Annotated in this window: 106 protein-coding genes, 3 tRNA genes and 5 pseudogenes (2 of these 114 only partly in view); 53 read left to right on the top strand and 61 right to left on the bottom strand. The window is 42.4% G+C overall.

Translation table 11 applies throughout. The annotated features are described in order from the left end of the window. Position 1, top strand: partial view of an AIR synthase related protein gene (locus LRS05_RS06405; protein WP_257867549.1) — a 1-nt sliver only. 1,193 nt of this gene lie to the left of the window's left edge; only 1 of the gene's 1,194 nt is visible here; the start codon falls outside the window, past its left edge; the stop codon is cut by the window's left edge — 1 of its three bases falls inside, at position 1. 316 nt (positions 2–317) lie between these two features. Next, positions 318–1,037, top strand: coding sequence for a YqjF family protein (locus LRS05_RS06410; RefSeq protein ID WP_257867550.1), 720 nt, complete (start codon positions 318–320; stop codon positions 1,035–1,037). A gap of 101 nt (positions 1,038–1,138) precedes the next feature. Here LRS05_RS06410 and LRS05_RS06415 read toward each other — a convergent pair whose 3' ends face one another. Further along, the gene (locus LRS05_RS06415; protein WP_257867551.1) at positions 1,139–4,255 is read right to left on the bottom strand and encodes a T9SS type A sorting domain-containing protein; all 3,117 of its coding nucleotides are present in this window, start codon (positions 4,253–4,255) and stop codon (positions 1,139–1,141) included. A 171-nt stretch (positions 4,256–4,426) separates the two neighbouring features. Here LRS05_RS06415 and LRS05_RS06420 point away from each other — a divergent pair, with 171 nt between their 5' ends. Next, positions 4,427–4,870 carry a hypothetical protein gene (locus tag LRS05_RS06420; RefSeq protein ID WP_308224841.1) on the top strand — a complete coding sequence of 148 codons (444 nt, stop codon included), beginning with the start codon at positions 4,427–4,429 and terminating at the stop codon, positions 4,868–4,870. On the opposite strand, the gene LRS05_RS06425 is transcribed toward LRS05_RS06420, so the two are convergent. The 5 genes from LRS05_RS06425 to LRS05_RS06445 form a co-directional block, all read right to left on the bottom strand. Then, positions 4,867–5,517 (bottom strand): alpha/beta hydrolase, encoded by a 651-nt coding sequence (locus LRS05_RS06425; RefSeq protein WP_257867552.1) that lies wholly within the window; start codon positions 5,515–5,517, stop codon positions 4,867–4,869. The two genes, LRS05_RS06420 and LRS05_RS06425, sit on opposite strands and share 4 nt — an antisense overlap. Positions 5,518–5,665: 148 nt before the next feature. Then, positions 5,666–5,839: a hypothetical protein gene (locus LRS05_RS17230; protein ID WP_308224843.1), complete on the bottom strand. Its 174-nt coding sequence runs from the start codon at positions 5,837–5,839 to the stop codon at positions 5,666–5,668. Further along, on the bottom strand, positions 5,839–6,291 hold the full coding sequence (locus tag LRS05_RS06435; protein WP_257867553.1) for a hypothetical protein: 453 nt from the start codon (positions 6,289–6,291) through the stop codon (positions 5,839–5,841). The genes LRS05_RS17230 and LRS05_RS06435 overlap by 1 nt, the downstream gene beginning before the upstream one ends. Before the next feature lies 1 nt (position 6,292). After that, the gene (locus LRS05_RS06440) at positions 6,293–7,552 is read right to left on the bottom strand and encodes a dihydroorotase family protein (protein WP_257867554.1); all 1,260 of its coding nucleotides are present in this window, start codon (positions 7,550–7,552) and stop codon (positions 6,293–6,295) included. Further along, positions 7,549–9,474, bottom strand: coding sequence for a BatA domain-containing protein (locus LRS05_RS06445; protein WP_257867555.1), 1,926 nt, complete (start codon positions 9,472–9,474; stop codon positions 7,549–7,551). Before LRS05_RS06445 ends, LRS05_RS06440 begins: the two co-directional genes overlap by 4 nt. A gap of 118 nt (positions 9,475–9,592) precedes the next feature. Here LRS05_RS06445 and LRS05_RS06450 point away from each other — a divergent pair, with 118 nt between their 5' ends. Further along, positions 9,593–10,702: a lactonase family protein gene (locus tag LRS05_RS06450; protein ID WP_257867556.1), complete on the top strand. Its 1,110-nt coding sequence runs from the start codon at positions 9,593–9,595 to the stop codon at positions 10,700–10,702. Here the strand turns inward: LRS05_RS06450 and LRS05_RS06455 are convergent. Genes LRS05_RS06455 through LRS05_RS06465 form a run of 3 tightly spaced genes read right to left on the bottom strand, consistent with a single transcriptional unit; the run spans position 10,686 to position 13,199 of the window. After that, positions 10,686–11,039, bottom strand: a complete 354-nt coding sequence (locus tag LRS05_RS06455; protein ID WP_257867557.1) for a hypothetical protein — start codon at positions 11,037–11,039, stop codon at positions 10,686–10,688. The genes LRS05_RS06450 and LRS05_RS06455 overlap by 17 nt on opposite strands. Next, positions 11,026–11,844: a type I restriction enzyme HsdR N-terminal domain-containing protein gene (locus LRS05_RS06460; RefSeq protein ID WP_257867558.1), complete on the bottom strand. Its 819-nt coding sequence runs from the start codon at positions 11,842–11,844 to the stop codon at positions 11,026–11,028. The genes LRS05_RS06455 and LRS05_RS06460 overlap by 14 nt, the downstream gene beginning before the upstream one ends. 11 nt (positions 11,845–11,855) lie before the next feature. Next, positions 11,856–13,199, bottom strand: coding sequence for a DEAD/DEAH box helicase (locus LRS05_RS06465; protein ID WP_257869243.1), 1,344 nt, complete (start codon positions 13,197–13,199; stop codon positions 11,856–11,858). A 143-nt stretch (positions 13,200–13,342) separates the two neighbouring features. On the opposite strand from LRS05_RS06465, the gene LRS05_RS06470 reads away from it, so the two are divergent. The 6 genes from LRS05_RS06470 (at position 13,343) to LRS05_RS06495 (ending at position 16,982) form a co-directional block, all read left to right on the top strand. Further along, on the top strand, positions 13,343–13,594 hold the full coding sequence (locus LRS05_RS06470; RefSeq protein WP_257867559.1) for a hypothetical protein: 252 nt from the start codon (positions 13,343–13,345) through the stop codon (positions 13,592–13,594). 98 nt (positions 13,595–13,692) lie between these two features. After that, entirely contained in the window at positions 13,693–13,965 is a 273-nt protein-coding gene (locus tag LRS05_RS06475) for a hypothetical protein (RefSeq protein ID WP_257867560.1), read from the top strand. A gap of 11 nt (positions 13,966–13,976) precedes the next feature. Beyond that, positions 13,977–14,471 (top strand): hypothetical protein, encoded by a 495-nt coding sequence (locus LRS05_RS06480; RefSeq protein ID WP_257867561.1) that lies wholly within the window; start codon positions 13,977–13,979, stop codon positions 14,469–14,471. A gap of 62 nt (positions 14,472–14,533) precedes the next feature. After that, positions 14,534–15,082 carry a hypothetical protein gene (locus tag LRS05_RS06485; protein WP_257867562.1) on the top strand — a complete coding sequence of 183 codons (549 nt, stop codon included), beginning with the start codon at positions 14,534–14,536 and terminating at the stop codon, positions 15,080–15,082. After that, positions 15,082–15,855 (top strand): nucleoside triphosphate pyrophosphohydrolase, encoded by a 774-nt coding sequence (mazG, locus tag LRS05_RS06490; RefSeq protein ID WP_257867563.1) that lies wholly within the window; start codon positions 15,082–15,084, stop codon positions 15,853–15,855. Before LRS05_RS06485 ends, mazG begins: the two co-directional genes overlap by 1 nt. Beyond that, the gene (locus LRS05_RS06495; RefSeq protein WP_257867564.1) at positions 15,852–16,982 is read left to right on the top strand and encodes a hypothetical protein; all 1,131 of its coding nucleotides are present in this window, start codon (positions 15,852–15,854) and stop codon (positions 16,980–16,982) included. The genes mazG and LRS05_RS06495 overlap by 4 nt, the downstream gene beginning before the upstream one ends. Before the next feature lie 492 nt (positions 16,983–17,474). Here LRS05_RS06495 and LRS05_RS17235 read toward each other — a convergent pair whose 3' ends face one another. From LRS05_RS17235 to LRS05_RS06595, 22 genes and pseudogenes are all read right to left on the bottom strand, one after another. Further along, a complete protein-coding gene (locus LRS05_RS17235) occupies positions 17,475–18,545 on the bottom strand; it encodes a TaqI-like C-terminal specificity domain-containing protein (RefSeq protein WP_308224964.1) in 1,071 nt (356 codons plus the stop codon). Next, the gene (locus tag LRS05_RS17625; RefSeq protein ID WP_374707759.1) at positions 18,497–18,691 is read right to left on the bottom strand and encodes an Eco57I restriction-modification methylase domain-containing protein; all 195 of its coding nucleotides are present in this window, start codon (positions 18,689–18,691) and stop codon (positions 18,497–18,499) included. Before LRS05_RS17625 ends, LRS05_RS17235 begins: the two co-directional genes overlap by 49 nt. Further along, the gene (locus tag LRS05_RS06505; RefSeq protein WP_257867565.1) at positions 18,669–20,438 is read right to left on the bottom strand and encodes a BREX-1 system adenine-specific DNA-methyltransferase PglX; all 1,770 of its coding nucleotides are present in this window, start codon (positions 20,436–20,438) and stop codon (positions 18,669–18,671) included. The genes LRS05_RS17625 and LRS05_RS06505 overlap by 23 nt, the downstream gene beginning before the upstream one ends. Positions 20,439–21,016: 578 nt before the next feature. Beyond that, complete coding sequence (locus LRS05_RS17240; protein ID WP_308224844.1) at positions 21,017–21,943, bottom strand: DUF349 domain-containing protein; 927 nt, start codon at positions 21,941–21,943, stop codon at positions 21,017–21,019. Between the two features lie 29 nt (positions 21,944–21,972). Beyond that, positions 21,973–23,145: a DUF349 domain-containing protein gene (locus LRS05_RS17245; protein ID WP_308224846.1), complete on the bottom strand. Its 1,173-nt coding sequence runs from the start codon at positions 23,143–23,145 to the stop codon at positions 21,973–21,975. A gap of 115 nt (positions 23,146–23,260) precedes the next feature. Then, positions 23,261–24,001 carry a shikimate dehydrogenase gene (locus LRS05_RS06515; RefSeq protein WP_257867566.1) on the bottom strand — a complete coding sequence of 247 codons (741 nt, stop codon included), beginning with the start codon at positions 23,999–24,001 and terminating at the stop codon, positions 23,261–23,263. A 1-nt stretch (position 24,002) separates the two neighbouring features. Continuing rightward, entirely contained in the window at positions 24,003–24,428 is a 426-nt protein-coding gene (locus LRS05_RS06520) for a hypothetical protein (protein WP_257867567.1), read from the bottom strand. 105 nt (positions 24,429–24,533) lie between these two features. Beyond that, the gene (locus LRS05_RS06525) at positions 24,534–24,917 is read right to left on the bottom strand and encodes a hypothetical protein (RefSeq protein WP_257867568.1); all 384 of its coding nucleotides are present in this window, start codon (positions 24,915–24,917) and stop codon (positions 24,534–24,536) included. Between the two features lie 42 nt (positions 24,918–24,959). Further along, positions 24,960–26,360, bottom strand: coding sequence for a lipopolysaccharide assembly protein LapB (locus LRS05_RS06530; protein ID WP_257867569.1), 1,401 nt, complete (start codon positions 26,358–26,360; stop codon positions 24,960–24,962). A 112-nt stretch (positions 26,361–26,472) separates the two neighbouring features. After that, positions 26,473–27,660 (bottom strand): aspartate aminotransferase family protein, encoded by a 1,188-nt coding sequence (locus LRS05_RS06535; RefSeq protein WP_257867570.1) that lies wholly within the window; start codon positions 27,658–27,660, stop codon positions 26,473–26,475. A gap of 70 nt (positions 27,661–27,730) precedes the next feature. Beyond that, positions 27,731–29,356, bottom strand: a complete 1,626-nt coding sequence (locus tag LRS05_RS06540) for an OstA-like protein (RefSeq protein WP_257867571.1) — start codon at positions 29,354–29,356, stop codon at positions 27,731–27,733. A 200-nt stretch (positions 29,357–29,556) separates the two neighbouring features. After that, positions 29,557–30,829 (bottom strand): annotated as a pseudogene (locus LRS05_RS06545) (adenylosuccinate synthase). Between the two features lie 36 nt (positions 30,830–30,865). Beyond that, a complete protein-coding gene (locus tag LRS05_RS06550) occupies positions 30,866–31,351 on the bottom strand; it encodes a Fur family transcriptional regulator (protein ID WP_257867572.1) in 486 nt (161 codons plus the stop codon). A 56-nt stretch (positions 31,352–31,407) separates the two neighbouring features. Further along, entirely contained in the window at positions 31,408–33,630 is a 2,223-nt protein-coding gene (locus tag LRS05_RS06555; protein WP_257867573.1) for a bifunctional (p)ppGpp synthetase/guanosine-3',5'-bis(diphosphate) 3'-pyrophosphohydrolase, read from the bottom strand. A gap of 114 nt (positions 33,631–33,744) precedes the next feature. Then, complete coding sequence (locus LRS05_RS06560) at positions 33,745–34,491, bottom strand: SDR family NAD(P)-dependent oxidoreductase (RefSeq protein ID WP_257867574.1); 747 nt, start codon at positions 34,489–34,491, stop codon at positions 33,745–33,747. 107 nt (positions 34,492–34,598) lie between these two features. Then, the gene (locus LRS05_RS06565; protein WP_257867575.1) at positions 34,599–34,868 is read right to left on the bottom strand and encodes a helix-turn-helix transcriptional regulator; all 270 of its coding nucleotides are present in this window, start codon (positions 34,866–34,868) and stop codon (positions 34,599–34,601) included. 45 nt (positions 34,869–34,913) lie between these two features. Next, on the bottom strand, positions 34,914–35,702 hold the full coding sequence (locus LRS05_RS06570) for an RNA methyltransferase (protein WP_257867576.1): 789 nt from the start codon (positions 35,700–35,702) through the stop codon (positions 34,914–34,916). A 93-nt stretch (positions 35,703–35,795) separates the two neighbouring features. After that, complete coding sequence (locus tag LRS05_RS06575) at positions 35,796–37,124, bottom strand: DUF58 domain-containing protein (RefSeq protein WP_257867577.1); 1,329 nt, start codon at positions 37,122–37,124, stop codon at positions 35,796–35,798. After that, the gene (locus LRS05_RS06580; protein ID WP_257867578.1) at positions 37,124–38,143 is read right to left on the bottom strand and encodes a MoxR family ATPase; all 1,020 of its coding nucleotides are present in this window, start codon (positions 38,141–38,143) and stop codon (positions 37,124–37,126) included. Before LRS05_RS06580 ends, LRS05_RS06575 begins: the two co-directional genes overlap by 1 nt. Then, positions 38,140–39,321, bottom strand: a complete 1,182-nt coding sequence (locus LRS05_RS06585; RefSeq protein ID WP_257867579.1) for a DUF4350 domain-containing protein — start codon at positions 39,319–39,321, stop codon at positions 38,140–38,142. Before LRS05_RS06585 ends, LRS05_RS06580 begins: the two co-directional genes overlap by 4 nt. Then, complete coding sequence (locus tag LRS05_RS06590) at positions 39,318–40,064, bottom strand: DUF4129 domain-containing protein (protein ID WP_257867580.1); 747 nt, start codon at positions 40,062–40,064, stop codon at positions 39,318–39,320. The genes LRS05_RS06585 and LRS05_RS06590 overlap by 4 nt, the downstream gene beginning before the upstream one ends. Beyond that, a complete protein-coding gene (locus LRS05_RS06595; protein ID WP_257867581.1) occupies positions 40,057–41,028 on the bottom strand; it encodes a stage II sporulation protein M in 972 nt (323 codons plus the stop codon). The genes LRS05_RS06590 and LRS05_RS06595 overlap by 8 nt, the downstream gene beginning before the upstream one ends. Positions 41,029–41,047: 19 nt before the next feature. Here LRS05_RS06595 and LRS05_RS06600 point away from each other — a divergent pair, with 19 nt between their 5' ends. The 4 genes from LRS05_RS06600 to LRS05_RS06615 all read left to right on the top strand — a co-directional run bounded on the left by LRS05_RS06600 (position 41,048) and on the right by LRS05_RS06615 (position 43,316). After that, positions 41,048–41,797: an RDD family protein gene (locus LRS05_RS06600; protein WP_257867582.1), complete on the top strand. Its 750-nt coding sequence runs from the start codon at positions 41,048–41,050 to the stop codon at positions 41,795–41,797. A 3-nt stretch (positions 41,798–41,800) separates the two neighbouring features. Further along, positions 41,801–42,295 (top strand): GNAT family N-acetyltransferase, encoded by a 495-nt coding sequence (locus LRS05_RS06605; protein WP_257867583.1) that lies wholly within the window; start codon positions 41,801–41,803, stop codon positions 42,293–42,295. A 95-nt stretch (positions 42,296–42,390) separates the two neighbouring features. Then, positions 42,391–42,765 carry an STAS/SEC14 domain-containing protein gene (locus tag LRS05_RS06610; protein ID WP_257867584.1) on the top strand — a complete coding sequence of 125 codons (375 nt, stop codon included), beginning with the start codon at positions 42,391–42,393 and terminating at the stop codon, positions 42,763–42,765. 23 nt (positions 42,766–42,788) lie between these two features. Continuing rightward, positions 42,789–43,316: a pyridoxamine 5'-phosphate oxidase family protein gene (locus LRS05_RS06615; RefSeq protein WP_257867585.1), complete on the top strand. Its 528-nt coding sequence runs from the start codon at positions 42,789–42,791 to the stop codon at positions 43,314–43,316. An 85-nt stretch (positions 43,317–43,401) separates the two neighbouring features. On the opposite strand, the gene LRS05_RS06620 is transcribed toward LRS05_RS06615, so the two are convergent. The 5 genes and pseudogenes from LRS05_RS06620 to LRS05_RS06640 form a co-directional block, all read right to left on the bottom strand. After that, the gene (locus tag LRS05_RS06620) at positions 43,402–43,914 is read right to left on the bottom strand and encodes a hypothetical protein (RefSeq protein WP_257867586.1); all 513 of its coding nucleotides are present in this window, start codon (positions 43,912–43,914) and stop codon (positions 43,402–43,404) included. Positions 43,915–44,027: 113 nt separating this feature from the next. Continuing rightward, positions 44,028–45,134, bottom strand: a complete 1,107-nt coding sequence (locus LRS05_RS06625; protein WP_257867587.1) for a peptidylprolyl isomerase — start codon at positions 45,132–45,134, stop codon at positions 44,028–44,030. Positions 45,135–45,147: 13 nt separating this feature from the next. After that, the gene (gene gldI / locus LRS05_RS06630; protein ID WP_257867588.1) at positions 45,148–45,705 is read right to left on the bottom strand and encodes a gliding motility-associated peptidyl-prolyl isomerase GldI; all 558 of its coding nucleotides are present in this window, start codon (positions 45,703–45,705) and stop codon (positions 45,148–45,150) included. Positions 45,706–45,709: 4 nt separating this feature from the next. Beyond that, positions 45,710–46,719 (bottom strand): annotated as a pseudogene (locus LRS05_RS06635) (bifunctional oligoribonuclease/PAP phosphatase NrnA). A gap of 112 nt (positions 46,720–46,831) precedes the next feature. Continuing rightward, positions 46,832–47,041, bottom strand: coding sequence for an alkylphosphonate utilization protein (locus tag LRS05_RS06640; RefSeq protein WP_257867589.1), 210 nt, complete (start codon positions 47,039–47,041; stop codon positions 46,832–46,834). Positions 47,042–47,191: 150 nt separating this feature from the next. Between LRS05_RS06640 and LRS05_RS06645 the strand changes: the two genes are divergently transcribed. From LRS05_RS06645 to LRS05_RS06720, 16 genes are all read left to right on the top strand, one after another. Then, on the top strand, positions 47,192–47,368 hold the full coding sequence (locus tag LRS05_RS06645; RefSeq protein ID WP_257867590.1) for a DUF3606 domain-containing protein: 177 nt from the start codon (positions 47,192–47,194) through the stop codon (positions 47,366–47,368). A 169-nt stretch (positions 47,369–47,537) separates the two neighbouring features. Beyond that, positions 47,538–49,067, top strand: coding sequence for a glutamine-hydrolyzing GMP synthase (gene guaA / locus LRS05_RS06650; protein ID WP_257867591.1), 1,530 nt, complete (start codon positions 47,538–47,540; stop codon positions 49,065–49,067). A 158-nt stretch (positions 49,068–49,225) separates the two neighbouring features. Further along, positions 49,226–50,302, top strand: coding sequence for a LysM peptidoglycan-binding domain-containing protein (locus LRS05_RS06655; protein WP_257867592.1), 1,077 nt, complete (start codon positions 49,226–49,228; stop codon positions 50,300–50,302). A gap of 78 nt (positions 50,303–50,380) precedes the next feature. Then, positions 50,381–50,998, top strand: a complete 618-nt coding sequence (locus tag LRS05_RS06660) for a LysM peptidoglycan-binding domain-containing protein (protein ID WP_257867593.1) — start codon at positions 50,381–50,383, stop codon at positions 50,996–50,998. A 67-nt stretch (positions 50,999–51,065) separates the two neighbouring features. Then, positions 51,066–51,758 carry a LysM peptidoglycan-binding domain-containing protein gene (locus LRS05_RS06665; RefSeq protein ID WP_257867594.1) on the top strand — a complete coding sequence of 231 codons (693 nt, stop codon included), beginning with the start codon at positions 51,066–51,068 and terminating at the stop codon, positions 51,756–51,758. Between the two features lie 41 nt (positions 51,759–51,799). Continuing rightward, on the top strand, positions 51,800–52,306 hold the full coding sequence (locus LRS05_RS06670) for a hypothetical protein (RefSeq protein ID WP_257867595.1): 507 nt from the start codon (positions 51,800–51,802) through the stop codon (positions 52,304–52,306). 3 nt (positions 52,307–52,309) lie between these two features. Next, on the top strand, positions 52,310–52,708 hold the full coding sequence (locus LRS05_RS06675; protein WP_257867596.1) for an OsmC family protein: 399 nt from the start codon (positions 52,310–52,312) through the stop codon (positions 52,706–52,708). Positions 52,709–52,714: 6 nt separating this feature from the next. After that, positions 52,715–52,945 (top strand): DUF3820 family protein, encoded by a 231-nt coding sequence (locus tag LRS05_RS06680; RefSeq protein ID WP_257867597.1) that lies wholly within the window; start codon positions 52,715–52,717, stop codon positions 52,943–52,945. 48 nt (positions 52,946–52,993) lie between these two features. Next, positions 52,994–53,452 (top strand): hypothetical protein, encoded by a 459-nt coding sequence (locus LRS05_RS06685; RefSeq protein WP_257867598.1) that lies wholly within the window; start codon positions 52,994–52,996, stop codon positions 53,450–53,452. 193 nt (positions 53,453–53,645) lie between these two features. Further along, complete coding sequence (locus tag LRS05_RS06690) at positions 53,646–55,256, top strand: CTP synthase (RefSeq protein WP_257867599.1); 1,611 nt, start codon at positions 53,646–53,648, stop codon at positions 55,254–55,256. A gap of 47 nt (positions 55,257–55,303) precedes the next feature. After that, the gene (gene yidC, locus LRS05_RS06695) at positions 55,304–57,208 is read left to right on the top strand and encodes a membrane protein insertase YidC (RefSeq protein WP_257867600.1); all 1,905 of its coding nucleotides are present in this window, start codon (positions 55,304–55,306) and stop codon (positions 57,206–57,208) included. Between the two features lie 75 nt (positions 57,209–57,283). Further along, on the top strand, positions 57,284–57,970 hold the full coding sequence (locus LRS05_RS06700) for a toxin-antitoxin system YwqK family antitoxin (RefSeq protein WP_257867601.1): 687 nt from the start codon (positions 57,284–57,286) through the stop codon (positions 57,968–57,970). A 48-nt stretch (positions 57,971–58,018) separates the two neighbouring features. Further along, positions 58,019–59,206, top strand: coding sequence for a tRNA 2-thiouridine(34) synthase MnmA (gene mnmA, locus LRS05_RS06705; protein ID WP_257867602.1), 1,188 nt, complete (start codon positions 58,019–58,021; stop codon positions 59,204–59,206). Positions 59,207–59,210: 4 nt separating this feature from the next. Further along, on the top strand, positions 59,211–59,702 hold the full coding sequence (locus tag LRS05_RS06710; RefSeq protein WP_257867603.1) for a hypothetical protein: 492 nt from the start codon (positions 59,211–59,213) through the stop codon (positions 59,700–59,702). Positions 59,703–59,715: 13 nt separating this feature from the next. After that, the gene (locus LRS05_RS06715) at positions 59,716–60,360 is read left to right on the top strand and encodes a TatD family hydrolase (protein ID WP_257867604.1); all 645 of its coding nucleotides are present in this window, start codon (positions 59,716–59,718) and stop codon (positions 60,358–60,360) included. Beyond that, entirely contained in the window at positions 60,353–61,069 is a 717-nt protein-coding gene (locus tag LRS05_RS06720; RefSeq protein WP_257867605.1) for a tRNA threonylcarbamoyladenosine dehydratase, read from the top strand. The genes LRS05_RS06715 and LRS05_RS06720 overlap by 8 nt, the downstream gene beginning before the upstream one ends. A gap of 15 nt (positions 61,070–61,084) precedes the next feature. On the opposite strand, the gene LRS05_RS06725 is transcribed toward LRS05_RS06720, so the two are convergent. The 4 genes from LRS05_RS06725 to LRS05_RS06740 form a co-directional block, all read right to left on the bottom strand. Next, positions 61,085–62,329: a hypothetical protein gene (locus LRS05_RS06725; protein WP_257867606.1), complete on the bottom strand. Its 1,245-nt coding sequence runs from the start codon at positions 62,327–62,329 to the stop codon at positions 61,085–61,087. Positions 62,330–62,412: 83 nt separating this feature from the next. Next, complete coding sequence (locus tag LRS05_RS06730) at positions 62,413–62,790, bottom strand: hypothetical protein (RefSeq protein ID WP_257867607.1); 378 nt, start codon at positions 62,788–62,790, stop codon at positions 62,413–62,415. Positions 62,791–62,792: 2 nt separating this feature from the next. After that, positions 62,793–64,277 carry a COG3014 family protein gene (locus LRS05_RS06735; RefSeq protein ID WP_257867608.1) on the bottom strand — a complete coding sequence of 495 codons (1,485 nt, stop codon included), beginning with the start codon at positions 64,275–64,277 and terminating at the stop codon, positions 62,793–62,795. Position 64,278: 1 nt separating this feature from the next. After that, positions 64,279–64,875, bottom strand: a complete 597-nt coding sequence (locus LRS05_RS06740; RefSeq protein ID WP_257867609.1) for a penicillin-binding protein activator LpoB — start codon at positions 64,873–64,875, stop codon at positions 64,279–64,281. A 394-nt stretch (positions 64,876–65,269) separates the two neighbouring features. Here LRS05_RS06740 and LRS05_RS06750 point away from each other — a divergent pair. Next, positions 65,270–65,657, top strand: a pseudogene (locus tag LRS05_RS06750) (hypothetical protein). Between the two features lie 79 nt (positions 65,658–65,736). On the opposite strand, the pseudogene LRS05_RS06755 reads toward LRS05_RS06750, so the two are convergent. Next, positions 65,737–66,803, bottom strand: a pseudogene (locus LRS05_RS06755) (branched-chain amino acid aminotransferase). 242 nt (positions 66,804–67,045) lie between these two features. On the opposite strand from LRS05_RS06755, the gene LRS05_RS06760 reads away from it, so the two are divergent. From LRS05_RS06760 to LRS05_RS06780, 5 genes are all read left to right on the top strand, one after another. After that, positions 67,046–67,717: a DUF4920 domain-containing protein gene (locus LRS05_RS06760; RefSeq protein WP_257867611.1), complete on the top strand. Its 672-nt coding sequence runs from the start codon at positions 67,046–67,048 to the stop codon at positions 67,715–67,717. Next, positions 67,717–68,175, top strand: coding sequence for a hypothetical protein (locus tag LRS05_RS06765; protein WP_257867612.1), 459 nt, complete (start codon positions 67,717–67,719; stop codon positions 68,173–68,175). The genes LRS05_RS06760 and LRS05_RS06765 overlap by 1 nt, the downstream gene beginning before the upstream one ends. 171 nt (positions 68,176–68,346) lie before the next feature. Then, entirely contained in the window at positions 68,347–68,655 is a 309-nt protein-coding gene (locus LRS05_RS06770) for a GIY-YIG nuclease family protein (RefSeq protein WP_257867613.1), read from the top strand. 116 nt (positions 68,656–68,771) lie between these two features. Continuing rightward, positions 68,772–69,434, top strand: a complete 663-nt coding sequence (gene mnmD / locus LRS05_RS06775) for a tRNA (5-methylaminomethyl-2-thiouridine)(34)-methyltransferase MnmD (RefSeq protein WP_257867614.1) — start codon at positions 68,772–68,774, stop codon at positions 69,432–69,434. A gap of 135 nt (positions 69,435–69,569) precedes the next feature. Next, positions 69,570–69,767, top strand: coding sequence for a hypothetical protein (locus LRS05_RS06780; protein WP_257867615.1), 198 nt, complete (start codon positions 69,570–69,572; stop codon positions 69,765–69,767). 46 nt (positions 69,768–69,813) lie between these two features. Here the strand turns inward: LRS05_RS06780 and LRS05_RS06785 are convergent. Then, a pseudogene (locus tag LRS05_RS06785) lies at positions 69,814–70,760 on the bottom strand (LysR substrate-binding domain-containing protein). A gap of 108 nt (positions 70,761–70,868) precedes the next feature. Here LRS05_RS06785 and LRS05_RS06790 point away from each other — a divergent pair. From LRS05_RS06790 to can, 4 genes are all read left to right on the top strand, one after another. Next, positions 70,869–71,369 (top strand): Dps family protein, encoded by a 501-nt coding sequence (locus tag LRS05_RS06790; protein ID WP_257867616.1) that lies wholly within the window; start codon positions 70,869–70,871, stop codon positions 71,367–71,369. A gap of 47 nt (positions 71,370–71,416) precedes the next feature. Further along, a complete protein-coding gene (locus LRS05_RS06795) occupies positions 71,417–71,704 on the top strand; it encodes a hypothetical protein (RefSeq protein ID WP_257867617.1) in 288 nt (95 codons plus the stop codon). Positions 71,705–71,779: 75 nt separating this feature from the next. Continuing rightward, on the top strand, positions 71,780–73,375 hold the full coding sequence (locus LRS05_RS06800; protein ID WP_257867618.1) for a SulP family inorganic anion transporter: 1,596 nt from the start codon (positions 71,780–71,782) through the stop codon (positions 73,373–73,375). 45 nt (positions 73,376–73,420) lie between these two features. Beyond that, on the top strand, positions 73,421–74,059 hold the full coding sequence (gene can / locus LRS05_RS06805) for a carbonate dehydratase (protein ID WP_257867619.1): 639 nt from the start codon (positions 73,421–73,423) through the stop codon (positions 74,057–74,059). A gap of 57 nt (positions 74,060–74,116) precedes the next feature. Here the strand turns inward: can and LRS05_RS06810 are convergent, their stop codons facing one another. Both LRS05_RS06810 and LRS05_RS06815 read right to left on the bottom strand, forming a co-directional pair. Beyond that, positions 74,117–74,323, bottom strand: coding sequence for an LETM1 domain-containing protein (locus tag LRS05_RS06810; protein WP_257867620.1), 207 nt, complete (start codon positions 74,321–74,323; stop codon positions 74,117–74,119). Positions 74,324–74,418: 95 nt separating this feature from the next. Further along, entirely contained in the window at positions 74,419–75,330 is a 912-nt protein-coding gene (locus LRS05_RS06815) for an LETM1-related biofilm-associated protein (protein WP_257867621.1), read from the bottom strand. Positions 75,331–75,440: 110 nt separating this feature from the next. Here LRS05_RS06815 and LRS05_RS06820 point away from each other — a divergent pair, with 110 nt between their 5' ends. The 4 genes from LRS05_RS06820 (at position 75,441) to LRS05_RS06835 (ending at position 78,462) form a co-directional block, all read left to right on the top strand. Further along, a complete protein-coding gene (locus LRS05_RS06820) occupies positions 75,441–76,646 on the top strand; it encodes an FAD-binding oxidoreductase (protein WP_257867622.1) in 1,206 nt (401 codons plus the stop codon). Between the two features lie 13 nt (positions 76,647–76,659). Further along, positions 76,660–77,586, top strand: coding sequence for a YihY/virulence factor BrkB family protein (locus LRS05_RS06825; RefSeq protein ID WP_257867623.1), 927 nt, complete (start codon positions 76,660–76,662; stop codon positions 77,584–77,586). 105 nt (positions 77,587–77,691) lie between these two features. Beyond that, complete coding sequence (locus LRS05_RS06830) at positions 77,692–78,291, top strand: DUF4142 domain-containing protein (RefSeq protein ID WP_257867624.1); 600 nt, start codon at positions 77,692–77,694, stop codon at positions 78,289–78,291. A 12-nt stretch (positions 78,292–78,303) separates the two neighbouring features. Continuing rightward, the gene (locus LRS05_RS06835) at positions 78,304–78,462 is read left to right on the top strand and encodes a lmo0937 family membrane protein (RefSeq protein WP_257867625.1); all 159 of its coding nucleotides are present in this window, start codon (positions 78,304–78,306) and stop codon (positions 78,460–78,462) included. A 60-nt stretch (positions 78,463–78,522) separates the two neighbouring features. On the opposite strand, the gene gap is transcribed toward LRS05_RS06835, so the two are convergent. The 12 genes from gap to recF all read right to left on the bottom strand — a co-directional run bounded on the left by gap (position 78,523) and on the right by recF (position 88,265). After that, positions 78,523–79,530 carry a type I glyceraldehyde-3-phosphate dehydrogenase gene (gene gap, locus LRS05_RS06840; RefSeq protein ID WP_257867626.1) on the bottom strand — a complete coding sequence of 336 codons (1,008 nt, stop codon included), beginning with the start codon at positions 79,528–79,530 and terminating at the stop codon, positions 78,523–78,525. A 29-nt stretch (positions 79,531–79,559) separates the two neighbouring features. Continuing rightward, the gene (lipA, locus tag LRS05_RS06845; RefSeq protein ID WP_257867627.1) at positions 79,560–80,450 is read right to left on the bottom strand and encodes a lipoyl synthase; all 891 of its coding nucleotides are present in this window, start codon (positions 80,448–80,450) and stop codon (positions 79,560–79,562) included. Positions 80,451–80,546: 96 nt separating this feature from the next. Next, complete coding sequence (locus tag LRS05_RS06850; RefSeq protein ID WP_257867628.1) at positions 80,547–82,016, bottom strand: T9SS type A sorting domain-containing protein; 1,470 nt, start codon at positions 82,014–82,016, stop codon at positions 80,547–80,549. 117 nt (positions 82,017–82,133) lie between these two features. After that, on the bottom strand, positions 82,134–82,628 hold the full coding sequence (locus LRS05_RS06855; protein WP_257867629.1) for an energy transducer TonB: 495 nt from the start codon (positions 82,626–82,628) through the stop codon (positions 82,134–82,136). Positions 82,629–82,824: 196 nt separating this feature from the next. Continuing rightward, complete coding sequence (locus tag LRS05_RS06860) at positions 82,825–82,965, bottom strand: hypothetical protein (protein WP_257867630.1); 141 nt, start codon at positions 82,963–82,965, stop codon at positions 82,825–82,827. Between the two features lie 94 nt (positions 82,966–83,059). Next, positions 83,060–83,629, bottom strand: a complete 570-nt coding sequence (locus LRS05_RS06865) for an RNA polymerase sigma factor (protein ID WP_257867631.1) — start codon at positions 83,627–83,629, stop codon at positions 83,060–83,062. Next, positions 83,620–84,726 carry a glycosyltransferase gene (locus LRS05_RS06870; protein WP_257867632.1) on the bottom strand — a complete coding sequence of 369 codons (1,107 nt, stop codon included), beginning with the start codon at positions 84,724–84,726 and terminating at the stop codon, positions 83,620–83,622. The genes LRS05_RS06865 and LRS05_RS06870 overlap by 10 nt, the downstream gene beginning before the upstream one ends. A 62-nt stretch (positions 84,727–84,788) precedes the next feature. Next, positions 84,789–85,802 carry a UDP-N-acetylmuramate dehydrogenase gene (gene murB / locus LRS05_RS06875; RefSeq protein ID WP_257867633.1) on the bottom strand — a complete coding sequence of 338 codons (1,014 nt, stop codon included), beginning with the start codon at positions 85,800–85,802 and terminating at the stop codon, positions 84,789–84,791. A gap of 134 nt (positions 85,803–85,936) precedes the next feature. Then, a complete protein-coding gene (locus LRS05_RS06880; protein ID WP_257867634.1) occupies positions 85,937–86,608 on the bottom strand; it encodes a DUF2461 domain-containing protein in 672 nt (223 codons plus the stop codon). A 12-nt stretch (positions 86,609–86,620) separates the two neighbouring features. Further along, positions 86,621–86,914 carry a type II toxin-antitoxin system RelE/ParE family toxin gene (locus tag LRS05_RS06885; RefSeq protein WP_257867635.1) on the bottom strand — a complete coding sequence of 98 codons (294 nt, stop codon included), beginning with the start codon at positions 86,912–86,914 and terminating at the stop codon, positions 86,621–86,623. Next, positions 86,914–87,144, bottom strand: a complete 231-nt coding sequence (locus LRS05_RS06890) for an addiction module protein (protein WP_257867636.1) — start codon at positions 87,142–87,144, stop codon at positions 86,914–86,916. Before LRS05_RS06890 ends, LRS05_RS06885 begins: the two co-directional genes overlap by 1 nt. 41 nt (positions 87,145–87,185) lie before the next feature. Further along, positions 87,186–88,265 (bottom strand): DNA replication/repair protein RecF, encoded by a 1,080-nt coding sequence (gene recF / locus LRS05_RS06895; protein ID WP_257867637.1) that lies wholly within the window; start codon positions 88,263–88,265, stop codon positions 87,186–87,188. Positions 88,266–88,410: 145 nt separating this feature from the next. Here recF and LRS05_RS06900 point away from each other — a divergent pair, with 145 nt between their 5' ends. The 7 genes from LRS05_RS06900 (at position 88,411) to LRS05_RS06930 (ending at position 112,511) form a co-directional block, all read left to right on the top strand. Continuing rightward, positions 88,411–89,190 carry a tol-pal system YbgF family protein gene (locus LRS05_RS06900; RefSeq protein ID WP_257867638.1) on the top strand — a complete coding sequence of 260 codons (780 nt, stop codon included), beginning with the start codon at positions 88,411–88,413 and terminating at the stop codon, positions 89,188–89,190. Between the two features lies 1 nt (position 89,191). Then, complete coding sequence (gene ribH / locus LRS05_RS06905; protein ID WP_257867639.1) at positions 89,192–89,680, top strand: 6,7-dimethyl-8-ribityllumazine synthase; 489 nt, start codon at positions 89,192–89,194, stop codon at positions 89,678–89,680. A gap of 476 nt (positions 89,681–90,156) precedes the next feature. Beyond that, positions 90,157–102,978, top strand: a complete 12,822-nt coding sequence (locus LRS05_RS06910; RefSeq protein WP_257867640.1) for a GEVED domain-containing protein — start codon at positions 90,157–90,159, stop codon at positions 102,976–102,978. Between the two features lie 249 nt (positions 102,979–103,227). Then, on the top strand, positions 103,228–106,041 hold the full coding sequence (locus LRS05_RS06915) for a hypothetical protein (protein ID WP_257867641.1): 2,814 nt from the start codon (positions 103,228–103,230) through the stop codon (positions 106,039–106,041). Between the two features lie 422 nt (positions 106,042–106,463). Next, positions 106,464–111,566: a T9SS sorting signal type C domain-containing protein gene (locus tag LRS05_RS06920; RefSeq protein ID WP_257867642.1), complete on the top strand. Its 5,103-nt coding sequence runs from the start codon at positions 106,464–106,466 to the stop codon at positions 111,564–111,566. Positions 111,567–111,863: 297 nt separating this feature from the next. Then, positions 111,864–112,232, top strand: coding sequence for a DUF1772 domain-containing protein (locus LRS05_RS06925; RefSeq protein WP_308224848.1), 369 nt, complete (start codon positions 111,864–111,866; stop codon positions 112,230–112,232). 27 nt (positions 112,233–112,259) lie between these two features. After that, positions 112,260–112,511 (top strand): hypothetical protein, encoded by a 252-nt coding sequence (locus tag LRS05_RS06930; RefSeq protein ID WP_257867643.1) that lies wholly within the window; start codon positions 112,260–112,262, stop codon positions 112,509–112,511. 33 nt (positions 112,512–112,544) lie between these two features. Here LRS05_RS06930 and LRS05_RS06935 read toward each other — a convergent pair. The 3 genes from LRS05_RS06935 to LRS05_RS06945 form a co-directional block, all read right to left on the bottom strand. After that, positions 112,545–112,626 (bottom strand) — tRNA-Leu (locus tag LRS05_RS06935). Between the two features lie 42 nt (positions 112,627–112,668). After that, a tRNA-Lys gene (locus LRS05_RS06940) sits at positions 112,669–112,741 on the bottom strand. Between the two features lie 31 nt (positions 112,742–112,772). Beyond that, positions 112,773–112,845: transfer RNA gene (locus tag LRS05_RS06945), tRNA-Lys, on the bottom strand. Between the two features lie 127 nt (positions 112,846–112,972). On the opposite strand from LRS05_RS06945, the gene LRS05_RS06950 reads away from it, so the two are divergent. Further along, positions 112,973–113,488: a shikimate kinase gene (locus LRS05_RS06950; protein ID WP_257867644.1), complete on the top strand. Its 516-nt coding sequence runs from the start codon at positions 112,973–112,975 to the stop codon at positions 113,486–113,488. Here the strand turns inward: LRS05_RS06950 and LRS05_RS06955 are convergent. Then, complete coding sequence (locus LRS05_RS06955) at positions 113,485–113,979, bottom strand: phosphoribosyltransferase family protein (protein ID WP_257867645.1); 495 nt, start codon at positions 113,977–113,979, stop codon at positions 113,485–113,487. The two genes, LRS05_RS06950 and LRS05_RS06955, sit on opposite strands and share 4 nt — an antisense overlap. A gap of 12 nt (positions 113,980–113,991) precedes the next feature. Beyond that, complete coding sequence (locus tag LRS05_RS06960; protein WP_257867646.1) at positions 113,992–114,378, bottom strand: RNA-binding S4 domain-containing protein; 387 nt, start codon at positions 114,376–114,378, stop codon at positions 113,992–113,994. Between the two features lie 82 nt (positions 114,379–114,460). Here LRS05_RS06960 and LRS05_RS06965 point away from each other — a divergent pair, with 82 nt between their 5' ends. Next, a protein-coding gene (locus LRS05_RS06965) for an FKBP-type peptidyl-prolyl cis-trans isomerase (RefSeq protein ID WP_257867647.1) crosses the window boundary here: on the top strand, positions 114,461–115,343 show its 5' portion. It continues 38 nt past the right edge of the window; the window shows 883 of its 921 coding nt (coding positions 1–883); its start codon is at positions 114,461–114,463; the stop codon falls past the right edge of the window.

A 115,343-nucleotide genomic window follows, 5' to 3' on the forward strand; every position in this document is an offset into this window, starting at 1 on the left:
AGCCATCGGGTTAGGTGTGTATTCTTTAATTTCTTTTGTCTTGAAACAAAAGAAACAAAAATTCAAGCCTGACTGTTTTCCACTCAAAATCTACGTCAGGATTTTGCCGCCGCAACCCGAGCCGTTCGCTGCTGCGCGCTCACTCGCGGATTGCTTTCCTTTGGCCAACGCTTAATCCTTTCCTTGATTTTTACGTGAAAAACAGTAGGGCGGGAACAGCTTCACTCGTATTCTAAAAACTTTGCAGCTTAACGCCTTTCTAGAAATTCTCTGCGTATCTTTGTGTTTCTCCGTAAATCTCTGTGAAACAACAACACATGACTTCAAAACGTACCTTCCTCAACGGCCAGTGGCGCAAGCTGGTAATGATAAATTACGCCATCGACCCGAAAATTCTGGAGCCATATGTGCCTTTCAACACCAGCATAGACTTGTGGAATGACACCTGCTACGTAAGCCTTGTCGGTTTTATGTTTGTTGATGTGAGCGTGCTTAAGCTGCGCATACCGTGGCACATCAATTTTGAGGAAGTGAACCTGCGTTTTTACGTCAAGTACGGCAATGACATTGCGTACAAGCGCGGCGTGGTGTTCATTAAAGAGATTGTACCAAGGCCGGCACTGAGTTTTGTTGCGAATACCCTTTACGGCGAAAACTACGAAACCATGCCTATGCGCCACAGTTGGGTTGAAGGCGATGATTCGCTCACCGTAGAATACGGCTGGAAGAAAGGGGAGTGGAACAGCCTTAAAGTTGTGGCAGATAAGACGCCTGTCGATATCAAGCCCTACAGCGAAGAGGAATTTATCACCGAGCATTTCTGGGGATATACAAAGCTGAGTAAATTCCGGACATCAGAGTATGAAGTGGCTCACCCGCGTTGGCAGATTTACCCCATAAAAGATTATGAAGTAGATGTAGATTTCGGAAAAGTTTACGGTAATGATTTCGCTTTCCTGAAAGATGAAAAGCCGGTATCGGTCTACCTTGCAGAAGGCAGCGAGATACAGGTAAAACAGGGAGCAAGGATAAAGTGAGTTTTGCCATGCAGATACTAATTGTTGAAATCAGGAATCTTGATATAAATAGAAAGGGCTGCATGAAAATGCAGCCCTAGAAATGAAAACAAACATAGAATTTATTTAGCAATCACCAGCTTGTGTGTTTCGGTATCCCTGTCCGTAACCACCTGCATTATGTATGTGCCGTTGGTAAATTCGCCCATACTAATTTCAGTTTCAGCATTGGCAGCATTCAACTGTTTTACCAGTTTGCCTGTACCAATTTCGTAAATTGTAACATCTGCATTATTTACTGATTGCGCCAGCTTCAGCGTAAAGTTACCGCTTACAGATGGGTTAGGGTATACAAAGCCTTTACCTGCCAGGGCAAAGTCTTCATTGCTAAGCGCACAGTTTGACTGGGCTTCAAAAGCGCCTATATCACGTGTGCCATTAAAAACAGCCAGGTTTCTTTGGTCATTGAATATATCTGCAGGGTCACCTTTGTCAGCTGCCGGGCTAGGGCAGTTAAATGCGTGAGTGAAAGTCTGCCCGCCGTTATCAGCCAGTGGAAGAAGCATGGCATCCATTGGGCTTCCTACAGTGCCGAAAACGTCACTTTCTACAGGTGTGTATTCTGCAAAATCTACTATCCCGATAAAATTATATCCGCCTGAAGGTATAGCATCAGTATTGCTAACTATATCCGGGCCGCCAAAAACGGCAGTGTTGCCTGCTACTATTGTGTTTTTAAGTGTAGGCGTTGTTGCAGAGTTGTTATAAATACCTCCGCCTGTAGACAGTAGCCCGGCCGAGTTGAGTGTAATTGTGCTGGCATTTATGTTAGTAGTCGCATTGTTGTAAATCCCGCCGCCATTAGCCACAGAACTGTTTCCTGATATGGTTGTAAGCATGATATTCGCTGTACCTGTATTCACATGTATACCGCCGCCTGTTCCTGCTGCGCCATCGCTTACGTTATTGTCAAGGGTAGAGCTGTTTACGTTAAGTGTACCGCCATTGTTAAATATAGCGCCGCCGCCGTCATCAGCCGCCGGGCCGCTTGCAGTATTCTGGCTAAGGGTAACATTGTTTACGGTCATAACGCTTCCGGTCTGGTTCCAAAGCCCGCCGCCTTCACGCCTTGCATCATTAGAAATTATTTCACCCCCATTAATTACAAACGTTGATGCGCCCGATATGTGTACCGCACCGCCGTTGCCGGGATTTGGTGTACCTGCCGTACCGTCAACATCATTATTCATCATTTCGCAGTCGTTTATTGTGTATATGCCCGCAATCACTTCAATTGCACCGCCGGCACGGTTGGCGCTATTGGCATCAAACTCCGTATTTACTATTGTGATATTTCCTGCTGTAGAGAATAATCCGCCGCCACTGCCGCTAGTACCGGTAGCAAGGTTTCCTGTAATTGAGCTGTTGTTTATCTGCATATTTCCGCCATTGTTAAAAATGCCGCCCCCTCCATCTGTAGCAGCAGCACCCTGTGCGGTATTGTCGTCAATATCAACATCATTAAGTGTCATTAATCCGGTACCATTCCAAAGTCCGCCGCCTTGTAAAGATGCAGTATTTCCTGTAACCGAACCGCCTGTAATTGTTGCATTGCCCGTACCTGTTATGTGCAGGCCGCCACCGTTGCCCGGAGGCCCGGTCACGGTATTATCACTAAGCTCAACATTTGTAAGCAGGATGGTACTCGTCTGTGAATTATCTTCGATACCGCCGCCTGCGCGTACTGCAGTATTGCCTGATATTTCGGTGTCAGTAATGGTTAGCATTGAGCCTACATCATTAAGTATGCCGCCGCCGCTTCCTGCAACACCGTTAGCTATATTATTTGTAATTTCTGAATTTATGATTGTAACTGTACCTCCGTTAAGGTTATAAATTCCGCCGCCGCCCTGGTCTGCACCTGCGCCGCTTGCAGTGTTGCCGTTTATGGTAGTACCTGTTATGGTCATGGTGCCGGTGCCATTCCACAGCCCGCCACCTTCAGCGCCTGCATTATTGCCGTTAACCGTACCTCCGGAAATTGTTACCGTACCCATCCCTGTTACGTGAAGTCCGCCGCCATTTCCGGGTGAGTTATTTGTTGTGTTATTGTTCAGTGTAACGTTTGAAAGTGATACGCTCCCTGTAGCGCCAGATACATCTTCAATCCCGCCGCCTGCACGGTTACTTGTGTTACCGGTTATTATAGCTCCGGTAATGTTCAATGTACCGCCAACATCATTTAATATACCACCGCCGCTACCCGCCGCGCCATTTGCCGTATTGTTTGTTATAGATGTGCCTGAGCTTATGGTAAGTGTACCGCTAAGGTTATAAATGCCGCCGCCGCCTTCATTTGCTGCAGCGCCGCTTGCTGTATTATTTGTTATAGTAGTGCCATTTACAAGCATGGTGCCGCTGCCATTCCATAGCCCGCCACCTTCAAGAGCTGCAGTATTGCCACTTACAGTACCGCCATTTATGGTTGTGTTTCCCGCGCCTGTAATATGCAGGCCGCCACCGTTACCGGGGTTTGAAGCTGTACTGTTGTTAATAAGGTTACTGCCTGAAAGTGTTATGGTAGTCCCGGCTCCGGTGGTGCCTTCAATACCGCCGCCCGCGCGCATTGCACTGTTGTTGCTTATTGTGGTTGAATTAATATTTACGGTTGTGCCGGTACTGGCCAGTATTCCTCCACCGCTTCCTGAAGCTCCCGGGGCGCTGTTGCCATTAATGGTAGATGCATTTACGGTAAGGCTTCCGCCTTCAGCGTAAATTGCTCCGCCGCCCTGGCCTGTAAGCGTGCCGTTTGCAACACAGTTGCTTATCGTGCAACTTGTTATATCAAGCAATGAGTTTGTTGTCCAGATGCCGCCGCCGTTTATAGCTGTATTTCCATTGGTTATTGTGAGGTTCACAATAGTTACAGCACCTGCATTAGAAAGTGTAAAAATCCTTGTGGCATTACCACCGCTTAGCGTTGTTTCCGCTGCGCCGTTGCCCACAATTGTTAAAGACTTAATGATAGTGATGTCTGACAAAAGGTTGACATTGTTACCATTTGTGGAAGCATCAAAAACAATTATGTCACCCGGCATTGCATCAATAACTGCCTGCCTTAATGAACCCGGGCCTGAATCGTTTGAGTTTGTTACGGTAATTGTCTGTGCATTTGCCGAAAAACCGACAAGCAGCATTAAAAAAAATACCGCTCTTAAAAATGTAAATTTTTTGTCCATAATTTGTAGATTTATGTTAATGGTACTTAAAGCTACGTACTAAAAATTGCAATAGTTTGTTTTACAATTAGTTAATTAAATCACAATTTATTTCTTAAAAATGGCTTAGCCTTAATGTTTATTGGGAAGTGCAAAGATTATAGTACTTTTGCATTAACAAAAGTTTAGTACATGTTGAACATCAAACTTAAGTCAGGCATTGATAAGCTCCTTTTCGGGATGAAAGAAAAGGACGTAAGAGCCCTTTACGGCGAACCAGACAAGACATACAAAGACGAAGATAAGAACATCATCTGGCTGTATAATGCTCAAATGTTGCGGCTAACTTTTTATGCGGATGAAGACTTCCGCCTGGGGTATATTATCGCTTCACACCCTGAACTGGAATTGTTCGGACAAAAAGTAATAGGGCAGGACTGGAAGACTGCTGAGAAGATTGCAGGTGACAACAAAATAAAAGCTTTCGAAAAAGAAAGCTTTGATACGGTTGATAATTACTTCAACGAAACAAACTGGGTCATCTTCCAGGTAGAATTTGGAAGGGTTGTAAAGGTTGAACTCGGCGCTATCATTAATGTAAAGGACGATGAATTCGACTGGAAGTTTAAGGCCTAAGCCGTTTTATTGAGCCAGTCCAACAGGTCATAAAAATTTTGCGGGGCAACGCCATGGCCTACCGGGTACTCATGGTATTCAGCCATTATCCCGAAATTTTTTAAAGCTTCCGGAGCCTTACGCGCCCATTCAATAGGAATTACCTGGTCAACGCTACCGTGGGAAATAAAGAACTGAAGTTTCGCAGCCTTTTCCTTATCTACACTGTCAATAATATCAGGATTGAAGTAGCCGCTTAGTGCAGCAACGCGTGCAATCTTATCAGGGTAGGTAAGCGCTGCGGCATAGCTAAGTATTGCGCCCTGGCTAAAGCCTATAAGTGTAACTTTATCTTTATCAACAGGATAGTTGGTAACCACTTCATCAATAAATTTTGCAATAAGGTCGCGTGAGGCTGCTGCCTGTACATCATCGCTGAATTTGTTCATGTCTGCATCAAAATTGATGGCGTACCATGCATTGCCATACGGCGGAATTGCATGTGGTGCGCGTGCAGAGATTATCAGGTACTCATCAGGAAGTTGCGTTGCGAAAGAAAACAGGTCTTCCTCATTGCTGCCATAGCCGTGAAGCAGCAGCAACAGCGGGTTTTTATCAAGCTTGTTTTTCGGTTCGCGATCCAGGTGGTAAAGTGAAAGGTTGTTCATTACAGGTTTTTAAACAGGTTTTGGAAAAGCCCGCCCAGTAGCGGAATTTTGTTCATCTGGCCTTGCAGTGCGCCAATAAAGCCGTACATCCACAAGATGAAAAAGAAGATGTAAAACGCTGACGATATCGCCCAACTGTCAAACCCGCTTACAGGGTATCCAAGCGCAAAAAGAACAGCATCAATCCCAGCGCCTGCCGTATATGGAACGATGCAAACGGGTTCTTCGGTTCGCTGTTCTGCACCATCGCGATGATAGTTCCAATGATGGTAAGATAGGCTATAATGGCATTTGTCTTACCGCTTTCAACAGAATTATCCATTACTCAATTTTAATTGTGCTACGTACTTCAATATCGGTGCGCGGGTCAAAAACCACATCCTGGTAAACCGCATCTCCGGCCTTCATGTCTACCGCTATTTTTTTACGGCCGGTCTCTGTACCTTTTTTATTGATAGCCTTAAACGTAATGTCCTGCTTAATAGGCTTATCGGCAATAAGGTAGATTACAAGCTTGTTATCATTGTTCGTGATGCTGTCTTCCTCTACATAAAATTTGCCTGTAGAAAGGCCCTTTGCTTTCAGCTCTTCCGACAGTTCAATTTTTGAATCAAACGTACGCTCCACACCTTCGCTTATGCCTTCAGCCACTTCAGTAGCAGCTTCACCAACGCGCTCTCCTGTTTTGTTCAATGTATCTTTTGCCTTGTCATGAACTTTATCGCATGCGGCAAATACTATTGCCGAGCACGCCAAAATCATTAGCTTTTTCATCTTATTTATTGTTTAAAACGAGTTTTCCGTTATTGTAAATACCATACACTTTGCCTTTCACCGGCTGACCCAGAAATGCAGAATTCTTCGATTTTGAAAGGATGTTTTCCTTGGTGAAAGTGCTTTCACCTTCAGTGGAGAATAATGTAAAGGATACCGTTGCACCTTCTGCAATTTTATTCGTTTCAACCCTAAATATAGCCTTGCCTGCTGTCAGCTTTTCTACAATAACATCAACCGGCAGTACCGTCATCAATGCCCCGAAAGCACTCTCCAGCCCGATGGTGCCGTCTTTAGCCAGGTCAAACTCCAGCTTTTTATTTTCGATGTCAATAGGGTTGTGATCGCTCGTGATGATATCTATTGTACCGTCTTTCACAGCAGCAATCAGCGCCTGTCTGTCACTTTCCGGGCGCAACGGCGGGGCAATCTTGTAACGGCTGTCAAACCCTGTAAGTACTTCATGGGTCAATATCAAATGATGTACAGCAACACTGCAGGTCACATTTAACCCCTTAGCTTTAGCCTCCTTTATCAATTTCACCGACCCTGCCGTAGATATAGTAGGGATGTGCATTTTGCCGCCGGTGTATTCCAGTACCGAAAGGTTTCGGGCTACCATCAATTCTTCGGCAAGTGCAGGAATTCCCTTTAGCCCAAGCCTGGTGCTCACTGCACCTTCATGCACCACACCTTTGCCTTTAATCTTTTCATCCTGGCAGTAGGCTATAACAAGCCCGTCAAAATCCTGCACATATTGCAGCGCGATTTTCATCAGGCCCGCGTCCTGTTGCGATTTATTATAGTCACCGAAAGCAACCGCCCCGGCATTGGCCATGTCATACATTTCAGCAATGTCCTTTCCTTCGCTGCCTTTTGTCAAAGCGCCTATTGGGTGAAGGTTTGCAGCGTGTCCCCCTCCTTTAGCTTTCAGGAAAGAAATATGGCTCTGGCTGTCGGCTATGGGGTTGGCATTAGGCTGTAAAGCGATATCTGTAAATCCGCTCATTGCCGCCACATTTAATCCGTTTGCGATGGTCTCCCTGTCTTCATAACCCGGCTCGCCCAGGCTTACCGAACTGTCAAACCATCCCTGGGAGATATGCAGGCCATTTAGTTCCACTACTTCAAAGCCATCACCTGCCGTCAGCTTTTGGCCTATTTGTTTGATGATGCCATCCGCAACGATGATATCGGCCTGTTTGTTGTGAAACGTACTCTCTTTATCAATTATAACAGCATTTTTAAAGATCAGGTTCATTTTACAAATTTTTGTATGAATAGTTCAAGCAGTAAAAACAGCAGCGTACCCATCACAAACCATTTCCACAGTTCGCTGGCGGTGCGGTGTGACGTAATATCATTAAACACCGTCTCTACAGATGATGCCTTTGTGAATTCACCCAGCACCCCCGGGTTAGATGCACTCAGGTCGCTTTCTGTGCGCGGGTAATTAAAGCTGATATTCTTTATGCTTTCATCATTTTTAGTGATGCTGTAATTGCCCGCCGTTTCAGGATAATCGCCGAAAGACAGCTTTACTTTATTATCAAGCAGCTGCTGCATCGGTATGAAACTTGCATCTGTGCCTTTCACCGACAGCGACTCATCTTTGCCCAGCTGTGCATCAACCACAAGGCTCTGGCTGCGGCCTATTGTTATGGCGCTTATGCCTGTCTTACCGTTGTTCTGCGCCATATTGTAAAAGGTCGGTACAATAAGCGGTGAGTTTTGGAAGTTGCTGTTTTCTTTATTTATCGCTGCCGAAAATATATATACATTGCCCAGCTTGTTAGTAACTGATGCCAGGAACGGCGTGTTATCGTCATACGTTAAAACCTGACTGCCATTTCCAAGTACAAACCCGGTATTGGTTTTCGGGTACTGAAAGTTGTTCACTTTTTTCTCAAATACACCGCTGTACAACGGGTGGCTGAAGGCTATTTTCGTAATTTGCCTTTCGCCTGTTGCACTTCCCCGGAAGGTAATGTTTCCGAATGATGCAAGGGCAGTGTTGAGGTTTTGCGTGGTAGCTGTCTGTGCAGGAATGATTACCACATTACCGCCTTTCGCATAAAAATCTTTCAGCGTAGTGACAAGCGATTGCGGAATCTCAGCAAGTTCGTTCAGGATAACGGCATCCTGTTTTTCTATGCTGTTGTAATCAAGGGCGCGTAACTCCTGAGCAGTATAGTTGAATTCATCTTCGGTATAAATTCTCGAAAGGAAATTATTCTTCGCAGCATCGCCTATTGCCAATACATTGGACTTTTGCGGTTTTGAGATGCTGAAGTAGTAGGTGTTGTCATACGCCAGGCTATTATCGGAAACCGACACATACCCATGGAAATCCTTTTTGGGGATGGTAAATGGGCTGGTTTTCTTCGGTGTGTCAAACTTCACCACCGTTTTTGCAATCAGGTTTTTGCCATTGTAAAGAGCGACCGGAATGTCATTCTCAAACTCACCATACGCCTGCAAGCTTACGTTTATCTCATAGAAGTTATCAAGCGTTTGGGCAATATATACGCTATCGACGGCGACGTTATTTTTGTTCTGCGCTTCAGGGGTTATTGCGTAGGCGGTGCTGCCTTCCGGCAATTTGCTTACCATTTTATCGTCAAGTCCTACAGCATCGGTAATTACAACATAATCTTTACCTGTAGCCGGATTTTTAGCATTTGCCTTCGCCATTAAAAAGTCAGGGCGGAAAGGCACCGGGCTGTACGGCATCGCCATCAGGTCGGCGCGTATGGATTTTACATCGGTATCATAAAAAGCTCCCGTGGTTGTAAGCAGTGATATTTTTTGTGTTTCAGGCGTATTCTCAAGGACGTCCTGTACGGCACGCTTCAGCAGCTCACCACGGCTGCCCTTGGCCTGCATAGAAAAAGAGTTGTCAAGCAGTATTACCATTTCGTTGCCGGACTTGTTGCTTTCGCTCGCTTTGAAGAACGGCTGCGCAAAGGCTATGATAAGGCAGGCGAGGAGGAGCAAACGCACAGCAAGCAGCAGCCATTTCTTGATGACCGAGCTTTTCCGTGTCTGCATACTCAGCTCTCGCAGGAAGCGTACGTTGGTAAAATACTCTTTCTTGAAGCGGCGAAGCTGGAATAAATGTACAAGTACGGGAATTACAAGTAAAAATAAGAAGTAAAGAATTTCAGGATTTTTAAATTGCATCCGCTTGAAAGTTTGTCAAAAATACTAATTTTTACAATAACGCAGGAACGATTGCCTCGGTATAAATTTCACATAATATTTAAATCATTTACTTTTGTTGTGCTTAACTTGCTTTACCATGAAATTATTTCGCCTGGCCCTATTCCTGCTGATTATGACTAACGCTGCTGCACAGGACACATTTAACCTAGTTGTTGGCACTTATACCGATAAGTGCAGGAGCGAGGGTATATATGTTTATGAATATAATGCAAACACAGCTGAGGTGAAACCTAAAAGCGTTACTAAGGGGGTGATAAGCCCAAGCTTTTTGGCAGTTTCGCCGGATAAGAAATTCATTTACAGCGTAAATGAGAATGGTGAGAAGAGTACGATTAGTTCGTTTAAGTATAACAAGGCCAACGGTAAGATTGACTTCATCAATAAAAAGGACAGCGAGGGTGACAGCCCGTGTTATATCATTGCCGATGAAAAGAATGTGATTACGGCTAACTATGGCGGGGGTTCACTAGTGGTGTATCATAGGCGTAACGATGGCGGACTCACAGAAGCGAAACAGGTGGTACAGCATACCGGCAACAGCATAAACAAAGAGCGCCAGGAGAAAGCACATGTACACATGGTGTATTTTAGCCCGGATAAGAAGTACGTATTTTGTAATGACTTAGGTACAGATAAAATCTATATTTATGCCTACAACCCTGACGGAGGCAGCAAAACCCTGACTTTAAAAGAAACTATTGATGCCAAGCCGGGAAGTGGTCCGCGCCACTTAGTATTCAACCCTAACGGAATTTTCTTTTATGTGTTGCATGAGTTGGATGCCAGCCTTGTGGCGTATAGCTACATTAACCAGAAAGTTGAGAAGATACAGGAAACGAGTCTGGTAATGCCGGGAGCAACCGGTAAGAATGGCGGTGCCGACATTAAATTTACGCGTGACGGAAAGTATCTCTACGCCACCAACAGGGGCGATGCCAATACAATTTCAGTTTTTAAAGTGCACAGCAACGGGATGATAAAGATGGTACAGCAACTACCTACGGATGGCGACAGCCCGCGGAACCTGGCCATTGACCCGAAAGATAACCATGTGCTTGTAGGCCACCAAAACAGTAGCAGTATCAGTATCTTCAAACGCAATAAGACCACCGGTATGCTTGAAGACAACTGCAAGCGGATTGATTTGTGTTCGCCGGTTTGTTTGGTGTTTACTGAGGCGAAGTAGAATTATTAGCAATACCTTTTTTTATTTCCCTAAATTCATCTCTGACTAAGGCATAGTCAATACAATTGTGTATAAAATCTGATATTTGTTTTTGAGATGAAAGTAAATCGTTACTAAAATCCAATTCACCAAGAAAAACTTTTCCATCAACTATCAAATGTGGAGCTTTAGATTTGACGAAATCTATTAATTCCGACCTCTTTGATGCACCTAATTTCCCAACTGTAATAGTCCCGTCATGTGTTATGGTGGCTTGATTTTCTTTTAGTGAAATATATTTGTCAACCCGTAGTTCAAGTGATAAATGATATTTTCCTAAAGTGTCAACACCTAACATCAATGAAGTGTTTACCGGATATCCGTCGCCTCGGGTCATTGATGATATTGAAAAAACTTACTATAGATTTTTCATTGACTAGAAATGATCTGTAGTTTCCATAAAATGTACCACTTCCGGCATTTCCATATTTAATGGCTTTAAGCCCAATATCTTTAATTTTATCCAATTTCATCCTGTCATCTTCTTCCATGAAAAAATTGTACAGATTTATAAGAAAAGGATAATATTTATCTTCAGTATTTTCACCTATTATACCGTCATAGATCAAATCATCGATATCAGTTTGCTTAATTTTTCGAAATGGAATTCTCTTAAATTCCTCAGCTTTATTATCAGAATAACAAATATCCTTTGCATCAAGTTCCTTATAAGTAGGAAATTCAGTAGCTAAAACAGCGCATTCGTTTAATTCATTATATGTAAAGAAATAACATAATTTTCCAAGTACTATACAAATTGTTTCAGCCTGTAAGATATCATCATATCTTTTAACCTGCTCTAAAATATTATCCGTTATAGGTTCACCTGGTCTTTTACATTCTATCACACAAAGAATGTCTCGTTGATTATTGTAGATAATTATATCAGCTCTGCCTGACGCACCTTCAGCAAATCTTGACATCGGAACTTCAATTTCAATATTTTGCTTTGGATAACCTTTTTCTTTCACAAGAAAGGATACAATGGCCTGACGTATATTTTCTTCAGGAGTATGTGATATAATGCGTCCCCTAATATTACATATAAGAGTTAAATCACCAATAACCTTTGGATAATGCTTGTTTAATTTGAGTTCAAACATAGAGCAAATCTTTACTTCTTTTTCTTCTTCGCGGCTCTCTTCGCTTCAACAGCCCGGTTACGCGGCGCGGTTTTTCGGGGTTTGGTTTTGCCTGGCCCGCCAAGGTTTACTTTTTTATTCTTGTCTTTCTTTTCGTGGAAAGCCTCGCCGCCTTCCTGCTTGGGGCGTTTCAGCAGCTGTTTTACTTTGTGGCGTACTTTTTCAAACTCAAACAGTTTGTCGCTTATCTCCACATCTTCCGGTATTGGCTGGATGTCGATTTCCTTTTCCATCAAAAGTTCGGCAGAAAGTTGGAATTCCTCTTCTCTCGGAACAATGAAACTTAGCGCTATACCTTCCTTATCGGCACGGCCGGTACGCCCAATACGGTGAATGTACTGTTCAGGCACTTCCGGGAACTCCATGTTTACCACATGCGTCACATCAGCAATATCAAGTCCGCGCGCCATAACATCGGTAGTCACGATACCGCGCAGTTCACCACGCTGAAAAGCCGCCATGGTGTTGAGCCTGTAATTTTGTGATTTGTTGCTGTGTATCACGCCAAACTGGTCAGGGAAGACCTCGTCAAGCTGCGCCATCACGATATCGGCGGTCGGTTTATTGTTCACGAAGACAAGCACACGGTCCATGCCTTCGCCGTTCAAAAGTTTCGTCAGTAAATTCAATTTGGTACGGAAGTTCGGCACATGGTAACCCTGTTGCATGATCTTCTCCAGCGGCGTACCCGATGGCGCCAGTGATACCTCTTCCGGGAAATCAAAAAAATCATTCAGCATGTCATCTACATCATCCGTCATTGTAGCCGAAAACAGTATATTCTGCCTCTTAGCCTTCATCATGCTAAGTATTGATGTCACTTGGAAACGGAACCCGAGGTTCAGTATCTCGTCAAACTCGTCTATCACTAGCTTTTTAGTCTCATCAAAACGCACCACATTATCAAGCGCGAGATCCATCATACGGCCGGGTGTACCAACCAGTACGTCTATACCTTCATACACCTGTTTCTTCTGCGTATTGATGTTTACGCCACCGTAAACACCTACAGTACGAACTGACATATACTTTGTAAGTTTCTCAACCTCTTCAACCACCTGCACAACTAGTTCGCGGGTCGGTACCATTATCACCACACGTGGCGTATGTGTAGGGGCGAACTTCCACTGCTTCAATATCGGTAGAAGATAGGCAAATGTCTTACCCGTACCTGTCTGTGCAATACCCATCATGTCGCGGCCCGAAAGTATCACGGGCATAGCCTTCTCCTGAATTGGCGTGGCGTTTTCAAAGCCAAGTTCATCAAGGGCTTTCTGTAAAGATTTGGGCAGGTCAAGGTCGTGGAAAGTAGCCATGGGCAGAAGTATTTCCGGCAAAGATAGCACTTTTAAAATCAACCGTTTTCAGGAAGCTGTAAGGGAATCCCTGTAAATTAACATAACCTTGAGAAAAAATAAAAACAAGCGTATTAAATTAGCAATAACAAAAGCACTGAAAAATGTCTGAGCACGTAACATTAGGGAATATATCTGTAGCGGCAATCCGTGATTATCTTTTTGCTAAAAGGATTGACAAGGGTGATTCGCTTGTGCTGAACCCGGCTGACTACTCGCACATCCTTGACGAGATTAGAGAATCCGGCGAACCGATTGACATTCCGCTTAATGTACTGGGCGTGCTACTGGTGAAGGACCCCGGAACCGACATACCTGCAGGCAAAGTGCAGATAGTTAAAAACGAACAATTGTAATTCATTACTTACTATATATAATTGGTTTTAAAAAAGCTTCGAAGCATTGCCCGGGGCTTTTTTTGTAAGCCGCTGTTAGAACATAAAAAGACCAGGCCATGAAAGAAGAATTTAAAATTATACGCGATGCCTTTCACGAAGCAGGCGTTGAAATACATACCGCCGAGTACAGCATCACGCCGTATTCGCTAAATACCAAGCTAAGCTTCAAGTTCAGTAATCTTATCGAATTGTTGGAATTCCTGGGGCTTAACGAGTCGCAAACCGACCCGAAGGCGGAAGCGGTAAGGGCAACTTTCGCAAAAGAAGGCCTTGACCCTAACAATTTTTTCTATGTAAACTTCTACAAGCCTAAAGTGGCTGAACTGTAAATGATAAAGCAATGGATGTAGGTTTTCTCAAGATAAAGATAGACATAAAGACTGAGCACGACGAGTACCTTAAAAAGTATGAGTACAAGCGTAAGGAAATGAAGCGTGCCGAGATAAAGAACCTGTTTGAAAGCTTCAAGGAGTTCTTCAAAACAGACGGGCATTTCAAATTCAAAGAGAATGAGCACAGTGTTACTGCCGAATATAAAGACCACGGCATAACGCTTGATATCGACATTTATAAAAATACCGACGCGCCGGGTTTTGATGTGGAAGGCAACATAAAAACTTTTGAGAAAGACTGTTTTGAGTTTATTGCCGAAGGTGTGGCCAGTAAAGAACTTACCTTACCATCGCCGGATGCTGATGCTCATGACCGTATGGTACACGATACCCGCTTTTATAAAGACTTTTTAGAGGGTGACCTGGAATATTCTTACCAATACCGAATTAAAGGCCGTGATGAGGTATATATAAGCTTTGGCGAACTGCTGCAGGCCCTCTAAACAATAAACAACGCAAACCTGCATTAAACCCGCAGGTTTTTTTATTTTTGAACTTTAAAGTTATGATGAAGAAACTAACATTATTTCTGGTACTGGCGTTCTCACTAAGTGCCTTTGCACAACAGTATCGCGAAGAGCTTACCGAAAAGAAACTCCACTGCCTGTCTTTCGCTTCGGGACAGTACATCCATTTCGAAGATGTTTTGCCGGGACTGTATAAATTTTACGTGAAAAGCAATGACTGCAGTAAGGCAGGTGAGCCTATAGCATCTGCTGCGACGCATGACTTTGGTGATGCGAAGATTATAATGCAAAACAAGCTGAACTTCTACAAGCTTCCGCTGAAAAAAGATTACAGCCTTTCAATGCCAACAGGCTACTACCTGCCGTTTATCGAGTCGAAAACACTGGTGCTTACATTCAGCCGCCCGGGCGGTTATGACTATATTGTGCTGGAATTCACTCCGGAACACATTCTTGTTTTTGAAACAGAGTCTAAAGAAAAAGGCGCTGAAGCCAAAGCATTGAAAAGTTTTGATACTGCCACCATGACATCGCTTTTGCCCCGTGCTGAAAAGATTAATCCCATAGCCAAACCTACCGATAAATAATGAACACCCGCCAGCAACAGCTTGATGCTTTTAACCGCCTGCTCGATATCATGGATGACCTGCGGGAAAAATGCCCTTGGGACAGGAAGCAGACCCTCGAAAGCCTGCGCCACCTTACCATTGAGGAGACGTATGAACTAGGCGATGCTATCCTCGACAATAACCTTAATGAGGTGAAGAAAGAGCTGGGCGACCTGCTCCTTCACATCGTTTTTTACGCGAAGATTGGCAGTGAGACGGGCGACTTCGATATGGCGGATGTGGCTAATGAAATCTGCGATAAACTCATACACCGCCACCCTCATATATATGGCGATGTGCAGGTTGAAAACGAAGAGCAGGTAAAACAAAACTGGGAAAAGCTCAAGCTCAAAGAAGGCAAAAAATCGGTGTTGGAGGGTGTGCCCAAAAGTCTGCCTGCATTGGTAAAAGCCAGCCGCATTCAGGATAAGGCAAAAGGAGTGGGCTTCGACTGGGAAGAGCCGCACCAAGTATGGGATAAGGTTCAGGAAGAGCTGGCCGAGTTTCAGGAGGAGGTTAAGGCCGGTGATAAAGAAAAAATTGAGTCGGAATTTGGCGATGTGCTTTTCTCGATGATAAATTATGCACGGTTTTTGGATATCAACCCCGAAGATGCGCTTGAGCGTACCAACAAAAAGTTTATAAAACGTTTTCAATACCTTGAATCAAAAGCAACTGAGCTTGGCAAGCCGTTGGCGGATATGACCCTGGCCGAGATGGATGTTTTCTGGAACGAGGCTAAAAAGTTATGATGAGACAGGTTCTATTGGCGATATTATTCTTTACCGCCGCTATCGCAAACGCACAAAAAATAATGGTTACCGAGCAGCAGATAAAAGTGCTTCCCGGGAAAACCTATGAGCTGCTTTATGGCTTTGCGTCGGGCGACAGGATAATCTTCACAGCCGAGGTTCAGGAGGGTTTCCTAAGTGAAATTGCTGTGGCAGAATATCCTGAGACATATAAGTTCCGCGGGTACACTATAAAGAAAGAGAAGAACCGTGAGTTTACCGTAACGCAAAAAGCGGTGTACAGGTTTACGTTCAATAATGCATCTGATACTGAGAAAATCTGTGAGGTGAAAATTCAGCGTGTGCCGGCTTCTAAAGAATTGCGCGATTTTAACACCGCGGTGAAGATGCGCACCGTGCAGGACACCATCTGGAACAGTATTGTCAAAGATGCCGTTGTGGGTTATGACACGTTGCTGGTACAGAAAACCCGTAAGGTTCCGGCATCGGTAAAGCGCTATGAAGAGATTGTACTCGACAAAAACCAGCGCGTGAGCAGTATGGCCAACATGGGCGATAACCGTGCATCGGTGGTGTTTGACCTTCCTGCGAATGTGCAGGGCAGCAACGAGTCAAAAAAAGTAATTGCCTGGGCATACTGGGTGGGCGTAGGTGAGGAGTCAAACGAGTTCTGGAAGCAGAACCGAAAGATGATTGTGGGCGCTGTACAGGGCGCGACTACACTGTTTACTTCTCCATTGGGTGGTATAGCAGCCGGCGCCGCTACAAACCTAATACTTCCCACAAATGGCGAGGACGTGCAATACGCACTTGCCAATGATGCCAACCGTAAGCTTTTCGAACAGAAAAAGCCCTACAAAACTATCGATGGGGGCAAGGGCATAGCGGGCTACAAACGCTTTACCGAACCCAACATGCTGCAGGGCAGGTATTACATGCTGCTGGAAAACGACAATTATGTGCAGCCGCTTGATGTTGCCGTGAAGGTGTCGGCCATTATTGAGCACACCGTTTACAAAGACGAAAAATATACCGACCAGACCATAACCCCGCGCTATGAGAAAAAGATAGTACGCGAGCCGCAGATTGTGTCAAGAACTATACCAGTAACGGCGGATTATAGGTAATGATTTTAGCGTTTATCATATTTGTATGTATTGTCCAAATCGGACTGTACTACTTATGCGACAAAAATAAAAAGCCGGGATTGAAATGGGTGGTGACGCTGATTATCTTATCTTGTAATTTTTTTGTATTTCCATCCCTGTTCTTTCCTGATGCACAGCCTGAACCAAGATGCGGGATGCCTCAAATGGCAATAACATTTGGTTTTTGGATATTTGGTTCCATCGCTTTTGGCCTCACAGCATTGTTGTATAAAATAAGGCGATTCTTAATTACATGATTTACTATTTCGGGCTTGAGCGAAGGTGTCAAACTGCCCCCTTAGCTATCGGGAATCGAGGTAGGTTAACTGGGCTTCGACAAGCTCAGCCTGACTGACCTCTTATTATTTCGATTCTAACTGTTCTCTACAATTTCTATTTCTTCCGGTGTGAGGCCATAGAGTTCATATACCATCCGGTCTATTTCTTTATCGGTGGCATCAATAGCGGATTTTAGCTCCAGCGCCTTTTTTGCTCAGTCAAAAAATATTCTTCCCACTCGGCTTCTTCTGCCAAAGATAGTTTCACCTTTTTCTTCGCCAGCTCTTTTATAACCTCACCGTATGGTAATTTGTACCAGTCCTGCAATTTCTTCGGCAAATCGTCAAGATTAAATTTGCGCTGAATGGTGCGTTGGAATTTTTGGGAGTGGTCAAATAAACCTTTAGTTAAAGTTATAATACTATCAACTTTCTCAGAAAATTTAGTTTGATTTCGAATCGGAATATTTTTTATAGGAAATGATTTTGCATTAGCTATTAGAACCTTTTGAAATAATTGTTTTTCAATATCAAGAAATTTATACTTATGATAGAAATTAATCAAGCTTGAATTTAAGATTGCCAGTAGATATTTATTCTCGAACTTTTTAGTACTTTTAGAGATTACCCCAAATCCTATTTGAGTATAGTATAAGGACTCTTCAGTATAGGCACAATAAAGTCTCAGAGGATTACCTGAAACTATTTGCCTAATTAAAATCCGGGGTTCAGTAAAAAATCTCTCTTCTCTTTTAGCACCTAACCATTCACCGTAATTAATAAATTCATTACAACTCGGATCAATTATATATCTGTGTATGTTTTCACCTGTAATTAATGGCTTGTAATTTTCATTAATTTTTACTTTCGAATGAAAGGTCCGGTTTTTAATAGTCTCTTCATCGTGACCTTTATATTTATCGTATGGGGTTATACCTAAAGTAAAGTCAGCAATATCTTTCAGCTTGACAATATTTCTTTTCTCAATTTTACTTACAACAGTATTTATAGATGATGTGTTGTAGAGAGAAAATGTTTCAGAACTGATCCAGTCTTTTTTATTTAATAGAAATATTTTATTATTGTCTATAAATGAAATAATTTCAGACTTTTGATAATTAATAACCTCTACAAACTGGTTTTGAGAATCTTTTTGAAGTTCAAATATTATTGTTTCAACCTTTGCATCTTGGAAAATGTTATCAGGAAGTTTAATTACTTTTTTGTATGCGGAAGTATAAGTTTCCTCAATTTGGAGTATGATGAGTTAACGAGCATTGAGTTAGGATTGATATAAGATAGTATTCCTTTTTCTCTAATGATACCTAAGCCCGCCTCAATAAAAATTGAATATAGGTTAATTCTATTTTCTGTTGTTTTGTATTTTTCAAAAAAAGTATCTAATGTCAATATTTTTCAATTGTTTAATGTCTACATAAGGCGGATTCCCAATTACCACATCAAAGCCGCCCTTTTCAAAAATATGCGAGAATTCCTGCTGCCAGTTAAAGGCTTTTTCGCCGGCCACGTCGGGGTCGTCTATCAATGAGTTGCCGCATTTAATGTTGTTGCTCAGGTCATTCAGCTTCCGGTGGGGCTGTGCGGTACGCAGCCATAGGGAGAGCTTTGCAATCTCCACGCTTTCCTCGTTAAGGTCGACGCCAAAAAGGTTGTTCTCCAATATGCTTCCCTCAACATCACTCAGCACCAGCGAGTCGTTGTTATACGTCGCCGAAAGCTCATCAATATAGCGGTGCTCAGCAATCAAAAACTCAAGCGCCTGGTTCAGGAACGCACCGCTGCCACAGGCCGGGTCGCATATGGTTAACTCCAGCAGCCACTTGCGGTACTGCTGCAGGGCATCAAGGCGCTTACGGCTACGCTGCTTTGCAGGCTGGTAATTATCATCGGTAATGTCAAGTTCCTTCTTTTTATCAGTACATAGCTTGCCAACGGTATTGTCAACAATATACTTGGTGATGTATTTGGGCGTGTAAAAAACACCGTCTTTCTTGCGCTTCGTTTTGCTTTTATCGATAGCTGTACCCTCAAGCTGCGCCTTAATCTCATCAAGCTCATTAAGCGAATTTTCGAAAATATGGCCGAGGATATTCACGTCAACCTCGCTTGCAAAATCATAATGGCTCAGTATTTCCGTATGCTTATATAATACATCATCATCAATTTTAATGGCATTAAGCACTACATCTTCACGGAACAGCCCGCCGTTGTAGGCGAATATCTGGTGTTCTTCTTTTTGGGTCGCAGCGGTTTCACTAAAGGCGGGCAATGAAACTTTTGCGCCGGTATTCAGGTCATTGAAATAGATTTTATAACGGTCATATAGCGATACTTCAATACGCATTTCCCGAAGTTGTTTCCACTCTTTATTTATCCTGAAAATAAGATTGGTGGGCAGCAGGTTGCGGTCTTCGGCAAAAAAGATGAACAGGAAACGGTCAAGCAGTTTTTGCGAAATCTTGAAAAGCTCAAGCGGGTCGTAGTCCGGATTCAGCTCTACAAGGTTTTGATATAGTGTGCGCTTAAACAGCGAATAATCTTTATATAGTTTTTTAGTGATGGCATCTTCCTGGCTTACCGATTCGTCTTTTAGTTTTTTGGCAACGCCGTTTGCCAGGTTATCTTTTGCAAGGAGCAGGTACAACAGCGCGAAATCTTTTTCGGAAAGGCTGAAGAGGTTAAACTCAACATGCTCAACCGCATTGTCAATATACAGCCGTAGCTTCTCAAAGTTTGATGTAATGACGTAAATACAGTCAGGCTGATTATTCTTGTAACCGAAAGCTTGTACTTCTATTTTACCAAGGTCTACGGTATTGGTTCCTTTCAGCTCAATCACCGCGCGTACTTTACCGTCAAATAATATGGCGCCGTCAGCCTTTTTACTGTCCTTTACATTTTTGTATTCTGTTGTCAGGTTAAAGTCGGCCGCCGGGTTTTTGGTGTAGCCCAACACGTGCACAAACAGGTCTATGAGGAACTCCCCCTGATATTGCTCTTCTTTACTGTTGCGTATATTTTGCTGGATAGCCGGGTTAAGGAAATGAGCCTTAAAGGTTTCCCATTTTTGTTTCAGCAGTGTTTTATTAGCCTGGCCCAAATATTTGTTCAGGACAGCATTTTGGAATAATGGCATTGATGTGGGTTTGTGTAAAAATAGGAAAATTTTGCTATATTTGCATCGCGATAGGGTGTTACGCCCAATCGTTTACTTAAAGCCGTCAGCTTCCAATTGACGGCTTTTTGCTTTTAAAGCCCCCTAACCCGCGAAGGGGAATTTAGCTTCACTCGTCACCAAACTTTGCGGCTTGACGACTTTGCGAGATTTATGTACGAATAATATGCTTACTACAAGCCTATGTACCTATGTGGTTAAATATGATTCCAGTATTTCAAAGAACGCTTTAGCAAAACTTGAAATACAAAAATATAAGTGTTTCAATACCCAACACCCAACCCAATTACCCGACTGCAAAGTTACGATGGCATTTTCGGAAGCGCATTACAAAACCCTTTCAAAAAGTTACCGTTCGTCGATTATTTTGTTAGGAAGAAAAATCTTTCAGATTTTAAATGTAAAAGTGATGAAAATGAATGCTGTTAAAGAAGTGTTAATCGCTGTACATTACCCTCCTGAGAGAAAAGCAAAATCCGCACACTTTTCAGCCTGCGGATTCTGTTATTGTAAGAATTTATGAAATAATTTATAGGAAATTATTCTCCCTCGTTCTGCTCATTTTGTTTCTTAACATTACGAATTTGACGAAGTTTATCTGTCCATGTTTTGAGCTCCTCTTTGTGGCGTTCGATGTTCTTATTTACCTCTTTCACCAACGGGTTTTCACCCTTCCCTTTCGAGTTTGAAAAGAACAGGATGTTATTCTCTAGCTGCCTGATTTCGGCTTTCAACTCATCAATTTTTCGCGTGATGAAAATCTGCTCGTTCTCCAGCCCGCGCGGGTTTTCTCCACCTGACAGCTGCTCAAGCCTGTTGCTGAACTTCGCCATGTCGGCATCTTTTTTACTAAGGCTCAGCTTATCAAAAAGCGCGTCAAGCACCTTGTTGAACTTGCCCTCAATATGTCGTCTTGCCTGAGGCACTCGCCCAAAGTTTTTCCAGTTTTCAATATGCTTTTTGATAGCGTCGAGGTCAGCCCTGTGTTCGCCTGTAAGCTCAAAGTCTTTCAGGCTTTCCAGATATTCTTTTTTCTTTTCAAAAGCCTCAAGTTCCTCGTTGCTGGCCTCATTTCGCTTGGCATGAAGCCTGTCAAAATAATGGTTGCATGCGGCCTTAAAGTCCTTCCAAACACTGTCAGAAAACTTACGCGGCACATGGCCTATGGTTTTCCATTCCTCCTGAATTTGCTTCATCACAGGCGTTGTAGCCTCAAAGTCATCACTGTCCTGCAGAGACTTAGCTTTTTCGACAAGCGCCAGTTTGCGGTTAAGGTTTTCCTGCTGGTCTTTTTTAATGTCCTTGTAGAATGAGTTCTTTTGCGAATTAAAATTACGTACAGCCTCCTTAAACGCCGCCCATGTTTCTTCATTTACATCAGCCGGTACTTTACCCGCTTTAAAGAATTGCTCGCGAAGCGCCTCTACCTTATTTATCTGGCCCTGCCAGCCGCTGTGGGCTTCCACTTTTTCAGCAGCAACAGCATTGATCTGGGCTATAATTTCTTTCTTTTTGCAAGGTTCTCTTCCTCACGGCCACGGGCTTCAGCCTGTTGTGCTTCGCGCCTGTCATGCAGCTGTTTTGTAAGCTCACTGAAGCGCTCCCAGATGCTTTCGCGGTGTTCGCGCGATACCGGCCCAATCTCTTCTTTCCACATCTTGTGAAGGCCCTGCAGCTCACGGAATGCTTTATTTATATCCGGCTCATTTACAAGCTCTTCCACGCGCGCTATTATGCCCTGCTTCTTTTCCAGGTTGTGTTTAAAATCCATATCACGAGCCTCGCGGTCAAGGTGAAGATGGTCGTAAAAACGCTCGATATGGAAATGGAAATTGTTCCACACGTGGTTGTACTTATCACGCGGAATAGGTCCTGCGTTTTTCCAGCGTTCGCGTAAGTCATTTACATGCTTCAGCGCATCGTTAATACTTTCGCCCGAATCAATTATATTCTTTAATTCATCAATGATCGCAACCCTTTTTTCAAGGTTGCCCTGCAGGTCATTCTGTAGTTTTTTGAAGTGGCTGTTCTTCCTGTCACGGAATTTATTGTAGGCCGCATCAAACTTAGCTTTCAGCGGAAAATGGTATTCAAAGCCTGATGTATCACCATTGTTTTCATGGCTGTATTCATCTTTCTTTTCCTCTATGAGGTGGTTATATTTAGAATAAAATTCTTTACGTATTTCTTCAATATGGTTTTTTACCTGAGTAATATTATCATTTGCTGCAAGCGTTTCAAGTTCAGCTGCAAGCTGTTCCATGCTAAGTTCCTCATAATTTTGCATGGGAATGTCATGATGTTCTTCTTCTTCTTCACCGGCCTCGGCATTACTGCTCTCAATGGCTTCCACTGCATTTTGCGCTGTATCATCGCTTCTTGACGGAGCTTCTTCAGCCTCTGCAATCATTGCGCTTTCAATTGAATCTACAGCTACCGGAGCAGCAGCCTCTTGGTGCGCTTCTGCAGAAGGTTCCTCTACAACATCATCTTCTCTATATTGGAAAATCTGTCCTTCGGTTTCTCTTACGGCAGATATATCTTCCTGTTCATCAGTGCTTTCAGGTACTTCAGGGTTAAGCCCCGGTACTAAAGGCTGCGATGCATTAATACCTTCATTTTCACTTCCGTCTGCATTATGCAGGTTATCATTCTTTTCTTCTAACATTGTTTAAATGCTTAAGTTTATACTGTTTAATGCCGAAAGATAGTAAAGCCTGCCAACAATTCAAAGAAAAACATGAACGATGGCATATTTTAAAATGTTTGGCAAATAATTACTGTTATTTTTTATTCCAGATTTTCCAGGCTTTTTCGGCTTGGTACACCAGCATTTCATAACCGTTTTTAGTGGAGGCGCCATATTGTGCGGCACGCTTCATAAATTCGGTTTCAGACGGGTTGTATGTAAGGTCAAACGCGATATGGTTTCTTGTAAAAAGGCTGTAATCTATTGGCGGATATTCAACTACGTTTGGATACGTGCCGATAGGGGTAGAGTTGATTATAATCTGGTATTCATCAAAAACTTCCTTATTCAGGCATTCGTATGAGAAAATCACATCTGTAGCCGTACGTGATACAAAATCATATTCGATCCTTAGTTTACGAAGTGCATAGGCTACTGCTTTTGCTGCACCGCCGGTTCCTAAAATCAATGCCTTTTTATGATGAATATCAAGCATTGGTTTTAATGCTTTACGAAAACCATACTGGTCTGTATTATAGCCCTTAAGCCCTTTTTTGGAGATTACAATAGTATTGACTGCCCCAATTGCATTTGCCGTTTTTGATAAGGAGTCCAGCAACGGAATAACTTCTTCTTTATACGGAATAGTTACATTAAGTCCGCGCAGGCCTTCAGTGTTTTCAATAATTTCAGGCAATTCGCGAATGTCATCAATGTCAAAATTGTGGTACCGGCAGTTGGCAAGTCCCTCTTCAGCAAATTTTTTAGCAAAATATCCTTCAGAAAAAGAATAGCCTATATTCCTGCCCACCAGGCCGTAAACTTTCTTTTTCATTTTAATTGTGTCGTATTAAGATAGGTAAGGAGTATAGTGTTCTTACCGGATAGTTTTTGATAAAGCCCGGTATCCATTTGGCTTTAATTGATTGTATAATTCTTTCTGCAATAATTACAATTTCACTTTTGTTACCATAGTGACCAATTTTTACGCCTGAAATTGTGCCATTACGTTCTATCACAAAACTTGTGTATAATCTGTGAGGTGTGTTTTTGTTTAACTTATATTGTTTGTGAAGTTTTGAGATAAATTCTTCACGAAAATTATCAATCCCACTTGTAACTATTGGTAAACGGTCAACGTCATTTGGATTGTATATCGTTATGCTGTCAGGGATTATGTTTTTATTAGGCTCGTCAATTGTCAGTACGCACTGTGCATTGGACGAAATGGCAGCCAGTGAAAAGAGAATCAAAAATTTCATAATTAAAAGCGTTTCACAATAATAACAATTATTACAACTTAAAACGTTACTTTATTGTTATGATTGGTGTCAATTTCAATGAAATAACTATAAGGTCAACAAATGTTAGGTCTTAATATTTATCGTGACGGGCACGCTTATATAATCTTTCATTCCCTGTCTTCGTGTTCTCAACTTTTCAATTAAATCAGGATAGGCTTTCGGCATTGAGAGCACAATTTTTTCTATATGTTTTTTGAGACCATAGCCAGGATCATTTTTAATGCTGACATTGCTAATTACTTTATTTTCTATTTCAAAAGAAACGACAATTCTGTAAGTACCTGCTGGCATATCTTCTGGTGCAACAAAGCGGTGATCAAATACGTATGATTGAAACATAGAAATTGTTTCAGTTGATATCTTGTTTTCAGGATTTTGATTTACCTTTTGCTGCCCAAAAACAACGGAAGATATCAAAAAACTTCCGAGATATAATAAGATTTTCATATAGATAAAAAGCCTGATGGCTAAACATCAGGCTCAAATGAGTTATTTCTTTTTCCTTTGTTTATCTATAGCTTCCTGCACAATCCGCAAATCCCATATTACAGGAAATTGCTCTTCAAGAATCGTGTGGTTCTTAAAGTTGTGCCTTAAGCCATTGCTCAGGTGGAAAATTCCTTTGTCATGCTCATTTTGCATGAAATAAAGCCCGGCAAGGCGGTACTCAATTTCATATTCTTCAGGGAAATATTCACTCGCCTGAAGCAACGTATTGATTGCAGTATCAAACTCACCCAGAAATTGTAGCGTATCAGTCCAGAACAGCCATGTATCTAGCTGGTAATCGCCAAACTCTACAGCTTTGCGGTAGCCTTCTTCAGCCTCTTCGTGGAAGCCAAGCGCTTTGTTGATTACGGCGTAGCGCTTCCAGTACAGCTTATTCTCGTTGTCTATACCCAAAGCTTTATTTACGTAATACAAAGCCTTCTGGTGATTTTTGCGGCGGATGTAGAAATCTGTAATCGCAATCCACGCCTTGTCCAGCAATGGGTCTTCATGTACTGTCTTTAAGTAAAACTTCAGCGCCTTCTCATGTTCACCCAGCTTTTCATGGCATTTGCCCACGCGCAGCAAAGCGTATGATGTTGGGTCGTCAAGTTCCATAGTCATGTTATAGCATGCAATGGCTTCTTCATAACGTTTTAGCCTTTCCAAACACTTCGCTTTTTCAAGGAATGCTCCAAGAAAATGCTCATCAATAAGTGTAGCATAATCAAATGCACGCAAGGCGCCTTCATAATCTTTTATGGCGTAATACTGGCGGCCCAGCTGGTGCCATGCTACTTCGCTATACGGATTCCTGTCTATAAAGCTGTTTAGAAAGTCTATGGCCTCAAGGTTCTGGTCAAGAAAATCAAAACAGTACACTACATTATACAGTGCTGAATGGTCTTCGGTATCTTCCTCAAGGCACTTTATGAAATTCTCCTTAGCAAGCTCAAGATTATCCATAAAAAGATATTCCATTCCGATGAGTGAATATACATCGGCATAATCATCAGTATATTTCAGGGCAATCTTCAGCAGGTCAACTGCTTTTTGGTGCTCATCTCTTTTACTGTAAATATTTGCTTTCTGAATGTATATCTCCTCGTTGGTAGGCTCCAGGGCATAAAGCTCGTTAAGAAGCCTCTCTGCCAGGTCAAGTTTATCGTCAAATACTAATAATTCTACCTGAACTAATTTTAAGCCTGTTGACCTGGGATGTTGTTCCAGGCCGAGTTTTAAGGCCTTTTTCGCAAGGTTGATTTTTCCGGTGTCGAGGTAATGAAGTATGATGTCTTCAAACTCTTCAGAATCGAAGAAAAGAACTTTGTTGGTCTTCAGCATCGATTCAAACTTTGATAAGGATAAACTGTTTTCTTCTTCTTCGTGACTCAAATTCATACTCCTTATGTTTAAAATTATCCTTCTTAAAGTTACTAAATGTTAATGCTAAAAAGAATTAATTTATAATTGTTTTAAACAAAATAATTAACAACTATATTATTTGTTTTCTCTATAGCTCTCTAAGAACTTCATTCATAACTTCAATAATGATGCCACAGCCCTCGCGTATTTCTTCTTCAGAAATTGTAAGTGGCGGGGTAATTCTTATAGCGCATCCTTCAAACAAAAGCCAGAACAATATCAGCCCGCGTTCGTGGCATCGCAGTATCACTTTATCAGTAATATCAGGCCTTTCCGTCATAGCGGCAAGCATCAGTCCTTTACCGCGTACTTCTTTTATAAGCGGATGTACAAGCAGTTCCCTGAACAGCTTTTCCTTCTCCAGAGCCTGCGCCATTATGTCAGTCTCTGTTATTTCCCGCAGCGTTGCCAAACACGCCGCAGCAATTACCGGATGTCCGCCAAAGGTGGTTATATGTCCCAGCTTAGGGTCGTGGCTCAGCAAATCCATCATTTCTGCCGATGCTGTAAAAGCACCAACCGGCATACCGCCACCCATGCCTTTACCCATTATAACTACGTCAGGTACAACATTATAGTTTTCAAAACCAAATAGTTTTCCTGTGCGCCCGAAGCCCGGCTGAATCTCGTCAAGTATCATTACCGCGCCCACTTCATCACAGCGCTGGCGAACTTTCTTCAGGAAGTCGTTTTCAGGCTGAATGAAGCCTGCACCACCCTGTATGGTTTCCAAGATAATGCCTGCAGTTTTTGTCGTTATTTTTTTAAGGTCCTCTTCGTTGTTAAATGTTATAAAATCTACATCCGGCACCAGCGGCCGGAATATTTGCTTACGCTCTTCATGGCCCATCACGCTCATAGAGCCCATGGTATTACCGTGGTAGGCATGCTTGCATGAAATAAGCTGGCTGCGGCCTGTAACACGGCGGGCTAATTTTAATGCACCTTCTGTAGCTTCCGTGCCGGAGTTGGTCAGGTAGGTTTTGTTAAGCTTTGGTGGCATATGTTCAGCCAAAAGCCTGCACAATTCCGTAGCCGGGTGCTGTGCGTATTCGCCATACACCATTACATGCGAATAGGTGTTAAGCTGGTGTATAATCGCCTGGTTTACCCGTGGGTGCTTATGCCCAAGGCTGGTTGCGGAAACACCCGCTACAAAATCAAGATGTGGTTTTCCGTTGGTGTCGTATATATAAGAACCTTCAGCGCGGGATACTTCCATTGCCAGAGGGTGCGGCGATGTCTGCGCCTGGTATTTATAAAAATCGTTGATCATTTTAATTGAATCAGTTGTGACTGAAAAATTGCAACTGCGATTGGAAACTACTCTGCAGGTGGAGGTGGTGTTACAGCAGTTTTTGGTTTCGGGTTCTTTTTATCGTAATCCAGAGTTTGCTGCAGCGGATCCATAGGCTTGTCGACTTTTTTCGCGTCTTTTTGCTGGCATTCATCATTTTATCATGCAATTCCTGCTCTTCAGGTGGGAAAATGTCATCCTTGCTTTTTATCATTTCATCACCACGCCAGGTAAAGCCGCGTAGCTTCCGTACGTTTTGAGGCAATTCCTTGTCAGGGTAAATCTGGCTCTCTATTTTTTTGATAAGTGTAGCAGTAGTTATCTTGTTATCTTCAATTTCCAGATGAATTTTACTGCCAACGCCTTTATCTATTCCGAAAAGCTCAGTCTTATCATACATGTAGATAATTTTTTCAGCATTGCCTACCATATCTACTTCATACAGCTTGTTATCCCGGAATTTGCCATATAGGTTTTTGCCTTTAATCTGGTTATACCCTGTGCCGATTGTATCGGGCTGTATGATGAATGCATTACCCATAACCTTAAGCGAATCAATCTTCTCTGTTTTGGTATTGGCTATAATATGGATGATGTCGCCCGTCATCTGGTTTTGGCCCTGCCATACTACGGGTTTTTTTATAAGCTGCGTAAGCCCGCGCTTCTCGTCGCTATGGATGGAATCACATTTGCCATTCATATCACTTTTATAGAACCTTGCATTGTTATACCCCCGCATTATCCTGCTTCCGGGTTTGCCTGTTACCACAAGACGTTTAGCATGTGTATACAAAGTGTCCTGCTCCACTAATGTTGCTGCCAGCGCGCGCTTGGTTATCATTAGCGAGTCTTTATTGCGGTAAACTTCTGCATAGTGTCCCGTAACCTTGAACTTGTTGACGGTATCTGTAACCCGCACATTTCGGGTTGCAGACGAAAATTGCTTTACCCTGTCATAATATAAACTATCACCCCGGATTATTTGGGTATCATATTTTATATACGAATTCGTGAGTAAATGCGCCTTGTTCTTTTTGGTGTCATAAAAGCCTTTCTCAGTGTAGATGTAATCCGTTTTACTGGTGATTGTTGATGGCCCAAAAACATACGCGTGCCCTGAATTGGTGTAATAATCAAGGTGATTCGATTTCAGTACATACTTAGGGTTTGTAAGCGTTACCGCGGTTGTGAACTGGTATTTTTTCTGGTTGAGAAAAGACCTACCCGACTTACTCCTAAGCGTGTTTTCGCCATTTACAATCGTCCCGTAACTATTATAATATGCCTGCTGTATATTCCTGTCGAAGTTGATAGTGTCTGTAGTCAGCGTCATGTCTGTCGAACGCATCATAACATTACCGGTGGCATAAGCAAACTTCTTGTTACCGTTGTATTCTGCATAGCGGCTGTTCATATACAGCGTATCGCCCTGATTCATCTGCACATTACCAAACAGCTTGGCGTAGTTCTCGTCCTTAAAGTGATAGGCTTTGTTGCACTTTATGCGAACGCCGTCATGTAGTATCGTAACATTTCCGGTAAACACAATAGCTCCCGGAATCTCGGTCTGGTTCATGTCAATAAAATCCGAATGCTCTATGAGTATAGGCTTTTTCTGCTGGGCAAAGGCGCTCAGCGTCATGAAACTCAGTATAATGAAAAATAGTTTTTTCAATGCTCAAAAATTAAGTGGCAAATTTACGGCAATTTGCATTACAATAACCGCGCCGTTACTATTTAATAACGTACGCAAATTATTAATAGTATCTTGCTTCTACAAGCTCAGTCTGACTGTCTTAGCAAGTTATAGCATAAAAAAAAACAGTCACACTGAGCTTGTCAAAGTGGACTGTTTTTTGAAAGTGAACTTAAAATCTATTTCAGTATAGTCTGTGTCCTGTCAGGACCCAACCGAAATTACTTTAATAGGTACTTCAAGCTCTTTTTCTATAAACTCAATGTACTCTTTAAGTTCTTTTGGAAGTTCATCATATGTGGTCATACTGGTTAAATCTGCCGCCCAGCCCTTTTTCTCTACAAAAACCGGAGTTACATTTTCAGGCTCTATGTTATAAGGCAGGTGATCAAGTTTTTCACCTTTATATTCATACGCCGTACAAACTTTTAACGTATCAAAACCAGAGAGTACATCGCCCTTCATCATGTACAGTTGTGTAACACCATTTACCTGTACCGCATATTTAAGCGCTACAAGGTCAAGCCAGCCGCAGCGCCTTGCACGGCCTGTAACCGACCCGAATTCGTTGCCTACCCTGGCCATAGTCTCTCCGTCTTTATCAAAAAGCTCGGTAGGGAAGGGGCCACTGCCAACACGGGTAGTATATGCCTTAAATATCCCGAACACATCTTTCACCCTGTTTGGTGCTATACCAAGGCCGGTACATGCCCCGGCTGCAGTGGTATTTGATGATGTTACAAATGGGTATGTGCCAAAATCAATATCCAAAAGCGAACCCTGTGCGCCTTCCGCAAGGATTGATTTACCTTCTTTCATGGCTTTATTTAGGTACTCTTCGCTATCGATGAATTTAAGGGTTTTTAATACTTCTACTGCCGCAAAGAATTCTGCCTCAAGCTCCTCAAGATCATACTCAAGTTCAACCCCGTAAAAATCTATCATTGCCTGGTGCTTGTCTGCCAGCGTACGATAACGCTCTTTAAAGTCATCAAGCTCAATATCACCCACACGGATACCATTCCTGCCGGTTTTGTCCATATATGTAGGGCCAATGCCTTTTAAGGTAGAGCCTATTTTAGCTTTGCCTTTTGATGTTTCAGAAGCGGCATCAAGCAGGCGGTGGGTTGGGAGGATAAGATGTGCTTTTCGCGAAATAAAAAGTCGCGATTGTATATCAATATCGAATTTTTCAAGGCCTTCCAGCTCTTTCTGGAAGACAACAGGGTCTATTACCACTCCGTTGCCTATAATGTTTACCGAATTTTTGTGGAAAATACCTGAAGGGATGGTGCGCAATACATGCTTTATGCCATCAAACTCAAGTGTGTGGCCTGCGTTTGGCCCGCCCTGAAAACGGGCAATAATGTCGTACTTCGAAGTGAGGACGTCAACAATTTTTCCTTTGCCTTCGTCACCCCACTGCAAGCCTAATAAAAGATCTACGGTCATTCGTTGTTTGTGTTGTTGTGTGTAGTTATGTAAAAATCAGTGTGTTTCATGTTGTGGCATGTCGGTGGCAGGGGTTTCAGCAACTGCTGCTTTCCTGTGACCGTACAAATAGAGTGAATGGTTATGTATTTCAATACCGAAAATTTCCTCTATGGTCTTTTTGATGGATTGAATGCGCGGGTCGCAGAACTCGATAACCTCACCGGTGTCAGTCATGATAATATGGTCATGCTGCTTATCAAAGTATGATTTTTCGTAATGGCTTTGGTTTTGCCCAAACTGGTGCCTGCGCACAAGGCCGCACTCCAACAGTAATTCAATGGTGTTGTAAAGCGTGGCACGGCTTACGCGGTAATTTTTGTTCTTCATTTTGATATACAGCGACTCAATGTCAAAATGTTCCTGGCTGTTATATATCTCCTGAAGTATGGCGTAGCGTTCCGGAGTCTTGCGGTGGCCTTTATCTTCAAGGAATTTTGTAAAGACATTCTTTACAATATCCTGATTTTTATTATTTTCCATGACGGGTGGGTATCAATACCCGCAAAGATAATTCAAAATTTCTGAAGTGGAAATGTTTAGCTCTTGTTAATCCGCGTCACTTTTTCAACCCCGTCAATCTGCTTAATCTTTTCAATCAGCTTCTTCAGGATGGAATTATTTTGAACAATAACGGTAAGCTGCCCGTTAAATATCCCGGCATCACCACTAAGCGATATACTTTGTATGTTCACATTCATGTTATTTGAAATAACCTTAGTTAGTTCATTGGTAAGGCCTAATGAGTCCATACCTGTAATTTTCAGCGTGGCCTTAAATTCTTCCTGAGATGAATCTATCCATTTGGCTTTAATGATACGATAGGCATAGTTGCTCTGCAGCCTTATAGCATTAGGGCAGTCTTTTTTATGGACTTTTATACCCTCATTGATAGTAATAAACCCAAAAACATCATCGCCCGGAATAGGGTTACAGCAGTTTGCAAGTTTGTAGTCAAGTTTTTCCTGCTCTTTACCGAAAACCAATAGGTCATAATTATGGCTTATTTCTTCACGCTGGACCTGTTCTGCCGGCAGGTTTGGCGTACGCTTTATCCTGTTCTTGAAGAAGTTCATAAACGTATTGCTCTTCAGTGCGGCGTAGTCTTTAAGCTGTTGGTTTTCAATAGATCCTGTGCCCACACGATAGAACAAGTCAAGGCTTGTTTTGAGTTTAAAGTAGTTAACCAGTTCGTTTACAGTAGCTTCATTCAATGTAATCTTAAGGTGGCGAAGCTTACGGGTAAGCAGTTCTTTACCTTCCTCCGCAATGCGTTTGGTGCTCTCGTTTAATACGTTTTTAATTTTATTTTTGGCGCGTGATGTGGTAACATAATCAAGCCAGTGGCTGTTCGGTTTTTGATTGGGAGAGGTTATTACCTCTACCTGGTCACCGCTGTTAAGTACATGGTTGAGCGGAACTAGCTTGCCATTTACCCTTGTTCCCCGGGTGCGCATGCCAATCTCGGAGTGTATACTGAAAGCAAAATCCAGTGACGTGGCGCCTTTTGGCAGCGACTTTATCTCACCTTTAGGGGTAAAAACATATATCTCCTTTGCATAAAGGTTTAGCTTGAAGTCTTCTACAAAATCTACAGCATTACCCGATGTGTTTTCCAAAGCTTCCTTCAGTAAGTTAAGCCAGGTTTCAAGGCCATGTTCTTCATTGTTGGCGCCTTGCTTGTATTTGTAATGAGCCGCATAACCCTTTTCGGCAATTTCATCCATACGTTCGCTGCGTACCTGGATTTCTACCCAACGGCCTTTCGGGCCCATTACAGTAATGTGCAGAGCCTCATAACCCGTTGACTTTGGTGATGATATCCAATCGCGCAGCCTGCTTGGACTGGGGCGGTAGTGGTCGGTTACAATAGAGTATATTTTCCAGGCAAGGAATTTTTCTTCCGAAGGTTTCGCCTTATAAATAATGCGAAGCGCGAACTTGTCATATACTTCCTCAAACGTTACATTCTGTGCAAGCATCTTACGTCTAATGGAATAAATGCTCTTCGGACGTCCTTTTATTGTATATTCAATGCCTTCTGCATCAAGCGACTCTTTGAGCACATCGGAAATTGACTTTATATAAGCATCCTGCTCTTCCTTTGTCTCTTTTATCTTGCTTACGATATTTTCATAAACAGCCGGTTCAGTGTATTTCAGTCCAAGGTCTTCCAGCTCATTTTTAATGTTGTATAATCCCAGCCTATGGGCTAGCGGAGCGTAGATATATAGAGTTTCAGACGCTATTTTAGCCTGCTTGTAATCGGCCATTGAGCCCATGGTTTGCATGTTGTGCAGCCTGTCAGCGATTTTTATGAGGATAACACGCACATCATCATTCAGGGTAAGCAGCATCTTGCGGAAATTTTCCGCCTGCATTGATATTTCCTGGTCGGTCTTTACCTGCGCGATTTTAGTAAGCCCCTCAACAATCTTTGCAATCTTAGGGTTGAACATCCTCTCGATATCCTCAACAGTGATGTCGGTGTCTTCAACCACATCATGCATCAGTGCCGATGCAATAGACGTTGCACCCAGCCCGATTTCACTTGCCACGATCTTTGCAACAGCAATGGGGTGGAAGATGTAGGCTTCTCCACTTTTACGGCGTTGGTCCTTATGGGCATCAACAGCAACATCAAAAGCTTTGCGTATCAGCTTTTTATCATCTTCGCTAAGCGTTTGGTAGCTTATGCGCAGTAGTTCTTTATATTCTTTGGCAATTGCCTTGTTTTCCTGCTCAATATCGATTTCGGTCATATCCTGTAACAATAGCCCTAAATTTAGTGAAATTGTTTTGCATTTGCAATAGAATGTGTAGAATACAAAAAGGCAGGGAAATAACCCTGCCTCGCCTCAATTTAAATCAAAAAATTAACGCAATCCGCCTGCAGCGTTGATGCGCTCACCGGTTATCCAGCCTGCATCATCACTTGCTAAAAATGCTACAGCACCTGCAATATCTTCAGGCTGGCCTACACGCCCTAGCGGGGTATTAGCCACAATGCTTTTTTCAAGTTCACTGCCGCGAATGCCGGCCGTATCGCCACCCTCGGTTGCTGTCAACCCAGGTGACACCGTGTTTACGCGTATGTTTTTAGGCGCAAGTTCTGCCGCCAGTTGCCTTGTTAGTGTATCAAGCGCACCTTTGGTTGATGAGTATACCGCAGTACCCGCACTGGGGCTTTCTGATATTACAGAACTTATGTTTACCACGCTGCCGCCCTGGGCAGGAAAGTACTTCAACGCTTCTTTTGTGGTGAGGATAGGGCCCAGCACGTTAATGCCAAATTGCCTGTTGTACTCATCGATTGTTACGTCCTCAAGCGCCTGGAAGCCATACACGCCGGCATTATTAACTAATATGTCGATTTTACCAAAAGCTGCGGCGGTTTCATTGAAAATACGTGCCACATCTTCAACATTTGCCACACTTCCCTGTACTGCAATTGCCCTGCCGCCGTCAGCTTCAATCTGGCTTACTGTTTTGTCTGCACCGGCTTTATCGGAAGCATAATTTACGGCTACTGCTGCGCCTTCTGCTGCTAATTTCTTTGCGATGGCAACACCTATACCTTTTGATGCGCCTGTTACTAATGCTATTTTTCCTTTAAGTTTCATTGTATTAATATATTTAAATTATTCGATATTTTTAATTGTAACCAGTTCCGGATGATTTACGGAGCAAAGATAATAATTAATTTAATATATCGAAATATTTCTATATATTATTTTAAAGCGGAAAGGTAAGTGATGTAATTATCTAATATTTCGCGGTCCAACCTGTACTTGATATTGCGCCCTTCTTTTTCAGGAATAATTAAGCCGGCATCAACTAATTGCTTGAGATGGTGTGATATAGAGGGCTGTGACAGCTGGATAATATTGGTGACACATGCACACTTCAACTCTCCGGCCTGCTTCATTTCATTGAGTATGCGCAGCCTGTGTGGGTCTCCCAATGCTTTTGCTATACGTTCTGCTTCTTTGTGTGTCATGATAAATTGAAAAATGCAAATGTATCAATTTATTGCCTAAAAAAACTAAAACCCTCTTTGCCTTTTGGCTTCAAATATAAGTATTGCCGCGGCTACAGATACATTCATAGAATCTATTTCGCCGCTCATGGGTATGATGATGTTTTTGTTTGATGCCTCGCGCCAGGCGGCACTTAAGCCGGTAGCTTCAGTACCTACAACCAAAGCTGTTGGCATAGTGAAATTTTGTGTATGGTAAGATGTGGAATCCTGTAGTGTGGCACAATAAATATTAATATGGCTCTCTTTAAGAAAAGCAATTACTTCATCTGTAGTACCGGTTGCAATATTGTTGGTAAATAAGCATCCTACACTTGAACGTACAATGTTAGGATTATAAAGGTCACCTTTTGGGTCGGCTATAATTACGGCATCAACGCCTGCTGCATCTGCAGTACGGAGTAAGGCTCCAATATTTCCCGGTTTTTCAGGAGATTCTGCAACCAAAATAAGTGGATTGTCAGTAAGTTGTAAATCACCCAGTTCAAGTCTTTTACTTTTTGCTACTGCAATAATGCCTTCTGTTGTATCACGGTAGGCTAGTTTCTGATATACATCCCGAGATATCTCAATCAGTTCGGTATGTCTCCCTGCTAGGTTTTTTACATCTGCTTCAGTAATCATTTCAGGAACAAACAAAACTGATACAATTTCATAACCGCCCTTTCGCGCCAGCTGAATCTCACGCTGGCCTTCAATAAGGAAAGTACTGCTTTGCCTGCGCGCTTTCGCTTTTTCCTGTAGTTGGAGTAACGATTTTATATATGAGTTTTGCGGACTGGTAATTTGTTTCATGTTCGGGTTGCGCGTTGCAGGTTGCTCGTTGTGTGTGCAAAAATAATGAATATGTTCTTTTACTGTGAGTATGTTACGGCAACTCCCAACCTGCTAAATCATCCCCCTCGATTTTATCTCAAGGTATTTGTTTATCGTATCAATCGTAAGGTTTTCGGGCTGGGTAAGTATAGGGTGTATACCATATTTGCTGAGTTCACTCACAATCAGCCTCTTTTCATAAGCAAACTTTTCAGCTACGGCTTTGTCATAAATTTCCTGTACGGTTGCAGCTTTTTGCTTAATAAATGTATTCAGTTCTGTGTTGTCAAAGAATATCACTACCAGCAGATGGCTTTTGGCAATGCCTTTCAGGTAGGGCAGCTGCCTGTGCAGCCCGTCAAGTGTCTCAAAATTGGTGTAAAGCAAAATAAGGCTGCGCTGGGTAATGTTTCGTTTAATGTCAGCATACAATCGCCCGTAATCACTTTCAAAATAGTCAGTGCTGACGTTGTAAAGCGATTCCATAATTTTCTGCATTTGTGCCTGCCTGCGTTCTGCTGCCACGCGGTTTGTAATCTGCTTCGAGAAAGCAAATAATCCCGCTTTATCACCTTTCTTCAGTACGATATCACTCAGCACCAGCGATGCATTTATGGCATAGTCGAGAAGGCTCAGCCCGCCAAATGGCATCTTCATCATACGCCCTTTGTCAATAGCCATATAAATATTCTGTGATCGCTCATCCTGAAACTGGTTTACCATAAGCTTGTTGCGCCTGGCGGTGGCATTCCAGTTTATGGTACGGAGGTCATCTCCCCGTGTATAATCTTTTATCTGCTCAAATTCCATGGTATGGCCAAGCCTTCTTATTTTCTTAAGCCCGTGCTTGAAAAGCCTGTTGGAAAAAGCTATAAGTCCGTATTTCTTTAGCTGTAGATAAGAAGGATAGGTTGGCACCATTCGGCCTTCATCAAAAACAAATCTCCGCGAAACAAGCCGTAGCGGAGAGGTCGCATAAACATTAAGCTTCCCGAAATGATATCCACCGCGCTCTACAGGCCGTAGTGTATATTCTGTTGCGATAGTTTTGCCGGCATCAAGTGTTCTGTCAATAGTAAAGTCGCGCAACTGGAACTGGAACGGAACTTCATCAATAATCCTGATTCTTATATTAAAAGAATAGTTATTATTTACAGTGACAATCATTGCATTTTCATCACCATTACTGAATTTTTCGGGTGTGGTACGGTTTGCGTTAATATTACCGGTCGCAAAAACAAGCAGTATATCTATTAATGCAAAGGCCATATAAATGTAGAGCAAAAACCACATGGCGTTGTACATTGCAGGGAATATAAAGGCAAGCACAAAGCCGCCTACAATACCTGCAAGTATGTAGAAAAAGAAATTGGTAAGGTATATCTTATGAAACCATTTCATTAGCGCGGAACTTCAACACCATCAATTATCTGCCTGATAATTTCAGGGCTTGTAAGGCCTTCCATTTCACGCTCGGGCGCTACAACAACCCTGTGCTGTAAAACAGGCACGGCAGCCTCTCGAACATCATCAGGTGTTACAAAGTCGCGACCGTTTAGTGCCGCAAAGCCTTTGCTGGCGTTTAATATCGCAATAGATGCCCTTGGCGAAGCACCAAGATACAGGAAGGCATTATCGCGAGTACCTGTTACAATTTTTGCGATATATTCCAGCAATTGCGGTTCAGCAACAACCTGTTTCACGAGTGACTGGTATTGCAATATAGCCTCGCGCGTAAGCACAGGTTTAACATTGCCCAGCTTATCCCTGTCCTGCAAGGCATTCTCACGCTGAAGTATTACAATCTCTTCGTTGAGTGTAGGGTAGTCAATGTTTATCTTGAAAAGGAAACGGTCAAGTTGGGCCTCCGGCAGGCGGTAGGTGCCCTCCTGCTCAATAGGGTTTTGCGTTGCTATCACGATAAAAGGCGCGTCCATGCTGCGTGTCTCGCCGTCAATGGTTATCTGTCGTTCTTCCATCACTTCAAACAAGGCGGCCTGTGTTTTAGCCGGTGCACGGTTAATCTCATCAATTAATATGAAGTTTGAGAAGATAGGCCCATGCTTAAACTCAAATTCCGACTTTGAAAGGTCAAATACCGATGTTCCCAAAATATCACCAGGCATCAGGTCAGGGGTAAATTGTATCCTGCCAAACCCAAGCGACAAGGTTTTGGCCAGCAGTTTTGCTGTGATGGTTTTTGCTACGCCCGGTACGCCTTCAATCAGTACGTGTCCGCCGCATAACAGCGCCACCAGCAGCCTGTCAGCCATTTTTTCCTGCCCAACGATTACTGACCGTATTTCGGTACGCACATCTGCCAGGCTTTGCTGCAGCGCACTAAGGTCTATCCGTGAACTGAAGTTTACACTTTCATTTTCAACAGGAATATTCTCATTGTTATTCTCAAATTCTGTCATAACATTATATTTTCAATTGCTTTACTTATGTCTATCACATCTGCTTCGGTACTTTGTGTACGTACACGATGTTTTTTTATAGCCGATACCAGTTTAACGGCATCTTCTCTTGGTTTATCTGTTTTTTGCGCAAGCTTATCAATGAATGCCTCATCAAGCACAGTGGTATCTATTTTCAGTTCGTTACGCACCCGTTCAAAAAAGTACACAAGCATCCTGTCAATAGTATTATGGTGGTCACCTGAATTATAGTACAGATTGCCTATAGTCTTTGTAAAATCTATAGTTGTGTTGCGTAATGGTGATATAACAGGCACAATACGCTGCCGGCGTTTTGCATTGAAGAACATGAACACCAGTAACCCAAGCAGTGCTATCCAAAAAGCAGATTTAAGTGCGGGCTGGCCCATAATGTATCGTAAAGACGAGCCTGATATTCTTTTTTCATGTCCTGAAGAAAACAAATAGATATCTCCTTCAGGTATATAAGAAAGTACACTCGCCGCATAGGCATTGTAATTGTCTTTCAAAAGATAATAATTACTAAAAGCCGCCGGTTGGGTATGCAGGAGGAAACGGCCATTGCCGTAAGTGACAGCTATAAAGTTTGGCTGTAGTTCCTGTTTTTGGCCTATGCGCTGGTAGCCAAGAATACTGCCGGTACTATCCGCATTTTTAAAGTAGCTGATGCCGCTGCCTTCATTTAAAATAAATTCTTCTGAAGTATTGGTTTTCACCACAACAGAATCTTTGATATTAAACGCCTGAGGCATTTCTACCCCAAGTGAATCGAGCAGAACATCAGGGAAATATTTAGCACTAATGAAGATGGTATTGCCGTGTTGGGCAAAATACAGTAATTCCTGCGCTGATTCACCATCCAGCATAGCACCCTCATTTATATGTATAAAAGTGCCTTTAGCCCTGTATTCGCTTTTTTTGTAGTCATATTTTGGCTCGAGGTACTCATATGGTGTTACGTTCAGCTCATGGATACTGTCGCCTTCAAAAAGGCTTGCCATTTCCTGCCTGAAGACATACAGCCCTAGAGGATTTTTATGTTCAGTCCCGTAGGTAGGCCGCCAATCTACAGGCTTTGGCTGCTGCGAATCAGCATAAAACATCAGCCCTACTATACAGACTATAAGCGCACCGCATATTACTAATGTCCTGTTCATCGCTTCAGCCTGTTTATTGTTTCTGTAAATGCCTTTGCAGCTTTGGCGTAATCAGCTTCATTTACCGCGAATTCACCATACCAGCTATAGTCATAAATGTATGACAGGTATCGGAACTTCGAACGCAGTGCTTCATCTTTAATTTCATATAGATAATCACTGTTCGTTTTATCACTATGCCACTTTATGATGTTATTGTATGCCAGAATTTTGAGAAGCCATAGGTAATAATACCTGATGCCCATCCTGTAATCACCGGCCTGCTGGGTATTGCTGATAAGTGACTGGAAATCGGCTGTTTCAATGTTTTCAATACCAATATCTTTGGCGGCAATGTTTTTACGCGCTTTGCCAAATATCCAGTAACCTTCTTTTTTCAACAAAGCCCGGGCTATAATGTAAACTACAACCAGAATAATAATTCCGGCAGCAATAGCCTTTACTATTTGCCCAATTGAAAAGCCTTTACCATCACCACTCCCTTCAAAAGAAAACAAATCTGACAACCACCTGAGAAATTGCTGAAGTTTTGAAAGCTGTTTGTTGTTTTCTTTTCGCTTGTAATCAAATTCAGGAGCTTTATACTTTTCCTTGTACGCGGGTGAAAAATTTCGCGAAACTGGTGTTATTGATGCAGTATCTGTATGTTGCTGCACGATTGTTTCAGCAAGCGTATCCCGGACTGCAGCCCTTGCGGGTAAGGCAAGGATAAGTAAAATAAAAAGGCTAAATAGTTTATTCATGCAGCCCCATTATTTTTTTGTTGACCTGGAAAGGATATATCAGGAAATACCAGGATATGGCAGAAAGCGTGCCCAGAATTATCACAAGGTTGAGTACAATTGGCATATCAGGTGAATACCTTGTAACAAAGCCTTCTAATAGTCCTGCCGCAACAGTAAAAGGCATAGTGGCAAGCACTATTTTAAGCCCGTCTTTAAAGCCTCTTTTTAATGATTCTGTACGTGAATATGTTTTTGGGAAAAGTATTGATGCGCCGAGTATTAGGCCCGCACCGGCTTCTATTACCATTGCAAAAATTTCCATAGCCCCATGTATCCATATGCCACGCACACTGGCCCAGAATACTTTTTGCTCATAAAAGAAATATTGAAATGCGCCCAGCATTATTGAATTTTGAAATAGTGACCACACCGTACCTATACCCCCTGTAAACCCAAGTACAAAAGACATTAGCCCAACTTTAAGGTTGTTAAGCGTGATGCCGATAGCTGACCCCCAGTTTGAACCGCTTTTATAAACTGCGACAGGATTGCCTTTGCGAATGTTTTCAAGGGTCATGTTTACATATTCATCTCCCAGTATAAGCCTTACAAAATCAGCGTCATTTGCCGCTGATAATGTGCCTGTTGCCACAAATATTATGAAGAAAATGAATGCATACAGTATATACTTTCTGTAGCTATAAACGATAAGCGGTACCTCTGTTATAAAAAAATGCTTTAGCCTGTTGGTGTCTTCTCTTTTGGTACGGTAAATCTGTTGATAGGTGAGTGATGCAATGTGATTAAGGTAGGTAACTGTTTTGCTGCGCGGATAATAGGTTTGCGCAAAAGCGAGGTCATTTACCAGGTGAATATACAGCGAAGCAAGCTCATCAGGATTTTTTTGTATTTTGCCAAAGATTGCCTGCTCAAATTCGAGCCATTTTTCTTTATTTTGTTTGATGAAGGCAACTTCTCTCATATAGGCTAAAATATAAAATATGTCAGAACTTTCAATAACCACTACCCAAAATGTGAATATAAATTTCAATGCTGCGGGCGTGGGTGAAAGGGTGCTTGCATACATATTTGACGCTGTTATAAAAACAGCCTATTCTCTTATCATCTATTTGGTTGTATATGAGTATTTTGGGTTGGAAAAATTTGTTGCACCTATGGATTTTTGGTCGCAGGCAGCCATCATGATTATTCTATACCTGCCCTGTATTTTTTATACATTGGTTCTTGAAAGTGTTTTTCAGGGTCAGACCATAGGCAAGCGGCTTATGCGTATACGCGTTATTAAAATTGACGGCTATGAGGCCGGATTTGGAGATCACCTTATGCGTTGGCTTTGCAGGCTTGTCGATATTTTTTTATTGCTGAATACGGGTATTGTCGGTTTAGGATTTATGCTGGCGACCGATAAAACGCAGCGCCTAGGAGACCTTGCTGCCGGTACGGCTGTAATTTCGCTCAAAAATGATATAAGCATAGACCATACTATTTTACGTGAGGTTGAAAGCGATTACAGGCCAATCTATCCGTTGGTTATCAAGCTGACCGATAATGATATACGTATTATAAAGGAGACATATGAGCATGCTTTAAAGGCTGCTGATTTTGAGCAGATGCAAAAACTTCAGGATAAGGTGATTCAGGTAACAGGTATAAAATCTGTATCGCAAAATGCCACAGCTTTTATAGATACGCTGCTGAATGACTATAACTACTATACCCAAAAAATGTAATTCATGATTGAAGTTATAAAAGCTGATTTAGCTGATTTTGAAACCGTAAATAGCCTGGCAAGGCGGGTATGGGGGCCAACTTATAAGCATATTCTCTCTGAACCACAGCTGGAATATATGTTTGATATGATGTACAGCAGCAAATCTTATAATGAGCAGATTACCATTAAAAATCATCATTTTTTGCTCGTAAAAGATGGCGAAGAATTTCTCGGGTTTGCATCATATGAACTTAATTACCGTTTTGAAACTACCAAAGTTCATAAATTATATATTTTGCCCGAAGCACAGGGTAAAGGCGTAGGTAGAATTCTTATGAACCGAATAATAATGCTGGCTAAGAAACACCAAAACGATAAAATCACGCTCAATGTAAATCGTTACAATACAGCTGTTAAGTTCTACGAAGGGCTAGGTTTTGTAAAAATTGGCGAGGAAGATATTGATATCGGGAACGGTTATCTTATGGAAGATTTCATCATGCAGCTGGTTTTTTAATATTAAGTTTTCTTTTGTTAATTATTGTGATATCAATAACATACGTTGAATATCATATAGGGTAATTTTGATTGTATAACAAAATACAACCAATCATGATAACCCAGATAACAGACTTACCCCAAAATATGGTCGGCTTCCGTTCGGAAGGTGAAGTGACAAAAGAAGATTTTGAAATGGTGCAGGCTAAAGTTGCATCGCTTGTCGAAAAAACAGGTAAGCTTAACTACCTTCTATTTCTTGACAATTCACCTAAAGATTTCACATTTGGCGCGTGGTTGCAGGATGCCTTACTCGGCATAAAAAACCTCACAAAGTGGAATCGTGCTGCTATAGTTACTGATATTGATGGCGTTATCACTTTTACAGATGCCTTCAGTAAAGTTATGCCGGGCGAGTTCCGCGGATATAAAAAATCAGAATACGATGAAGCAGTTGCCTGGGTGAGCGAGGGTGCAGAAACAATTTAAGGCTTAACATAATTTTATGAACTATGAGCGACGCACTTTCAAAAGATAATTTTAAGGATTTATACAATCAGGAAGCCATTGCCAAACTGAAAGAACTGGCTGAAGATATAAAGACATGCATGTTTTGCACTGAACTTTCACAAAGGCCGTTTCCTACCCGTCCTATGGTCTTGCAGGAAGTTGACGACAATGGTAATCTCTGGTTTTTGAGTTCAGCAAAAAGCAACAAAAATTTTGAGATAAAAGAAGATAATGAGGTACAGCTCATTTTTGCCAAGAATGAAGATATTCATTTCCTTTCAATTTATGGGCAGGCCACTATTTATAAAGATAAAGCCCACATAGATCAGGTCTGGAATACTGTTGCAAAAGCCTGGTTTGAAGAAGGCAAAGACGACCCGGAGATAACAGTAATAAAAGTTACCCCGACAGATGCATACTACTGGGACACAAAGTATGGCAAAATGGTATCTTACGTAAAAATGATTGCCGGCATGATAACCGGCAGCATGAAAAGTGATGGCGGTGTAGAGGGCCGTCTTAATGTATAGCCCCTTTTAATATCTGTATATAAAAGAAAAAGCTCCGACATTTCTAAAGGAGCTTTTTCTGTTACAGCTACCATTGCTGCTGATGTTATAATTTTTTACCAAAGGATAGCAGAATATCAAAATAATGCGATATAAGCTTTTCTTCCTCTGCATCCGTACTCGAAGATTTTGAAACTTTTCCCTTTGTGATGACATAATTTGCAGACTGGCTATTATGTAGTTCGGGCTTATCGTAATCAGATATCTCAATCTCAAATCCGCAGATGCAATATCTGCATTTGGCTAACAAATCGGTCAGGAGATTTTTATGTACACTGATATCTTCTTCAGGATAAAAACCAAACCAGGCCTCCGCACTTCCAGACCGGAGTTCACTAATTAAGAACCTGAATGGCTCAAGTTTATAATAGGTAGTGAGTGACGCAAAGGCTCCATTCGTTTTAAGAGTAATATATTCACCATCACTTATGGCTAAAGAATGGTCTTTTACAATATCGCTGATTTCAAATTTTGATACCAGTTTATATAAATAAGCTCGGTGCTGACTATTAAATACAAAGTGAAAACCTAAAAGTCCGTGCTTTTTAATTTCTCCCATGATGAAGGACAGTTTTAATGTACGCGGTTTTAAGTTTGGTTATGTTATATTCAAAAAGTAAAAAAAGCTCCGACATTTCTGAAGGAGCTTTCTCTGTTTATTTATACAACAATTTATTTTGCTGAAGGTGTCATTTCAAGTTCAAAAATGATGTTGGCGTTTGGAGGGATAACTCCGCCTGCGCCGCGTTCACCATAGCCAAGGTGTGAAGGGATAAAAATCACTGCTTTATCACCAACGTTCATCTGCTCAATACCTTCAATGAAGCCCGGTATTAGTCCATCTTTAGTTCCTATTTTAAAAGGAATTGGGGTATATGCATTTGCCGCAGCCCTGGCCGGGTCGTGCTTGCCGTACTGCTTAGCTACCGCTTCAATGCTGCTGTCGAAAAGCATACCATTTTCCAGATAACCTGCATAGTGTACGCCTACTTCGCTGCCATCTAAAGGTTTGCCGCCATTACCTTTTTTCACGATTTTGTACTGCAGCCCTGAAGGAAGTTTTGTAGCGCCTGCTTTCACATCAGCCAGGTAAGCTACTTTATCTGCCATTACTTTTGCGTTGGCTGCTTCCTGTTTTTTAACTTCTGCAGCAGCTTTCTCATAATATTCCCGGAAAACTTTAGGGGCGTCAAATTTCTTGGCTTCAGCGCCTATGCGCACAATCTTCACGCTTTTCATTTCATCACCCTGAACTATGGTGTTTACCACATCCTGGCCTTGTACAACATGCCCGAATACTGTATGCTTGCCGTCAAGGTGCGGGGTAGGTACATGGGTAATAAAGAACTGGCTTCCGTTTGTGCCTTTTCCTGCATTAGCCATAGATAATATCCCCGGCTTGTCATGCTTCAGGTCGGTAATCTCGTCGGCAAATTTATAGCCCGGCCCGCCTGAACCGTCGCCCTTAGGATCGCCCGTTTGTATCATAAACTGCTGAATCACGCGGTGGAATTTAAGCCCGTCATAGTAGGGTTTGCCCTTTTTGTCGGCTATGGTAACCATATCATTTTTACCTTCGGCAAGCGTTACAAAGTTTGCCACGGTAAGCGGCGTCTTCTTATATTCAAGCTGAAGTACAATTTTACCTTTATTTGTTTCAATTTCGGCGTAGAGCCCATCGCCAAGCTTCACATCTTCTGCGGCAGCTTTGCTTGTTACGGGGTTGCACGAAAAAAATATGGCAACCAGGCTTAAAAATAAACTTGTCATCGGTTTCATTTATAGTTTTAAATTAATCTTTCACTTCGCCTTCAGGCTTAATATCGTTTAGCGTTACGGTGCATATAAGCGGTTCGTTCACGCCAATTTTTTTATTATCACCATGATACCCGTACCCCATGTGGCTCGGGAACAGGAATGTTACAGTCTCGCCCTCGTTCATCAGTTTTATGCCATAGCGAAGCCCCATCATTATATTTTCTTTGTCAACATAATATTTCTGCGGGCGCAGCTCAACTTCGCTGTAAATCACATTGCCTTTCAGGTCTTTTACTTCGTAATCAAAAAAAGCAACATCACCGCGCTTAGGCGTAACTGTATCATTGGTTTTCTCAACCTCATAGTGGTACCAATAGCCCTTATCGCTTGCAATGTACTTTATTTGCGGATTGCTTTTTATGATAGAGTCTATCATACCTTCTTCGCTGGCAACAAGCTTTTTATTACGCTCAACAGATTCCTTCATAAAAGTGCCCCCGCTTTCACTTATGGGCCTGCGCGCCTGTGGCTGGCTGCACCCTATAATAAGTGCACCAATGCAAAGCGCTGTCACAACTATCCTCTTCTTCATGATCTTATGCAATTTTTGTGCTGGCTAATGTAGCAATAAATTTTTGTATGGTAGCATCCAGCGACTCTGTTGATTTACCCCCGGCAGCGTTAATATGCCCGCCGCCGCTGAAATGCTCCCGTGCATACTTGTTCACATCAAAATCGCCTTTGGAGCGGAATGATATCTTGATGATGCCTTCTTCTTTATTTTCCGTAAAAAATGCTGTAAACGCTATCCCTTTCATGCTCAGGCCATAATTTACAATGCCTTCAGTATCACCTTTACTATGGTTCATGCTGTTTAATTCTTCCTGCGTGAGCCACATGTATGATGTGTTGTGCTGCGGCAATACCCTCATGTTCTGCAAAGCCCTTGCCAAAATTTGTATGCGGTTGTGGCTGTGGTTGTCAAAAAGGTTACTGTGTATCGCGCTGTTGTCAATTCCTTTGTCAATAAACTCAGCTACAATGCGGTGTGTAGTACCTGTTGTGGAAGGATATCTGAAAGAGCCGGAATCTGTCACAATGCCTGTGTATAAACAGGTTGCAATAGTGCTGTCTATCAGGTTATTTTCGCCTAAAGCATTTATAAAATGGTACACCATTTCGCAGGTAGAGCCGTAAGATGTATCGCTGAAAGTCACCACAGCATAATCGTCCGGACTCTGGTGATGGTCTATCATTACAAAAGGAACATCAAGCTTACGCAGTTCAGGCTCCATTGCATCGCCCACCCGGTTCAGGAAATTGAAGTCGAGCGTAAAAACAAGTTCAGCCTGTTCCATAACTGCAACGGCAGCATCACGCTCGCGCTCAAAAACTTTTACAGTATCGCTGGCAGGAAGCCATGCCAGGAAATCAGGGAATTCGTTGGGAGAGATAACTGTTGGAGTATGGCCTTTTTTAGCAGGTAATGGTATAATCCTAAAGTTGAACCCATGGCATCACCATCGGGGTTGCGGTGTGGTATTATCACTATTTTTTTAGGTGAAGCCAAGAGGCTTTGCACCTTCTCAATATCAGCATTTGTCATTTTGCGAAGGTAAGGTATTTTCAATTTAAGAAGAAGATTTAAGATTTAAGATTGGCTTCACTCGTTGCCGCAAGTCAATCTTAAATCTTATCTCATAAATCTTAAATCCAAACTATTGCTTCTTCAAAAATTCAGTTTTAAGCACCATTACGGTTTTTTCTACTTTGCCTTCAATTTCTTTTGCATCACCAGTAAGGCGGATGTTCTTCACCACAGTCCCTCTTTTAATAACTGATGATGAACCTTTTACTTTCAGGTCTTTTATTACGGTTACGCTGTCACCTTCGTTTAATAGTGTCCCATTGCTGTCTTTTACGTCCATTTTGTAATTAGGTTTTTGTTTTGGTAAAAATACCATAATCTTTCAATCCATTAAATTTTAATAGTCAATCAACAAAAAGTTAACCTTCTTCCATCCCGTATTAATCCTTAGTAACTTTAAACAAACCATAAAATTATAAGATTATGAGTGATGACAAAAACAACCGCGGCCCACAGGGACCGTTCCCGCATCAATACCAGTGAAGATTATGAATTTGACTACTGGACAGCTAAATTCGGAGTGTCAAGGGATGAACTTCGCAACGCCGTGGACCAGGTAGGCAGCAGCGCTGACGCTGTAGAAGAATACCTCAAAAATAACAGATAAGAGCCGAAAGGCTCTTTTTTAGTTCTTGGCCTTATAGTTTAAAAAATCTGCAATTATCCACTCAATCAGTGTCATCACCGCCTGTACCATTCGGGCAGGCGCGTTCCATATCATCCGGTCAAATAATCGAAAATTCTAAAATTCTAAAATTCTTTGATTATTTTTGCCCATGCAACACAACGTACTTATTTTAGACTTCGGGTCGCAATACACACAACTTATTGCGCGAAGGGTTAGGGAGCTCAATATCTTCTGCGAGATTTTCCCGTACAACAACCCGCCAAAAGATTTATCAACCTATAAAGCCGTTATTCTATCAGGAAGCCCGTTTTCAGTTCGTGCCGAAGATGCCCCGCACCCTGACCTTAGCGAAATTCGCGGGAAACTACCTCTGCTTGCCGTATGTTATGGTGCGCAATACCTGGCGCATTTCCACGGGGGTGAAGTGGCGCCAAGCAACATCCGCGAGTATGGCCGGGCTAACCTCTCTTATATTAAAGAAGATGAGCCTTTTCTAAACGGAGTAAGTGAAGACAGCCAGGTATGGATGAGCCACAGCGATACCATAAAGCAGCTGCCAACAGGCGCTGTAAGGCTTGCCAGCACAAAAGATGTGGAGAACGCAGCGTATAAAATTGAAGGTGAAACCACATATGCAATACAGTTTCACCCGGAAGTTTACCATAGTACAGACGGCGCTAAGATGCTTGCCAACTTTTTGGTTGGTATAGCCCAGGTACCACAAAACTTCACGCCAAACTCTTTTGTGGAAGACATCGTGGCCGAATTGAAAACAAAAATTCAGGATGACAAGGTAGTGCTCGGGCTTTCGGGTGGGGTAGATTCTACCGTGGCTGCAGTGCTTTTAAATAAAGCCATCGGCAAAAACCTGTACTGCATTTTTGTTAACAACGGGCTGTTGCGCAAAGATGAGTTTGAGAATGTACTGCACCAGTATAAAGATATGGGGCTCAACGTAAAAGGTGTAGATGCAGGTGAGAGATTCCTTTCTCAACTTGCAGGCATAGACGACCCTGAAACAAAGCGTAAGACTATAGGCCGGGTATTCATTGAGGTTTTTGATGATGAAGCCCACCAGCTTACCGATGTAAAATGGCTGGCACAGGGTACAATATACCCGGATGTTATTGAGTCGGTTTCCGTAAAAGGGCCGTCAGCAACCATAAAGTCGCACCACAATGTTGGCGGATTGCCCGATTTTATGAAGCTGCAGGTGGTAGAACCTTTACGTATGCTTTTTAAAGATGAGGTAAGAAGGGTAGGGGCAACGCTGGGTATCGACCCTGAATTACTGGGACGCCACCCATTCCCGGGGCCGGGACTTTCTATCAGGATTTTGGGCGACATAACACCTGAGAAAGTTCGCATTTTGCAAGAGGTTGACCATATTTTCATACAAGGGTTAAAAGACCATGGGCTGTATAACAAAGTATGGCAAGCGGGCGCAATATTGCTGCCGGTAAACAGCGTAGGTGTTATGGGCGATGAGCGTACTTATGAAAAAGTAGTGGCGCTGAGGGCGGTAGAGTCAACAGACGGTATGACAGCCGATTGGGTACACCTGCCATATGATTTCCTTATGAAAATATCAAATGAAATAATTAATAAAGTGAAAGGTGTGAACAGGGTTGTGTATGACATTAGCTCTAAACCGCCGGCCACGATTGAATGGGAATAAATTTATAACGAAAAGAGCCTGGAAAGGCTCTTTTTTATTGCTAAAAGTTAAAGTTATGCTGCTAATCGGTTTTTTGATGCTGTTGGTCGATTACAAAACTTACGAATTAATCTACTTGCTACTTTTATGAAAAGTTTAACGCGAAAAAAGAGATGAGGATGAGGACACAACTACTATTGGCAGGATTTCTTTTGATGGCTTGTGCAAATATTTCTCTTGCACAGATGCAGCAGCAGCAGCAGCAACAAGTAAATGAGCAGGTAGCTGTACACCGGGTTAAAACCGGTGAAACTGTAGTGCTCGTTGCCAAAAAATATATGGTGACCCCACACGATATTTATGAATTGAACCCTGATGCGGTAAATGGCATTGCAGCAGGCCAGGGGCTAAGGATACCGGTAAGCCGTAAAGTAAAAGAAGAAATAGAGGCCAAAAACCTGAATTACGAATTAGTCTCTATTGATGAAATACGCAAGCCTGCTGAAAAGAAACAGGAAGCTGAAAAGACATACACGGCTTCGGTTATTAATGCGCCTTCAGCAACGGCGTCAACTTTAAAAAGCGAAAGGCAGGTTACAGCAACTGAAGCATCTTCTGCGATGGCAGTAACTACTGCAACATCACATAAAGTAGGGGCGGGAGAAACCCTTACGGGACTTGCCCGTAAGTACAATACTACCGTAGAAGCTATAACGGCCGCAAACCAGTCAAAGCTGAAAAAAGGGCTTCAGGCTGGTCAGGAGCTTACAATACCGGCATCACGCGAACTTTTTGCTACTACCATTCCTGATGTAAGAGAAGAACCTGTGCCGGCAAAAACAAGAGAGGCAATTACTGAAAATGCAACTGAAACTGTAAACACCGGTACGCATAAAGTTGTACCCGGCGAAACGCTGATTGGGCTTTCAAGAAAGTATAACACCACTGTTGAGGCAATTACCGAAGCTAACCAGAAGACGCTTCGCCGCGGACTACAGGCTGGGCAAACACTGGTTATTCCCGGTGCAAATGATATTGCCACGGCTGAACCTGCGATACCATCGGAAAATGGAGCAACAGTATATAATGCAGGCGAAACTATTGAACATCGTGTAGCTTCAGGCGAAACCCTTACAGGCCTTGCTCGTAAATACAACACTACCATTGATGCAATTACTGAAAACAACAAAAATAAGCTGAAGAGAGGCTTGCAGGCAGGCCAGGTATTGAGCATCACAGCACACGCATCCAACTAAAAATTATATTAATAACCATTAATAAGTCGTTACAAAGGTTAACTTTGTAGCGGCTTATTTTTTTAAAGTATATCTATTATGAAATATCGGTTATTGCTGGTTTTTTTAGTGATGCTCATGTCGGTTTCGGCAATGGCACAGGGTTACAGGAAGCATAAAGTAGCTAAAGGCGAGACGGTTGCCGACATCGCCAAAAAATATAAGGTTACGCCTTATGACATTTACAGGCTGAACCCTGACTCAAAAAACGGCGTGAAGGAGAACAGCATCATCCTTGTGCCTAATGAGTCAAAACCTGCAACAACTGCCCCTGTTGCTGAAAAACCTACAAAAGTTGTAAATACCGAACATGTTGTTGCAGCCAAAGAAAGCCTGTACAGCCTCTCTAAAAAATATGGCGTAACTGTAGATGAGATAAAAAAAGCCAACGGTACGAGTGTTGACAATGGCTTGCAGATAGGACAGAAGGTAATCATCCCTATAAAAGGCAGCGCTGTTGCCGCCGAGGTAAAAGAAGCAGCAAAGGCCGAAAAGAAAGCTACGCCGCCATCTTATTTCTTCCATACCGTTGCCGCTGGTGAAACCAAATATTCTATCGCAAAACAATATGGCATGAGCCTGCAGCTGCTTGAGGCGCTTAACCCTGAAGCCAAAGATACCCTTGCCATAGGACAGAAACTAAAGCTGGACCCGTAATGCAGTTATCGAAAAAGAAACACAGCCGGCACCACAGGTAACAGCACCTAAACCTGCCGAACCTGCAATGCAGAAAGTTTATTCAGAATATACCATTCAGCCAAAAGAAACACTTTTCAGCCTTTCACGCCGTGCAGGTATTTCAGAAGAAGAGTTCATAGCTCTTAATCCGCAATTGAAAGATGGCGTTAAAGAAGGTATGGTGATAAAATGGCCGGTAAATGTGCCTGTGCCGCCAAAAGGCATTGCAGCAAACCTTGCCACTTCCTTAAATAAATCGACACCGAAAGAGCTTGCTATACTTATCCCGTTCAACCTTACAAAAACAGAGTCCGATACAGTTCGCAAACAGCGCCTTCGTTCAGAGAAATTCCTGAACATGACGCTTGATTTCTACTCCGGTGCACTAATGGCGATAGATTCTGCTAAAGCTATGGGGCTTCCCTTAAAGGTGAGAATACTAGACTCTAAAGAAAGCCGTAACACCAGTGATGTTGCAAACTTTAAAACTAACCTTACAGGAGCCAATACTATCATAGGGCCTTTCTTCCAGAGCAACGTAGAAACCACTGCATCACTGTTCCCAAATACGCCGGTAATTTCACCGCTATCAAAAGAAACCGGTACGGCATACGGCAACCTGTATAACTCTGTACCATCACCCGATATGGTAAAGATTGGGATGCTGAACTGGCTGAAAGTGAAAGGCGGCAATGTGCTGGCAATTGTAGATTCAAAAAAGCAAGCTCAAGGCAGCTAATAAAAAACACATCGCCTGAAGTCAAATTTATAGAAGGTGGTGTGACGGATGCTTCCGTACGTGCCCAACTATCTAAAGACGTGATGAACTATGTTATCATGGAAACTGAAAGTACCAATATGGTGCTAAATGTAACCAAAGTGCTTGCTACATTACAATCAGAATACCAAATTCAGCTTGTGGTGCTGGAGCGGACAGATACGCTTGACTTTGATGAAATTCCGCTTGAAAGGCTTACAGCGCTTAAAATGCTGTACCCATCTGTAAACAATGAGGCTGAAACGCCCGGTTCACAGCTTTTTAACAGGCTTTATCGCGAAAAGAATAATATTGCACCGAGCCAGTTTGCTACACGTGGATTCGATGTGACGTTTGATGCGATTATGAGGCTTTTCCAGAATGAAGAGTTTTCAGACGTGATGACTAGTGCGGCGACAGAGTATGTGGAGAACAAATTCATCTACACAAAATCTGACGAGGGCAACAACAACACAGGCGTGTATATATTACAGTATAACCCTGACCTTTCAGTAACACAGGCACAATAAGCTATGACATCAAAAGTAACCTACCTTGGCGAACTTCGCACATCGTCAATACACATTGCATCAAATGCGGAGATAATTTCAGATGCGCCGCTTGACAATCATGGCAAAGGCGAGGCATTTTCTCCAACAGATACTGTTGCCAATGCATTGGCCAGCTGCATGTTCACCGTAATGGGCATTAAAGCCAGGGACATGGGTGTTGACTTCAGTGGCAGTACAGCCGAAGTAACAAAGATTATGCAGGCTGAACCGCGCAGAATTGCAAAAATCATCATTGTAATGAACATGAAGGCAGATGCCGATGAAAAAACGCGCACCATCCTGGAACGTACCGCAATGACCTGCCCTGTTTTCCTCAGCCTCAACCCTGATATTGAGAAAGACGTTACTTTTAACTGGTAGTTTTTTTTGGACGAGCAGCAAAAACTCCTGATAAAACTGGCGCATACTAAAATGCCTTTCGGTAAATATGAAGGCCGTTATCTTATAGACCTGCCTGAATATTATGTAGTATGGTACCACAACAAAGGCTTCCCGAAAGGCCAATTGGGCGACCAGCTCCGGCTTGTGTATGAACTTAAGCTAAACGGCCTGGAGCATATCATCAGGAATATAAAGGCGCAGTACCCAAAGCAGTAGATCGCATGATTTCATATTATTTCTTATTTTTACAAAAATATTTCCGTGATGGACAATGCGGCACTTAAATTGGAATTATTAGACTGGCTCATCCATCTTAATGATGAGTCGAAAATACGAGCGATTGAATCTATCAAGAATCAATCAAATGATGTAGTGGCATATACTGTCTTTGGTGAGCCGCTTACCGAAGCGCAATATCAGAAGGAAATAGATAAGGGTGTTGCTGATGTACAAGCTGGTCGTGTGAAACCCTTATCAGAGATTAAAAAAAATATAGCAGGAATGAATAAACCTGAAGTATTTTTAAGTAGTGAAGCCGAATATGATTTAGATGCGATTTATGAATATTATTTTGGAAAGTCTCCACAGGCTGCAAATAATATAATTAACAATATAATAGTTCAGATTGAAACGCTTGTTTTTAATGAACAATTCCAAAAAGAGCCTTCCAGGCTAGAATTGAGAAGAATTATCAGGAAATTACAAGATACTTTATCAGGTTAGAGAAAATTCAGCTTATATAATCCGTATTTTCGACAGCCGTCGTGATTCCTCACACCTCTAAAACTTTCTTCTCCAAACCCCAATATTCAGTTAAGACAGATAATTAATTTTCCGTACTTTTGCCTCGTTTTTTACAACAACAGCAACAACAACACAACTTGCCCGCTTCAACACCGGGCGCAACACAACAGGCATGAATCAGGTTAAGTACATTTTTGTTACAGGCGGCGTTACGTCTTCCCTCGGGAAGGGCATTATCGCGGCTTCACTGGCAAAACTATTGCAGGCGCGCGGCTACCGCACCACCATACAAAAGTTCGACCCTTATATTAACGTTGACCCCGGTACGCTAAACCCGTACGAGCACGGAGAATGTTATGTAACGGATGATGGTGCAGAGACCGACCTTGACCTTGGGCATTATGAGAGGTTTTTGAATGTGCCTACATCTCAGGCGAATAACGTAACAACCGGGCGTGTATACCTATCGGTAATTGAAAAAGAACGCAGGGGCGAGTTTTTAGGAAAGACAGTACAGGTAGTGCCGCACATCACCAACGAGATTAAAGAGCGCATGCAGCTGCTTGGCAACTCAGGTGATTATGATATAATTATTACAGAAATTGGCGGAACGGTAGGTGATATCGAGTCGCTGCCGTATATAGAATCAGTTAGGCAGCTTGTATGGGATTTAGGTGAGAACAACGCCATCGTGGTGCATCTTACGTTGGTACCGTACCTTGCCGCAGCAGGAGAGTTGAAAACTAAGCCAACGCAGCACTCAGTAAAAACATTGATGGAAAGCGGTATAAAAGCCGATATTCTTGTTTGCCGTACAGAGCATGAGCTTTCGGCTGACCTGAAGCAGAAGCTGGCGCTGTTCTGTAATGTGAAGACAGAAGCGGTAATACAATCTATTGATGCATCAACAATATACGATGTTCCGAACCTGATGCTAGAAGAAGGTCTTGACAGGGTGGCACTGAAGAAGCTTGACCTGCCGGAGAAGAACACGCCGGACCTTAGCCAGTGGAATGAATTCCTCTTCAGGCTGAAGAACCCGAAACACACGGTTAACATTGGTCTTGTGGGTAAATATGTTGAGTTGCAGGATTCGTACAAGTCAATACTTGAAGCGTTCATACACGCCGGGTCAGCCAACGAAACCAAGGTGAACGTAATTAGCGTACACTCAGAGTATCTGGATGAAGAAAGCGCGCATGATAAGCTTGCCGGGCTTGACGGTATACTTGTAGCACCGGGCTTTGGTGGCAGAGGAATTGAAGGAAAGATAGAAACGGTACGCTATGCAAGGGAGAATAACATTCCGTTTTTCGGGATATGCCTCGGTATGCAAATGGCTGTGATAGAATATGCACGCAATGTGTTGGGCTGGAAAGATGCCAACTCAACCGAGATGAATGACAGCACAGCATACCCTGTCATCAACATCATGGAAGAGCAAAAGACGATTACAGATAAAGGTGGTACGATGCGGCTTGGCGCGTGGAAGTGCAGCCTGAAAGAAGGTTCGCTCGCTAAAAATATTTACGGCACGGCAGCTATTGAAGAGCGCCACCGCCACAGGTATGAGTTTAATAGTGAATACCTGCACGAACTTGAGAATGCAGGGCTTACAGCTTCGGGTATTAATCCCGACACCGGCCTTGTTGAGGTGATTGAGATTAAAAGTCATCCATTTTTCATAGGTGTGCAGTATCACCCTGAGTATAAGAGCACAGTGGCAAACCCGCACCCGTTGTTTGTGAGTTTTGTAAAAGCAGCCGTAGCCAGGAAGGGTTAGGGCTTTAAAATAAACAGGCGAAAAGCCTGAGGTAACAATAAATATAAATGGAAGAAAAGAAGTTAGACGTTAAGTCGATTATCGGTTTTGTGATCATTGCCCTTTTGATGGTGTATATGATTTATAATCAGTCACCATCACAGGAAGAAGTAAACAAAGAAAAAGCCAAGAAAGAGCAGATAGAGAAAGCCAAAGCTACGCAGATACCTGAGCAGCAGTCGGCAGCGGCAATGCCTGCAGATTCTACAGTTGCTGATTCTGTAAAACTGCAGCAGCTAAGAGGCTCTTTGGGCGCCTTTGCTTACAGCGCTACCCTGCCATCAGCAAAAGGTAACGTTACAGAACTTAAGAACCCGTTATTAACCCTTCGCATCTCCAATAAAGGCGGTTATATTGCAGAGGCCAACATCAACAGTTTTGAGCAGTTTGAAAAGGGCTCAAAGCAGCGTGTCGAGCTTATCAAAAAGAATAACGCCGACCTGAATATCCAGATAAAGACTAAGGATAACCGCATACTTAATACACGTGACATGTATTTTGAGCCTGTGGTTACCAAAGAAGGTGAAAACCAGGTGCTGACCATGCGGCTTAAAGCAGGGGCAAACCAGTTCCTTGAGTACCGCTACGTGATGAAGCCAAATGATTATATGCTTGACTTCTCAATCCGTACACAGGGATTGTCGCAGGTACTGAATACATCTGCCCCGGCTGACCTTGAGTGGCAGCTGAAGGCCTTCCGCAATGAAAAGAGTGTAAGCTATGAAAATCGCTATACAGAGCTTGTGTTTGAATATGAAGATGGTAAAGACAACTATCTTGGCCAGGGGAAAGATGAGGCTGACAAGGCTGAGGATGTTACCTATGTGGCTTTTAAGCAGCATTTCTTCACATCAATATTATTGACTGATACTCCGTTCAAAACAGCTGACCTGACATCGGAAAATCTTGTGAAAGATGAAAAGCTGGATACCACTTACACTAAGAACTTTACCGCTAAAATGCCGCTTGAGTTTAAAGGCGGTGAACTTAGCTACAATATGAACATGTACTACGGCCCGGCCGACTTCAAAATACTTGATAGTTATAACAAGAACCTTGATGAGGTAATGCCGCTTGGCTGGGGTATTTTCGGGTGGATCAATAAATGGTTGTTCATACCGTTCTTTACCATGCTGCTCAACTTCATGCCACACGGTATAGCAATTATCTTCTTTACGATTATCGTGAGGCTGGCTATGTCGCCGGTTACGTATAAATCATATGTATCTCAGGCTAAAATGAAGGTGCTTCGCCCGGAAATAGCTGAACTTAACGCGAAGTATTCTAAAGACCCGATGAAGAAACAGCAGGAAACAATGAAGCTGTACAACAAGGCAGGCGTAAATCCTATGGCAGGATGTTTACCGGCGCTTATGCAGATCCCGATTTTCTATGCGTTATTCCAGTTCTTCCCGTCGTTCTTCGACCTTAGGCAAAAAAACTTCCTTTGGGCAGACGACCTTTCATCGTATGACTCGATCGCGCACCTGCCATTCTATATTCCATTCTACGGCAACCACGTGAGCTTATTCCCAATATTGGCATCAGTAGCTATATTCTTCTACATGAAGATGACCACAGGAGACCAGGCCATGTCTGCACCGCCGCAAGACGGTATGCCGGATATGAGCAAGATCATGAAGATAATGATATACATATCGCCGATTATGATGCTAATCTTCTTCAATAACTATGCATCAGGACTCAGCTTGTACTACTTCATTTCAAACCTCATTACAATTGGGATTATGCTTGTTATCAAGAAATACATTGTGAGTGAAGAGAAAATACACGCCCGCATAGAGGAGAACAAAAGCAAGCCGAAAAAGCAGAGCAGGTTTGCCCAGAAAATGCAGGAAATGATGGAGCAGGCGCAGGAACAGCAAAACCAGCGCAACCAAAACAGGAAATAACTAAAAGCACTCTACGGAGTGCTTTTTTGATACTAAACATGAAGTTTTTAAGTTTGTACAACAGATAATTTAAGTATGAAAAGCATAATAGTTACCTTATTACTATTTTTTATAAGCCTTGTTGGAAGGGCACAGGATATTAATAAAATGGATGCTGAAGGTAAGCGCCACGGTTTGTGGAAAGGTATATATGAAGACACAAAGCTTCCACGCTACGAAGGCACTTTTGAACATGGTAAAGAAACGGGAGTATTCCGGTTTTTCGAGAATTCAAAAAAATCACCGCTGGCAGCCACACGAGAGTTTTCAGCAAAAGATAACTCATGCTACACTATTTTTTACGGAGAGAAAGAAAAGAAAACAGGCGAAGGGCGAGAAGTGAATAAGATACGCCAGGGCGAATGGAAATTTTATCATCCTGACGGAAAAACAATCATGTCTGTTGAGAATTACAAAGACGGAAAAATTATCGGCACCCGTAAAGTTTATTTCCCTGACGGAAAGATTGCAGAAGAAACGGTCTACACAGATGGTATAAAAAACGGCCCCTATAAAAAGTACACCGAAAAAGGGCTTGTGCTTGAAGAAGCGGTGTATGTAAAAGACCAGTTTCACGGCCCCGCAACTTACCGTAATGACGCAGGACAGGTGGTAAGTACAGGCCAGTACAAAAATGGCAAGAAAGCCGGCCTTTGGAAGTTTTATAAAGACAGAAAGCTGGAAAAGGAAGTTGATATGAGTGCTTCCAGAAAACGGCCGTAAACACTTTACCTGTTTTTGTTTTACCTTTGCAAAAATAAATGAAGTAAGATGAAACGTGTTGTTGTAGGGCTTTCGGGTGGTGTAGATTCAAGTGTGGCGGCATACCTGCTGAAAGAGCAGGGTTATGAAGTTATTGGCTTGTTCATGAAGAACTGGCATGATGATTCGGTTACCATATCAAATGAATGTCCGTGGCTTGAGGACAGCAATGACGCACTTCTTGTAGCCGAAAAACTCGGCATCCCTTTCCAGACGGTTGACCTTAGCGAAGAGTATAAAGAGCGTATTGTGGACTATATGTTCAATGAATACGAGAAAGGCCGCACGCCAAATCCGGACGTGCTTTGCAACCGCGAAATCAAGTTTGATGTTTTCATGAAGATTGCCTTGAGCCTCGGCGCTGACTATGTTGCCACAGGCCACTATTGCCGTAAAGGAACAATAGAAAAAGACGGGCAGGAAATATACCAGTTGCTTGCAGGAGTTGATGGTAATAAAGACCAGTCCTACTTTTTGTGCCAGCTTTCGCAAGAACAGCTCAGCAAAGCTTTATTCCCTATCGGCGAACTAACAAAGCCACAGGTTCGCGAAATAGCGGCCAGGATGGGGCTTGCCACAGCCGAGAAGAAAGATTCACAAGGCCTTTGCTTTATTGGTAAAGTAAGATTGCCTGAATTTCTTCAGCAGCAGCTGCAGCCGAAAGAAGGGCTTATTTATGAGGTAGATGCTGATGTGGAGACTTTCAAGGCTGAACGTCCTCAATTCTCGTCGGTAAAAGAAAGGCTTGCCTACGAAGCCAGGAATATCGACTACAAACCCGAAATGGGTAAAGTGGTAGGGAAGCACCAGGGCGCCCATTATTATACCATAGGCCAGCGTAAAGGGCTGAATGTTGGCGGAACTAAAGAGGCACTGTTTATCATTGCGACCGATGTTGAAACTAATAGTATATACACAGGACAAGGGCACAACCACCCTGGACTGTTCCGTAAAGCATTATTCATCCAGGAAAGCGAAATCCATTGGATACGTGAAGACCTTGCTCTGAAAGATGGCGAGACAATGGATGTTATGGTGCGCATACGCTACCGTCAGCCGTTGCAGAAAGCTACCCTGCATAAGTTTGATGACGGTATGTACATTTCTTTTGAACAACCGCAAAGCGCTATTACCGAAGGCCAGTTTGCCGCATGGCATATTGGTGAGGAGTTGGTGGGTAGTGGAGTGATATCTTAATCTTATGAATTTCAATTTTCAATCTTCACTTCCAGGAAATTATGTCGACACTCCAATTGTTATTTCCGGCGAAAAGTCTTTGCAATTAAAAGGTGTCGAATATCTCGTAATTGATGATGTTGAAGAAGTATATGAAATACGCTATGAAGCTCATACAGGACCTTTTCGAGATGCTATAATTCATGAAAATGTTCTGGCTGTTGGTCATGAAGAGCATTTTTATTTATTTGATATTGTAGCAAAAAGGTGCTTACTAACTATACATCTATCAGGTTACTTTGGAAATCTCTTCATGCACCAACATGAATTTTATATATGTGACGCTAATGGAATTCGATGCGTCGATCTTTCAGGTTCAGTGATTTGGAACAATGATAGATTAGCAATAGATGGCATTTTCATTACAGAATTTACATCAAATCAAATACTGGGAGAAGCAGAAATTGATCCACCTGGAGGCTGGAAGGACTTTGTGCTAAGTCTACAGGTAAATTAATAAGGATAGATTAATGCTCCACAACCTCCACACACATAATTACACCGCAAATCCCGGCATCCTTCAGATAGTCAACCGCTATCCTGATGATGAAATTGATGTGCCGTATTTCTCAACCGGCATTCATCCGTGGTACATTGATGAAAGCAAATTAGATGAGCATCTGCATATAATTGAGCAGCGTTTACAGTTTGAAAATTGCCTGGCACTTGGTGAATGCGGACTCGATAAACGCATTGAAACCCCGCTCTACATTCAGTTAAATGTTTTTGAAAAGCAGCTTGTACTTGCGGTGAAATACAATAAACCTGTAATTTTGCATTGTGTGGCTGCCTATGAAGAGGTTATGGCCATAAAGAAAAAGCTGAAAATTGAAGTTCCGATGATCATTCACGGGTTCTCAAAGAATAACCAGGTAGCAAAACAATTGCTTGATAATGGCTTTTATCTTTCGTTTGGTAAGTATCTGTTGCGAAATCTGGAGTTGTCAGGTGTATTAGCGCAAGTGCCTTCCGACAGGTTTTTCCTTGAGACTGATACGATTGAAGAGGGGATAGCACAGGTGTACGAAAAGGCAGCACAGGCACGAAATATTTCTATAGAACAAGTGCAACAGCTTGTTGCACAAAATTTTAAAACTGTTTTCAATAATGGCTGAATGGACAGAGCGCGCCCAACTTCTATTTAAGAAAGAAGGCTTAGATAAATTAAAGAATTCTCATGTAATGGTTGTGGGCCTTGGTGGCGTAGGCTCTTTCGCAGCCGAATTTCTTGCCCGTGCGGGTGTGGGTACTATGACCATTGTAGATGGTGATGTGGTGGATATTACAAACATAAATCGCCAGCTACCTGCATTGCATTCTACGATAGGCATGCCTAAGGTTGATGTGGTAGGCGACAGGCTGATGGATATTAACCCTGAGATTAATCTTATCCGTGTTAAAGAATTTCTTTCGCCGGAGCGTGCCTATGAGCTTGTAACGCCCCAATATGATTATGTGCTTGATTGTATTGACAGCATCACGCCAAAATTGAATCTTATCATTTCTGCCCGCAGGCAGAAAGTTAAAATAATCAGCAACATGGGTGCAGGTGGTAAATATGAAGCAGGCAAGGTAAAGGTGGCTGATATTTCTAAAACCGATGTTTGCCCTCTTGCTAAAACAGTTCGTAAAAGGCTCCGTAAAGAGGGTGTATCTAAAGGCGTAAAAGTGGTTTTCTCAACAGAAGCGCCTGACGAAACGAGCCTTAAAATGACCGACGGCACTAACTTCAAAAAATCATTCTTTGGTACAAACAGCTGGATTCCGGCAGTATTCGGACTTCATTCTGCCGAGACAGTAGTAAAGTATATTATCAAAAAATAAGCACAGATATAGCGATTACTTATTAGTAACAGGCGTAGGTGTCGTTTTTGCAGGTTGTGCCTGAGCAGGAGTGCTGTTAGTTGCAGGCGTACGCCTTGGGGTAGCGGTTGTGCCTGCAGGCCTTGACTGGGTAGACGGCAATGCTGTGTTAGCCGCAGGTTTTGAAGGTACAGGTTCACGCTGCGTCCCTTCCTGCCTTCTTTCTACCGGTGTTTGCTGAACAGTATCCCTTACAATCCCGGTATTTGGCCCTAATGGAGTATAAATATCCGTTATCCAGCCTGAAGGTTTTTTAGTTTGCTGTACGTTGCGGGTGTAAACCTCAATGTACTGGCCACCGGTGTTTTCCTGTAATGCTTTTGTCCTGACTTCTTTCGCCGAAGCATCCCAGGCTTTTTTAAGATGCGAGTAGTCTCCGTGAAGTGTAGTTTTAAGCGCCTGGAAGCCTTCCAGCCTCCCGCCTTCATACTCACTGCCCGGCATTGTGAAAATCTCTTCTTTAATAGGAATGCACACTGCAAACTGCATTTCGGCACCCTGCCTGCCGGTATTTGTATAAATCACAAATGGCGCACCATTCAGGGCTATTTTATTTGTCTTGGCAAAATCTGTAAGCTTAGCCGTAATTTCATTGATGCGGGTAGTGGCATCTTTAGCCGGAACTTTTACAGCCTGCTGCAGGTAATAGGTGCCGGTTTTACTCACAACACCAATAACATCTACCTTATAAGTTCCAAGTTCATGCACAAGGAATTTGTTAAGATTTTCTAGTCCCTTGTCAAGAGTAGATTCCAAACGCTCCTGCACACCGCCCTGTAAAACAGCATAGGCTTTATCTTTAAAGCTCAGCTCACCCTTAATGCGAACAGAAACTTTTGTAGCGCTGCCCGCCTTTTTAAAGGCCCATGCTATATCACTGGGATATCCATTTATAACGGCCTTTTGTATGATAGAGTCGTTTTCTGCAACGCGTACAGTCTCAACGCTGCCATCACTTCCGTCAAGTTTCCATGAAGTTTTTGCACCCTGCCCAAATGCCACATCAGAAAATGAATAAACCGCTGTGGTATCATTGTTTGTAAGTATTCCTACATTTTCCCAATTACGGTAATCATTGATGTAGTTGAAGATAACAGGCGCCTGAACACTGATGGTTTTTTCTTTCCTGATGTCATATTTTCCTTCCTGGGTGGCAATAAACACTGTAAGCGCTATTGCAACCAAAAGCAGTAAAAGGAAAATATATTTAAGGATTCTCATCCGGGTGGTTTGGGTGTTGAGTTTGCCTGTAAAATTAGGAATAAACTGTAAGAAACCAAAACTTTGTTTCAGGCAGCTTAGGCTTATTTTCCATCACATTCCACAAAATTTTCAGGATATGGCGTCATACTTACTTTATCTGCCAATATATAGATATCCTGACTTTTGGTGTATAAATCAATTTCTTCGCTTACCTGCCCCTGATGTAGCGCTTTACGGTGTGTTGTTGTTGTGTATTTACCCACCTTATCTGTGACATGGTAATTAAAAGAAATAATATTGTCATAATCATTCCTGAATTGTATTTTCCAGCGGTATTGCTCACCATGTTTGCCCAGCTCAAGCAGGCGATACGAAATATTGCTGTAGCAGCTGGTTTTCTGCCATTCATCCCACTGCGGTTCCTGTGCAGAGGCACAAAGTCCGAATAGAAGCAAAAGTAAGGCGGCTATTTTTTTCATGATTATTTTGGTTGTGGTTGGGTTTGTTGCATATGGTTGACAGAAGCAGGCTGCGTTTTAGTATCAGGTATGATTTGTGTCCTGCCCAGGTCATAAAAGTTTACCAACTGCAGTCCCGGTCTGAAAGGAATAGTTATTTGCTCAGTATCAATTACACCATCCTGGCCATATTTCCTGATTACGAAATTATTATAGCTCTCTTTCAGTGAAACACGTGTATAACAAATTGTTGATGGTAACGTTTGCCAGTTGCGCGTGTCTGCCTTTTCGGTAGATGCCCCTGCAATATCAGCCCCTGCCTGTATTACATCACCCCAGCCTTTGCCCAGTGTTTGGTCGGCAATGGCACCCAATCCCGCACCGGTAGCTTTTTTTGCTGCAAAACGCACCGCAATGTCAATAGCCTCCCGCAGCATACGGTCTTTAAGGCATTGCTTGGCAATAGGGTAAAAATCCTGCCCAAGCTCCAGTGGCTGTTCATTTCCATTTACAACTACGGTTGCCTTAGTATAATATGTTGGCCTAACCCTGTATTTAGGAATGGCAATTGCATTAATAACACCAAGATTTGCATCAGGAGGAATTGGTATAATGATAGGTTCAGAAACTTCGCCGTCATTATAAGTGCCTACAAAAGCACCACCGGCACCCGAAGCAGTTATTACAACCTGGTCTTTCGCAGCGATAAGCCCATTTTCCCAAAAAATGATGGCTTCGCCTGCAGGCCTCTGCTGCGGAAGGTTTGGTTCGCCATATTTCTTTACATACTTTTCGTATTCCTCACGGAAGCCCATAATCCTTGCAGTCCGCATCAGGTCGGTTTTAAGCTGCTGCGGCATGGGTGTGCCAAAGAATTTGCCTTCGTTTTTAGCATAAATTTCCTCGGCATTACGATAGGCGATGAAGGCATTGTTCACATCGCCGGTAGACTCATAAATTATTCCCTGAAGTATCTGTGAAAAGGCATCTTCGCTATATTTATTCTTATTCTCCTTGTACTTTTCATTAAGCTCATACAGCTTAATATTGATGCGTTTTGCCTCGACCAATGCATCTGCAGGTCTGCCTAAATGAAAGTAATTCAGGGCCTTGTAATAATGTATAGATACTTTTTCAAAGTCCTCACCTTTGTAAGGTTCGGCCATTGGGTTAGTAAACTTAGCCGCAACATATTGGCCCGCATTGGTTTTAATCTTATCATCAACCATTATATAGGCCTGCTCAAGATAATTATTGCTGGCTTCATAATTACCAAGAAGATGCTCAACTTTACCTTTTTCTAAAAGATATAATAGTTTATTTCGCTCTTTTTGCAAAAGGCGGTTACCGTCAAGGCCTGCGCTGGCTTCTTTAAAATTACCATTGTATAGGTTTACTTCAATGTCGGCGGTCTTTGAATTATAGGTGCTGCATGAAGCTGCGGCAGCAAGCAAAACAGTAAGTGCCAGGCTGCGTGCTGCCCTGTAAATGCTCCCGGCTGGTATCATATTACTTTGATATTACCTTCTTAATCTTCCTGTCGCCAATCCATACTTTATCGTTGGTCTGGATATTAGTAAGTTCAAGGTCAATCTGGTAGAAAACAGTTTTTTGTTTGCCCGCCTGGTCAACAATAGAGTTGAGGGTACCCTGAAGCATAAAATCAGCACCGTTTTCAAGACCGAATTTTTTCATGGTAGATTGAGATGCAAAATTCTGTTGGTCAGCTCTTTCAGCGCGTATTTCTTCACGCATTGCACCCGCCTGTACAAGTTTCATGCGGCCTGAATTGATTATTTGCTTCTCAATATCTTTCGAGAAAGTTTCGGCAGGAATATGTTCGTGCGATTTATTAGTGATCATCCCCACAATTATAACGGGCTTCTTACCATTATTTTCTGCGGCATAAGTGCTGTACCAAGAGTGTGACATAAGCTCTGCGGTGATTTCTTCAGCGGTAATGCGTGAGTCGGTTTCGTTCCAGCGGCCGCTAAGGTCGGTTACAGAATTTTCATCTACGCGCTGAACAGCTGGAGTTGATTTGCAGCTGTTTAAAGTTAAAACAGTGGCTGCCATAATTGCGATTGAAGTAATGATGCGTTTCATTTTACTGACTGATGTTTTTTTGTTTTACAAAGGTACAGAATTTAAGAGACTCTTAACATTCTATGTTTTAATTGGCATAAACATATACCGTGCCAAAAATTAACAGGAAAGCACTTTGTAAAAAAAAATATTTTAATGCTTAAGATATGTTTTGATAAAAAATAATGCGAGTATAAAAATAATGAAGCCAATCAGAATCCAGTAGCTGCCCTTATAATATTTTTTATGCAGAATGGCATCCTGGCGATATACGTATACCATAACCCCGATGAAAACAATGATAAAAAGTACTGCAAAAACAAGCTGTCCTGTTGTAAACATGTTGAAATCTTTTTGGGGCGAAGTTACGGCTTAACTTCCTGTTTTACTACATTTATCACCTAAATATGTAGTTATGAAAAACCAGTTGGAAGCCGTACAGCTTTTTCACGAATCGTTTGGATTGGGGGGTGGGGCAGGCGCCGAAAGCAAGCCTTGGCGAAGCAGTGAACATGCTTCGCTATAACCTGATGAAAGAAGAGAATGAAGAATATCTTGAAGCTGTGCAAAATAATGACCTCACCGAAGTTGCCGATGCGCTGGGAGATATGCTTTATATTTTATGTGGAACAATCATATCGCATGGGCTGCAGCATAAAATAACAGAAGTGTTTGAAGAAATACAGCGAAGCAACATGAGCAAGCTGGGCCATGACGGCAAGCCTATATATCGTGAAGACGGTAAAGTGATGAAAGGGCCGAATTATTTCAAGCCTGATTTCAGGGTTATTTTAGAATTATAGCCAAAAGGCATAAGCCACTAGCTGCTGACTCGGGATGAGTGAGAACTAGTGGCTTATGGCTAAATTCTTTTGGCTGAAGCTATATTTTTACTGTCCACCCAAAGGTATCATCAGCCAGCTTATATTGTATGTTGGTGAGTTTTTCTTTTATTTCAAGTGCTACAGGCTTTTCCAACTTCGGCAATTCGTAGTATTTGTCTTTGTACGAGAAGCCCACAATAGGGTTCACTACAGCTGCCGTACCTGCCCCGAAAATCTCCTGTAGTATTCCGTTTTCGGCGGCAGCAATAAGCTCATCAACCAGAACCGGACGTACTTCAACTTTAATATTTTCACGCTCTGCAAGCTCAATGATGCTCTTGCGTGTCACACCGTCAAGAATCCTTTCACTGGTTGGCGCAGTGTATAATGTGTCTCCAATACGGAAAAATACATTCATTGTTCCAGCCTCCTCAAGCTTGGTATGTGTAGCATCATCCGTCCATATTATCTGCTGGAAGCCCTGCTCATTGGCAAGCTTTGTAGGGTAAAACTGTGCCGAATAATTTCCCGCAGCCTTGGCCGCACCAATACCACCGTTTGCCGCACGGCTGTAGTGCTCGGCAATGATAACTTTCACTTCGCCGCTATAATAAGCCCGGGCAGGGGAGAGGATTATCATAAACCGGTATTGTGTAGAAGGCGCTGCGATAACGCCAGGGCCAATAGCAATCATGAAAGGGCGTATGTACAACGAGTTACCTTTGCCTTTTTTACCCATGCACGCTCCATATCAAGCAGCCTCTGCATACCTCCCAGAAAGATTTCTTCAGGAACTTCAGGCATGGCAAGGCGCGTGGCCGACATGTTGAAACGCTCATGGTTCTGGTCGGGGCGGAAAAGCCATACATCATCATGCTCATCTTTATACGCTTTCATTCCTTCAAAAATGGCCTGCCCGTAATGGAAAACCTTTGCTGAAGGATCTATAAGGAAGGGTTCATATGGTTTTATTACAGGCGTTTCCCACTCATCGTTGCGGTAATCGCATACCAGCATGTGGTCAGTAAACGTATTGCCGAAGGTGAGGTTTTCAAAATCTACATCGCCTATTTTTGTATTTTCAGCGCGTTGGATACTAATATTGAGAGGAGAATTATTAATCATCTCGGGTAGGTTGTGTTAGTTTAAGTTGTACTGGCAAAATTACTAAAAAATGATGCCGCGGTTTCCTGAATGTTAAAAAAATAGTTTTCAGTTGCAGTCTCAGTTTCATACCACCGCGTTTCAAGGGCCGTTATTTAAAGTTATTCTCGTGATTTACTGTAAACTGTGACTGCGAGTGCTCACTAAAATTTTGCTGTTTCGTTTTTCTATTTACCTTTGTCCTTTAACCGTTTAATCATCTCATGAAAAAAATAGCAATTGCGGCTGCTGCACTTATTACACTTGCGGCCTGCCAGAATAAAGAATCTAAAGAGACTACTGTTACAACTGAAGAGACTGTTATTGAGGGTAAAGCTGATACTACAATAGTAGATACGGATACCGTAGTGTCAACAGAAACTGGTATTGAAGAAGGTGCTGTGCCTGCTGTAGAAGCTGACGCTAAAAAAGCTGATGAAAAGCCTTCAGATAAAAAAGTAACCGCTGTAAAGCCCGCTGCAGAAGTTAAGGTAGAATATGCATCGTTCGGTGATAAAATTGCGGCTGTAAATGCGCTTTCTAAAGATGAGATGCTGAAGAAATACAGGACAATGAAGCCGGGTGATACCATCGCGGTGAAATTTAAATCGAAAGTAAAAGATGTTTGCCAGAAGAAAGGCTGCTGGATGGCAATGGAACTACCGGGTGGTAAAGAATCTTTCGTAAAGTTTAAAGATTATGCATTTTTTGTACCGCTTAACGCTGCCGAAAGTGAAGCAATTGTAAGCGGAAAGGCTTTTGTAAGCGAAACATCGGTAGCGGCGCTAAGGCACTATGCCAAGGATGGCGGCCAGAGCGATGCTGAAATTGCAAAAATCACTGAGCCAAAAGTGGAATATAAATTCATGGCTGACGGCGTACTGATAAGCAAATAATGAAGAAGCTGATAACCGCTGCTTTGTGCTGCACATTTCTTTTTGCCTGTGATAAAAAGGCAGATGTAGCTGAAAAACTTATTACAGATACGATAGCCAAAGCTCCTAAAGCCAAAAAGGAATTTAAGATGTATGAGATGAGCGAAATGGCAGCGCTTATGGAGCAGATGTATGTGGATAACCAGCGCCTGAAAGAGCGTATTATCTCGGGCGATACGATTGGGACTTTCCCGGAGCATATTTTGAAAATGCACTCGTCTGCAATGACCGACCCGAGTGAGAATGACGCATTTTTCAAAGAACAGGCGGCTAAGTTCATCGCGGCACAGCGAAAGATTTATGCGGACCCGAAGAACGCAAAACAGCATTTCAACGATGCGGTCCAGTCTTGCGTAGCCTGCCATGAGCAAAAGTGTGAAGGCCCAATACCGAGGATAAAGAAATTGTATATAAAGTAAACAAAGGCCTGTCTGTTAAGATGGGCTTTCTGGTTTATGAGTGAAGTTCCATTTCGACCGGAGCGCAAGGCAGTGAAGCGAAGTGGAGAAATCTCTAGCCCATTAAAGAATTCACGGCTACGCAAGCTCCGCTCGAAATGGAAACACAGTATAGAGAAAAACAGTAGCCAAATGTTTCAGACAAAAGGTACACACAACTACTATGTTTATATAATTACAAACAAAGCTAAAACGGTACTGTATATTGGATTTACCAATGATTTAAAAGAGAGGTTGTACTACCATCAAAATCCCGAAGCACATTCAAAGGCTTTTTCAGCCAAATATAACTGTAGATATTTATTGTATTGGGAGAAGTACGCAGATGTACAAACTTCAATTGACAGAGAAACACAGTTAAAAAAGTGGAATAGGGAGAAGAAGGAAGCATTAATTACAGACTTTAATCCTGAATGGAAATTTTTAAACGATGATATTTGAGTGGTGAGCCAAAGTGAAGTGGATTTCGACCGAAGTGGAGAAATTTCTGAATTAAAACTGAGATTTCTCGGCTCCGCAAGCTCCGCTCGAAATGGAAAAGCGTAATTTTGACTTAGATGAAAAGAGAAATAATAAAAACCGCTGACGGCTCTGTTACCATCCACATCCCGGAGATGAAGGAAAGCTATCACTCCAAATTTGGGGCGATACAGGAAGCACAGCATGTTTATATACAGAATGGGCTGGCGATGTTTGAAGGTAAAGATATAGATATACTGGAATGTGGTTTTGGCACCGGGTTAAACGCCTTTATGACATTTCTTGAAGCGCAGAAATCAGGGCAGCAAATTAAATATACAGGTGTAGAGGCTTACCCGGTTTCCGAAGAAGAAATTGCACAACTGAATTATGTAAACGAACTGCAAGCTCATAATTGCAAAGATTTTTTCGTTAAAATGCATACCGCACCATGGGGAGATGAAGTTAAAGTTTCCGCAAATTTTACGTTAACAAAGCGGCAGCAGCATTTTCAGGAAATAGAAGATGTAAATTTGTATGATTTGGTATATTATGATGCTTTCGGATACCATGCCCAGCCCGAGCTCTGGGGTGAAGATATATTCAGGCTCATGTATACAGCTCTGAAACCGAATGGTGTACTCATAACTTATGCCTGCCGTACTGTTATCAAAAACGCAATGACAGCAGCGGGCTTTACTGTAAAAAAGTTAGCGGGGCCACCCGGCAAGCGTGAAATTCTGCAAGCAATTAAGTATTAAATTTTAGTTAATAAATTAAGTAATTGTGAATGTTAAATAAAAATATATGAATAATTTGTTTTACGAAAACGTTTTATGAGTATATTTGTTGAAACGTTCTTATCACCTATAACTTTAATTATTCACTTAGAAAGAATGCCAAGACCTATGTTTAGCTACACTAAAAAGATTCTGGAAAGCGTAAGCTTCGACCCGAAACTTTTTAGTAAGGAACTGGAAAAAGCAATAAAAGTTTTATTGCCTTATGAGATAGAGCAACTGATAGACTGGCTTCACGGTTTTGTTACAGAAAAGCCGGAATTAAAAGATTGCCTTATCTACGTTGAACAATAAAAAAGGAGCCCTGACCGGGCTCCTTTCTTTTTTATAGATGTGAAAATTATTTTTTCTGCATCGGGCTGGTTATATCCACGTTATGGAAGGCGATGGCGCCTTTAACTACGCCGGCAATGGTGCTGCGCAGTGCTTCAATAATATGAAGCTTCAGTTCTTTCTTACCGTATATAAGGCTCACTTCGCGTGATGGCTTCGGCTCTTTAAAATGGCGTAGTTTTGCGGCCGATTTTGGCGGCATATCCATAGTATGCAGGTAGGGCAGCATGGTCATTCCCAAGCCTTCATCTGCAAGCTTTACCATAGTTTCAAAGCTTCCGCTCTCAATCTGGAAATGGTTATCATTCATCAGCGCTGTGTTTCGGCAAACGTTCAGCACATTATTTCGGAAACAGTGTCCGTCCTGCAACAATAATATGTTATCAAGGTTTTCTTCAAGGTCTTGCACCTCAAACTCTTTCTTTTAAAAGAAGGATTGTTTTCGGGTACATAGGCAACAAACGGCTCATAGTACAATACCACCTCCTTAATGCTTTCTTCGCCAAGCGGTGTAGCGGCTATGGCGGCATCAAGCTGGTCGTTCTTAAGCATGTAAATAATTTCAGATGTAGTGCGCTCCTCAATTATAAGGTTAACCTTAGGGTATTTCTTTATAAAGTTATTCATGAACATCGGCAACAGCGTAGGCATGATAGTAGGAATGATGCCAACCTTAAAATCACCGCCAATAAAGCCTTTTTGCTGGTCAACAATGTCTTTAATGCGGCCTGATTCATTCACTATATTTTTGGCCTGAACTACAATCATCTGCCCCACTTCGGTAAGCTGTATGGGTTTTTTGCTGCGGTCAAAAATCTGGATGCCAAGTTCTTCTTCAAGTTTTTGTATCTGCATGCTAAGTGTTGGCTGTGTTACAAAGCATTTTTCGGCAGCAAGGGTAAAGTTCTTATGTTCGGCAACGGCCAGCACATAATGTAACTGGGTAATGGTCATAAAATAGATTTTGACTATAAAAATATAAAAAGGTTTCATAAAATGTATGGAAGCACGGGTTAATTTTGATTAATTTTGAAATTCAACTAACCTATAAAAACATAAAACATGGCAAATAAAAATCAACAGCCGGAGACGAATATACTGGGCTTACCTACCAAAGAATCTGAAGTTATTGCAGCAGAATTGAACATACTGCTTTCAAATTTCCAGATATATTACCAAAACCTTCGCGGTGTGCACTGGAATATTCGCGGTAAACGTTTTTTTCAGCTTCACGTGAAGTTTGAGGAGCTTTATAACGATGCCCAGGAAAAAATTGACATGATTGCAGAGCGTGTGCTTACACTTGGTAAAACACCGTTGCATACATTTGAAGATTACATAAAAAATAACCGCCTTGAAGTAGGCCGTGATGTAAGCCGCGATACAGAAGCTGTACACCTTGTGATGAACTCACTTGCAGACCTGCTAAAGATTGAGCGCGTGATACTTGACGAATCGGGCAAGATAGGAGATGAAGGTACAAACAGCATGATGAGCGACTTTATCAAAGAGCAGGAAAAGACTATCTGGATGCTTAAGGCCTGGTGTGAGGAAGAAATATAACACTTACTTTAACCGGATCGGTTCTATTTTTGCGTATATTCGCACAAATGAAAATTCTGGTAAACATAGTTTTAATAATGTTTCTGTCATTCCTGGCGGCTCCTACAGTTGTGAGCCTGATAGATAATGATGATGCAGACATATCTATGGTTTACAGCCTTACTGAAGAAGAAATACAGAAAGAGATAAAAGAAGTAAAGGCATACGCAGAATATGAATACCAGCCGGTATTTTTTGAGACAGCAAAGCAATCTTCAGAAATAAAATCAGAAAATCTTCAAAGGCATGGCAATGTCTTTGAAGAAATTTTCTCTCCCCCACCCGAAACAGTATAGTACTTAAATGAGCCTATCTGGCAGCCGCAGGCAATTTTACCTGCACAATTTATCGTATTATATTTTATCGGGTTTATGACAAAAAACACAAACATTTTTGCAAACCTCAGGTCAGATTTTCCTTCAGGCCTTGTGGTTTTCCTTGTGGCTTTACCGCTATGTCTCGGTATTGCCCTGGCGTCTGGTGCGCCGCCGCTTTCAGGTATTATTGCAGGTGTAATAGGCGGTATCGTTATAGGCAGCCTCAGCCGTTCGCATATCAGCGTATCTGGCCCTGCTGCGGGCCTTACATCAATTGTACTTGCAGCAATAACCTCATTCGGCTCTTTTGAGCTTTTCCTTCTTGCTGTGGTGCTTGCCGGTTTTTTCCAGGTAATCCTGGGCTTTTTAAAGGCGGGCAGCATATCTAATTATTTTCCTGCCAATGTTATTGAAGGCATGCTTGCGGGCATTGGGGTGATCATCATCATCACTCAGTTGGAGCATGCGGTGGGATATGATAAAGATTATGAGGGAGATGAACAATTCTTCAGGCTTGACGGGACCAATCCGTTTTCAGACATACCAGTGATTTTAGAACGTTTTGAAACAGGTGCAATTATAATATCACTTGTGTCGCTTGCCATACTCATAGCCTGGGATAAAATACCTGCGCTTAAAAGGCTCAGGCTTATACCAGGTGCACTTGTAGCCGTTGCAGCAGGTATTGCGATAAACCAGATATTTATTGCTACAGGCAGTTTTGCTCTCGGGATTGAACATCTTGTTAAGCTGCCTCAGCTAAGGTCGTTTCAAGATTTCAGCAATGTACTTGTTATGCCCGACTTTACAGGTATAGGCAATACACAGGTATGGATTACAGCCCTTACAATCGCTGTGGTGGCTTCTATTGAAACATTACTATGTATTGAGGCCAGTGACCGCATGGATGTGCAAAAGCGTTATACTGACACTAATATTGAACTTAAGGCGCAGGGTATAGGCAATATATTGAGCGGATTTATAGGCGGCCTGCCCATGACATCGGTTGTGGTACGGTCTTCGGCTAATGCTGCAGCCGGCGCGCGAAGCAAAATGTCAACCATCATACATGGTTTCCTGCTCTTAATTTGTGTTCTGGCAATCCCTATGATACTAAATATGATACCGCTTGCTACGCTGGCTGCCGTACTTTTAATGGTTGGCTATAAACTGGCAAGCCCTTCAAAACTTAAGTATTTCTGGGCTAAGGGTAAATACCAGTTCATACCGTTCATAGCCACACTGGTAGTTGTAGTGGCCTTCGGGTTACTGTATGGTGTTGCCATTGGTATGTTTATAAGTATTATATTTATCATGCGCGGCAATATGAAACGGGCTTATAATTTCCGCAGAGATGAATATTCAGCCGGTGATGTGATACATATAGATTTGGCGCAGGAGGTTTCTTTCCTGAACAAAGCAGCAATTAAATCAACACTTAATGAAATACCTGAAAATTCTAAGGTTATCATCAATGCATCAGATACTGTGTATATAGCTCATGATGTTCTTGAGCTTATTGAAGAGTTTCGGGATGTGAAGGCTAAAGAAGAAAATATTGAAGTAATACTGCTTGGCTTTAAAGAAGCGTATGAACTTGAAAATACCGGTGATTATGTTTCTATAGAACATCCGGACAATAAAAAATAATCAGTTATAATAAACAACATAAACCCATAAAAGCAAATCTAACCTATGAGTACAGACTTTTATAAAAAGATTTTAGACAATAACAGGATCTGGAGCGAAACGAAACTTAAAGACGACCCGGAATATTTTGAGCGCCTTTCAAAAGGGCAGTCGCCACCATTGCTTTGGATAGGCTGCAGCGACAGCCGTGTGCCCGCCAATGAAGTAATTGGCGCGCAGCCGGGCGAGGTATTTGTACACCGCAATATTGCCAATATGGTAATACACAGTGATATGAATATGCTTAGCGTTCTTGACTATGCAGTAAACGTATTGAAAGTAAAGCATGTAATTGTTTGCGGACACTACGGTTGTGGTGGGGTTAAAGCTGCAATGGGCAGTGACCATATAGGACTTATAGATAACTGGATAAGGCACATAAAAGATGTGTACAGGCTTAACAGCCAAGAACTTGACGCCATTGAAGATGAAACCGCACGCTTTAATGCCTTTGTTGAAATAAATGTGAAGGAGCAGGTTACAGACCTTGCCAAAACATCTATTGTACAAAATGCATGGCGCAACGGCCAGGAACTTTGCCTTCATGGGTGGGTTTACGGCCTTGATACAGGCATAGTAAAAGACCTGCAGGTAAACTTTTGCGGAAATGAAGATCTTGATAAAACTGACCGTTTAAAATTTTAGTTTGGTAAATAGAATTTAAATGTGTGTAAAAGGCTCCTCTATGAGGGGCTTTTTTTATTATTCATTTTCAAGGTTTTCATTAAAAGCCGATGGCAAGAGCTGTGGTATAAATTTTATAAGCAATGGCAGCAGCAGGCTTCCGCCGGGCAGCAGGAATATGGTTAGCGATGGTACTGTTTTGCATATTTCGAGCAGCTGTTTGCGTACTTTTTTCTTTTCTTTGGGGCTTAAGCTGCGGTGGGTAGAATGGGTGAGCAGTACCATAAGCTCGCCATTGTTGGCAAGCTCTTTAACCAGGCGTTTTTTATTCCTGTTTATAAGTGTGATAACAAATTGTGACGTGTGGTCATAAAAATGCTTTACCGGGTTTGAGTATTTAAAGTAGGCAATGTTTTTTTGTGCAGCTTTATAAACACATCAAAAGCGGCAATACTGTCGGCGGTGGCTTCTTCATCTATGCCCAGCCATTCCGCCAGGCGGTATACAAATTCAAGGTCGGCATTTTCAACACTGCCTTCTTTCCATATAGCCATAACTGCCATATCAAGCAAGTACGCTTTTTCAAGGTATGTATTAAAATAATCAGTATCGATTATACTTATATCGGCCGGGCCGGTTTGGGAAAGCCTTGTGTAACGTACCGATGCTTCAAAGAGCTTTTCAAGCAATGTGTCATATTCTGTCGTGTTAGGCTTTGCTTTAAGTGCAAGCATTGCTGTACCTACTACAGTTTCTTCAAGCTTACGGATATGTACAGCAGGGTCATTATTCCCTTCAAGGAATTTGGCGAAAGCAGGCACGTCCATATACAATAGCGCATTCGTAATTACGTGCGAGAAATTCCGTGTTAGTATGTTATCGTTCGTGTGTACACGTTCATCTATAAAGCCTTCAAGTTCATGGCTTTGCTGAGATGATGGCAATACTTTTTTGAGGAGGCCAAACCCCTGAGGAGTGATTTGCCTGTAAAACTTAAGCGCAGCATCTAAAAAAAACTGTTTATCAAGCTGGCCTGTTTTATTGCAACACGTGCAATATAGTGCACCAAGCAGTGCTACCTTGGCCTTCTCTTCATCTGTCCAGCCACTAATCTCACTTGATTCAAAACCTTGCGGGGCTATTATATGCCCATATATGAGGCCTGTATTACGTATTTTTAGGTATAGTGCATCCTCTGCGGCATCGTTGATTGCTGCAGCTTTTTGTGCAAAATACTTGTCTATCCAGCCGTGGGCTGACGGGTTGATCATCTCTTTAAGAATGTAATGCAAAGCTACGGATTGATTTAAATTCAACAAGCGTTAAAAATGCAATATCTATATGTTAAGTATAGATGATGAAGATGTAGAAGAAAATACTTTTGTAAGTAAACTCAACGGTTATGACACTAAAATCAGGCTATCCTTTTTGGTTGGTTAAAAACGGCCTTCCATTTACTTTTCCAAAACTTGACCATGACATCACTACAGATGTTGTTATTATAGGGGCAGGCATATCAGGTGCGCTGGTACGCTACTACCTTGTAAATGAGGGAATAGATTGTGTAACTCTCGATGCCCGTACTATAGGCCTGGGCAGTACCAGCGCAAGCACATCTTTGCTTCAGTATGAAATAGACAGGCCGCTGTGTAAACTTATTGATACTGTTGGTAAAGAAAAAGCGGAACGCGCCTACCAGCTTTGTGGCGAAGCCATCACCAAGATAGGAAAGATATCAAAGGAGCTTGGGCTGGATGATTTTGAATATAAGCAAAGCATCTACTATGCAGCTTTTAAAAAGGATGTGCCAATGCTGAAGAAAGAATTTGAGGCACGAAAGGCAGCAGGGTTTGAAGTGGAATATCTTGAGCCGGATGAATTATTGAAGCAATACGGTTTTAAGGGCCATGGCGCCATACGCTCAAAACTTGCTGCACAAACAAACGCCTACATGTTTACGCACTGCCTGCTGCAGCACCGGAGGAATAAAAAAGATAACGTCAATATTTATGACAGGACTGAGGTTACAACGATAAAACATAATAAAAACGGTGTTACACTTAAAACGGAATCAGGTTACACTGTAAAGTGCAATAAGCTTGTATACGCAACGGGATATGAAGTTGTAAACTTTATAGATAAAAAGATTGTTGACCTGCAATCTACTTATGCAGTAATAAGCGAGCAGTATAATGAGCGCCCATTCTGGAAAGATGAAGCGCTTATATGGAACACGGCAAATCCTTACTTATACCTGCGCACAACGCCGGATAACCGTGTGCTGATAGGCGGGAGGGATGTATGGTTTCATGATCCTGCCAAAAGAGATAAATTAATGAAATATAAGGCTAAGCACCTGGTTGAAGATGCAAACAAGCTGTTTCCTCATCTCAACTTTAAACCTGAATTTACCTGGTGCGGCACATTTGGCTCTACAAAAGATATGCTGCCCTACATTGGTGAGTACAAACCTTTGCCTAACAGTTATTTTTCACTCGGGTTCGGCGGCAACGGAATTACCTTCAGCCTCATTGGGGCTGAGATTATAAGAGATTTAATACTTGGCCGTGATAATAAAGACGCTGAAATCTTTAAATTTGACAGGTAAACTGCAATGACATATGAAAATCAGGAAGGGTGCAACAAAAACCTGGAAAGTCTTAAAGAAAACCGCAGCTGAATTTAATGAAGACAATGCTATTAAGCTAAGCGCATCTTTAGCCTATTACACTATATTTTCCATAGCGCCGCTGTCTATAATCATCTTGTCTTTGTGCGGCGTATTTTTTGGTGAAGATGCCGTAAACGGGCAATTTTACGGCCAGATAAAAAACCTTGTGGGCAATCAGGCTGCCATCCAGATACAGGAGACCATAAAAAATATGGAGCTAAACCATAACAATGTATTTGCCATGACAGTAGGTATTGTAATACTGCTTGTAGGGGCTTCAGGTGTTTTTGCCGAGATACAAAGCTCAATAAATTACATCTGGGGGCTGCGTGCAAAGCCAAAACGCGGCCTTTCAAAATTCCTGCTTAACAGGCTTATGTCTTTTTCTATGATAGGTGTAATGGGGTTTATTTTACTGGTAAGCCTGGTAGCCAATACCATACTTGACCTGATTAGCGATGAGCTTATAGGGTTTCTTCCCAATGCAACTGTATATCTGTTATATGGTCTAAATTTAGGGGTGGTGCTGGCAATAATTACTTTATTGTTTGCGGTAATCTTTAAAACACTGCCCGATGGGAAGCTCGCCTGGAAAGATACGCTGATAGGCTCGGGCGTTACAGCCGTGTTGTTTATGATAGGTAAATTCGGCATCAGCTTTTATCTCGGCACTTCAACTGTGGCTACGGCTTATGGGGCAGCAGGCTCAGTAGTTATAATTTTAGTGTGGGTTTATTATTCAGCCATCATACTATACTTTGGTGCAGAGTTTACAAAAGTATATGCTACCATGTATGGAAAGAGTATAGTGCCGAACGGTTACGCCGTGACAATACAAAAAGAAGTGTTTGAAATAGAAGAGGATGTAAAATCCTGATTTTAAGATTTCTGTAACACTTATTGTGATAATGGTAACATAGCGGTAAGCATTTCCGCGTTAAATTCGTATTTCCAAACAATATAAATTTAAACACTAACCATTATGAAAAAAGTATCAATTTTCGCGAAAATGCTTTTGGGTGCCGCAGTATTTGCTATGGCGCTTGGTACAGTATCATGTAAAGACGAAAACAAAGCTGAAGACCCTAAAGAAGTTGCTGAAGACCAGAACGAAGCAAAATTTGACGATGCTAATGACGAGATGGAGGATGACTCACAATATCTTGTTGATGCTGCAGAAACTGACATGAAAGAAATTGAACTGGGTAAACTGGCACTTTCAAAAAGTACAAATGCAGATATAAAAGGCCTTGCCCAGATGATGATTGATGAGCATACAAAAGCATCAGAAGAAACTAAAGCGCTTGCTACTAAGAAAAATATCACCTTGCCAGCTGCGGTTACTGAAAAAGTGCAGGAGAAATATGCTGACATGAATGACAAAACCGGAACTGATTTTGACAAAGCGTATGCTGACAAGATGGTTGACGGCCACGAGAAGATGATTGACAAAATGGAAAAAGCTTCTGAAAAAGCTGCCGATGCTGATATAAGGGCATGGGCTGCAAAAATGCTTCCTACACTTCGTAAGCATCTTGACCATTCAAAAATGGTAAAAGAGAAAGTTGATGCAATGAAATAATTGTAATTGCATATGAGAAACGCACTTTACATACTGGCTGTTATACTTATAATAATCTGGGCGGTGGGCAGCTTTGCCTATCATGTAGGCAGCGCACTTATACATCTTTTACTGGTGGTTGCCTTTATAGCAATACTTGTAAACCTGTTTAAACGCCGAAGGAGATTATAGTATTAATGCCATTTATATAAAAACCCGCTGTGATATATCGCAGCGGGTTTTTATTTATACTTATTTGGCATTCTTCTTTAAATGCATTACTAAATCAATTAATCTCGATGAATACCCAATCTCATTATCATACCAGCCTACAACTTTCACCATCCTGCCGATAACTGATGTAAGCTGAGCATCAAAAAGGCAGGAGTGCCGGTTGCCAAGCACATCTACCGAAACTATTGGGTCTTCTGTGTACGCTAAGATGCCTTTAAGCTCATTTTCAGAAGCAGCTTTAAAAGCGGCATTAATCTCTTCAATAGACGCTTCACGCTTTACATAGCAGGTAATATCGGTAAGCGAACCATCAGGTACGGGTACGCGTATGCCGCCGCCGCCTATTTTCCCTTCAAACTCTGGGAAAACTTTTGTAAGGGCTTTAGCTGCGCCGGTAGTTGTCGGCACTATAGATTGTGATGCCGCACGGGCACGGCGCAGGTCTTTATGCGGCTGGTCATGCAGGCTTTGGTCGGTTGTGTAAGAGTGTACTGTCGTAATATATGCCTGCTCAATTCCGCAAAGCTCATTAATGATCTTCATCATTGGGGCGGCGTTATTTGTAGTACAGCTTGCATTAGATATTACAACCTCTGTACCGTCAAGCATTTGCTCGTTTACGCCGAGCACAATGGTTTTAATCCTGTCATCTTCAGGCGGGGCAGACAGGATAACCTTTTTAGCGCCGGAGTCGATATGCTTCTGCGCCTCTTCAAGCTTTTTTATCCTTCCGGTAGATTCTATAACTACATCAATGTTAAGCGATGCCCAGTCCAGGCTTTCAATATTTTTTTCAGAAAGGTATGCATATGATATACCATCAACAATCAGGCTGTCAAAGGTGTGCTTTACTTCAAAAGGAAGGATACCGTGTATACTGTCATACTTCAGCAAGTGTGCCATCGTAGCGGCATCAGCAATATCGTTTATGGCGACAACTTCTATTTGCTGGTGATTTATAAGCAGCCTGAAAAGGTTACGGCCTATACGCCCAAAGCCATTAATGGCAATTCGTGTTTTAGTCATTCAACTTGAAACTTTAAACCTGAAACCAATTAAAGTATATGCTTTTGCGCTTTGTATGATGAACGCACCAGTGCACCGCTTTCCACATGGCGGAAACCAAGGTCAAGGCCTATCTGCTCATATTTCTGGAATTGTTCCGGCGTTATGAACTCTTTCACCGGCAAGTGCTTTTTGCTTGGCTGCAGGTATTGTCCTATGGTTAGTACGTCAAGGTTTACAGCACGAAGGTCGTGCATTGTCTGTATTACTTCTTCCTCAGTTTCGCCAAGCCCAAGCATGATGCCTGATTTAGTGCGGTTAATGCCTGTATCTTTCAGGTAGCGCAATACCTCGAGGCTGCGCTCATATTTTGCCTGGATGCGTACTTCGCGGGTAAGGCGTTTTACAGTTTCCATGTTGTGTGAAACCACTTCAGGTGCTACTGCAACAATCCGGTCTATGTTACGCTCAATACCCTGGAAATCCGGGATAAGTGTTTCAAGGGTGGTTGTAGGGTTCATCCTGCGGATTGCCTTTACAGTCTCTGCCCAGATGATAGAGCCTCCATCCTTAAGGTCGTCACGGTCAACGCTGGTTATTACCGCGTGCTTTATATTCATCAGCTTTATAGAACGGGCTACTTTTTCAGGTTCATCCCAGTCCACAGTCTCAGGCCTGCCGGTTTTTACCCCGCAAAAGCCGCATGATCGGGTGCAGATGTTTCCGAGTATCATGAAGGTTGCAGTACCTTCGCCCCAGCATTCACCCATATTTGGGCAGCTGCCCGATGTACATATGGTATGCAGCTTGTATTTATCTACAAGTCCGCGCAGTTCAGTATATTTTTGGCCCGTTGGCAGCTTTACGCGCAGCCATTTGGGCTTTGGCGTAAGCAATCCGCCTTGTGCTACCGGGCGTGCAGTGTCAAGTACAGTCTCCATCCAACATTCACTTTAAGTGCTACAAAGATAACGTAAATTTCAATTGAATGTGTTTTTGTGGCGATTACTGTAACGGCACTGCTTATGCAGAATTACTTAGTTAACTATCAGCTTTTGGTAAAATGATTTGTTGCCTATTGTACTCTTCAGGATATATACGCCTTGAGATAAATCAAGCCGGAGTTGATTTTCTCCTGCGGTGAGCATGCATTCACGTAATAATTGCCCTGAAATGCTGTAAATCGTAACAGAGCCATCTTTTACAGTTTCTATATTCAACACGCCATTTGTAGGATTAGGATACAAGATAGGTTGAGCAATTGCAAAGTCTACCGTACCAAGTGTACACCCATAAGGGGTGTAATTTACCAGTCCTTTTGAAGCGTCATCCGCCTGGTGGTATATAACAGCTTCAACCTGTGCAGGGGTGGGCTCGGTTCCTTCAATCCAGCAATTGTTCATGGCTGATACAGCCTGGGTGGTATTGTTGTAGAGGGCATAGGTAACCCCGCCATTGCCGTTGTCTGAAAATATATTCCCACCGGGTGACGCATCTGAGCCGTCGCCGAGATTGATATGGCCTTCAGTAACCAGGGTTATCCCCCAAAGGTTACCCCTAATTTCGTTATTCGAGGCAATAATGTTCATGCCTACACCTGCTGCTGAAAGCGAAATGCCACTGCCGCCAAGCGCAGGATTATTTTGCGTATTGTTGTTGTATAATATATTTCCACGGATGTATCCTGATGATGTGGTTCCTGCCACTGTGATGCCGTACCTGTTATCAAACACGGTATTATTATCAATTATCACCTTGCTTGGGTTGCCCAGCAATGCAGCGACTGCAATACCGCCAACCATGGTGTTTGCAGGATTCCCCTTTACGATATTTCCAATAATGCGTATCGTGTCGTTCCCTCCTGGCCCCATATTTATTTGCGGGCGGTTCCCGTTTGACTGGCTGTTCCATTCCAGGTAGTTATTTTCGATTAACGCTGCAACCTCCTGGTTTGCCCCAGAGGCGAGTGCCGGCATTTTATTGAATTTAAATGTTGAGTTCTTTACCACGGGGCTTCCCTTTGAAAATGAAATAGCGGCCGAGGTTGAAATTAAATCAGTATGATAAGATACCGTACAATTGTCCATTGTAAAGTTGGCCGTAAGCACCCTTATGCCGCCACCATATGTAATCGTGGTATTTTTAAAACTGCCAACAGAATTATCCTCAAGCCTAATCCCCTGAAAGTAGGATTGCGGATTTGCGGGTGTAGCTGTTATTGTTATATTCTGTGCATTTGTGACTAAACTGCCAAAAACAGTTATGAGTACACCTGCATTAACATATACCGTTGTATTGTCGGCCTCAATACGCAAAGCATCTGTTGCAGCGATTGTAATGTCTTGTGATATAGTATAAATCCCGCCGTTTAGCGATACTGATGCAGGCGCATTTGTTATCAGGTCATCAAGAGTCCAGTTTACGCCTGTGCCGGGAGTTGTATATTGTGAAAAGGCAATTGTTTGTACAAAAAGTAAAAGAACTGCAAAGAGTAATTGTTTACGCATAACTGTGTTTTTTAGGATGTACCATAAAGTTATCTAATTGTAAAAATGCCCTCGTTAACCAAAAGTTAATACTTTCGCATGCATGCTCAATAAAAAAATCCCCTTTCGGGGAGATTGTTATTTTATGTTGACTAAAATTGGCAGGCTGTAAGCTGTACGAACTGCCTTGCCTTTTTTCTTACCGGGTTTCCACTTGGTTTTAATGGATTTTAGTACACGCTCCGCTTCAGCGGCAAGATTATAGCCAGGATCGCGGCCAACTTTTATATTTGTCATGGTTCCGTCGGGCTCTACCACAAACGATACATATACCCGCACCTGCATCACACGGTTTACCTCAGGTATCCTGAATTTATTGCCTACGGTTTTCAGGAAATTGTCAACGCCACCCGGGAATTCAGGCATTTCATCAACAAAGGTTTCTATAGTTTCCGGTCCTGTCCCGGTAGTTGGTTTTTCAGATGTGCCTGTGCCTTCCGGCGTACCTGTAGGTGATGATGGCCCTATTACTATTTCACGGCCTTCACCTTCATCGGTGACATTACTTATTTCTGTTTCCTGAACTTGCTTTGTTGTAGGTACATCAACCGAAGTTGGGTCAGATGTAGCCATCGGCTTAACGAACCGTATTGTTTTATTAGGATTTTTTGTGCCGGTGCTTCAGGTTCAGCTTTAGGCGGCTCCAATGGTTTTGGTGGTTCAAGAGGTAATATTTCCGGGCTCACCTCTATTACCGTCCCCGGGTCTTTGGCAGTTTCAGGCGCCGGTTTAAACGAATTCATTACAACAGGTATCGCTACCAGTAAACTCATAAAACCAACACCTGAAAAAAGGCTTTCATCGTGGTTTTTCCGTCATCCTTGCGCAGCTGATACGCGCCGTACGCTTTGTTGCGGCCTTCAAACACGAGGTCTATCCAGCCCCGCTCAAACACACTTACTTTTGGCATAACATTAAAGTTTTAAGGTTGGTATTAAAATATATCAACTATAATGTTATAGTATATGCGAATATTGCAGTGTGTAAGTGGAGTGGCTGAAGAATCAGCAATTGTTTTTTTGTATGATTTCAGCAAGTAACTTTTTTGCGCGAAGAAGCTTGACCTTTACATTGTTTAAGGGTTCATGTACGGTGTCGGCAATTTCCTGGTAGCTAAGTTCCTGGAAATAGCGCAGCTGTATCATTTCCTGGTATTGAGGCTTAAGCTGCTTTACGCAAGACAGCAAAGAGGAGAGGTTTTGGTCTTTAATCAACTGGTCTTCGGCTGTAAGGCTGGTGTCTGCTACATTGTAAGCCTTATCATCTTCTTCATCTGTTATTTCAATAAAAAGTGACGATTTCTTTTTGCGAAGAAGGTCAATATGTACATTCTTGGCGATTGCGATAAGCCATGTATTAAAGGCATATTCCGGATTGTAAGTACTTATCCTGTCAAAAGCCTTAGCAAAAGTTTCAATTACAATATCTTCAGTATCTGTTTCATTTTCCGTGCGTTTCAGCATAAAGCCATATACCTCATTCCAGAAAAAATCAAGCAAAAAAGTAAATGCCACCTGGTCACCCTCCCGGGCTTTACTAATATTTTGCTGAATGAGTTCGGATGTTACTTCCAATGTGCAGATTTTGAAAACAGGTTGCTTATAAATACATTAAGTTGAGTGAAGGTAACAATTATTTCGATAATCGGATAGAAGTACACCGTGTCTTTTTCTTTTAGTTTACCGGCGCTGTAGCCCATCACAATCCAGGTAATGATATACCTGAACACGATCACCGGTACCAAAAACATCCAGTTATATTGCAAAGCTCCAAGCACAATTGCCATGATAATGAAAGCAAGCTGGGTAAAAGCAAATAGCTTAAGTTGCAGCTTATCCTCAATTTTAAAGAATGATGCTGTGTAAGCGCCACGCCTTTTGTGGGTGAACCATTCTTTAAAACTATGTTTAGGTTCGCTGTAAGTAAAGCTTTCGGGAACATCACAAACAGTTGTATTCTTCTTATTTGCTGATTGGTTAATAAAAAGCGCGTCTTCCCCTGTGCGTATATTCATATGGTCTATGAATCCGTTAACTTTAAAGAATTCCTCTTTTTTGTATGCCAGGTTACGCCCTTCCCCCGAAAATGGCATACCTGCCTTTGCCCAGGAAAATTGCTGTGTGGCAGTAAGCATGGCATCAAAACGTATAATTTTATTAAGAAATGAGCCTTTTATCTTTTCATACGCTCCGTAGCCAAGAATGATTGTTTTGCTCATAGTAAATTGCGAGCTCATTGTCTTTATCCACTGGTCAGAGTCAGGGTAGCAGTCGGCATCGGTAAAAAGCAGGTATTCTTTTTTAGCAGCTTTGATGCCAAGTGTTAGTGCGAATTTTTTATTACCCCAAAACGCTTCGTTATTCTCAACTTTTACAAGACGAATGTTGCTATACTGCTTTTCAAATTCTTCGAAAATGTCCAAGGTTTCATCTGATGAAGCATCATCAATTAAGACAATTTCATAGTCCGGATAATCCTGCGTAGCCAGTAGCGGCACAAATTGCTTTACTTTCTCTGCTTCATTTTTTGCACAAACTATTACCGAAATGGGGATACGTTTTGGCGTTACCTGCTGCGGTTTCGAGAAGGCGAATTTCGAGAATATCCCCAGGTAATACACAAGCTGTATAAGTACTATCGCGACAAAAATGTAGAAAATAATGTTCAGCATATAGGCGGTGGTTTTGCTGTTGCAAATTTACATTCAATTATTAAATTGGCTTGTAAAAAACACTAAATAATATTTACTTCAGCTTCAATACTAATCCCGAATTTTTCTTTTACCGTCGACTGAATTTTTCTTGATAAATCGAGTAATTCCTGGCCCGTAGCATTACCGTAATTTACCAGCACCAATGCCTGTTTTGCATGTACTCCCGCATCGCCGAAGCGGCTGCCCTTAAATCCGGCCTGCTCAATAAGCCAGCCCGCAGGCACTTTTACCTCAGTATCGCTAACCGTATAGTGCGGCATCTGCGGATGTTGTAGAAACGCTTTTTCGAATTCTTCGCTAGTAATGATTGGGTTTTTGAAGAAACTGCCACTGTTACCCAGTTCTTTTGGGTCGGGTAGTTTGCTGCGGCGTATAGCTGTTACAGCATTACTCACATCTTTTATGGTTGGAACCACAATGCCATTTTTAGTCAGTTCGGCAGCTATGTCACCGTAGGAAGTATTGATTTTATGGTTCTCTGTAGTAAGCCTGAAGGTTACTGAAGTAATGATGTATTTACCTTTCAGTTCGCCTTTAAAAATACTTTCGCGGTAAGCAAATTCACACTCTTCTTTAGTGAACGTGCGCAGCTGCTGTGTCGTTATTTCCATTGCTTCGCAAGAAACAAAAGTGTCCTTTATCTCAGTGCCATATGCGCCTATATTTTGTATAGGAGTAGTCCCTACATTACCCGGAATCAACGACAGGTTCTCAAGTCCGCCAAGATTATTGTCAATACAATACAATACAAACTCATGCCAGTTTTCGCCCGCCATTGCCATAACATCTGCCGTACCATTAGCATTGTTTGTAATAGTTTTACCCTTTATATCTACATGGATAACCAACGCGTCAATATCCTTAGTTAAAAGCATGTTGCTGCCGCCACCAAGTATAAAAAGTTCTTTGCCGGCAGTTTCACGAAGCACTTCGGTAAGTTCGTCAACACTGTGTACAGCTACAAATTCTTTTGCAAAAGCGCTAAGGCCGAAGGTGTTGTGTTGTTTTAACGGATAATTTTTAAGGATTTCCATGCAGTAGATATGCAGTTGATTTGCTGCCGTAAAAGTAATTTTTTGCCACGAATTACACTAATTTCCACCAATTTTAAAACCACAATATATTTTGTGCAATTCGTGAAATTCGTGGCAAAAATGATGCAAAAGAATTATTCCGTAGTCAGCGCCCGGTTTATAAACTCAACCAGTGGCTGCAAAACCAACAGTTTCTCTGATGTTGCCTTAACGAAATCTTTCGCCTGCACTTCTTTGTCTGTAAGCTTTGCCGTAGCTGTAAAACTTTTCAGGCGTAAGAATTGAATTGCAGGATGGTCTTTGTCGAAATCTTTGGGTGCCGATTTCAGCGTATTGTTTTCATCGCTGTCAAGCGCACCATATATCTTTTTAAATTGAGGTTCAGCCACTATTTCTTCAAGGTCTTCGTAAAACCCTTTAATTTCGCGTCGTATTTTCCTGAGGTCGGCCGCGTCAGGATAGTGTATACCTGCCGCGATAAAACTTGCTCCCGGTTCAATATGCACGTAATAACCCGCGAGGTTAGTGTTTTTGGTACCTTCGCTCAGCCATATCGCCATATTGGTTTTGTACGGAGTCTTATCTTTGCTGAAGCGTATATCGCGGTTTATACGAAACGAGACGTCCTTAAAATCAAGCTGACTAAGCGATTCGTCGACCTTGCTCATTTCGGCTATGAAAGCCTCCCCGAGCTGCCTGTAGTTTTTCTTGTACTCTTCATAGCACTTCGCCTGCGAAATAAACCATTCGCGATTATTGTTTTGTTTTAAGTCTTTAAGGAATTGAAAGCTTTCGGGTTGCAGCATTGGTTTAATTATTTATCTTGTATTCCAGTCTTTTGGATTTAATGATGTATGGAAAATGCCAACGATAACTATGTTTTCAGCATCTGTATCAATATAAAAATGTATCATATAGGGAAAAACTGTAACTACCGCTGTTCTGATGTTTTTATATCTAAATGAAGTTTGTTGGGGATTTTGTGATATGATTTTAAGTTCTCTTCGTATAGTAGAAGTAAACCTTTTACCAAGGCCTTTTTGCTGATTTTCATACCACTCAGCGGCAGTTTTTAAATCTAATTTTGCTTCGGCAGATAACTGAACCTTCATTACAGGTCCCTTTCAATTTCGTCGATAGTTTCATCAGCGTCAAAAAGTTTAGATTTTCCGCTTTCAATCATTTCAACCCTTCTGTCAATTTCGTCTTTATGTGTTTGCGGAATTTCAGAGGTGTCTAAATCAGTATCTTTAAACTTTTTCTTAAAAGAAAGCCACTCCTGAATAGGAATAAATACACCAGTTGTTTTTCCGTTATTATCTAATATATATTGTAAATTCATGATGCTATTCTTTCTACGAAATTAAAAAATATGCATGATTTTTACAAATTAAACATCTTATAACTCTGGTGCATTTCCTTGATGATATTCTCAGTGCGTTCGGCGTGGGTATCGGTAATGAAAATCTGCCCGAAAACCTCATGGTCTATCATGCTTACAATACGCGCTACACGGGTTTCATCAAGCTTATCAAAAATATCATCAAACAGCAATATTGGCAACACGCCACTTTTTTGTTTGATGAATTCAAACTGCGCAAGCTTAAGGGCTATCAGGTACGACTTCTGTTGTCCCTGGCTGCCGAATTTCTTAATAGGGTGCCCGCCAATTGTAAAAGCAAGGTCGTCTTTATGTATTCCTACAGAGGTGTATTGCAGCACACGGTCGCGCTGAAGGTTTTCATCGAGCAGGGTAGACAGCGGCTGGTCAAACAAACGGCTTTCGTAGGTTAACGATACATCTTCTGCCGACTCGGTAATGGTGTGGTGGTGCTTATTGAAAATCGGTATGAAGTCTTCTAAAAACTTCTTTCGTGTTTCAAAAATGGGCTGCCCTAAATTATCCAGCTGCTCATTATATATTGTTAGCGTTTCGCTATCAAAAGTATGGTTCAGGGCAAAATACTTAAGCAGTGCATTCCGTTGCGCCAGCACTTTCTGGTAGGCAATAAGCTGTTGCAGATAAGCAGCATCAGATACTGAAATCACACTGTCAATAAAACTGCGGCGGGTTTCACTGCCTTCAGTAATAAGGTCGCTGTCATACGGGCTTATTATTACTAAAGGAATAAACCCAACATGTTCCGAAAACTTATCATAAGGTTTACCATTTCGCTTAAGGGCTTTTTTTTGTCCTTTCTTCAGGCTGCAGACAATTTGCTCGTTACGCCCAGCTTTTTCAAACTCTCCCTCAATTACAAAAAATTCCTCTCCATGCCTTATATTTTGCACTGCCATCGGGTTAAAATAGCTTTTGCCATAGGCCAGGTGATAAATAGCATCGAGTACATTGGTTTTGCCAACACCGTTGCGGCCGGTAAAGCAGTTTATCTTCGGGTCAAACTCATAGTCTGCCGACGCTATATTCTTGTAATTTAATAGGGATAAGTGCTTGAGGTACATTAGTATTTAAAACTCCGCACAATGCGGCTGCCATAATTTACGGCTTTTTCTGAAACATCGTGCAAATTATTGAAAAATTATAAGAGAAAAGATATTTTATTATTCAATAAAAATTTTATTTTTGCGGCTCACTAAAATACAATAGATGGCAACGTACAATAAAAGAGGATATAAAGCGCCGAAACCTGCTGAGGTAAATGAAGTTGAACCTGTAGAGGAAGTTATTGATGATAATAACAGCACCACCGCTGAAGTTTTCAATAGCCTTGACGAAGGTGCATCTAAAACCGAAGAGTGGGTTGCCGGTAACCAAAAGATAATTTATATCATTGTTGCTGTAGTAGCTTTGGCTACTGTAGGATACCTGGCCTATAATAAATGGGTTGATGCTCCTGCAGAGGAAACAGCATCAAACGATATGTTCCAGGCACAACAGTATTTTAATGAAGCTGTAGATGCTACTGAAAAGCAGGATTCACTTTTTAACCTTGCGCTTAAAGGTGGTGAGGGTAAACAAGGCCTTCTTGATATTGTAGAGAACCATAAAGGTACTGATGCTGCTAACCTTGCACATTACTATGCGGGCATGGCTTACCTAAATACAGGTAAATACAAAGAGGCGGTAACACACCTTGAAGAATTTAAAACCGATGATGAAGTGCTTAAGGCAGTGACGCTTGGCGCTATTGGCGATGCATTTGCCCAGCTTAAGCAAAATGATGATGCGCTTGAGTATTATGACAAGGCTGTAAAGGCTGCCGATAATGACCTTACAGCACCTCGTTACCTTTTCAAGGCTGCACAGCTTTCGCTGGCTATGAACAAGAAAGACCAGGCACTTAAGAACTTTACTGAGATAAAAGAAAAATATGAAACTTCGGCTGAAGGCGCAAACATTGACGCTTACATAGCCAGGACAGAATAATATGGCAACAGCAAATAAAGATTTATCTGCTTACGACAAAAATGCAATCCCAAACACGAATGGCCTTCGGTTTGGGATTGTTGTTTCTGAGTGGAATGAGAATATAACTTCAGGCCTATATAACGGCGCTGTTGAGGCATTGGCTGATAATGGTGTTAAACCGGAAGATATCATAACCTGGAATGTGCCGGGCAGCTTTGAGCTTATATATGGCTGTAAGAAAATGATACAATCACAAAATGTTGATGCCGTTATAGCGATTGGCAGCGTAATACAAGGTGAGACCAAACATTTTGATTTTGTATGCGAAGCGGTAGCACAGGGTATAAAAGACCTTAATGTGCAAACAGATACACCGGTGGTGTTTTGTGTGCTTACAGATAATACCTTGCAACAGGCAATAGACAGAAGCGGGGGTATACATGGCAATAAGGGTACTGAAGCAGCAATAGTTGCTATTCGTATGGCTGATTTACGCAGAAGTTTTTAAAGTGTTTTTAGATATAAACATAAAATAGGCTTTCCAATTTCGGAAGGCCTATTTTGTTATAAAATGATGCAGTTCGTCGATTAAAAGTGATTTTTAACGATTTATTAGCGTTTTATTAACGTTTTTAGTAATTTATGTAGGAAAATTACTATAGATGATTTAAGTTGTAGTGTGTCAATACTTTAAATAATTGTTAACACAAACGTAAATAAGGGTCTTCTTTTGAATATAACACTATATCTACACCGTTTTAGCAGATAAATTGATAATTTGACATAGATAAGGTTAACCTATTATTAATAAAGCTACTTTTAGCTGCTATTTAAAAATGTAACTATGTCGCAAAATTACAATTTGTCTTTTGGCCTGAAAAGGCTTATTGGCTATGCAGGAGGATTAGTGAACAATTTTCACAAAAAGAGAAAAGCCAATGGCTTACTGTTAATCTTAAATGTGCGTTTTTATTATTGGTAATTATGCCAATAATGACAGTAAAGGCACAGATTAGTTCTCGATATACTTTTGCTACAGAAACAACAACTTACACTCCAATTACGGGTGGTACAAATGTCGCGTCAACATCAGCTTCAACCCTAGATGATAACGTAGCGGGAAATCTGCCTATTGGATTCAGCTTTAGTTACAATGGTACTTCATATACTAATTTTGGTTATAATGCAAATGGTTGGATTGCGCTTGGTACAGCTACGCCGTCATCAAGTTATGTTCCTATATCCGGAGGAACAAGCAACAATGTTATTTCAGCATTTGGGGTAGATCTTATTGCAAGACAACACCTCGTAGCAACAAGAACTAGCGGAAGCCCCACGCTTACTATTACTGCGGGTAACACAAATAATATTGCAGTGGGTTCTTCACTTACAGGCTCTACAGGAATCCCCTCGGGAGTTACAGTACTTTCTAAGACTGCTACAACGATAACAATGTCTGCAAATGCAACATCATCAGGAACTGGTACTCATATAAGAATCTGGACCAATAATACCGGTATAAGGTATGAAACAACCGGATCGGCACCAAACAGAAAGCTAGTAGTACAGTTTACAGAATTCTCAAGATATTCTACTACAGCGTCAAATGGAGATCAGCTAAATTTTCAAATAATATTAAGTGAAACCACCAACAATATTGAAATAATATACAATGTGGTTCAGCCGAATTTGTCTGGTGATATAACTACTCAAGTTGGCTTGCGCGGTTCGAGTTCAAGTGATTATTTTAACCGTTCAAGTACAACTAACTGGAGCGCTACTACAAATGGTACGGCAAACACCAGCAGTGTTACTTTTAGCAGTACAGTTTATCCGGCTTCAGGATTAAAACTTGCTTATACTCCTGCAGCAACACCTTTTCTTAGTACAGGCACACTTACGGCATTTGGCAGCCAATGTATCAATGGCACCTACGGCCCTAATAGCTTTACGCTAACGGGTACAAACCTTACAAGTGCCGATGTTACTGTTGGCGCATCATCAGGCTATACCTATTCTACAACGTCAGGAGGCACGTATACATCAACGCTTACGCTTACACCATCCGGTGGCTCGCTAAACCAAACGATTTTTGTGAAATTTAACCCTACTGCTGTTGCAACATATAACACCAATATATCAATATCGGGCGGGGGTGCATCAGCAGTAACAGTTACGCCAAGCGGTTCAGGTGTAAATACAACTCCAACCGAAAGTGTTTCAAGTGCAACAGCGGGTTCAATCACGCTTACGAGCGCAACAATATCGGGCGCTGCAATCAGCGCATTAGGATGTAGCAACGTTACGGCTTACGGTATTGAATACAGTACAACATCAGGTTTCACCGGCGGCACAGGTACACAAGTTGCCGGTACAGGCTTTAGTGGCCTTGCAGGTGGCACATTTAGTGCTGCACTTTCGGGACTTACCAGCGGCACAACATATTATTACAGGGCTTATGCCACAAATGCCGGCGGAACATCTTATAGCTCTACAGGAAGCTTTAGTACCCTTACTGCAAACCAGATAGGTACCGGAACATCTACAAGCTCTTATTATCCAATATATTCAAACTTTGGATATAGCTATTCTCAGCAAATATATCTTGCAAGTGAAATAAATGCAGTAGTTACCGCAGGGCAGAGATATATTACCAAAATACGTTTCAGGCATGTAAGTGCAGGCACAGTCTCTACATACAATAACTGGACTGTATTTATGGGTAATACCTCTAAGAATGAATTTACAACAACCAGTGACTGGGTGCCTTATGCAGATTTGACTCAGGTATATACAGGAACTGTGACTCCGGTTTCATCAACATGGATGGAGATTACACTTGCAACCCCGTTTTTATGGGACGGTACAAATAACCTTGTAGTTGCAGTAGATGAAAATGCAGCAAGCTTTTCGAGCTCTACATGGCAGTCGTACACAGCATCATCAAACCGTGCAATACAATTTTACAGCGATAGTACAAATCCAGATCCGGCTTCACCGCCAACATCAGGAAGTTCTTTCCAGTCACTCACTACAAACATGTCTCAAATACAGTTTGTGACAACAGTGCCGCCTAACTGTTTGCCAGTTACGGGAATATCTGCCTCGGCTACATCATATAATACAGGTACAGCTTCATGGACGGCCCCAACAAGCGGTGATGCGGCAACAGGCTATGAATGGGAAGTGCGTACCACCGGCGCTGCGGGAAGCGGAAGTCCAACGGCAAGCGGCACAACAACCGGAACAACAGCAACTATTACAGGTTTAACGCCTAATACAACTTATAGTTTCTATGTTCGTACCAATTGCGGCGGTACATACAGCACATGGTCTTCTGCGCAGACATTTACCACGCAGCCAATCACTGCAATTGCATCAGGAGATTTTGCGACCGGTGCAAACTGGAATAACGGTACAGGGCCTGTGTGTGGCCAGCTTGCCGTGATACCAAACGGAATGGCTATGACAGTAACAAGCGGTACAGCTAATACCGGCAGCCTTACAATTAACTCCGGCGGATCATTAACAGTGAGCGGCGGTACTTTAACTGTTGGCTGTACCGGCAATAACAATGCCCTGTCAAATTCAGGTACACTCACAGTATCCGGAGGTACACTTGCAGTTAACGGTAATATTGCAAATGCCAATGGCTCAACTTTTGCACAGAGCAACGGCAGTATTACTATAGATGGTAACGATAATTTTAATACATCAACTTCTGTAGCATCAGGAACCCCATTACTTGGTTTTGGTACAAGCAGCGTAACATTTTCTACAGGTGCTATAAACCTTACAGGTGGTACACTTACCATTATTGACCCTCACACAGCGGGGACAAATACAAGCGCCTATGCATTATATGCTAATATAGCAAGCTCTGTAAGTGCAAATGCTGCAACAGCACATACCCTGAGGTTTGGTGATGGCACATCATCGCAGCAAGGAGGTAACAGCAGCGGGTTTTACTGGAACGGATATGTTGGGTTTGGAAGGCTCAACCTGGGTAATGTTATAGTAAATAACCCATCAGGAACAAACCGTGCCGTAACACAAACCGGGGCAAATGTCATAAACGGTAATCTTACTGTAACAGCAGGTACATTCTCTCAAGGTACATCTACCACTAATATAGGAGGTAATGTACTGGTTGAAAATGCCGGTATTTTCCTTACAGGTGGTACAGTAGTGTTTGCCACTACAACGGGTACAACAACAGGAACCCAGACTTCGGCGCAATCTGTATCTGTTACAGGTGGTGGTTTAATACAAAACTTTTCATCAAGCCCAACAGCAAACTTTACAAACCTTACAACAAATAACACATCAGCAACAGGTGTTACAATAAATTCGCTTAACCAGATTATTGCAAATAGCAGCATTGTTGCCAACGTACTTACTACACTTACATTTAACGGTAAGATAAGTACACCGGCAGGTAAAGGCCTTTTGGGTGGTACAGCTGCAACACCAGCAACAACCATTACAATAAATTCAGGAGGTATGGCGCCGGGCAGTGGTTTTGCACGTGGCTGGAATGCAAATGCAGGTGGCACAGCAATTAATGCAGGCTCACAGCCAAACCTTACGGCTAACAATTTCCATCCGCTTATGGATGCAAATGGAAATGCCCGCTATGTATGGATTGAAAGGGTTACACCTAGCGCCGCGGGTATATTGATGGTTACTTATAATGATGTTGCAGCGGGTGATATTGATCCGGGAATAACAGAGTCTTCTTATACAGTAAACAAACGTTCGGCAGGTAAATGGACAGTTAGTGCAGTAGGAACTACCATTGGTGCTGCTACTTATAAAATAGCAATGACCGCACCTGCAATTTTTGGAGCAACGCCTACCAGCACTGAAGTAAGGGTAATAACAGAAAATGCCTTTGTAGGTACACACCAGGCAGGTTTGGCAACGCCACATGCACAACGTGCAGGATTAACGCTTGCACAGCTAACTGCACAAGATTTTTACATGGGTCTGAACAGTAACGATATTCCTTTCTATTCAGTACAAACAGGTAATTGGGAAAACGGAACTACCTGGAATAAAGGCACCGTGCCATCAGCAACAGATAGTGTTACAATTTCTACCGGTACTACAGTTACAGTAAACGCGGCTTCGGCAGCATCAGCAATTACAGTAAATGCAAACGGTACATTACAGGCAGGTTCAAATACACTTACCGTAACAAATGCCGTTACCAACAACGGCACAGTAAATATTGCCGGAGGCACTGTAGCAGTTGGTGCAACAATAACAAATAACAGCGGAGCAAACATAAATGTTACTTCAGGTACGCTTAGTGCAACAGGTGGTGTAGGTACAGGTATTGCTAATGCCGGTACATTTACACAAAATGGAGGTACAGTTAATGTAGGTATAACTGATAACAGTGTTGCAAACAGGAGGTTTACAAATACAGGTACACTTACAGTAAGCAATGGTAATCTTAACATCTATGGTAACTTTGCCCATTCAGGCACATCATTTACACAAAGCGGGGGTACAATAAGGATAGATGGTAACGCAGGCGGGCTGCTGGCAAATTCAGTAGCATCCGGCACGCCATTATTCAACATTACTTCAACCAACATCAATCTTACAGGGGGTACATTGTTGATTGTTGACCCACACGCGGCAACAACAAACACGAGCGCTTATGCTGTATATATGTATAATACTTCGGCATCTGCAACTTCTTTGGGAGCCACCTCTTCACACACATTAAGGCTTGGTGACGGTATATCTACAGATGCAGGCGGTAACACAAGCGGTTTCTATATAGAGCCGTGGGCAGATACAGCTTATTTGTCTTTCGGCAACATTATTGTTAACGCCGGCAGTGGTACAAACCGTGGTATATCTGCAGACAACCCATTAACGGCTACGGGAGACGTTACAGTAAATACTAACGGCAGGCTTACTGTAGGCGCTTTACTTATAGGTAAGGATCTTGTAGTTAACACAGGAGGTACAATAATAAATACTGTCGGAATCACGAATACGCTCGTGTCAAGCAATGATTATGACAATGTGTATTTCAGCCCGGTTACTGTAGCGCAATCAATTACAAACAACGGTACAATATCAAACAGCGCTACAACAGTAACAGCAAACCTTGCAGGCTATAACATAAACAACACCAGCACAGGCGGTGTTACGCTAAACAGCCCATTATCTGTAAGCGGAACATTAACACTTACTGCCGGTATAATAAACACAACAAGTGTAAACCTGCTTTCACTCGGTACTGCTACAGCAGCCGGTACATTATCAGGCGGTTCTGCCACGGCTTATATAAACGGGCCTTTTGCAAGGACTTTTGCAGCTTCAAGAACAGCCAGCGGGACATATAGCGTTGCAACATTATTGCCGGTAGGTAAGGGTACAAAATATCTTCCGGCATATATAGATCCTACAACAACAGCTTCAGGCCCAGTAGTCTTTAAAGGTGAGGCATTTACAACAAATCCGGGCACACAGGGAGCAGGTGTTACAAGCCTGTCATCAAGCAGGTGGGAAATAATTCCGGTTTCAAATACAAACCTAACAAGTGCATTTGTAAGGCTTGGTGACGCTTCTCTAACATCTACAAGTAAAATTATACAGGCGCCTGCCGCCAACGGCGAATACAGCGGCATATCTTCGGCAGTTACATATACATCGGGCACACCTAATGTAATTACCACATCAAATGCATTACCTGTAGCAGAATATACAGGTTACTTTGCCTATGGGGATTTGAATTCATGTATAGCCCCGGTTGCGCAGTCAGCATCATTTACGGCAAGTAACAAAACAACTTCTGGGTTTACAGCTACTTTTGCAGCAGTAGCTTCGGCTAGCCATTACCTGGTAGTGAGGTATTCAGGAACATTTACCCCTGTAGCTCCAACAGACTATACAACTTATTCCGGCAGTGCACTTGGTGGTACTGTAGTTTATAACGGGCCATTATTAACGTTTAACCAGACTGGTTTAACCCCGGCAGGTACAACATATACTTATTACGTATATACGTATAATAATTCAGGCTGTTATGGACCGGTGTACAACACGGTTTCGCCTCTTATACAGGCGGTGACCACTTGTAGCACTACTATAGGCACGCCTGGAACACCAACTGCAACAGCCACTTCAACTTCAATCACCCCTAGCTGGACAGCGTCTTCAACATCAGGAGTTGATTATGTACTTGAAGTAGCTACCAACTCAGGCTTTACATCATATGTATCTGGTTATAATAATGTGAATATTGGCCCTGTATTAACTACTACAGTATCAGGCCTGGCAGCTAATACCACATATTATGTAAGGGTAAGGGCATTGCAGGGCGACTGTGTAAGTACAGTATCATCAACACTAACAATTAAGACCCTTTGTAATGCTGTGAGTTCTTTCCCGTGGACAGAGAACTTTGACAGCATGGCTTCAATTGGGTCAGGAGTATTACCGTCTTGCTGGAGCAATACTACAACAGGCACGACCTATTTTTCCTCGCAAAATGCCGGTACACAATCATACAATGACCCAAGGTCAGCACCATATTACCTCGCAGTATATTACCCTACAACAGCATCTTTGTTATGGACACCGCCTATGCAGCTTACAGCAGGCAAAAGCTATGACTTCAGCTTCTGGTTTGTGGGAGATGCCACGTCAGGATGGGTGGGTGATGTGCTTCAAAACACTGTTGCAGATGCTGCAGGGGCAACCGCTTTAGGCAGTTCATTTGTTGTTGCAGCAGATGTTACCCTGAATGGTACTAACTATACAAAAGTGACAAGGACATTTGTGCCTTCTGTATCAGGTACTTATTATTTTGGTGTAAAAGCTTATGCAAGTAGTACAGCACCGTTTTATATGGGGTTTGATGACTTCAGTGTTGAAGAGTCACCTGCTACTATAACAAGCTTTACCCCGGCTGCAGTATGCTCGTCAGGCGGGGAAACCATTACCATAACAGGTACCAATTTTACAGGTGCAACAGGCGTTAAATTTAACGGTGTAAATGCAGCTTCATTTACTGTTGTTAATGCTACAACTATCACAGCTGTAACTCCGGCAGGAGTTACAACAGGTAATGTAAGTGTGGTTGGTCATGTAAATACTGTAACAAGCACTACTGCCTTAACTGTTACAGCCACACCGGTTGTACAGGATATTACAGGCGGCAATACAGCTTTATGTTCAGGCAGTTCAGTACAGCTTGTAAGCTCTGCAAGTGCAGGAACAGGTGTATGGACATCATCAAACGAAACAGTTGCCCATGTTGATATCAATTCTGGCCTTGTAACCGCTATAAGCGCAGGTACAGCCACTATTACGTATACTGCAACAAACGGAAGCTGTAGTGCATTTAAAACTACAAGCATTACCGTAAATGATATAATCAATATCACATCATTTACCAGCGGGCAAACAATTACCCCCGGTGACAGTACACAGTTTAGCGTTACAGCAACAGGTACCGGCCTTACTTACCAATGGTATGTTTCTGTAAACGGCGGCACAAGTTATACACCGCTTTCTAACGGGGGCGCTTACAGTGGCGTGACTACATCAGTGCTTAGTGTAAATAATGTAGATGAAACTTTTAACGGGTATTTTTACCATGTTGTGATTACAGGTACAGCGCCATGCTTGCCTGCAACATCTGACGATGCCATACTCGGTGTGAGCGATATCGGCATTACAACACAGCCTCAAAGTGTGACTATATGTGGCTCGGGTAACGTTGAATTTACAGTGGTTGCTGAAGGTTCAGGCCTTACTTATAAGTGGTATGGAAACCAGGGCAGCGGCCCACAACTGATAACCAACGGAACTGTTGGCGGAGTTACTTACAGTGGCGCTAACACAGCAACTCTAAGCATAGCTAATGCCGGGGTTGCAAATAACGGCTGGACATATTATGTGGTGGTGAGTGACGCTGCAATGGCGGAAGCAATTTCGGGTGTTGTAACACTTACTGTAAATACACTTCCGCAGGTAAACACTAATCCTGCTAATAGCGAGGTGTGTTACACTGGTGGAACAGCATCTTACACAGTTGTAGCTGCGGGAACGGGGCTTACCTATCAGTGGCAATATGCCACGTCAGATTCTGGCCCATGGAGCAATGTAACTGATGCTACACCGGCAGGTATAGCTTACAGCGGTGCAGTAACACCAACGCTTACAGTTACAACAACAGCCGCAACACCAATTAGTACATATTACTACCGTGCTGTGGTTACTGGTACTGCGCCATGTACAACAGCTGCATCAGCCGCGGCTACTCTTACATTCTTTACACCGCAAATAACCGGGCAGCCGGCAGCTGTAGGTGTAACAGTGGGGCAGAGTGCTGCATTTACTGTTGCAACATCTGCACCATCACCAACATACCAATGGCAGTATGCAACATCAGCATCAGGCCCGTGGAGTAATGTTACTGCAGCAACACCTGCAGGTACAACATATAGTGGAGACACCTCTGCAACCCTGACTGTAAATGCCAATACTACTGCAGGTGGCAGCAGCTATTACTACAGGGCTGTAGTAACATCAGGCGGATGTAGCGTAAACTCAAATAGCGCACAGATGACAGTTACAGATTACTGTATGCCAACATTTACAAATGTTGCTGTTAGTGACTATGTTAGCGTTATGAGTATTGCGACTACTACATTTAATGCTGCTCCGGCTCAGGTTACCACTGCACCATACTATAGCTTCCTTACAGGCGGTGCAAATACCGGCACACTTTATATTGGCAATACATACACTGCAAATGTAACAGTTGGTACCAGCGGAACATCGCATGGCGTTGGTGTATGGATTGACCTGAACAGTGACGGTGATTTTGCAGATACTGGAGAATTTGTAGGATCAGGCACAATTACTTCTGGCTCATCAGGCAATATATCATTAGTGATCCCGTCTGGTGTTACACCGGGTAACAAACGCATGAGGATAAGAAGCTTGCGTGGCAATGCCGTTACATCAGGTGTTTCCTGTTCAACAATAGCACGTGGTAACACAGTTGATTTTGTAGTTACTATAGCCACTGCACCAGATTGTACAGGTACGCCGGCTACAGCAGCTGTAACTGCAAACACAAGTACTTTCTGCCTTTCAGGCTCAGCTACGCTTACTGCTGCAAACCTTCCTGTGTATGTGTCTGGCACCAGCATACAGTGGTATAACAGTTCGGGTGCAATAAGCGGTGCAACATCAGCATCATATACAACGCCAACATTAACTGCTTCAGAAACCTATTATTTAAGGGTTACATGTAGTGCAAGCGGCCAGTTTAGCGACAGTAATAATGTTACCATTACTATAAACTCACCTTCAGTTACAGGAACTACTCCGGGTGAGCGTTGCGGCCCAGGTACGGTTACACTTGCCGCTACAGGCTCAGAAGGTACTACTTTATCATGGTATGCTGCTTCAACGGGCGGTACAGCTCTTGGCACAGGTACATCATTTACAACCCCGTCTATAAGCACCACTACGCCATATTATGTTGAAGCGAATTTAGGAGGTGGGTCTTCCTTTGTAGGTAAGGCAGCCCCTTCGGGTACAACGGGATACCTTGATGCGACTATAGGGCTTGTAATTACTACAACCGCACCTGTTACAATTGCATCAACTGTTGTTTATCCGGTAGGTACAGGTACTTTAACCGTAGGCTTATATACATCCGGAGGTACTGAGATTGCTGCAACAGATGCAATACCGCTTACAGGAACAGGCGCTACAACTCCGGTAACCATACCTCTTAACTTCAATGTACCTACTGGTACTGGTTATATACTAAGGGTGAAGGCATACACGGGTATTACAAGCCTTATACGCGACCAGTCAGGAAACTCATTCCCGTATACTGGCAATAACATTACTGTGACAGGAGGATATTTCGGAGGATCTAGTGCCAACTATTATGCTTTCTATAATCTTACTGTAGGTTCTGGTTGTTCATCAGCCAGAACGCTGGTAAATGCAACAGTAAACAGCGGGCCGGCTTTAACACTAAGCAATTCGTCAGTTACAATTTGTAACGGCACATCATCAGCTGCAGTAACCCTGACAGCAGGTGCGGCTGACTATGATGCATACCAATGGTCGCCATCTTTAGGAGTATCAGGAAATGCCAATACAGGTTGGTCATTCAACCCATCAGTCACTACTGCCTATACACTTACCGCATCACAATCAGGCGGGTCACAGTGTAACAGGACAGCTGCTGTAACAGTAACAGTAAATGCTGCACCAACTGCACTAACAGTTACTCCTGAAACAGCAGCGGTATGTAGTGGCGAGGCGGCAGTTCAATTAAGTGCAAACGGAGGCATGGTTGCAAATACCTACACATTGGGTACTCAAACCAACACATCATCAACAGCCGGTGTTACACCTTTCACCAGCAACTGGGAAGGTGCCCGCATACAATATCTTGTTAGGGCTTCTGAGCTTACTGCTATGGGTGTTACAGCCGGAGAAATAAGGTCTATAGCGTTTAACGTAACAGCATCGGGCGCAGGGACTACCCCGCAAACAAATTATACTATAAAAATTGGTAAAACCAATGCTGCAACAATAGGGTCTGGTTACGCTGCTCTGGTAGGTTCATTTACCACTGTATTTACAGCAGCATCTGTTCCGGCACCTTCGGTAGGAGATCGCTTATTCACGTTCTCAACGCCTTATACATGGGACGGAACATCAAACATTGTTATAGATATCTGCCATGATAATGATACGACAGGCACGTGTGCTTCTTGTTTCAGTTCTAACTCAACTGTTGGAGTTATGACAACAAGCTTTAATTCGGTATACTCAACTTATGCTGATAATGCGCAGGGTTGCGGATCTACATCGGGCGGAAGCTTTACATCGTATACTACAAGGCCTATTATGAAATTTGGAGCTGATGCCCAGAGTGTAACTTGGTCACCAACTACAGGGCTTTATACAAACGCAGCTGCTACCATAGCTTATACTGGTGGTAATGCTTCTACAGTTTATGCAAAACCGATTACGACTACTACATACACCGCTACATCAACTGCGGGTAGTGGTTGTACAGTAACTGACACTGCAACGGTAACTATAAGCAGTAAAACATGGACAGGAGCGGTAAGTAAAGACTGGAACACTGCAGGCAACTGGTGCGGAAATACAGTACCTACCATCAATGATAATGTTGTAATACCTACGAGCTTTAATACCCCTGAAATATCAGGCAATACTATAGCCCTGGCAAACACTGTTAGTATTGAGAACGGCGGGCATCTTAGGGTTAAAGAAGGAAATTCTTTAAGAGTTAAAGGCGCAATAAATATTGCTGACGCAAACAGTCTTGTTATTGAAAACTATGCAAGCCTCAGGCAGGAAGATAATGTGGCCAATACCGGCGCAGGTACAGCTTTGGTTTTAAGAAACAGCTCTATACTGTACAGAAATGACTTTACACTTTGGTCATCTCCTGTAGCAAACCAGAAATTGTTCCAGTTCTCGCCAAACACACTTACAACGCGCTTCTATAGCTATTATGAAGGCAGTGATGATTATGTGGCTGTGCCTAACTTAGGCCCTGCAAGCGCAACAACTTTTGCAACGGCTGCATCATACCTTATCCGTATGCCAGATGCACAGAAGGTTGGCGGTGTGCCTACAGGTACATTTGTACCGGCAGTTCTTGGTATTCCTGGACAGGATTACAATGCAGGAGTACAACGCATGATTTTTCATGGTATTTACAATGGTATGCCAAACAATGGTAACATTACTTATAATGCGGCAACATCTTTCAATGGTTATAATGCTATTGGTAACCCTTATCCGTCGCCGATAAGCATTTCAGCATTCTTTGCTGCGAATGCAAATAATACTGATGGTACCATCTATGTCTGGAGAAAGAAGAATGGCGCAGCCGCTTCTGCATACTGCACTATGACTGCCGACGGCGAATTTACGAGCAACCTGCAGCCTGAAGCGGAAAATCCGAATGGCGTACTACAGGTAGGGCAGGGCTTTATTGTGAAAGCATCAGGCCCGATAGTATTCAACAATACAATGAGGCAAACTGTAACGGCGGTTGATTCGTCATTCTTCAGGTCGCCATCTGCCGAAGTACACCGGATAAGGCTTAACCTTTATAAAGGCAGCCAGCCTATGGCACAAATGCTTGTGTCTTACAAGACCAATGCAACTATGGGTGCAGACCCTGGTATCGACGCACTATTTATTAATGATGCTTCTACAGCGCTTAACTCTGTTATTGGTACAACTGCTTATGCTATCCAGGGGCGCGCACTTCCGTTCAGCAACCAGGATATTGTTCCGTTGCAGTTTAAAGCGGGAGCGGCAGGCAGCTATACTATATCGCTTGCACAGTTTGATGGACTGTTTGCCGGTGATCAGAATATATTCCTGAAGGATAAATTGCTGAACGTTACTCACAATATTAAAGTTGGTGCTTATACTTTCAGCAGTGAGCAAGGTGTTTTTGATAACCGTTTTGAACTGTTGTATACTGATGCTGCACTTGGTACTGATAATCCGGTACTTGACCCGAACAGCATTGTTATCTGGAAAAATGAAAACAAACTGAACATTGACAGTGGTGTTGCCATTATGAAAGACATCAGGATATTTGATATACGCGGCAGGCTGGTTTATGAAAAGGCAGGCGTAAATGCTTCGACAGCCGAAGTTGCAGGCCTGAGCGTACAGGAAGAAATGCTGATAGTACAGGTAACAACTGTTGATAATGCAAAAGTGAGCAAGAAGGTTATATACTAAACTTATGCCCAATAAAAAGCCCTTCCGGATTACGGAAGGGCTTTTTATTTATTTAATAATTTTAATCAGGATTTGTATAAATCGAAAGGTAGACGCAAACACGGTAAAAGAATACTTAATCATTTAATATTCAGGGTTAAAATAAAAACTTTTCAACACGAAAACGTTTTCGGTACAATGTTAATTTTAAGTTAAGTAACTCATTTATAAAATAGATGTAATTTTACTTAAGGATGCAAAATGTTCGGGATGAAAAGAAAATTACTCTTACTATGTTTAACGATAATTGCTACAGGATTTCAGCTAATTGCACAGCAAAATGTTTTTAGCCGTGATAATTCGGGTACAGATTTGTGGTGGAATGACACCAACAAGCCATGGTACTACCAAACCTGGAACAGCACCGAAGTAAGGCCTGACATTTGGCCTGTAGGTACACGCAATTATGTTTTTATAGGGCATAATGCCAACACTACCATGAGGGTAAACGGTACTTATTTTTCTATGCAAAGCCTTACTATACAGGCATCTGCAAGTAGCGCACGCACTTACAATACAATAGATAACGGGGGTATGGGCCTTACACTTGGCATTTTCAACAATTCTTCAGCGTTACAAACCTTTAATGTACCTATACGTGTTGATGCTGAAAACATGCAGCTTTCGGCTGTAAGCGGGCCTATGATCTTCAACAACCCAATTTATACTGAAGGAAGGGCTATGGAATTTACTGATGCAAACAATATAACAGTAAATGGTGTGATACAGCAGGGTGGCTCAGTTACAAAAAAAGGAACAGGCACGCTAACCTACAAAGCACAGAACACTTATACAGGGCTCACCACAGTTGAAGGCGGTATACTTGTACTCGATGCTACGGGCGGTGCTTTACCTGTAACAAACAACGTAACAGTAAAAAATTCAGGTACATTAAGAATTTCAAAAGACCAAACCCTGAATAACCTTTCTGTTGAAAATACAGCTGCTGTTATTGTAGATGCCGGCATAAACCTTACTATAAACGGCACACTTACATTATCACTCGCTAACAGCATCACGCTGGGCACCGGGGCATCATTACGGTATGGAAGCGGCGGAACACTTGTATATAATACCGGCAGCAGCATCACAACAAGCACAGCAGAATTTCCTGCAACAAACGGGCCTTCATCGGTAACAATTAGCTCAGGTACGGTAACGCTCTCGGCAAACAGAACCCTTACCGGAACTCTTACTATCAATGGCGGAACGCTTGATTTATCGGTATACACTATTAACAGGGCAGCCACCGGTGGTACACTCACCATTGCAAACGGAGCAACATTGAAGATTGGAGGTACAAATGCACTACCTTTAAATTATGCATCGGTAACAATGGGTGCAGCATCAACTACCGAATATTGTGGCGGGGCACAAATTATCACCGTACTGCCGTCATCAGCAAAATACGGGCATATAGTTTTATCCGGTTCAGGAAATAAAGAATTGGCAGGTAATGTTACAGCCGCCGGCAATCTTACTGTTAGTGGTGTAACGCTAAGTGTAAATTCAGGTCAAAACCTTACGGTTGAAGGAAATCTTGTTAACAATGGCGGCACTGTTACTTTTGCAAATAATGCCAACCTTCTGCAAGGCACGGCTACTACAATAAATGCCAATAGCGGCAACGTGGTTATTAATCGCGACAGCTCGCCGATATACCGCAGTGATTCTACCATGTGGTCATCTCCGGTTGCAGGGCAAAAGCTTTTCAGTTTTTCGCCAAATACATTGCCCAACCGTTTTTACATATATAATACTGCCACCAACCAATATAATACTGTCCCCGGGCTTGGCCCTGCATCAGCTACAACTTTTGATGCAGGTAAAGGTTATCTTATAAGAATGCCCAACGCCGGTATGGTTGACGATATGCTTACCGGAACGACGGCCAGCGCCAACGGCTATAATGCAGGTACTACCGTAATGACGTTTAACGGTAAGTTTACAGGTGTGCCCAACAACGGCACTATTACAATACCGCTAAATACAGCAAGTACAGGCTATAACTTTGTTGGGAACCCGTACCCTTCACCTATAAGCATAGCGGCTTTTCAGGCGGGCAATACCAATGCCATCAGCGGGAGTATATGGATATGGCGTAAGAAAAGCCAGCCGGCCAGTGAAAACTCTGCCTATGTAACTATAAACAGCGCAGGGATATATACAGGAAACGGACAGCCCGAGCAGGAAGACCCGAATGGAATTTTACGCACGGGGCAAGGCTTTATAGTGCAGCTGAAAAGCGGCTATACCACAAATAACCTTGTATTTACAAATGCTATGCGAAGCGGCAACACGGCCAACCAGTTTTTCCGGCAGGTGCAGCATGATACTGCTTATATTATGCCTGAAGCACATGGTATATGGCTGAACCTGACTAATGCAGCAGGTGTTTATTCACAGATGTATACGGGTTACATTGGCGGCGCTACAAATGGCGAAGACGACGGCCTCGACGCTAAATACATTGGTGACAGCCCTACGGTTCTAGCCGCGCTGATAAATAATAATGAATATACCATACAGGCCAAATCACTGCCATTTACACCGCAGGATGTTGTTCCGTTGGTTTTAAAGGCAGCCGCAGCAGGCAATTATACTATTGCCATTGACCATGTTGACGGCTTATTTGCTGAAGGGCAGGACATTTACCTGCATGATAAATTTACAAACCAGCTGCACAACCTGGGGCAGGGGGGGTATAACTTCACTACCGGGGCAGGTACCTTCAGCGACAGGTTTGAAGTAGTATATACTGCAGATAGTGCGTTGGGAACTTCTGTACATGGAGCTAATGGCAATAACGTAATGGTATATCCTGGTAATAACACCCTGAATATTACAAGCGCCCAAAACCTAAAAGCAGTTGAAGTTTATGATGTACAGGGCAGGCTGCTATATGCCAACACGCAGCCTGATGGTAAAAATATTGCCATTACAAACATTGCGCAGCAGCACCAGTTGCTCATTTTTAATGTAGTTACATACGCCGGCAGGGTAGTTAAAAAGGTTGTGTATTAACAGATTATGCACCTGCACTAAACCTGTTTTAATAAAGCTTTCTTTTTTTAAGAAAATTGCGCAGAAAAGTAAAACCTTTTATATATTTGCTGCGTAAATATTCAAACGGTACATAAGGCTATAGCCTTTAAAATAAAAAACTGCCGGTCAAATTAAGGTAAGGTGTGGTTTACCGGCGTTTTTGAGCCCCGATTTATCGGGGCTTTTTTATTAATTACCGTATATATGAGAATGTTAAAAAAACGTTTATTTACGTTATAAATATTATATAAAATACTGCTAATATATTCTTAATTAACGATTCGCTAATATTCACTTTATCAAGTATTAACAAAACGTTGCATTTCAGTTCCAAAATTCGCATACCTTTGTCCCGAAATCTAACACGTAAATTTATTTACGTATTAATTTATAAATCACCGATGCTAAAAAAACTACTTACTACGAAAAAGCTTTTATTCGCAGCCATAATGCTTGTGGCTGGAGTAAATACATGGGGACAGTTAACGCTACCTGCAGGTACAACCTACACACAAAATTTTGATGCTATTGGAAGCGGCCTGCCAACAGGATGGACTACAAGGACTGGTGCAACTGCTACCGCCAGAGGTAACTCTCAAACATTTTCTACAGGAACAATTGCTTGGGGCGACACTAGCGGTGCATTTAAAAACTTTGCAGCATCTGATGGTTCGCTAGGGTCATCCGCATCAACTGCTAACCAGGCAGCAGCTACTGACAGGGCACTAGGGGTTAGGCCAAGCGGAAGCTTTGCTGATATAGGTGGAGCTTTTGAATTAGAGATTGCTAATACAACTGGTAAAACAGCTTTTTCATTGACGCTTAAGCATCAATTGTTAGATCCTCAATCGCGTACACAAATTTATCAGTTGCAATATTCAACTAACGGAGGGGGTGCGTGGACTACACTAGGTACTGATTTTATAACATCTGGTTCGTTTGGCAGTACAAGTTTAAACTATAATTTTGGTACTGCATTAGATAATAAGGCTACAACTGTTCTAATACGCGTTGCCAGTTTAGCAGCGTCAACAGGTAGCGGTAGCCGTGACTCATATGGCATTGATGATTTCGTATTAACATGGACGAACACTCCTACTCCCTCAGTTGTAACCAATGCAGTTGGTACTGTCACAGCTACTACAGCAGTACTAAACGGTACCGGTAATGCCGCTAACGGTTCTAACCTTGCACTTTACTTTGATTATGGCCTTACAACAGGGTACGGCTTACAGCAAACAACTGTTACACCATCATCAATAACCGGTAATACTGATACTCCTTTTACAGGTACAATTTCGGGCCTAACTCCAAATACAACATATAACTACAGAGCTTCAGGTGATAACGGAACTGTTTACAACGGTAGCAATGCAACGTTTATTACACTGGCCAATGTACCGGGAGCACCTGCAATAGGCGGCGCTACCACAACATCTTTAAGTGTTACGCTAAACTCTACCACGCAAAATACTAACCCAGCAACAACTACTTATGCCATACAGGTTACCAATACCAACCAGTATGTTCAGACAAATGGTAGTTTAGGGGCCACTGCAGTGTGGGCTACTGCTGCAACATGGGGTACTAAAGTGGTAACAGGCCTTACTAGCAACACCCAATATACTTTCCAGGTTAAGGCAAGAAATAGTGCAACTACTCCTGTAGAAACAGCATTTGGTGCAACAGCATCTGGCACAACGCTTGCTGCCACAGCTCCGCTTCTTAGCGCAGGTACAATTACAACATTCGGTTCGGTATGTATCAATACAACCGCTACTCCTGATAAGAGCTTTATACTTGACGGTGACAACCTAACAGGCGATGTAACAGTTGGGCCATTGGCAGGTTTTACCTTCTCTACAACAAGTAATGGCACTTTTACATCTTCACTTACACTTACACCTGTTGCAGGAGAAGTGCTTACAGATATCTTTGTAAGGTTTACACCAACTGCAGTGCAATCATATGATGGTAATATTGTATTATCTGGTGGCGGTGCATCTTCTATTAATGTGGCGGCGGCAGGATCAGGTATAAACACATCAGCTACAGTTACCACAGCTGCTGCAACCAGTGTTACAAGTGCAACAGCTACACTTGGCGGTAATGTTACTGTACAAGGGTGTGGCACTGTTACGCGTGGTGTTGTTTATGCAACAACTACAAACCCTGCAGTAGGAGGTACAGGTGTTACTAACCTTTCAGGAGGTACAGGTACAGGAGCATATACAGCAAATGCTACTGGCCTGACTACAGGTATTACTTATTATGCGAGGGCATATGCCACAAATAATGCCGGTACAGTGTATGGAAGCCAGGTTTCATTTACAACTACTCCTGCAAATGACCTTTGCGCGGATGCTGTTACACTAACTGTGAATACAGCAGCAACCAATGGCACACTTGCAGGCGCTACTTATACAACTTTTACCAACGGAAACAACCAAAAAGATGTGTGGTATAAATTTACAGCAGCATGCAGCGGTAATCATAGCATAACGCTTGCAGGATTTAGCGGTGACGCAGACATATATTTATTTAGCGGCTCTACATGCCCTACAAACAATAACAATGCCGTGGCATTTTCTGCAACTGCAAATACTCCTGAAGTTGTTACCTATACGGTTACATCGGGTGTTAACTATTACATCAGGGTAGCAGCGTGGGATGCTACTGCAGAAAGCAGTGCTTTCACTATCCGTGTTCAGTCAACAGATGCTGTACCTACAGTAACTACCAGTACAGCTTCAGCAGTTACTTATCAAAGTGCAACTGTGCCTGGTACTGCGGTTGTTGCAGGCTGTAGCTCGGCAGTTGGCACAACCTATGGTATATACTACAGCACAACCAATGGATTTGCTGACGGAGATGGAACTCAGGTTCCCGGTACTAACCTTTCCGGCACAACTTTCTCTGTAAACCTTAGTGGCCTTACACCTCTTACTACATATTATTATAAAGCTTATGCTGCAAATGCTGCCGGTACAGGATATAGTACACAAGGGAGCTTTACAACTGCAGCATTTGTACTAAGCGCTCCTGTAGCTACTGCACCAACAAATATTACCACAACAGGTTTTACAGCCAACTGGGAGCCGGTATCAGGAGCTACAAGCTACAGGCTTGATGTAAGTACAAATTCTTTATTCGGAAACTTTTTAAATGCTTCAAACCTGATAATATCTGAGTATGGCGAGGGGACAAGTAACAGAAAATATATTGAAATATATAATGGTACTGGTGCTGCCGTTAATCTCGCCAATTATAGGATTTGGCTTATATCAAACGGCGGATCATGGCCTGAATCTACAATAAGTTTATCAGGTACGTTAAATAATAATGGAACTTATGTTATAGCAAATAACTCAACAGATGTTACAGGTGCTAACCTTTATTCAGGTGCATTATCTTTTAACGGCAATGATGCAGTAGGTCTTGCATGGAATGGAGGAAGCGGATCAACATATACATTAATTGACGCCGTAGGAACTGATGGAGCAGACCCTGGAACAGGATGGGCTGTAGCCGGAACTAACAACGCAACAGTAGATAAAATACTAATCAGGAAATCTACTATTACAAGCCCTACAACAAACTGGAGTACATCGGCCGGTACAAATGAATCAAATTCGCAGTGGATTGTTTCAACATTCACATATAATGATAATGGGCAGACAACAGATTTAGGCTCTCATACTTATGGCGGTATGCAGGATGACCTTTTACCGAGCTATGCCAACTTAACTGTTAACGGTCTTTCACATGATGTTACCGGGCTTGAGCCTAATACTACATACTATTACCGTGTTCGCGCTTTTGGCAACAGCACCACCTCTATAAACTCAAACCCGATAAGTGTACTTACAGGTTTCCGCAAAATATGGCTTGACGGCGCATGGAATGGTAACGGTTTTGCACCAACGCTTATAGACGATGCTGAAATAAAAAGCGACTACCACACAGTGGCAAACGGTACGTTTAACGCTGCCCAGCTTACAATAAGCAGCGGTACGCTAACTGTTGGTTCGGGTACATCTATCACTATCAACAGCGGAATCAACATTGCAGGCGGAGCGATGGTAGTGCAAAACAATGCCAACGTAAAACAAAACGAAGATGACTCTGTGAACAGCGGTAGCGTTACTGTATACCGCCAGACACCGCTGCTTAAGAGGCTTGACTACAAAATGTGGTCATCGCCGGTGGCAGGCCAGGAGTTAGGGTCTTTTTCTCCTGCAACACAGGAAAATCGTTTTTATATTTACAATACGGAAACAAACCAATACAACGGTATTAGCAATACAAACAGTTTTGGCGCGGGTACAGGTTACCTTATACGCATGCCAAACGGCCTTCCTACAACCGGGTATAATGATGGTTTAACAGCTGTAAGCTGGCAGGGTTCATTTGTGGGTGCTCCGCATAATGGCATCATACAGGTTCCGGTATCTTACTATGAGGCCAATCCTGGCGCTACACCTCAACCTCTGCCGGTACGCGGATACAATGCCATTGGTAACCCATACATGAGTACCATAAGTGCAGGAGAGTTCTATGCGGCAAATGCCGACAGGATAGATGGAGCCTTCTATTTCTGGTCTAAAACCAACGGATCTGAGGAAACAGCTTATGTAGCTTATACACCGGGCCTTGGCGGCAACGGCACCGGCTCAGATGCCATTCAGGTAGGGCAGGGCTTTATCATCAACGTGACTATGCCATCAGCATCACATGTAACATTTAATAATGAAATGCGTGTGCTTAATAACAGCAACATGACGTACAGGCAGAGTGTTGGTGAAAATTCAGCGCCACAGGTAACAGAAAAACACAGGTATTGGCTGAAGCTGGGTAACGCGACAGGTGTAAATAGCAAAGCATTAGTAGGCTATGTTGCCAACGCTACAAATGGTATTGATGGCGGTATTGACGCGAAGCTGCTTGCTGATAATTCGGCAGTGCTGTATACCCTGGCTGATGCTGCACAGCTTATGATACAGGGCCGCCCGGTTCCGTTCACCAATACAGATGTGGTGCCGGTGGGATATAAAGCCCTTGCTGCCGGAACTTACACCATTTCACTTGAGAATTTCGACGGGCTATTTGCCAACGGGCAGAATATCTACCTGAAAGATAAAGTTTCAAACACAGTACATAACCTTAATTCAGGTGCCTATTCATTTGCATCAAATGCCGGAACTTTTGACGGAAGGTTTGAGATAGTTTATGTTGAAGATGGGGCGTTGGGTACAGATAACCCGGCTGTGACTGCAGATAATATTGTAGTATTTAAAGATGGCAGCGCACTTGGCATAGCCGCCGGCACAACAGAAATTGCTTCAGTAGCAATATATGACATCCGCGGCAGGCTGCTTTATCAAAACAATGCAGTAAATGCCACCGAAACATCTATAACAACTTTGCAGGCTGCACAACAGGTTTTGGTTGTACAGGTTACAACAGCGCAAAATGTGAAAATCAGCAAAAAGGTTGTTTACTAAAACAGCAATGTTTATATAAAAAGTCCCTCTCATTTGCAGAGGGATTTTTTTTTAATTTCAGCGATTAATAAGTATTGTTAAAAATGTGTTAATCACTTCACTTCAACTTTAAGTTTGTGCAATAATAATTTTGTGGGTAACTTGGCATGAATAAATTATAGAGCTATGACATTGCCAAATATATCGCTGTGCCTTGCTTTGCTTGTCGTTGCGCTTATGGCAGGCCTATTCTACGGGTATTCATGTTCGGTAAATCCGGGCTTAGGCAAGCTTGCTGATGCTGAATATCTTCAGGCAATGCGAGCTATAAATAAGGCCATATTAAATCCGGGTTTCTTTGCGGCGTTTTTTGGCGCATTAATTTTGCTGCCAATGGCAGCTTATTTTAATTACTATCCGCAAAGCTGGCGTTTCAAACTCTTGGTTGCTGCTAGTGTAGTATATGCTGCAGGGCTTTTTGGTGTTACGGTTTTCGGAAATGTCCCTCTAAATGAAATGCTTGATAAATTTGATACTGCAAATGCGTTGTCTACAGAAATTACTACCATGCGTCAACGCTTTGAGCAGCCTTGGAACCATTACCATGCAATAAGGACTGTTGCTGTTTTTGTTTCTTTGCTGTTAACTATTATTTCCACTTTTTGCAATACTCAGCAAGCAGATTAAGTTATTGATATGAAAAAGATAAATGAGATGATTGTCCGCAAAGACAGCAGTATACACAAGGTACAGTTTGATAAAGACTGGTTTTATTCCATCGAAGATATGGAGGACTTTCTCAAAGAGGATTTAAGCGCTGTAGAGGCGATATCTCTCCCGATGGTGGTATACGGAGAAGAAATGGTTGTAAAGTGCGCCACGTGGGAGGATATTGAGCGTGTGCGTATAAAACCATTGGATGAGTTGAAGGGAAGTGTACTTCGAAATAAATCTTCAAGAAAATAAAAAACCACAACTACATAGTAATTGCGGTTTAAGTGACCTCGATGGGATTCGAACCCATACGCCTTGCAGCACCACCCCCTCAAGATGGCGAGTCTACCAGTTTCTCCACGAGGCCTTATTCCAATAAAAAAAGTTAAGCGTTTTGCTTAACTTTTAGTGACCCGGCTGGGATTCGAACCCAGGACCCCATCATTAAAAGTGATGTGCTCTACCGGCTGAGCTACCGAGTCTGAACATTCAGTGAATACAAGGTTTTTTTAGTGACCCGGCTGGGATTCGAACCCAGGACCCCATCATTAAAAGTGATGTGCTCTACCGGCTGAGCTACCGAGTCTTGTTATTCCTCTGAATGCGGGTGCAAATATACGGATGTATTATTTATATATCAAACTCATTTTATTATAAATTTGACTTTTTTTATGATAAAGCATTTAACCACTTATACCATAAGGTTTTATTAAATGAATAAGATTGTACTTACAGGCTATATGGCCTCGGGCAAAACAACAATTGGTAAATTGCTATCTCAGTCGTCAGGCCTCAAGTATGTTGATTTAGATGAAGTTATTGAGCAAACTGCGGCTACAGATATAAAAACGATCTTTAAGGAAAAGGGCGAAGTATATTTCAGGAAACTTGAACACCAGGTTTTAAAGGATGTACTTGCTAAAGATGAAGAATGTATACTCGCCTTAGGGGGCGGCACGCCATGCTATACCAACAACCACCTACTGCTGCAGGATGACAATGTTATATCTGTATATTTAAAAGCATCAATTGCAGAGCTGGTATTACGCCTTGAAAACAATAAGCATGAAAGGCCTTTGCTTGCAGATGTTACCGATGATGAGCTGGAAGAATTTGTAGCCAAGCATTTGTTTGACAGGGCTTATTATTACAATCACGCTAAGCATATTATTGCCGTTGACGGTAAGTTGCCTGAGACAATTGTAAATGAGATTATGAGCATCTTTTAGCTCAGGTAAGCATACTCTTCACCTTCATTAAATACTACATGGATATGTTCTTTTAATGATGTGGAAAGCGAAATCCCTTTAAAATCTGCTTTTACAGGGAATTGTTTGTGGTTGCGGTCTACCAGTACGGCAGTTTTAAACTTTTTCAACGGTACTTCAAGAAAATGTTTCACACCGTAAATAAGGGTAGAGCCGCTGTTGAGGACATCGTCTGCCAAAACAAGGCATTGACCTGAGTACTCACTTGCAGGCATTGATGTTTTTATGGGTTCAAGAGGGTTTGTTTTATTTATTTTCACTTCGCAAAGCTTTACCTCAACATCAGAAATCTGCGTTAGCATATCGGCAAGCTTTTCAGCAAATATGAAACCGTTGCCGGCAATTCCTGCAATCACTACTTCCTGCTCATCAGCATAAGTTTCATAAATCTGGTACGCAATACGCCGTACTTTATGTGTTATTTCTTCCTGAGTAAGTATTACCTGTTTCATTGTTATTTAATTTTAATCAATGTCATTGTCATCAAAGTCCAACCCATAGTCATCCAGTTCCCGGCGGTCTTTTTTAGTCGGCCTGCCTGTGCCTTTTGCACGGTAATGTTCTTTAGACAACCTTAAAAGTTCAAGATGTTCAAAAGCTTCAGGCGGGGTTTCATCTTTACGGTAGATATCTACCAGCTTGGGCCCAACCCTGTTGGCCGGAATATCCAGTACTGTCAGCATATAGTTGATTTGGTCGCGCCTCACAGTAATCTTATCACCTGCAAAAACATCGCGCGATGGCTTTACCTGCTGGCCATTAATTGTTATATGCCCCTTTTGGCAAGCCTGGGTAGCAATACTGCGGGTTTTATAATAACGCACACACCATAAATATTTGTCAATCCTCATACTAAGCCTTAAAAAACGCTGTTATACCTTACTACAAAAATAAATGAAAATTGTATCTTGCGCCCAGTAAAAAAAAATTATAATGAAAAGATTATTAAGTTGCCTTTTTCTTGTAACCGCTGCATTAGCCGCAACCGTTTCCTGTAAAAAGGATGACAATAGTGTAGATATTGCCCCGCCACGTGATTATGCAACACAATATGAGACTGAGAAAGCAAATATTGAAGAGTTCCTGAAAACCCACTATATAAAACCTGGTAGTGTAGAGGATAATTATAACATTGTTTTTGATTCAGTACCCAATCCTGCGACACAAAAATCAATTTGGGAGCAGATTGATTATCCGCTACAAAACAAAGATGTTGTTTTTGCTGGTGTTACTTATAAAATATACTACCTTGTCCTAAATCAAGGTGTGGGTGACGCGCCTAACAGAGGAGATGATATTCTTGCTGCTTACAGAGGTACTCTTATTAATAAAGAGCAAACTCAATTTGATGCCCAGCCTTACCCGCAAAGTTTGCTATCTTTAGGGCAGACTATATTAGGCTGGCAGGAGATATTGCCTTTATTTAAGGAAGGAGTTTATGTAGATGCTGACCCTAGCGGCCCAGCCCAATTTGAAAATTATGGTGCTGGCGTAATGTTCCTGCCTTCGGCACTGGCATATTATAATAATGCTTCAGGTAACGCACCTGCCTACTCAACAATGGTTTTCAGTTTTAAGTTGTATCGCGTAGAAGATGCTGATTTTGATGGTGATGGTCTATTGAATAAATATGAATTAAACGGTACTGACCCGGACCCGGCAAATTTTGACAGTGATGGTGACGGAATCCCTAATTATCGTGATACCGATGATGATAATGATGGTACGCCTACCTTGCTTGAAGTTACAAATCCTGCGACAGGCGAAGTTTATGAAAATTACGACGACATACCAAGTTGTGTTCCCGGGGGAGTAA

This window comes from Flavobacterium sp. J372 (genome assembly GCF_024699965.1).
Taxonomy (GTDB): Bacteria; Bacteroidota; Bacteroidia; order Flavobacteriales; family Flavobacteriaceae; genus Flavobacterium.

Bases quoted from the DNA above. Each gene is read 5' to 3' on its own strand.
- LRS05_RS06410 (WP_257867550.1), top strand. From the start codon at position 318: ATGACTTCAAAACGTACCTTCCTCAACGGCCAGTGGCGCAAGCTGGTA.
- LRS05_RS06415 (WP_257867551.1), bottom strand. From the start codon at position 4,255: ATGGACAAAAAATTTACATTTTTAAGAGCGGTATTTTTTTTAATGCTG.
- LRS05_RS06420 (WP_308224841.1), top strand. From the start codon at position 4,427: ATGTTGAACATCAAACTTAAGTCAGGCATTGATAAGCTCCTTTTCGGG.
- LRS05_RS06425 (WP_257867552.1), bottom strand. From the start codon at position 5,517: ATGAACAACCTTTCACTTTACCACCTGGATCGCGAACCGAAAAACAAG.
- LRS05_RS17230 (WP_308224843.1), bottom strand. From the start codon at position 5,839: ATGGATAATTCTGTTGAAAGCGGTAAGACAAATGCCATTATAGCCTAT.
- LRS05_RS06435 (WP_257867553.1), bottom strand. From the start codon at position 6,291: ATGAAAAAGCTAATGATTTTGGCGTGCTCGGCAATAGTATTTGCCGCA.
- LRS05_RS06440 (WP_257867554.1), bottom strand. From the start codon at position 7,552: ATGAACCTGATCTTTAAAAATGCTGTTATAATTGATAAAGAGAGTACG.
- LRS05_RS06445 (WP_257867555.1), bottom strand. From the start codon at position 9,474: ATGCAATTTAAAAATCCTGAAATTCTTTACTTCTTATTTTTACTTGTA.
- LRS05_RS06450 (WP_257867556.1), top strand. From the start codon at position 9,593: ATGAAATTATTTCGCCTGGCCCTATTCCTGCTGATTATGACTAACGCT.
- LRS05_RS06455 (WP_257867557.1), bottom strand. From the start codon at position 11,039: ATGTTAGGTGTTGACACTTTAGGAAAATATCATTTATCACTTGAACTA.
- LRS05_RS06460 (WP_257867558.1), bottom strand. From the start codon at position 11,844: ATGTTTGAACTCAAATTAAACAAGCATTATCCAAAGGTTATTGGTGAT.
- LRS05_RS06465 (WP_257869243.1), bottom strand. From the start codon at position 13,199: ATGGCTACTTTCCACGACCTTGACCTGCCCAAATCTTTACAGAAAGCC.
- LRS05_RS06470 (WP_257867559.1), top strand. From the start codon at position 13,343: ATGTCTGAGCACGTAACATTAGGGAATATATCTGTAGCGGCAATCCGT.
- LRS05_RS06475 (WP_257867560.1), top strand. From the start codon at position 13,693: ATGAAAGAAGAATTTAAAATTATACGCGATGCCTTTCACGAAGCAGGC.
- LRS05_RS06480 (WP_257867561.1), top strand. From the start codon at position 13,977: ATGGATGTAGGTTTTCTCAAGATAAAGATAGACATAAAGACTGAGCAC.
- LRS05_RS06485 (WP_257867562.1), top strand. From the start codon at position 14,534: ATGATGAAGAAACTAACATTATTTCTGGTACTGGCGTTCTCACTAAGT.
- mazG (WP_257867563.1), top strand. From the start codon at position 15,082: ATGAACACCCGCCAGCAACAGCTTGATGCTTTTAACCGCCTGCTCGAT.
- LRS05_RS06495 (WP_257867564.1), top strand. From the start codon at position 15,852: ATGATGAGACAGGTTCTATTGGCGATATTATTCTTTACCGCCGCTATC.
- LRS05_RS06505 (WP_257867565.1), bottom strand. From the start codon at position 20,438: ATGCCATTATTCCAAAATGCTGTCCTGAACAAATATTTGGGCCAGGCT.
- LRS05_RS17245 (WP_308224846.1), bottom strand. From the start codon at position 23,145: ATGTTAGAAGAAAAGAATGATAACCTGCATAATGCAGACGGAAGTGAA.
- LRS05_RS06515 (WP_257867566.1), bottom strand. From the start codon at position 24,001: ATGAAAAAGAAAGTTTACGGCCTGGTGGGCAGGAATATAGGCTATTCT.
- LRS05_RS06520 (WP_257867567.1), bottom strand. From the start codon at position 24,428: ATGAAATTTTTGATTCTCTTTTCACTGGCTGCCATTTCGTCCAATGCA.
- LRS05_RS06525 (WP_257867568.1), bottom strand. From the start codon at position 24,917: ATGAAAATCTTATTATATCTCGGAAGTTTTTTGATATCTTCCGTTGTT.
- LRS05_RS06530 (WP_257867569.1), bottom strand. From the start codon at position 26,360: ATGAATTTGAGTCACGAAGAAGAAGAAAACAGTTTATCCTTATCAAAG.
- LRS05_RS06535 (WP_257867570.1), bottom strand. From the start codon at position 27,660: ATGATCAACGATTTTTATAAATACCAGGCGCAGACATCGCCGCACCCT.
- LRS05_RS06550 (WP_257867572.1), bottom strand. From the start codon at position 31,351: ATGGAAAATAATAAAAATCAGGATATTGTAAAGAATGTCTTTACAAAA.
- LRS05_RS06555 (WP_257867573.1), bottom strand. From the start codon at position 33,630: ATGACCGAAATCGATATTGAGCAGGAAAACAAGGCAATTGCCAAAGAA.
- LRS05_RS06560 (WP_257867574.1), bottom strand. From the start codon at position 34,491: ATGAAACTTAAAGGAAAAATAGCATTAGTAACAGGCGCATCAAAAGGT.
- LRS05_RS06565 (WP_257867575.1), bottom strand. From the start codon at position 34,868: ATGACACACAAAGAAGCAGAACGTATAGCAAAAGCATTGGGAGACCCA.
- LRS05_RS06570 (WP_257867576.1), bottom strand. From the start codon at position 35,702: ATGAAACAAATTACCAGTCCGCAAAACTCATATATAAAATCGTTACTC.
- LRS05_RS06575 (WP_257867577.1), bottom strand. From the start codon at position 37,124: ATGAAATGGTTTCATAAGATATACCTTACCAATTTCTTTTTCTACATA.
- LRS05_RS06580 (WP_257867578.1), bottom strand. From the start codon at position 38,143: ATGACAGAATTTGAGAATAACAATGAGAATATTCCTGTTGAAAATGAA.
- LRS05_RS06585 (WP_257867579.1), bottom strand. From the start codon at position 39,321: ATGAACAGGACATTAGTAATATGCGGTGCGCTTATAGTCTGTATAGTA.
- LRS05_RS06590 (WP_257867580.1), bottom strand. From the start codon at position 40,064: ATGAATAAACTATTTAGCCTTTTTATTTTACTTATCCTTGCCTTACCC.
- LRS05_RS06595 (WP_257867581.1), bottom strand. From the start codon at position 41,028: ATGAGAGAAGTTGCCTTCATCAAACAAAATAAAGAAAAATGGCTCGAA.
- LRS05_RS06600 (WP_257867582.1), top strand. From the start codon at position 41,048: ATGTCAGAACTTTCAATAACCACTACCCAAAATGTGAATATAAATTTC.
- LRS05_RS06605 (WP_257867583.1), top strand. From the start codon at position 41,801: ATGATTGAAGTTATAAAAGCTGATTTAGCTGATTTTGAAACCGTAAAT.
- LRS05_RS06610 (WP_257867584.1), top strand. From the start codon at position 42,391: ATGATAACCCAGATAACAGACTTACCCCAAAATATGGTCGGCTTCCGT.
- LRS05_RS06615 (WP_257867585.1), top strand. From the start codon at position 42,789: ATGAGCGACGCACTTTCAAAAGATAATTTTAAGGATTTATACAATCAG.
- LRS05_RS06620 (WP_257867586.1), bottom strand. From the start codon at position 43,914: ATGGGAGAAATTAAAAAGCACGGACTTTTAGGTTTTCACTTTGTATTT.
- LRS05_RS06625 (WP_257867587.1), bottom strand. From the start codon at position 45,134: ATGAAACCGATGACAAGTTTATTTTTAAGCCTGGTTGCCATATTTTTT.
- gldI (WP_257867588.1), bottom strand. From the start codon at position 45,705: ATGAAGAAGAGGATAGTTGTGACAGCGCTTTGCATTGGTGCACTTATT.
- LRS05_RS06640 (WP_257867589.1), bottom strand. From the start codon at position 47,041: ATGGACGTAAAAGACAGCAATGGGACACTATTAAACGAAGGTGACAGC.
- LRS05_RS06645 (WP_257867590.1), top strand. From the start codon at position 47,192: ATGACAAAAACAACCGCGGCCCACAGGGACCGTTCCCGCATCAATACC.
- guaA (WP_257867591.1), top strand. From the start codon at position 47,538: ATGCAACACAACGTACTTATTTTAGACTTCGGGTCGCAATACACACAA.
- LRS05_RS06655 (WP_257867592.1), top strand. From the start codon at position 49,226: ATGAGGACACAACTACTATTGGCAGGATTTCTTTTGATGGCTTGTGCA.
- LRS05_RS06660 (WP_257867593.1), top strand. From the start codon at position 50,381: ATGAAATATCGGTTATTGCTGGTTTTTTTAGTGATGCTCATGTCGGTT.
- LRS05_RS06665 (WP_257867594.1), top strand. From the start codon at position 51,066: ATGCAGAAAGTTTATTCAGAATATACCATTCAGCCAAAAGAAACACTT.
- LRS05_RS06675 (WP_257867596.1), top strand. From the start codon at position 52,310: ATGACATCAAAAGTAACCTACCTTGGCGAACTTCGCACATCGTCAATA.
- LRS05_RS06685 (WP_257867598.1), top strand. From the start codon at position 52,994: ATGGACAATGCGGCACTTAAATTGGAATTATTAGACTGGCTCATCCAT.
- LRS05_RS06690 (WP_257867599.1), top strand. From the start codon at position 53,646: ATGAATCAGGTTAAGTACATTTTTGTTACAGGCGGCGTTACGTCTTCC.
- yidC (WP_257867600.1), top strand. From the start codon at position 55,304: ATGGAAGAAAAGAAGTTAGACGTTAAGTCGATTATCGGTTTTGTGATC.
- LRS05_RS06700 (WP_257867601.1), top strand. From the start codon at position 57,284: ATGAAAAGCATAATAGTTACCTTATTACTATTTTTTATAAGCCTTGTT.
- mnmA (WP_257867602.1), top strand. From the start codon at position 58,019: ATGAAACGTGTTGTTGTAGGGCTTTCGGGTGGTGTAGATTCAAGTGTG.
- LRS05_RS06710 (WP_257867603.1), top strand. From the start codon at position 59,211: ATGAATTTCAATTTTCAATCTTCACTTCCAGGAAATTATGTCGACACT.
- LRS05_RS06715 (WP_257867604.1), top strand. From the start codon at position 59,716: ATGCTCCACAACCTCCACACACATAATTACACCGCAAATCCCGGCATC.
- LRS05_RS06720 (WP_257867605.1), top strand. From the start codon at position 60,353: ATGGCTGAATGGACAGAGCGCGCCCAACTTCTATTTAAGAAAGAAGGC.
- LRS05_RS06725 (WP_257867606.1), bottom strand. From the start codon at position 62,329: ATGAGAATCCTTAAATATATTTTCCTTTTACTGCTTTTGGTTGCAATA.
- LRS05_RS06730 (WP_257867607.1), bottom strand. From the start codon at position 62,790: ATGAAAAAAATAGCCGCCTTACTTTTGCTTCTATTCGGACTTTGTGCC.
- LRS05_RS06735 (WP_257867608.1), bottom strand. From the start codon at position 64,277: ATGATACCAGCCGGGAGCATTTACAGGGCAGCACGCAGCCTGGCACTT.
- LRS05_RS06740 (WP_257867609.1), bottom strand. From the start codon at position 64,875: ATGAAACGCATCATTACTTCAATCGCAATTATGGCAGCCACTGTTTTA.
- LRS05_RS06760 (WP_257867611.1), top strand. From the start codon at position 67,046: ATGAAAAAAATAGCAATTGCGGCTGCTGCACTTATTACACTTGCGGCC.
- LRS05_RS06765 (WP_257867612.1), top strand. From the start codon at position 67,717: ATGAAGAAGCTGATAACCGCTGCTTTGTGCTGCACATTTCTTTTTGCC.
- LRS05_RS06770 (WP_257867613.1), top strand. From the start codon at position 68,347: ATGTTTCAGACAAAAGGTACACACAACTACTATGTTTATATAATTACA.
- mnmD (WP_257867614.1), top strand. From the start codon at position 68,772: ATGAAAAGAGAAATAATAAAAACCGCTGACGGCTCTGTTACCATCCAC.
- LRS05_RS06780 (WP_257867615.1), top strand. From the start codon at position 69,570: ATGCCAAGACCTATGTTTAGCTACACTAAAAAGATTCTGGAAAGCGTA.
- LRS05_RS06790 (WP_257867616.1), top strand. From the start codon at position 70,869: ATGGCAAATAAAAATCAACAGCCGGAGACGAATATACTGGGCTTACCT.
- LRS05_RS06795 (WP_257867617.1), top strand. From the start codon at position 71,417: ATGAAAATTCTGGTAAACATAGTTTTAATAATGTTTCTGTCATTCCTG.
- LRS05_RS06800 (WP_257867618.1), top strand. From the start codon at position 71,780: ATGACAAAAAACACAAACATTTTTGCAAACCTCAGGTCAGATTTTCCT.
- can (WP_257867619.1), top strand. From the start codon at position 73,421: ATGAGTACAGACTTTTATAAAAAGATTTTAGACAATAACAGGATCTGG.
- LRS05_RS06810 (WP_257867620.1), bottom strand. From the start codon at position 74,323: ATGGTACTGCTCACCCATTCTACCCACCGCAGCTTAAGCCCCAAAGAA.
- LRS05_RS06820 (WP_257867622.1), top strand. From the start codon at position 75,441: ATGACACTAAAATCAGGCTATCCTTTTTGGTTGGTTAAAAACGGCCTT.
- LRS05_RS06825 (WP_257867623.1), top strand. From the start codon at position 76,660: ATGAAAATCAGGAAGGGTGCAACAAAAACCTGGAAAGTCTTAAAGAAA.
- LRS05_RS06830 (WP_257867624.1), top strand. From the start codon at position 77,692: ATGAAAAAAGTATCAATTTTCGCGAAAATGCTTTTGGGTGCCGCAGTA.
- LRS05_RS06835 (WP_257867625.1), top strand. From the start codon at position 78,304: ATGAGAAACGCACTTTACATACTGGCTGTTATACTTATAATAATCTGG.
- gap (WP_257867626.1), bottom strand. From the start codon at position 79,530: ATGACTAAAACACGAATTGCCATTAATGGCTTTGGGCGTATAGGCCGT.
- lipA (WP_257867627.1), bottom strand. From the start codon at position 80,450: ATGGAGACTGTACTTGACACTGCACGCCCGGTAGCACAAGGCGGATTG.
- LRS05_RS06850 (WP_257867628.1), bottom strand. From the start codon at position 82,016: ATGCGTAAACAATTACTCTTTGCAGTTCTTTTACTTTTTGTACAAACA.
- LRS05_RS06855 (WP_257867629.1), bottom strand. From the start codon at position 82,628: ATGGCTACATCTGACCCAACTTCGGTTGATGTACCTACAACAAAGCAA.
- LRS05_RS06860 (WP_257867630.1), bottom strand. From the start codon at position 82,965: ATGCCAAAAGTAAGTGTGTTTGAGCGGGGCTGGATAGACCTCGTGTTT.
- LRS05_RS06870 (WP_257867632.1), bottom strand. From the start codon at position 84,726: ATGCTGAACATTATTTTCTACATTTTTGTCGCGATAGTACTTATACAG.
- murB (WP_257867633.1), bottom strand. From the start codon at position 85,802: ATGGAAATCCTTAAAAATTATCCGTTAAAACAACACAACACCTTCGGC.
- LRS05_RS06880 (WP_257867634.1), bottom strand. From the start codon at position 86,608: ATGCTGCAACCCGAAAGCTTTCAATTCCTTAAAGACTTAAAACAAAAC.
- LRS05_RS06885 (WP_257867635.1), bottom strand. From the start codon at position 86,914: ATGAAGGTTCAGTTATCTGCCGAAGCAAAATTAGATTTAAAAACTGCC.
- LRS05_RS06890 (WP_257867636.1), bottom strand. From the start codon at position 87,144: ATGAATTTACAATATATATTAGATAATAACGGAAAAACAACTGGTGTA.
- recF (WP_257867637.1), bottom strand. From the start codon at position 88,265: ATGTACCTCAAGCACTTATCCCTATTAAATTACAAGAATATAGCGTCG.
- LRS05_RS06900 (WP_257867638.1), top strand. From the start codon at position 88,411: ATGGCAACGTACAATAAAAGAGGATATAAAGCGCCGAAACCTGCTGAG.
- ribH (WP_257867639.1), top strand. From the start codon at position 89,192: ATGGCAACAGCAAATAAAGATTTATCTGCTTACGACAAAAATGCAATC.
- LRS05_RS06910 (WP_257867640.1), top strand. From the start codon at position 90,157: ATGCCAATAATGACAGTAAAGGCACAGATTAGTTCTCGATATACTTTT.
- LRS05_RS06915 (WP_257867641.1), top strand. From the start codon at position 103,228: ATGAAAAGAAAATTACTCTTACTATGTTTAACGATAATTGCTACAGGA.
- LRS05_RS06920 (WP_257867642.1), top strand. From the start codon at position 106,464: ATGCTAAAAAAACTACTTACTACGAAAAAGCTTTTATTCGCAGCCATA.
- LRS05_RS06925 (WP_308224848.1), top strand. From the start codon at position 111,864: ATGCGAGCTATAAATAAGGCCATATTAAATCCGGGTTTCTTTGCGGCG.
- LRS05_RS06930 (WP_257867643.1), top strand. From the start codon at position 112,260: ATGATTGTCCGCAAAGACAGCAGTATACACAAGGTACAGTTTGATAAA.
- LRS05_RS06950 (WP_257867644.1), top strand. From the start codon at position 112,973: ATGAATAAGATTGTACTTACAGGCTATATGGCCTCGGGCAAAACAACA.
- LRS05_RS06955 (WP_257867645.1), bottom strand. From the start codon at position 113,979: ATGAAACAGGTAATACTTACTCAGGAAGAAATAACACATAAAGTACGG.
- LRS05_RS06960 (WP_257867646.1), bottom strand. From the start codon at position 114,378: ATGAGGATTGACAAATATTTATGGTGTGTGCGTTATTATAAAACCCGC.